General features: G+C 63.9%; 105 protein-coding genes, 2 pseudogenes and 1 riboswitch (1 of these 108 only partly in view). Of the genes and pseudogenes, 54 read left to right on the top strand and 53 right to left on the bottom strand.

Annotated elements, in window-relative coordinates; translation table 11 throughout:
- The 11 genes from IB267_RS24580 to IB267_RS24630 form a co-directional block, all read right to left on the bottom strand.
- Positions 1-151 (bottom strand): isocitrate/isopropylmalate family dehydrogenase (locus IB267_RS24580; protein WP_246810851.1); only part of this gene is annotated, 151 nt, incomplete at its 3' end.
- Between the two features lie 64 nt (positions 152-215).
- Entirely contained in the window at positions 216-443 is a 228-nt protein-coding gene (locus tag IB267_RS24585; RefSeq protein ID WP_205236024.1) for a hypothetical protein, read from the bottom strand.
- A complete protein-coding gene (locus IB267_RS24590; protein ID WP_192450056.1) occupies positions 443-1831 on the bottom strand; it encodes an amidase in 1389 nt (462 codons plus the stop codon). The genes IB267_RS24585 and IB267_RS24590 overlap by 1 nt, the downstream gene beginning before the upstream one ends.
- 10 nt (positions 1832-1841) lie before the next feature.
- Positions 1842-2816 carry an ABC transporter ATP-binding protein gene (locus IB267_RS24595; protein WP_192450057.1) on the bottom strand — a complete coding sequence of 325 codons (975 nt, stop codon included), beginning with the start codon at positions 2814-2816 and terminating at the stop codon, positions 1842-1844.
- Positions 2813-3829: an ABC transporter ATP-binding protein gene (locus tag IB267_RS24600; RefSeq protein ID WP_192450058.1), complete on the bottom strand. Its 1017-nt coding sequence runs from the start codon at positions 3827-3829 to the stop codon at positions 2813-2815. The genes IB267_RS24595 and IB267_RS24600 overlap by 4 nt, the downstream gene beginning before the upstream one ends.
- Complete coding sequence (locus tag IB267_RS24605; RefSeq protein ID WP_192450059.1) at positions 3826-4686, bottom strand: ABC transporter permease; 861 nt, start codon at positions 4684-4686, stop codon at positions 3826-3828. The genes IB267_RS24600 and IB267_RS24605 overlap by 4 nt, the downstream gene beginning before the upstream one ends.
- Positions 4686-5636, bottom strand: coding sequence for an ABC transporter permease (locus IB267_RS24610; RefSeq protein WP_192450060.1), 951 nt, complete (start codon positions 5634-5636; stop codon positions 4686-4688). Before IB267_RS24610 ends, IB267_RS24605 begins: the two co-directional genes overlap by 1 nt.
- Before the next feature lie 152 nt (positions 5637-5788).
- Positions 5789-7264, bottom strand: coding sequence for an ABC transporter substrate-binding protein (locus IB267_RS24615; protein WP_371742646.1), 1476 nt, complete (start codon positions 7262-7264; stop codon positions 5789-5791).
- A 56-nt stretch (positions 7265-7320) separates the two neighbouring features.
- The gene (locus tag IB267_RS24620; RefSeq protein ID WP_192450062.1) at positions 7321-8067 is read right to left on the bottom strand and encodes a glucose 1-dehydrogenase; all 747 of its coding nucleotides are present in this window, start codon (positions 8065-8067) and stop codon (positions 7321-7323) included.
- An 84-nt stretch (positions 8068-8151) separates the two neighbouring features.
- Positions 8152-9597: an aldehyde dehydrogenase family protein gene (locus IB267_RS24625; protein WP_192450063.1), complete on the bottom strand. Its 1446-nt coding sequence runs from the start codon at positions 9595-9597 to the stop codon at positions 8152-8154.
- The gene (locus IB267_RS24630) at positions 9594-10277 is read right to left on the bottom strand and encodes a GntR family transcriptional regulator (protein ID WP_192450064.1); all 684 of its coding nucleotides are present in this window, start codon (positions 10275-10277) and stop codon (positions 9594-9596) included. Before IB267_RS24630 ends, IB267_RS24625 begins: the two co-directional genes overlap by 4 nt.
- A 200-nt stretch (positions 10278-10477) precedes the next feature.
- Between IB267_RS24630 and IB267_RS24635 the strand changes: the two are divergent.
- Positions 10478-11160: pseudogene (locus IB267_RS24635) on the top strand (DUF599 domain-containing protein); the annotation flags it as partial.
- Between the two features lie 147 nt (positions 11161-11307).
- Entirely contained in the window at positions 11308-11688 is a 381-nt protein-coding gene (locus IB267_RS24640; RefSeq protein ID WP_192450065.1) for a DUF427 domain-containing protein, read from the top strand.
- Positions 11689-11730: 42 nt separating this feature from the next.
- Here IB267_RS24640 and IB267_RS24645 read toward each other — a convergent pair whose 3' ends face one another.
- On the bottom strand, positions 11731-12642 hold the full coding sequence (locus IB267_RS24645) for a LysR family transcriptional regulator (RefSeq protein WP_192450066.1): 912 nt from the start codon (positions 12640-12642) through the stop codon (positions 11731-11733).
- A 91-nt stretch (positions 12643-12733) separates the two neighbouring features.
- Here IB267_RS24645 and IB267_RS24650 point away from each other — a divergent pair, with 91 nt between their 5' ends.
- Positions 12734-13693 carry an MBL fold metallo-hydrolase gene (locus tag IB267_RS24650; RefSeq protein ID WP_192450067.1) on the top strand — a complete coding sequence of 320 codons (960 nt, stop codon included), beginning with the start codon at positions 12734-12736 and terminating at the stop codon, positions 13691-13693.
- 21 nt (positions 13694-13714) lie between these two features.
- Here IB267_RS24650 and IB267_RS24655 read toward each other — a convergent pair whose 3' ends face one another.
- Complete coding sequence (locus IB267_RS24655; protein ID WP_192450068.1) at positions 13715-14284, bottom strand: helix-turn-helix domain-containing protein; 570 nt, start codon at positions 14282-14284, stop codon at positions 13715-13717.
- Between the two features lie 204 nt (positions 14285-14488).
- Here IB267_RS24655 and IB267_RS24660 point away from each other — a divergent pair, with 204 nt between their 5' ends.
- The gene (locus IB267_RS24660; protein ID WP_192450069.1) at positions 14489-15622 is read left to right on the top strand and encodes an aminotransferase; all 1134 of its coding nucleotides are present in this window, start codon (positions 14489-14491) and stop codon (positions 15620-15622) included.
- An 18-nt stretch (positions 15623-15640) separates the two neighbouring features.
- Here the strand turns inward: IB267_RS24660 and IB267_RS24665 are convergent, their stop codons facing one another.
- Complete coding sequence (locus IB267_RS24665) at positions 15641-16366, bottom strand: glutathione S-transferase (RefSeq protein ID WP_192450070.1); 726 nt, start codon at positions 16364-16366, stop codon at positions 15641-15643.
- A 158-nt stretch (positions 16367-16524) separates the two neighbouring features.
- Between IB267_RS24665 and IB267_RS24670 the strand changes: the two genes are divergently transcribed.
- The 6 genes from IB267_RS24670 to IB267_RS24695 all read left to right on the top strand — a co-directional run bounded on the left by IB267_RS24670 (position 16525) and on the right by IB267_RS24695 (position 22342).
- Entirely contained in the window at positions 16525-17526 is a 1002-nt protein-coding gene (locus IB267_RS24670; protein WP_192450071.1) for a LacI family DNA-binding transcriptional regulator, read from the top strand.
- 147 nt (positions 17527-17673) lie between these two features.
- A complete protein-coding gene (locus tag IB267_RS24675; RefSeq protein ID WP_192450072.1) occupies positions 17674-18708 on the top strand; it encodes a sterol desaturase family protein in 1035 nt (344 codons plus the stop codon).
- Between the two features lie 8 nt (positions 18709-18716).
- A complete protein-coding gene (locus IB267_RS24680) occupies positions 18717-19028 on the top strand; it encodes a MocE family 2Fe-2S type ferredoxin (RefSeq protein WP_192450521.1) in 312 nt (103 codons plus the stop codon).
- Positions 19029-19107: 79 nt separating this feature from the next.
- Positions 19108-20052, top strand: a complete 945-nt coding sequence (locus IB267_RS24685; protein ID WP_192450073.1) for a substrate-binding domain-containing protein — start codon at positions 19108-19110, stop codon at positions 20050-20052.
- A gap of 203 nt (positions 20053-20255) precedes the next feature.
- Positions 20256-21461 carry an NAD(P)/FAD-dependent oxidoreductase gene (locus tag IB267_RS24690; protein WP_192450074.1) on the top strand — a complete coding sequence of 402 codons (1206 nt, stop codon included), beginning with the start codon at positions 20256-20258 and terminating at the stop codon, positions 21459-21461.
- The gene (locus tag IB267_RS24695; RefSeq protein WP_192450075.1) at positions 21461-22342 is read left to right on the top strand and encodes a sugar phosphate isomerase/epimerase; all 882 of its coding nucleotides are present in this window, start codon (positions 21461-21463) and stop codon (positions 22340-22342) included. Before IB267_RS24690 ends, IB267_RS24695 begins: the two co-directional genes overlap by 1 nt.
- Here the strand turns inward: IB267_RS24695 and IB267_RS24700 are convergent.
- Positions 22335-23276: a LysR family transcriptional regulator gene (locus tag IB267_RS24700; protein ID WP_192450076.1), complete on the bottom strand. Its 942-nt coding sequence runs from the start codon at positions 23274-23276 to the stop codon at positions 22335-22337. The genes IB267_RS24695 and IB267_RS24700 overlap by 8 nt on opposite strands.
- Positions 23277-23429: 153 nt before the next feature.
- Here IB267_RS24700 and IB267_RS24705 point away from each other — a divergent pair, with 153 nt between their 5' ends.
- From IB267_RS24705 to pcaD, 9 genes are all read left to right on the top strand, one after another.
- Positions 23430-24611 (top strand): muconate/chloromuconate family cycloisomerase, encoded by a 1182-nt coding sequence (locus IB267_RS24705; protein ID WP_192450522.1) that lies wholly within the window; start codon positions 23430-23432, stop codon positions 24609-24611.
- Positions 24612-24621: 10 nt separating this feature from the next.
- Positions 24622-24912, top strand: a complete 291-nt coding sequence (catC, locus tag IB267_RS24710; protein ID WP_192450077.1) for a muconolactone Delta-isomerase — start codon at positions 24622-24624, stop codon at positions 24910-24912.
- 74 nt (positions 24913-24986) lie between these two features.
- Positions 24987-25925 carry a catechol 1,2-dioxygenase gene (gene catA / locus IB267_RS24715; protein ID WP_192450078.1) on the top strand — a complete coding sequence of 313 codons (939 nt, stop codon included), beginning with the start codon at positions 24987-24989 and terminating at the stop codon, positions 25923-25925.
- A 100-nt stretch (positions 25926-26025) separates the two neighbouring features.
- Positions 26026-27384 carry a Rieske 2Fe-2S domain-containing protein gene (locus IB267_RS24720; RefSeq protein WP_192450079.1) on the top strand — a complete coding sequence of 453 codons (1359 nt, stop codon included), beginning with the start codon at positions 26026-26028 and terminating at the stop codon, positions 27382-27384.
- Positions 27381-27869: a benzoate 1,2-dioxygenase small subunit gene (gene benB, locus IB267_RS24725; protein ID WP_192450080.1), complete on the top strand. Its 489-nt coding sequence runs from the start codon at positions 27381-27383 to the stop codon at positions 27867-27869. Before IB267_RS24720 ends, benB begins: the two co-directional genes overlap by 4 nt.
- A gap of 34 nt (positions 27870-27903) precedes the next feature.
- Entirely contained in the window at positions 27904-28926 is a 1023-nt protein-coding gene (gene benC, locus IB267_RS24730; RefSeq protein ID WP_192450081.1) for a benzoate 1,2-dioxygenase electron transfer component BenC, read from the top strand.
- The gene (locus IB267_RS24735) at positions 28923-29711 is read left to right on the top strand and encodes a 1,6-dihydroxycyclohexa-2,4-diene-1-carboxylate dehydrogenase (protein WP_192450082.1); all 789 of its coding nucleotides are present in this window, start codon (positions 28923-28925) and stop codon (positions 29709-29711) included. Before benC ends, IB267_RS24735 begins: the two co-directional genes overlap by 4 nt.
- Before the next feature lie 38 nt (positions 29712-29749).
- Positions 29750-31084, top strand: coding sequence for an MFS transporter (locus tag IB267_RS24740; RefSeq protein ID WP_210336003.1), 1335 nt, complete (start codon positions 29750-29752; stop codon positions 31082-31084).
- A gap of 164 nt (positions 31085-31248) precedes the next feature.
- Positions 31249-32034: a 3-oxoadipate enol-lactonase gene (gene pcaD, locus IB267_RS24745; protein WP_192450083.1), complete on the top strand. Its 786-nt coding sequence runs from the start codon at positions 31249-31251 to the stop codon at positions 32032-32034.
- Positions 32035-32175: 141 nt separating this feature from the next.
- Here pcaD and IB267_RS24750 read toward each other — a convergent pair whose 3' ends face one another.
- Positions 32176-32655 carry an SRPBCC family protein gene (locus IB267_RS24750; protein ID WP_192450084.1) on the bottom strand — a complete coding sequence of 160 codons (480 nt, stop codon included), beginning with the start codon at positions 32653-32655 and terminating at the stop codon, positions 32176-32178.
- A 9-nt stretch (positions 32656-32664) separates the two neighbouring features.
- Positions 32665-32988 (bottom strand): helix-turn-helix transcriptional regulator, encoded by a 324-nt coding sequence (locus IB267_RS24755; RefSeq protein WP_060521861.1) that lies wholly within the window; start codon positions 32986-32988, stop codon positions 32665-32667.
- Between the two features lie 107 nt (positions 32989-33095).
- Here IB267_RS24755 and IB267_RS24760 point away from each other — a divergent pair, with 107 nt between their 5' ends.
- The gene (locus IB267_RS24760) at positions 33096-33737 is read left to right on the top strand and encodes a dihydrofolate reductase family protein (RefSeq protein WP_192450085.1); all 642 of its coding nucleotides are present in this window, start codon (positions 33096-33098) and stop codon (positions 33735-33737) included.
- A gap of 125 nt (positions 33738-33862) precedes the next feature.
- On the opposite strand, the gene IB267_RS24765 is transcribed toward IB267_RS24760, so the two are convergent.
- On the bottom strand, positions 33863-34924 hold the full coding sequence (locus IB267_RS24765) for a serine aminopeptidase domain-containing protein (RefSeq protein ID WP_192450086.1): 1062 nt from the start codon (positions 34922-34924) through the stop codon (positions 33863-33865).
- Between the two features lie 166 nt (positions 34925-35090).
- Here IB267_RS24765 and IB267_RS24770 point away from each other — a divergent pair, with 166 nt between their 5' ends.
- Positions 35091-36161, top strand: coding sequence for an AraC family transcriptional regulator (locus tag IB267_RS24770; RefSeq protein ID WP_192450087.1), 1071 nt, complete (start codon positions 35091-35093; stop codon positions 36159-36161).
- 38 nt (positions 36162-36199) lie between these two features.
- Here the strand turns inward: IB267_RS24770 and IB267_RS24775 are convergent.
- From IB267_RS24775 to IB267_RS24785, 3 genes and pseudogenes are all read right to left on the bottom strand, one after another.
- Positions 36200-37378: pseudogene (locus tag IB267_RS24775) on the bottom strand (Do family serine endopeptidase); the annotation flags it as partial.
- A 194-nt stretch (positions 37379-37572) separates the two neighbouring features.
- Positions 37573-38019 carry a hypothetical protein gene (locus tag IB267_RS24780; RefSeq protein WP_043618779.1) on the bottom strand — a complete coding sequence of 149 codons (447 nt, stop codon included), beginning with the start codon at positions 38017-38019 and terminating at the stop codon, positions 37573-37575.
- 326 nt (positions 38020-38345) lie between these two features.
- Complete coding sequence (locus IB267_RS24785) at positions 38346-39476, bottom strand: citrate synthase (protein ID WP_192450089.1); 1131 nt, start codon at positions 39474-39476, stop codon at positions 38346-38348.
- 75 nt (positions 39477-39551) lie between these two features.
- On the opposite strand from IB267_RS24785, the gene IB267_RS24790 reads away from it, so the two are divergent.
- The gene (locus IB267_RS24790; RefSeq protein ID WP_192450524.1) at positions 39552-40643 is read left to right on the top strand and encodes a citrate synthase/methylcitrate synthase; all 1092 of its coding nucleotides are present in this window, start codon (positions 39552-39554) and stop codon (positions 40641-40643) included.
- 5 nt (positions 40644-40648) lie between these two features.
- Here the strand turns inward: IB267_RS24790 and IB267_RS24795 are convergent, their stop codons facing one another.
- Positions 40649-40984 carry a MurR/RpiR family transcriptional regulator gene (locus IB267_RS24795; RefSeq protein WP_246810833.1) on the bottom strand — a complete coding sequence of 112 codons (336 nt, stop codon included), beginning with the start codon at positions 40982-40984 and terminating at the stop codon, positions 40649-40651.
- A gap of 186 nt (positions 40985-41170) precedes the next feature.
- Between IB267_RS24795 and IB267_RS24800 the strand changes: the two genes are divergently transcribed.
- From IB267_RS24800 to IB267_RS24845, 10 genes are all read left to right on the top strand, one after another.
- Positions 41171-42430 (top strand): ABC transporter substrate-binding protein, encoded by a 1260-nt coding sequence (locus IB267_RS24800; protein WP_371742647.1) that lies wholly within the window; start codon positions 41171-41173, stop codon positions 42428-42430.
- A gap of 66 nt (positions 42431-42496) precedes the next feature.
- On the top strand, positions 42497-43372 hold the full coding sequence (locus tag IB267_RS24805) for a sugar phosphate isomerase/epimerase (RefSeq protein ID WP_192450091.1): 876 nt from the start codon (positions 42497-42499) through the stop codon (positions 43370-43372).
- Positions 43369-44166, top strand: coding sequence for a 6-phosphogluconolactonase (locus tag IB267_RS24810; protein WP_192450092.1), 798 nt, complete (start codon positions 43369-43371; stop codon positions 44164-44166). Before IB267_RS24805 ends, IB267_RS24810 begins: the two co-directional genes overlap by 4 nt.
- The gene (locus tag IB267_RS24815) at positions 44166-45092 is read left to right on the top strand and encodes an ROK family protein (protein ID WP_192450093.1); all 927 of its coding nucleotides are present in this window, start codon (positions 44166-44168) and stop codon (positions 45090-45092) included. The genes IB267_RS24810 and IB267_RS24815 overlap by 1 nt, the downstream gene beginning before the upstream one ends.
- On the top strand, positions 45089-46162 hold the full coding sequence (locus IB267_RS24820; RefSeq protein ID WP_192450094.1) for an ABC transporter ATP-binding protein: 1074 nt from the start codon (positions 45089-45091) through the stop codon (positions 46160-46162). The genes IB267_RS24815 and IB267_RS24820 overlap by 4 nt, the downstream gene beginning before the upstream one ends.
- A gap of 7 nt (positions 46163-46169) precedes the next feature.
- Positions 46170-47075 carry a carbohydrate ABC transporter permease gene (locus tag IB267_RS24825; RefSeq protein ID WP_090296665.1) on the top strand — a complete coding sequence of 302 codons (906 nt, stop codon included), beginning with the start codon at positions 46170-46172 and terminating at the stop codon, positions 47073-47075.
- 1 nt (position 47076) lies between these two features.
- Positions 47077-47916 (top strand): carbohydrate ABC transporter permease, encoded by an 840-nt coding sequence (locus IB267_RS24830; protein WP_192450095.1) that lies wholly within the window; start codon positions 47077-47079, stop codon positions 47914-47916.
- A gap of 34 nt (positions 47917-47950) precedes the next feature.
- Complete coding sequence (locus tag IB267_RS24835; RefSeq protein WP_192450096.1) at positions 47951-49036, top strand: Gfo/Idh/MocA family protein; 1086 nt, start codon at positions 47951-47953, stop codon at positions 49034-49036.
- Positions 49037-49070: 34 nt separating this feature from the next.
- The gene (locus IB267_RS24840; RefSeq protein ID WP_192450097.1) at positions 49071-49637 is read left to right on the top strand and encodes a TetR/AcrR family transcriptional regulator; all 567 of its coding nucleotides are present in this window, start codon (positions 49071-49073) and stop codon (positions 49635-49637) included.
- 70 nt (positions 49638-49707) lie between these two features.
- Positions 49708-50559: a cupin domain-containing protein gene (locus IB267_RS24845; protein WP_192450098.1), complete on the top strand. Its 852-nt coding sequence runs from the start codon at positions 49708-49710 to the stop codon at positions 50557-50559.
- A 100-nt stretch (positions 50560-50659) separates the two neighbouring features.
- Here IB267_RS24845 and minE read toward each other — a convergent pair whose 3' ends face one another.
- The 3 genes from minE to minC form a co-directional block, all read right to left on the bottom strand.
- Entirely contained in the window at positions 50660-50920 is a 261-nt protein-coding gene (gene minE, locus IB267_RS24850; RefSeq protein WP_034798387.1) for a cell division topological specificity factor MinE, read from the bottom strand.
- Positions 50917-51732 carry a septum site-determining protein MinD gene (gene minD / locus IB267_RS24855; RefSeq protein ID WP_192450099.1) on the bottom strand — a complete coding sequence of 272 codons (816 nt, stop codon included), beginning with the start codon at positions 51730-51732 and terminating at the stop codon, positions 50917-50919. The genes minE and minD overlap by 4 nt, the downstream gene beginning before the upstream one ends.
- A gap of 115 nt (positions 51733-51847) precedes the next feature.
- Entirely contained in the window at positions 51848-52606 is a 759-nt protein-coding gene (gene minC / locus IB267_RS24860; RefSeq protein WP_192450100.1) for a septum site-determining protein MinC, read from the bottom strand.
- Positions 52607-52934: 328 nt separating this feature from the next.
- Here minC and IB267_RS24865 point away from each other — a divergent pair, with 328 nt between their 5' ends.
- The 4 genes from IB267_RS24865 (at position 52935) to IB267_RS24880 (ending at position 57141) form a co-directional block, all read left to right on the top strand.
- Positions 52935-53120 (top strand): hypothetical protein, encoded by a 186-nt coding sequence (locus IB267_RS24865; RefSeq protein ID WP_034798488.1) that lies wholly within the window; start codon positions 52935-52937, stop codon positions 53118-53120.
- A gap of 607 nt (positions 53121-53727) precedes the next feature.
- On the top strand, positions 53728-54132 hold the full coding sequence (locus IB267_RS24870) for a DUF1236 domain-containing protein (protein ID WP_192450101.1): 405 nt from the start codon (positions 53728-53730) through the stop codon (positions 54130-54132).
- Positions 54133-54313: 181 nt separating this feature from the next.
- Complete coding sequence (locus IB267_RS24875; RefSeq protein ID WP_246810834.1) at positions 54314-54727, top strand: cupin domain-containing protein; 414 nt, start codon at positions 54314-54316, stop codon at positions 54725-54727.
- 365 nt (positions 54728-55092) lie between these two features.
- Positions 55093-57141 (top strand): calcium-binding protein, encoded by a 2049-nt coding sequence (locus IB267_RS24880; RefSeq protein WP_192450102.1) that lies wholly within the window; start codon positions 55093-55095, stop codon positions 57139-57141.
- 10 nt (positions 57142-57151) lie between these two features.
- Here the strand turns inward: IB267_RS24880 and IB267_RS24885 are convergent, their stop codons facing one another.
- Genes IB267_RS24885 through IB267_RS24895 form a run of 3 tightly spaced genes read right to left on the bottom strand, consistent with a single transcriptional unit; the run spans position 57152 to position 60130 of the window.
- Entirely contained in the window at positions 57152-57874 is a 723-nt protein-coding gene (locus IB267_RS24885; RefSeq protein ID WP_192450103.1) for an ABC transporter ATP-binding protein, read from the bottom strand.
- The gene (locus IB267_RS24890; RefSeq protein WP_192450104.1) at positions 57871-59112 is read right to left on the bottom strand and encodes an ABC transporter permease; all 1242 of its coding nucleotides are present in this window, start codon (positions 59110-59112) and stop codon (positions 57871-57873) included. The genes IB267_RS24885 and IB267_RS24890 overlap by 4 nt, the downstream gene beginning before the upstream one ends.
- A 7-nt stretch (positions 59113-59119) precedes the next feature.
- Positions 59120-60130 (bottom strand): efflux RND transporter periplasmic adaptor subunit, encoded by a 1011-nt coding sequence (locus IB267_RS24895; protein ID WP_192450105.1) that lies wholly within the window; start codon positions 60128-60130, stop codon positions 59120-59122.
- A 144-nt stretch (positions 60131-60274) separates the two neighbouring features.
- On the opposite strand from IB267_RS24895, the gene IB267_RS24900 reads away from it, so the two are divergent.
- Positions 60275-60961 (top strand): TetR/AcrR family transcriptional regulator, encoded by a 687-nt coding sequence (locus tag IB267_RS24900; protein WP_192450106.1) that lies wholly within the window; start codon positions 60275-60277, stop codon positions 60959-60961.
- A 52-nt stretch (positions 60962-61013) separates the two neighbouring features.
- On the opposite strand, the gene IB267_RS24905 is transcribed toward IB267_RS24900, so the two are convergent.
- Positions 61014-62750, bottom strand: coding sequence for a penicillin-binding protein 2 (locus tag IB267_RS24905; protein WP_192450107.1), 1737 nt, complete (start codon positions 62748-62750; stop codon positions 61014-61016).
- A gap of 1 nt (position 62751) precedes the next feature.
- Complete coding sequence (locus tag IB267_RS24910) at positions 62752-65208, bottom strand: penicillin-binding protein 1A (protein WP_371742648.1); 2457 nt, start codon at positions 65206-65208, stop codon at positions 62752-62754.
- Between the two features lie 319 nt (positions 65209-65527).
- On the opposite strand from IB267_RS24910, the gene IB267_RS24915 reads away from it, so the two are divergent.
- Positions 65528-66445, top strand: coding sequence for a LysR family transcriptional regulator (locus IB267_RS24915; RefSeq protein WP_192450109.1), 918 nt, complete (start codon positions 65528-65530; stop codon positions 66443-66445).
- A gap of 131 nt (positions 66446-66576) precedes the next feature.
- Here IB267_RS24915 and IB267_RS24920 read toward each other — a convergent pair whose 3' ends face one another.
- The 11 genes from IB267_RS24920 to IB267_RS24970 all read right to left on the bottom strand — a co-directional run bounded on the left by IB267_RS24920 (position 66577) and on the right by IB267_RS24970 (position 80550).
- Positions 66577-68124: a SpoVR family protein gene (locus IB267_RS24920; RefSeq protein WP_192450110.1), complete on the bottom strand. Its 1548-nt coding sequence runs from the start codon at positions 68122-68124 to the stop codon at positions 66577-66579.
- Positions 68125-68136: 12 nt separating this feature from the next.
- Positions 68137-69456 carry a YeaH/YhbH family protein gene (locus tag IB267_RS24925; RefSeq protein WP_192450111.1) on the bottom strand — a complete coding sequence of 440 codons (1320 nt, stop codon included), beginning with the start codon at positions 69454-69456 and terminating at the stop codon, positions 68137-68139.
- Positions 69457-69499: 43 nt separating this feature from the next.
- Positions 69500-71449, bottom strand: coding sequence for a PrkA family serine protein kinase (locus IB267_RS24930; protein WP_043613002.1), 1950 nt, complete (start codon positions 71447-71449; stop codon positions 69500-69502).
- 479 nt (positions 71450-71928) lie between these two features.
- The gene (locus IB267_RS24935; protein WP_192450112.1) at positions 71929-73620 is read right to left on the bottom strand and encodes an aconitase X; all 1692 of its coding nucleotides are present in this window, start codon (positions 73618-73620) and stop codon (positions 71929-71931) included.
- Positions 73617-74618 (bottom strand): 4-hydroxyproline epimerase, encoded by a 1002-nt coding sequence (locus tag IB267_RS24940; RefSeq protein ID WP_192450113.1) that lies wholly within the window; start codon positions 74616-74618, stop codon positions 73617-73619. The genes IB267_RS24935 and IB267_RS24940 overlap by 4 nt, the downstream gene beginning before the upstream one ends.
- Before the next feature lie 13 nt (positions 74619-74631).
- The gene (locus IB267_RS24945; protein WP_192450114.1) at positions 74632-75879 is read right to left on the bottom strand and encodes an FAD-binding oxidoreductase; all 1248 of its coding nucleotides are present in this window, start codon (positions 75877-75879) and stop codon (positions 74632-74634) included.
- Between the two features lie 7 nt (positions 75880-75886).
- On the bottom strand, positions 75887-76609 hold the full coding sequence (locus IB267_RS24950) for an amino acid ABC transporter ATP-binding protein (RefSeq protein ID WP_043612991.1): 723 nt from the start codon (positions 76607-76609) through the stop codon (positions 75887-75889).
- Entirely contained in the window at positions 76602-77252 is a 651-nt protein-coding gene (locus tag IB267_RS24955) for an amino acid ABC transporter permease (RefSeq protein ID WP_034798414.1), read from the bottom strand. Before IB267_RS24955 ends, IB267_RS24950 begins: the two co-directional genes overlap by 8 nt.
- Positions 77253-77265: 13 nt before the next feature.
- Positions 77266-77931: an amino acid ABC transporter permease gene (locus IB267_RS24960; protein WP_192450115.1), complete on the bottom strand. Its 666-nt coding sequence runs from the start codon at positions 77929-77931 to the stop codon at positions 77266-77268.
- Between the two features lie 71 nt (positions 77932-78002).
- Positions 78003-78809: a transporter substrate-binding domain-containing protein gene (locus IB267_RS24965; RefSeq protein ID WP_113540836.1), complete on the bottom strand. Its 807-nt coding sequence runs from the start codon at positions 78807-78809 to the stop codon at positions 78003-78005.
- 223 nt (positions 78810-79032) lie between these two features.
- A complete protein-coding gene (locus IB267_RS24970) occupies positions 79033-80550 on the bottom strand; it encodes an aldehyde dehydrogenase (NADP(+)) (protein ID WP_192450116.1) in 1518 nt (505 codons plus the stop codon).
- Positions 80551-80706: 156 nt separating this feature from the next.
- On the opposite strand from IB267_RS24970, the gene IB267_RS24975 reads away from it, so the two are divergent.
- Entirely contained in the window at positions 80707-81744 is a 1038-nt protein-coding gene (locus tag IB267_RS24975; protein ID WP_192450117.1) for an Ldh family oxidoreductase, read from the top strand.
- A 326-nt stretch (positions 81745-82070) separates the two neighbouring features.
- On the opposite strand, the gene IB267_RS24980 is transcribed toward IB267_RS24975, so the two are convergent.
- Both IB267_RS24980 and IB267_RS24985 read right to left on the bottom strand, forming a co-directional pair.
- Positions 82071-83033: a dihydrodipicolinate synthase family protein gene (locus IB267_RS24980; RefSeq protein ID WP_043612977.1), complete on the bottom strand. Its 963-nt coding sequence runs from the start codon at positions 83031-83033 to the stop codon at positions 82071-82073.
- A 114-nt stretch (positions 83034-83147) separates the two neighbouring features.
- Positions 83148-83858, bottom strand: a complete 711-nt coding sequence (locus tag IB267_RS24985) for a GntR family transcriptional regulator (RefSeq protein ID WP_043613006.1) — start codon at positions 83856-83858, stop codon at positions 83148-83150.
- 373 nt (positions 83859-84231) lie between these two features.
- On the opposite strand from IB267_RS24985, the gene IB267_RS24990 reads away from it, so the two are divergent.
- The 3 genes from IB267_RS24990 (at position 84232) to IB267_RS25000 (ending at position 85565) form a co-directional block, all read left to right on the top strand.
- The gene (locus IB267_RS24990; protein ID WP_064817045.1) at positions 84232-84378 is read left to right on the top strand and encodes a DUF1127 domain-containing protein; all 147 of its coding nucleotides are present in this window, start codon (positions 84232-84234) and stop codon (positions 84376-84378) included.
- 191 nt (positions 84379-84569) lie between these two features.
- Positions 84570-84899 (top strand): hypothetical protein, encoded by a 330-nt coding sequence (locus IB267_RS24995; protein WP_210336004.1) that lies wholly within the window; start codon positions 84570-84572, stop codon positions 84897-84899.
- A gap of 168 nt (positions 84900-85067) precedes the next feature.
- Entirely contained in the window at positions 85068-85565 is a 498-nt protein-coding gene (locus tag IB267_RS25000; protein ID WP_192450118.1) for an EVE domain-containing protein, read from the top strand.
- A 12-nt stretch (positions 85566-85577) separates the two neighbouring features.
- On the opposite strand, the gene IB267_RS25005 is transcribed toward IB267_RS25000, so the two are convergent.
- The gene (locus IB267_RS25005) at positions 85578-86519 is read right to left on the bottom strand and encodes an AraC family transcriptional regulator (protein ID WP_043623554.1); all 942 of its coding nucleotides are present in this window, start codon (positions 86517-86519) and stop codon (positions 85578-85580) included.
- A gap of 188 nt (positions 86520-86707) precedes the next feature.
- Here IB267_RS25005 and IB267_RS25010 point away from each other — a divergent pair, with 188 nt between their 5' ends.
- The 6 genes from IB267_RS25010 to IB267_RS25035 all read left to right on the top strand — a co-directional run bounded on the left by IB267_RS25010 (position 86708) and on the right by IB267_RS25035 (position 95650).
- A complete protein-coding gene (locus IB267_RS25010) occupies positions 86708-88171 on the top strand; it encodes an alpha-glucosidase/alpha-galactosidase (protein ID WP_192450119.1) in 1464 nt (487 codons plus the stop codon).
- Between the two features lie 110 nt (positions 88172-88281).
- Entirely contained in the window at positions 88282-90366 is a 2085-nt protein-coding gene (locus tag IB267_RS25015) for an ABC transporter substrate-binding protein (protein ID WP_192450120.1), read from the top strand.
- A gap of 66 nt (positions 90367-90432) precedes the next feature.
- Entirely contained in the window at positions 90433-91443 is a 1011-nt protein-coding gene (locus IB267_RS25020; protein ID WP_192450121.1) for an ABC transporter permease, read from the top strand.
- The gene (locus IB267_RS25025) at positions 91440-92567 is read left to right on the top strand and encodes an ABC transporter permease (RefSeq protein ID WP_192450122.1); all 1128 of its coding nucleotides are present in this window, start codon (positions 91440-91442) and stop codon (positions 92565-92567) included. Before IB267_RS25020 ends, IB267_RS25025 begins: the two co-directional genes overlap by 4 nt.
- A gap of 12 nt (positions 92568-92579) precedes the next feature.
- Positions 92580-94253: an ABC transporter ATP-binding protein gene (locus tag IB267_RS25030; protein WP_192450123.1), complete on the top strand. Its 1674-nt coding sequence runs from the start codon at positions 92580-92582 to the stop codon at positions 94251-94253.
- Positions 94254-94276: 23 nt separating this feature from the next.
- Positions 94277-95650, top strand: a complete 1374-nt coding sequence (locus tag IB267_RS25035) for an alpha-glucosidase/alpha-galactosidase (protein ID WP_192450124.1) — start codon at positions 94277-94279, stop codon at positions 95648-95650.
- Positions 95651-95756: 106 nt separating this feature from the next.
- On the opposite strand, the gene IB267_RS25040 is transcribed toward IB267_RS25035, so the two are convergent.
- Both IB267_RS25040 and IB267_RS25045 read right to left on the bottom strand, forming a co-directional pair.
- Positions 95757-97127, bottom strand: coding sequence for a HAMP domain-containing sensor histidine kinase (locus IB267_RS25040; RefSeq protein WP_192450125.1), 1371 nt, complete (start codon positions 97125-97127; stop codon positions 95757-95759).
- Positions 97124-97798 carry a response regulator transcription factor gene (locus IB267_RS25045; RefSeq protein WP_192450126.1) on the bottom strand — a complete coding sequence of 225 codons (675 nt, stop codon included), beginning with the start codon at positions 97796-97798 and terminating at the stop codon, positions 97124-97126. Before IB267_RS25045 ends, IB267_RS25040 begins: the two co-directional genes overlap by 4 nt.
- Before the next feature lie 227 nt (positions 97799-98025).
- Here IB267_RS25045 and IB267_RS25050 point away from each other — a divergent pair, with 227 nt between their 5' ends.
- A complete protein-coding gene (locus IB267_RS25050) occupies positions 98026-99507 on the top strand; it encodes a patatin-like phospholipase family protein (protein ID WP_192450127.1) in 1482 nt (493 codons plus the stop codon).
- A 46-nt stretch (positions 99508-99553) separates the two neighbouring features.
- Here IB267_RS25050 and IB267_RS25055 read toward each other — a convergent pair whose 3' ends face one another.
- The 3 genes from IB267_RS25055 to IB267_RS25065 all read right to left on the bottom strand — a co-directional run bounded on the left by IB267_RS25055 (position 99554) and on the right by IB267_RS25065 (position 106456).
- Positions 99554-100615, bottom strand: coding sequence for a GH25 family lysozyme (locus tag IB267_RS25055; RefSeq protein WP_192450128.1), 1062 nt, complete (start codon positions 100613-100615; stop codon positions 99554-99556).
- A 169-nt stretch (positions 100616-100784) separates the two neighbouring features.
- Positions 100785-102344 (bottom strand): radical SAM protein, encoded by a 1560-nt coding sequence (locus IB267_RS25060; protein ID WP_192450129.1) that lies wholly within the window; start codon positions 102342-102344, stop codon positions 100785-100787.
- On the bottom strand, positions 102341-106456 hold the full coding sequence (locus tag IB267_RS25065) for an adenylate/guanylate cyclase domain-containing protein (RefSeq protein ID WP_210336005.1): 4116 nt from the start codon (positions 106454-106456) through the stop codon (positions 102341-102343). The genes IB267_RS25060 and IB267_RS25065 overlap by 4 nt, the downstream gene beginning before the upstream one ends.
- 126 nt (positions 106457-106582) lie before the next feature.
- Between IB267_RS25065 and IB267_RS25070 the strand changes: the two genes are divergently transcribed.
- Entirely contained in the window at positions 106583-108313 is a 1731-nt protein-coding gene (locus tag IB267_RS25070) for an amidohydrolase family protein (protein WP_192450131.1), read from the top strand.
- 34 nt (positions 108314-108347) lie between these two features.
- Here IB267_RS25070 and IB267_RS25075 read toward each other — a convergent pair whose 3' ends face one another.
- From IB267_RS25075 to thiO, 4 genes are read right to left on the bottom strand one after another with little or no spacing between them, the layout of a single operon-like run.
- On the bottom strand, positions 108348-108953 hold the full coding sequence (locus IB267_RS25075; protein WP_192450132.1) for a thiamine phosphate synthase: 606 nt from the start codon (positions 108951-108953) through the stop codon (positions 108348-108350).
- Positions 108950-109723 carry a thiazole synthase gene (locus tag IB267_RS25080; protein WP_192450133.1) on the bottom strand — a complete coding sequence of 258 codons (774 nt, stop codon included), beginning with the start codon at positions 109721-109723 and terminating at the stop codon, positions 108950-108952. The genes IB267_RS25075 and IB267_RS25080 overlap by 4 nt, the downstream gene beginning before the upstream one ends.
- A gap of 3 nt (positions 109724-109726) precedes the next feature.
- Entirely contained in the window at positions 109727-109924 is a 198-nt protein-coding gene (gene thiS / locus IB267_RS25085; protein WP_192450134.1) for a sulfur carrier protein ThiS, read from the bottom strand.
- A complete protein-coding gene (gene thiO, locus IB267_RS25090; protein ID WP_192450135.1) occupies positions 109921-110892 on the bottom strand; it encodes a glycine oxidase ThiO in 972 nt (323 codons plus the stop codon). Before thiO ends, thiS begins: the two co-directional genes overlap by 4 nt.
- A gap of 163 nt (positions 110893-111055) precedes the next feature.
- Positions 111056-111175, bottom strand: a riboswitch (TPP riboswitch).
- Positions 111176-111597: 422 nt separating this feature from the next.
- Between thiO and bioB the strand changes: the two genes are divergently transcribed.
- The 4 genes in view from bioB to IB267_RS25110 are tightly spaced (each overlapping or abutting the next) and all read left to right on the top strand, a layout consistent with a single transcriptional unit that may run on beyond the window.
- Positions 111598-112614, top strand: a complete 1017-nt coding sequence (gene bioB, locus IB267_RS25095; RefSeq protein WP_192450136.1) for a biotin synthase BioB — start codon at positions 111598-111600, stop codon at positions 112612-112614.
- Positions 112611-113756 carry an 8-amino-7-oxononanoate synthase gene (locus IB267_RS25100; RefSeq protein ID WP_192450137.1) on the top strand — a complete coding sequence of 382 codons (1146 nt, stop codon included), beginning with the start codon at positions 112611-112613 and terminating at the stop codon, positions 113754-113756. The genes bioB and IB267_RS25100 overlap by 4 nt, the downstream gene beginning before the upstream one ends.
- A complete protein-coding gene (gene bioD, locus IB267_RS25105; protein ID WP_192450138.1) occupies positions 113753-114391 on the top strand; it encodes a dethiobiotin synthase in 639 nt (212 codons plus the stop codon). Before IB267_RS25100 ends, bioD begins: the two co-directional genes overlap by 4 nt.
- A protein-coding gene (locus IB267_RS25110; protein ID WP_192450139.1) for an adenosylmethionine--8-amino-7-oxononanoate transaminase crosses the window boundary here: on the top strand, positions 114388-114441 show its 5' end (the start). It continues 1215 nt past the right edge of the window; only the first 54 of its 1269 coding nucleotides appear in the window; the start codon lies at positions 114388-114390; its stop codon lies off the right edge, out of view. Before bioD ends, IB267_RS25110 begins: the two co-directional genes overlap by 4 nt.

A 114441-nucleotide genomic window follows, 5' to 3' on the forward strand; every position in this document is an offset into this window, starting at 1 on the left:
GGGCGTCATAGGCCGAACCGCCGACCAGGCCCTCGTCGGTCACGAAGCCGGCAGAAAGCTCGGCATTCATGTAGGCGATGATTTTGCGGACTTCCGCCATGGCTTCCGGGCCGATGCCGTCGCCGGGGAGGATGAAAAGTTTGCGGGCCATTGTCGGCACTCCTGTGGTTTTCAGTCTGTGTAAAGCGGCACGGCCGCGTTGATGATGATGCGGGCTAGGCTGCTGCCTTCGCGCCTTCGATCTGTCCGATGCGCTCACGCAGCGTATTGGCGACTGCTTGCGAGGCCGAAGACACGGCGATTTCGAGGCTGGCCTTGCCGCCATCCACCTCGATCGCGAGTTTCGAAACGCTGACGCCGAGCCGGCGAACGATGTCGAGCAGGCGGGAGACGATGTTTTCGAGATCGCCGCTCTCGATGGTGTAACGCATCGTGTCGCTCATCATGCGACCTTCGGCCAGGGGCGTTGCCCAGGGCGCATGATCTCGAAGGCACGTGCGAGGCGAAGCACGCCGATATCGTCGAACTGCTGGCCGATAATCTGCAGGCCGATCGGCAGGCCGCCTGCGGTATAGCCGCAGTTGAGCGAGATTGCCGGCTGGCCGCCCATGTTGACGGCGACGGTGAAGGCGATGTGCTCGAACGGCTTCTGCGGGTCGTTGACCGGCGAGGCCCATTCGGCCGGATAAGAGGCCGTCGGCGCGGTCGGCGAGAGGATGAAGTCATAGCCGGAAAGTGCTGCATGCAGCGCGTTGCGCATCGCCTCGATCTGGGCGAAGCCGGTATAGACCTCACGGCCGTTAAAGTCCTCGGCGGTTTTGATCCAGTCGAAGATGTAGGGCAGGATCTGCGCCTGCTTTTCCGGCGAAAGACGCGACACGTCTTCCCAGCCGCGCGCCCGCCAAAAGCGGTCGAGACCGTCGATCATCTCGCGCGTCAGGAACGGGCCGATCGGTTCGATGATCGCGCCGGCGTCGGCAAAGAGCTGGGCCGCCTTCTTGACCGCCTGCTCCGTTTCCTCCGTGACCGACTGGCCAAAGCCGGCGTCGAGCCAGAGGCCGATCTTCAGCCCTTTCAGATCACGATCAAGATCGAGCCAGGGAATGTCAGCATAGGGCAGGGACATCGTGTCCCGGGCGTCCGGCTGCGACAGCACCGACATGTAGAGCGCTGTGTCCGCGACCGTCCGGGTCATCGGGCCGGCGACGCGGCCGATGAACGGCGGGTTGATCGGCACGCGGCCGGCCGAAGGCTTCAGCCCGACGATGCCGCACCAGCCGGCCGGCAGGCGGACGGAGCCGCCGATATCCGTGCCGATGTGCAAAGGCCCATAACCGGCCGCGGCGGCCGCGCCGGCGCCGGCGCTCGATCCGCCCGGATTGGCCGAGAGGTCCCACGGGTTGCGGGCCAGCTTGTGGAAACTGGAAAGGCCGGAAGAGAGCATGCCGTAATCGGGCATGGTGGTCTTGGCGAGCAGAACGCCGCCTGCCTCACGGGTGCGGGCCGCCGGCGGTGCGTCGGCGGCAGCCGGCGTCAGCGACACGGCGGCGCAGCCGAGCGGCACGGCCGTGCCCTTGGTCGCGATGTTTTCCTTGATCGTCACCGGCACGCCGTCGATCGCCCCCAGAGGCTCACCCTTTGCCCAGCGTTCCTCCGATGCCTTGGCGGCCTTGCGGGCTTCGGTCGGATCATAGGCCCAGAGCGCGTTCAGTTTCGGTTCGGAAGCATCGATGCGGGCAATGACGGCTTCGGTGACCTCGACGGGGGAGAGCTTTTTCGAGCGGTAGGCGTCGACAAGGTCGACGGCGGTGAAATCGGCGAGTTCGGACATGGGGCACTTCCTAGGCAAAATGGCAGCGGGCGGACCAGGCCGGCGTCACCGGCTTGGCCTCAGGCGTTCGGGTCAGACAGATCTCCTGTCTCGCGGGACAGACGGCGGCATAGGCGCAGCCGGCTGCGGTCGTTGCGGTATGGACCGGCGTTTGCGGCGGCCCATCGGAGCGCACGCGCTTGCGCCGCCCGGAAAACGGCTTGGGTACGGCGGCGACCAGCGCTTGAGTGTAAGGATGTCGCGGGTTGTCGAAGACCTCTGATGTCGGTCCTTCCTCGACGATGCGGCCGAGATGCATGACCGCTACCCGATCGGTAATGGCGCGCACAACACCGAGATCGTGGCTGATGAAGAGGTAGGAAAGACCGAGCTTCTCTTGCAGGTCCATCATCAGGTTCAACACCTGCGCCTGGATCGAGACATCGAGAGCCGACACCGGCTCGTCGGCGACGATCAGCGCCGGCCGAGTGATCAGCGCGCGGGCAATGGCGATGCGCTGGCGCTGACCGCCGGAGAATTCGTGCGGATACTTGTCGGCCGACGCCAGCGGCAGGCCGACCGCCTCCAGCACCTCGGCGATGCGTCGGTTGCGCTCTGTGCTGCCGGTCTCGCGCTCCAGCGAAACGATCGGCTCGGAGATGATTGTCCTCACCGTATGGCGCGGATCGAGTGAACCATAGGGATCCTGGAAGATCGCCTGAAAGCCCTTGCGGGCCTCGCGCAGCCCGGCACGGTCGAGCGCATAGATATCCTTGCCGGCGATCGAGACCTGGCCGGACTGCGGTCGTTCCAGCCCCATCACGGCGCGTGCCAGCGTCGACTTGCCGGAGCCGCTTTCCCCGACGATGCCGAGGCTCTGGCCGGCGGCCAGTTCGACGCTGACGCCATGGAGCACGCGCAGGCGGCTCTGCTTCGAGAAGATCGACGGGCGTGGCAGGTCGTATTCGCGCACCAGATCGGTGGTCTTGAGGATCACCTCGCTCATGACGCCACCATCCTTTCGCGCGGATGAAAGCAGGCGGCGCGATGCTCGACATTTTCATCGGTGTTGATCAGGTCCAGCGCGGGGATCGCCTGACGACAGTCCGATTGGGCATAGGAACAGCGGTCCGCAAAGGAGCAATGGGACGGCCGTGCGAAGGGATCGGGCACGATGCCCGGAATGGCGTTCAGCCTTGGCCGCCCTTCACTTGGATGTCGCGGGGCGAGTGCCGCGCCATGCGGCGAGGCGGCAAAGAGGCCTCGGGCATAGGGATGCGCCATGCGGGCAAAGACGTCGTCCGTGCGCCCGGTTTCGATGATGCGGCCGGCATACATGACGGCGATGCGGTCGGTCATCTCCGAGACGACGCCGAGATCGTGGGTGATCAGCATCAGCGCCGTGCCGGTGTCTTCGATCAGCTCGTCGAGCAGGTCGAGGATCTGCGCTTGTACGGTGACGTCGAGCGCCGTCGTCGGCTCGTCGGCAATCAGCAGGTCCGGTTCGCAGGCGATCGCCATCGCGATCATCACGCGCTGGCGCTGGCCGCCGGAGAGCTGATGCGGGTAGAGATCCAGATCGAAGCGCGGCGCCGGCAGGCCGACGCGGTCGAGAAGCGCGCGCGCCTTCTTCTCGGCGTCGGCTTTCGTTTCACCGAGGTGTAGCCGCCGACCCTCGGCGATCTGCGCACCGATCGACTTGACCGGATTGAGCGCGGTCATCGGCTCCTGGAAGATCATCGCCATGCGCCGGCCGCGATAGCCGCAGTAATCGGCTTCGCCCAAGCCCGCGAGATTGCGGCCGTCGAAGGAAAGTTCGCCGCGCACCCGCATGCGCTGCGGCAGCAGGCCCATGACGGCAAGGGCTGTCATCGACTTGCCGCTGCCGGACTCACCGACGATGCCAAGCCGTTCGCCGCGGTTGAGTTCGAGATCGATGTCGCAGACGATATCGACGGTGCTTTTGCCGGCCGTAAGTTCGACCGACATGCCGGCCATGTGAAGCAAGGGTCTGGTCATCGTTGCCGCCTCACGCGCGGGTCGAGAATGTCGCGCAGGCCATCGCCGAGCAGGTTGAGGCCGAGCACGGCAAAGGTGATTGCCAGGCCCGGGAAGATCGCAAGCCAGGGCGCCTGGTAGATGAAGGTCTGGGCGTCATTCAGCATCTTGCCCCAGCTCGGCATCGGCGGCTGGGTGCCGAGGCCGACATAGGAAAGGCCGGCTTCGGCAACGATTGCCAAGGCGAACTGGATTGTCACCTGGACGAGCAGCACGTGGTTGATGTTGGGCAGGATGTGCAGAAACGTGATTGCCACGTCGCCGCGTCCGGCGCAGCGCGCGGCCTGCACATATTCGCGTTTCCAGAGGCCCATCGAGGCGCCGCGGGTGACGCGGGCAAAGACCGGGATGTTGAAGATGCCGATTGCGATCATCGCATTGGTGGCGCCGGGGCCGAAGATCGCGGTGATGATGACGGCAGTCAGAAGCGCCGGGAAGGCAAAAGCAAGGTCGCTCATGCGCATGACGAGACCATCGACAAAGCCGCCGCGAGCAGCCGCCCAAGCGCCAAGCGGCACGCCGATGCCGGCACCGACGAGAACCGCGACGATCGAGACGCTGATCGAGTTGCGGGCGCCGACCATGATCATCGACAGGATGTCGCGGCCGAAATTGTCGGTGCCGAACCAATGGGCAAGGCTCGGACCCTGCAGCTTGTCGCGGAAGTTCATCGCCGTCGGCGAATAGGGTGTCCAGACATAGGAGACGAGCGCCATCGCCACGAGGATGATGGTAACGGTGGCGCCGATCGTCAGGTTTCGGCTGCCGATGAGCTTGGAGAAGAGGCTGGGTTGCGCGGCGGCTGCTTGAGCGGACATCAGTGGCCTCCCCTCGACAGGCGCGGATCCAGATAGCCGTAGACCAGATCGACGAGGAAATTGATGGTGATGACCGAGGCCGCCAGCAGCGTCACCAGCGTCTGCACCGTCACGAGATCGCGCTGGGCAATCGCCTGGAAGACGAGGCGGCCGATGCCTGGCAGGTTGAAGACGTTCTCAATGATGATCGTACCGGCAAGCAGGAAGGAGAACTGCAGGCCGATGATGGTGACGACGGGAATGAGCGCGTTCGGCACCGCGTGCTTCCACAGAGCGCCGGCGCGGCTCAACCCCTTGGCGCGGGCGGTGCGAATGAAATCTTCGCCAAGCGTTTCGATGACGGCGGAGCGGGTGACGCGGCCGAGAATGGCGGCAAGCGGCAGGCCGAGCGCGAGCGCCGGCAGGATCAGCGAATGCAGGCCGTTCCAGATGCCGCCTTCCCAGCCGGCAAAGCCGGAGGCCGGGAACCAGGCGAGCTTCAGGGCGAAGAGCAGGATGAAGAGAAGCGCCAGCCAGAAATTGGGAATGGCGACGCCCACCTGGGCGATGCCCATGACGACGGTGTCGCCGGCCTTGCCCCGGTTGGCGGCGGCATAGACGCCGATGGCGATGGCGACGACGACGGAGATCGCCATGGAGAGCAGCGCCAGCGGCAGCGTCACCAGGATGCGCGGGCCAAGCAGCTCCCGGATCGGCACCGAATAGGTGAGGCTCATGCCGAAATCGCCGACGACGAAGCCGCCGATCCAGTGGAGGTAGCGGATCCAGATCGGCTGGTCGAGGCCGAGCTGCCGGTGCAGCGCCGCGATCGCGTCTGCGTCGGCATTCATGCCGAGCATCAGCACGGCCGGGTCGCCGGGCAGCACCTGCATCAGCAGAAAGACGATGACTGAGGCGACCAGTGTCGTCAGCAAGAGCGACACGAGGCGACCGCCAATGAAGGAAATCACATCAACCTCCCGGAAAGAGCGAGCGTTGACCGGCGCCGGGTGCGGCGGCCAACGACAGATCTGCGCCCGCCCCAATCGAGAGGGCGGATGCTGGAGCGGGATGAGGAAAAGTGCATGCGGTTTCCGCCCGCATCCCGCTCAATGAACGTCGATCAGTTTTCCCAATAGGTCTGGGTCTGGTCGTCGGCCGGCACCGGCATGTTTTTCCAGAGACCCTTCACCTTCTTGTTCCAGACGCCGATCTTCGGCAGTGCATAGAGGAAGACGTTCGGTTCGTCCGCAGCCAGCTTGCGCTGGAGCTGGCCGATCAGGTCCATCTGCTCGGCTTCGGTCGAAGCCAGCGTGTAGGACTTGTAGAGCGCCTTGTACTCAGGGTTCTGGTAGTTGAAGTAGTACTTGTCGCGGGCATAGATATCGAGGTCGCGAGCTTCCGCATGGGCGATGATCGTCGCGTCGAAGTTCGAGTTCTTGAACACCTGATCCAGCCACTGCGCGAACTCGATCGGCACGAGGTTCACCTTGATGCCAACTTCGCTGAGCATGGCCGCGATGATCTCGCCGCCACGGCGGGCATAGGCCGGCGGCGGCAGCATGATGGTGATTTCGAGGTTCTGAACGCCTGCTTCCTGCAGCAACTGCTGCGCCTTGCCGGGGTCATAGGGGTAGGTTTCGTTGAGATCGACATAGCCGGGCTCGACCGGGGAATAATGCGAGCCGATCGTCGTGCCGAAGCCCGAGTAGGTGCCTTCGACCAGCGCCTTGCGGTCGATCGCATGGGCGAGCGCCTGGCGGACGCGCACGTCGTCGAAGGGCTTCTTCGCATTGTTGAGCGCGAGCACCACCTTGCCCGAGGTGCTGCCGACCTCGACCTGCAGGTTCGGATCGCTCTGGAACTGGCTCACCAGTTCCGCCGCCTGGAACATCGGGAAGGCGTCGACATTGCCGGCGAGAACGGCGGCGGCCGCAGCCGACGGGTCGCTGATGAACTTGAAGGTCACTTCGCTGAGCTTGGCCGGTTCGCCCCAATAGTCGGCGTTCTTTTCGAGCACGACCTTGTCGCCCTTCGCCCACTCCTTGAACTTGAACGGGCCGGTGCCGACGGGCTTGGTCTTGTTGTCTGCGGCCGACGACGGCGCGATCATCACCGCGTCGCCCCAGGCCATGTTGAACAGGAAGTTGGAGGCCGGGCGCTTCAGCGTCACCACCGCGGTCGCCGGATCCGGGCATTCGGTCTTTTCGATCGGCTCGAACAGGCCTTTCTGCGCATTGGTGGAATCGGCCGAAACGGCGCGCTCATAGGAGAACTTCACCACGGAGCAGTCGAAGGCGGTGCCATCGTGGAACTTGACGCCCTGGCGAAGCTTGAAGCTGTAGGTCTTCCGGTCGTCGGAGACCGTCCAGCTTTCGGCGAGCAGCGGCTTCACCGTGCCGTCTTCGACCACGCGGACGAGACCCTCAAAGAGGTTGCCGTAGGTGATGTAGCGGATCGGTGCTGCGGCACCGGCGGTCGGGTCGAGGCCCGGCGGCTCGAGCACCTGGCCGACAGTGATCGTATCCTTGGCCATTGCCGGCGTCAGCGACGCGGCGATGAAGCACGAGGCAAGCGCCAGTTTCGTCAAGTTCATGATGGTTCCCCCGCTTTGCGGTTTCGTTGTTCATGGTCCCAGAAATCGGATCGAAGTAATCAGATCGAGCGTCCGCCGTCGACGTCGAGCGCCACGCCGGTGATCATCGACGCCTGCGGCGAGGCGACGAAGAAGGCGGCCTCGGCAAGGTCCTCCGGTTTCAGCAGGCGTCCGAGCGGAATGGAATCGCGGAATTTCTTGCGGATCTCCTCGCTATCCTCGCCCATGAAGGTGGTCAGCAGCGGCGTTTCGCCGGCAACCGGATTGAGCGCGACGACGCGGATGTTGAACGGCGCGAGTTCGATTGCCAGCGCCTTGGTGGCGGAGACGACCCAGCCCTTGGTCGCGTTGTACCAGGCAAGGTTCGGCCGCGGCCGGTTGGCGCCCGTCGAAGCGATGTTGACGATGACGCCGGACTTGTTGTCCTTCATGTGCGGCAGCAGCGCCCGCGTCATCAGATAGACGCCGCGCACATTGACGCCGAGGATGCGGTCGAACTCGTCCGGTTCGACCAGTTCGGCGTTTTGTGGCTTGTGGCCAATGCCGGCATTGTTGATCAGGATATCGACGCGGCCGAATTGTTTGAGGCCTGCGGCAACGGCCGCGTTAACTTCGGCTTCCTTGGCGATATCGGCAACCACGGGAAACGCGTTCTTGCCGAGTTCGCTCGCGACGCGCTCGGCGCCAGCGGCATCGCGGTCGACGACGATGACCTTGGCGCCGCCTTCGATGAACCGCTTCGCGATGCCCTCGCCGAAGCCGGAGCCTGCGCCGGTGATGAGAGCGACTTTACCTTCTAGTGACACGTGTAGTTCCTCCCGAGGAGACCTGGATCATGGGTTAGAGCGGGATGCGGGCGGAAAACCGCACACACTTTTCCTCATCCCGCTCTAGCCGTGGTAGACAGAGATGGTTTTCATGCTGGCAAAGCCGTAGAGGGCCTCGAAACCCTTCTCGCGGCCATGGCCGGATTTCTTGACGCCGCCGAACGGCAGCTCGACGCCGCCGCCGGCGCCGTAATTGTTGATAAAGACCTGGCCGGCGTGGACGGCGCGCGCCATCCGCAGCTGCCGGCCGCCGTCATTGGTCCAGACGCCGCAGACGAGGCCATAGTCGGTGCCGTTGGCAAGCCGGATCGCCTCCTCTTCGCCGTCGAACGGCATGATTACCTGGACCGGGCCGAAGATTTCTTCCTGCACCGTGCGGTGTTCATGCGGCACGTCGCGCAAAAGGGTGGGGGCGACATAGGCGCCTTCCGAGGGCGCGTCGGCGACGATCTCGCCCTTCGCCGCGACTTTCAGGCCATCCTTGGCGGCGTCGAGAAGGAAGCCCTCGACGATCGCCTTCTGCCGCTGCGAGACAACTGGGCCGACCGAGAGATCGTTGCCGGCTGGGCCGACCTTCAGGGCGCGGTATCGCTCACTCATGCGCGCCACCACGTCTTCGTAGACGGCGCGTTCGACCAGGATGCGCGACGAGGCCGAGCAGGTCTGGCCGGCATTCTGGATGCCGGCATTGACGAGGAAGGGGACCGCGCGGTCGAGATCCGCATCGGCAAAGACGATCTGCGCTGACTTGCCGCCGAGCTCCAGCGTCACCGGCACGGCATTCTTTGCCGCTGCTGCCTGCACCATTTCGCCGGTGCGCACCGACCCGGTGAACGAGATGTGGTTGACGTCGGGATGCTCGGAAAGGGCCGCACCCGCCTCCGAGCCGAAGCCGGTGACGATGTTGAGTGCGCCCGAGGGCAGGCCCTCTTCCTCGGCGATGCGGGCGAATTCGAGGATCGTCAGGCAGGCCTCTTCCGCCGGCTTGACGACGGCGGCGTTGCCCATGGCGAGCGCTGCGCCGAGGCTGCGGCCGAGGATCTGCATGGGATAGTTCCAGGGGATGATATGGCCCGTGACGCCATGTGGCTCGTAGACGGTCAGCACGGTGAAGCCGTTCTGATAGGGGATGGTGTCGCCATGCACCTTGTCGGCGGCACCGCCATAAAATTCGAGATAGCGGGCGAGCGCCACGACGTCGGCGCGCGCCTGGGTGAGCGGCTTGCCGACATCGCGTGCCTCAAGCTCCGTCAGGAGGTCGATGTTGCGCAGCACGCCCGCCGAAATCCGGGTCAGAACCCGGCCGCGCTCGGTCGGCGTCAAACGCCCCCAGTCACCGGAAAGCGCTGCGCGTGCCGAACGCACGGCGAGGTCGATATCGTCCCGGTTGCCCCGGGCGATGCGTGCGAATTCCTGGCCGTTGGAGGGGTCCCTGACGGCGATGAACTCGCCGCCCGTTGCATCCTGCCATGTGTTCGCGATGAAATTGCCGTAGGTCTTCACAGTCATGCCTCTTTGTCAGTCCCGCGCTCTTCAAGCAGCGCCTTCAGTCTCATGGACGTCGCGTTGATGTGGGCGCGGGCCAGCTTCTCCGATTCATCAAGGTTGCGTGCGGCGATCGCCTCGACGATCAGCCCATGTTCGGCGACGGCCGTGCTCGCCCGTTCGCTGGAAAGCGAAAACGCCGGCGCAAAGACCTGCGAGGTCATGCGCAGCAGCGGCCCGAGCGGCGCCAGCGACGCATTGCGCGAGGCGGCAACGATCGCCTCGTGAAAGACGACGTTGGATTGGGTGTAGGCACCCGGGTCCCAGTTTTCGACGATCTTGAGCTGGCGTTCGACCTGCTTTGCCAGGTCCTTGATCTCGGCAGTCGTTGCCCGCTCGGCGGCGTTGCGCGCCGCCACGCCATCCATCGCCTCGCGCACCGCATAGGCGTCCAGCAGTTTCGGCAGGTCGGCGGTCGCGACCCGCACGCCGCTGCCCGGCTTGTTGACCACCAGCCCGTCGCGCTCGAGCACCCGCAGGGCCTCGCGCAGCGGCGTGCGGCTGATGCCGAATTCGGCGGCGATCTTCTCCTGCCGGAGCGTCGCTCCGGGCGCGTAGACGCCGGCATAGATGCGTTCGCGAAGGGCCTGCGCCACTTCGTCGAGCAGCCGTGACTGGCTTCGCCATTCAAAGGATTGGTTCATCGATCCCTCCCAAGATCGAGGCAAATTGTATCCAGGATACAGGCCGTGTCAATCCGCTGATGGCACGTAAGTCCCAAGGATTATCGGGAAGCACTGGCCACGCGGTCGGCTCCGGCAATCCCGACTTGCGCTGCCGCGTTGACGCGCCGCTCGCTGCGGCTTCTATTAGACACAGCTATGGTAGGAGGCTGGCCGTGCAGATGCTTGATTGGATTGCGATTATCCTGTTCCTCGTGACCTGGGTGGGACTGGAGCCGATGATGGCGCTTGGCTGGCCGCGCCGGACCGACAGCCTGATGCTGGACATGGTGCGTGTCCGGCAGGCCTGGATGCGCGAGGTGCTGACGCGGGACAGCAACTTCATCGGTGACGCCGCCATCCTCGGTCACACGATCAACTCTGCATCATTCTTTGGTTCGGCCAATCTCATCGTCATCGTCGCCATGAGCAGCGCGCTCTTCATCCAGCCGACGATCGGTCTTCAATCGGGCATCATCGCGATGTTCGCGCCGATCGAGCCGCTGTGGCTGTTTCAATGCAAGGTGCTGCTCGTCATGGCGACCTTGCTGCGCGGGTTGTCCGAATTCATCTGGGCGGTCCGGCAGATCAACTATTGCCTCGCGGCGATCGGCGGAGCCCTTCGCGTGAAGAGGCCCGCGACATCGCCGCATGGGCCCACGCCCTGTCGCTGATGATCAATCCGGCCCTTCGCTCCTTCAGCCAGGGTGTCCGCTCCTACTATTTCACCGTGGCCGCGGCGCTCTGGTTCCTGGGGCCGATCGCCTTTGTTATCGCCATCGTCGGCTCGGTCGCGCTTCTCGTCTGGAGACACAGCTGGTCGGATACGGCCAAGGGCGTGATGGAAGTGCGCAGGCTGCTCGACGAGAGCCATCCGGCGGCGGCCGCGGCAGAACCCTCAACAGCCGTCCATTCTTCGGCGGCAAACAGCTGAGGGTTTTTGGCGTGACCGGTTGGAATCGGCCGGCGAGGGTACCACTTAGTATCAGTAACGCTCTGGAGGCGGTCGCCCATGTCAGACAAACCGATCAAGATCCCCGGTCCCGATCACCCGATCACCACCGAAAGAAATCCGGCCCGCGTCGTCGTCACACTCGGCGGGCGCGTCATCGCCGACACCCGCAATGCGCTGACCCTGCGCGAGGCATCCTGTCCCGCAGTGCAGTACATCCCGCGTGAGGATACCGACATGTCCCTGCTTGAGCGCACGGATCATTCGTCCCATTGCCCCTATAAGGGTGACGCCTCCTATTTCAGCATCCCTTTGGGCGGCGAGCTGTCGCGCAATGCCGTCTGGACCTATGAAGACCCGCACCCGGCGGTGGCCGCCATCAAGGGGAGGTTGGCTTTCTATCCGGACCGGGTGGATTCGATCGAAGAGAGCCAGTCCTAGAGCTTCCGCGCTCACCCGACGCATGCGCTCCTGGCCGCAGGGTCATGCGTCGCGAAGCCGAAACGTTTCGCGCACGGCCTTCAAGAATTCCGCCACTTTCGGCAGATCGCCGAGTTGCTGGTGGAAGAGATAGTAAATGTGGGTGGACGGCCCGGACCACGCGGGAAGAACCGCAACGAGCCGTCCGGTAGAGAGGCCGTCGGCGGCAAGGGCTTCGCTGAGCATGCCGATGCCGAGGCCCTCGGCGATCAACCGCTCGCTGATCGCAGGATCGTCGACGACGATCGACGGCGGGCGCTCCAGGGTAAACTGCCTGGTGCCGTCGGAGAGTACCCAATGGGCAAGATCCCGCCGCATGCGCGTCCGATACGCGATCAGCGCCACATGCATCAGGTCTTCCGGGGACGAGAGCGCCAATCCGGCGCAATAGGCAGGGGCGGCATAGAGGCGCGGCGCGATCGTTCCGATCTTTCGATAGATCATCTCGCTGTCGACCGGCTGTCCCATCCTCAAGGCCACGTCGACGCCTTCGCCGATCAGGTCGACATTCTGGTGAGCGGTCTGCACGTCGACCTGGACCTCGGGGCAAAGCTCCGCATAGCGCTTCAGGATCGGCGGGAGGAAGGTGCGGGCAAAGGCGACTGATGTGGCGACCCGCAGGCGCCCGCGCGCCGTACCGTCGGCGGGCTGGAAGCCGGCGATGCCGCGGTCGATGAGTTTGACGGCGCCGCCGACCGACTCCAGCAGATGTTTGCCGGCCTCGGTCAGCGAGACCCGGCGGGTGGAGCGCAGCAGCAGGGCAACGCCAAGGGCGGCTTCAAGCTCGCCCAGGCGCCGGCTGACCGTGCTCGGTGGCAGGTGCAGGCGAAGCGCTGCCGAGGAAAAGCTCTCGGAGCGGGCGACCTCGAGGAAAATCCTGAGGCTGTTGAGATCGGCGGATTGGGGGGATTTCATGCGTTTCCGGAACAATCACTTCCACGATCGCAGGATAATCGACCGGCGGTTGAATTGATAGCGTCTCGGCATCCAATCGAAGGAGCCGATCATGACCACCCGCAGACAAGCTTTGGGCCTTCTTGCCGCCACCGCCCTGTTACCGCTCGCGCCGCGTTTCGCCTTTTCCGCCGCGCCATTCTCGACCGTCGCCAATGCCGGTTATTATCGCTTCCGCTTCGCAAAGTTCGAAGTCACCGCCTTGTCGGACGGCACCGTGGCGTTGCCGATGACGAAGATCTATCAGAACGAATCGGAAGGCGAGCTGCAGCGCAGGCTGGAGGCGAATTTCCTCAGCAAGGAGCCGCATCTGTCGATCAACGCCTACCTCGTCAACGACGGCGAACGGTTGGTGCTGATCGATGCCGGATCGGGCGCCCTGCTCGGTGCTGCCGCCGGCAAGCTCCTGAGGCATCTCAACGCGTCCGGCTACCGCGCCGAACAGGTCGACGCCGTGATCCTGACCCATGTGCACGCCGACCATTCCGGCGGCCTCACTGCCGACGGGAAGCCGCAATTTCCGAACGCGGAGATCCATCTCGCCGACCGCGAATACCGCTACTGGATCGAGCGCGAGGGCGTAACGGCGCTGACCGAGGCGCAGAAGACCGACTTTCAGCGCGCGCACGATGCCCTTGCTCCCTACATTGCCGCCGGAAAGGTGAAGCGGTTCGCCGATAATGGCGACGTCTTGCCGAACCTCGGATCGACTTTGCGTGCCGGCCACACGCCCGGGCATTCCGCGATCGCGCTGAAGGGGGATGACGGCCAGCGCCTCGTCTTCTGGGGCGACGTCATTCACGGGGATTACATCCAGTTCGACACGCCCGACGTCTTCGTCAGCTTCGACGTCGATGGCACCGCGGCGGCGGCTACGCGTGCCGTGGCGCTGGCGGATGCGGCCGATGGGCGATACCTCGTTGCCGGTGCGCATCTGCCGTTCCCCGGCGTCGGCCATGTGGCGCGCGACGAAACGCTCTATCGCTTCGTCCCCTGGAACTACGTCGAGTAGCGGGGGCTGCGTCAGCCCGGTCTACGAGATGACGTTGCGCACGAAGGTCACGACGTCGTCGCCGTCATTGATGTAGGCATAGGCCTGGGCCGAGCTGTAGGCGATATAGGCGCCGGTTGCGTAGCGCTTTCGCTCGCCCGAGAGCTCGAGCGTCAGGGCGCCTTCCGTCACGAACAGCATCTCATGCCATCCCTGCGGGTCGGGCTCGGCGTCATAGCGTTCGCCGGGCGCCAGCGACCAGAGCCACATCTGCGCCTCGCTCGCAGCCGGGGTGGACGCAAGCAGCCGCGCCTCACTTTCCTTTTGCCGACCGCGCCAGGTCACCGCGTCGATGCTGTCGCCGGATTGTCGTTGCGGATCCCGGACGAGATCGATGAAGCCGACCTTCATGGCGGCTGCCAGCTTGTCGAGGCTGGAGAGGCTGATGTTGGCGTCTCCGCTCTCGACCGCGACGATCATCCGCCGACTGATGCCGGACGCCTCGGCCAGTGCGGCCTGGCTGAGGCCGGCCGCCTGGCGGATCCGTTTCAGGTTTTCGGCGACGTGAGACAAAACGTCGGACCGATCTTGACTGTGCAATATATTGCTCATAACGTCTTTCTACAGCGACCGAACACCAATTGCCACAGCTTTTCCAGGGGGCTCCGATAGCAACGGAGTGTCTGTGCGGAGGCGTGTCAGTTCGTCGGTTCATGTTACAGCAGACGGCAATTCTCAACGAGAGCGTTGTGGCCGTCTCGACCATGGCACCGGCATGGTCGGGGCCATGCTTTCAACATTCGAAAGGAACTCCGCATGAAAATCCGCGACTTCGGCGTCGAGATCTGGATGAACCGCTACGAGAACCATTGCGAATGGAACCTCGCCGAAACCTGCGTCGAGTCCCTGACCGTCGCGGAACTCCTCGACATGGCGGGCAAGACGGATACGATCCTTGCCGAATTGCTGCCGCTGAAACTAACCTATGGCGCGATCGAGGGATCCGAGCGGCTGCGCGGGCTGATCGCGGGCCTCTATGCGAAACAGGCGATCGACAATGTCGTCACCACTCATGGCGCGATCGGCGCAAATGCGCTGGTGCACGAAACGCTGGTCGAACCGGGCGACCGGGTGATTTCGGTGCTGCCGACTTATCAGCAGCACTATTCGATCCCCGAGAGCTACGGCGCCGATACGCGGATCCTGCACCTGACGGAAGAGACCGGCTTCCTGCCCGACCTCGAGGAATTGCAGCGCCTGGCGATCCCCGGGACCAAGCTGATCGCCATCAACAATCCCAACAACCCGACAGGCGCGCTGATGGACCGCGCCTATCTCGAAAGGATCGTCGAGATCGCGCGCGCTTGCGGCGCGTGGATCCTCTGCGACGAGGTCTATCGCGGCACGGATCAAGAGGGCAACGGCCTGACAGCGTCAATCGCCGACCTCTATGAAAAGGGCATCAGCACCGGCAGCATGTCGAAGACCTTTTCGCTCGCCGGACTCAGGCTCGGCTGGATCGTCGCGCCGCCCGAATTGATCCAGGCCGTTTCGGTCCACCGCGACTACAACACCATCAGCGTCGGCATGCTCGATGACCATTTCGCGGCCATCGCCCTTGAAAACAAGGACAAGATCCTTCCCCGCAGCCAGGCGATCACCCGCACCAACCTCGCCATTCTGTCGGACTGGGTGGATGCTGAGCCGCTGATCTCTTGGATCAGGCCGCAGTCGGGCACGACGGCGCTTCTGAAATACGACCTGCCGATGACATCAGAGGCGTTCTGCCTGCAACTGCTTCAGCGAACCGGCGTGATGTTCACGCCGGGCAGCGCCATGGACATGGAGGGCTACATCAGGATCGGCTATGCCAACAACGAAGCCGTCCTGCGCGAAGGCCTGAGACGCGTCTCCGCATTCCTGCGCGAACAGCGGGCTGCCGCCGCGTGACGTTGGCGGCGCCTCGCCTCAGGGCGCGATGTCCAGTTCCGGATAGCGGCGGAAGATTCCGTTCTCGTTGAAGGCCAGCCGCCGCGGTGAGGCGAGATAGGCGGCGATGTTGGGCCGGCTTTTCACCGAAGCATGCAGCTTCAAAAGCCCGGGATATTGCGGCTCATAGTGGCGCATCGCCTTCGGGAAGGCATAACGCAGCCCTTCGATCACCTGGAACAGCGACAGGTCGACATAGCTGGCGCCGCCACCGACCGCGTGGCCGCCGCCATCGGGGTTCTGCTCAAGCACCCGCTCGAAGTAACCGAGAAACTTCGGGATACGGTTGGTGACGAATTCGGCTGCGCGGGCCTTCGCTTCCTGCTTCTGGTCTTCGTAATATTTCGAGGTCGCAATCGGATGGTGCGTGTCATGCACCTCGGCAATGAAATCGGCGATCGTCAATTGCAAGCCGTTGGCGAACCAGCGTTGTGCCTCGGCCTTGGGCGCAAGGCCGAGCTTGGGGCCGAGGTAGAAGAGGATGTTCGCCACATGCGAAATGATCTGGTCGCCATGCCTGAGAAACGGCGGCGCGAAAGGGATGTGCGCTTCAACAGTGCTTTCCATCAGCCTCATCATTTCGCCGGTGCCGCGGCCCGGCTCGCGCGTGACGTCGACATAATCGGCGCCGGCATCTTCGAATGCCAGCCGCACGAACTCGCCGCGCCCCTGAATGCCGTCCCAGTAAAACAGTTCATAGCTCATGGAAGCCTCGGTGTGATTCTGAATACCGGCTTGATATAGGCGGCGAACGAGCGATGGCGAGGGCGGGCTGAACGAGGACAGACACTCTGTCGAGCAAGCCTCGCCCTATGCTAAGGCGTTACAGGCGGGCGTCGTTGGTCGATATGAGGGAAGTCTCCGTGAGCAAGCCGAACTATCGCGACATTGCCGAGCTTGCAGGCGTCGGAACCGCGACGGTCGAGCGGGTCTTGAACGGTCGCGGCGGTGTTCGCCCCGACCTCGTCGAAAAAGTCGTCGTCGCGGCGCGCGCTCTGAACTATCCGCGAACCCTTCCCGAGGCCCATCGCGGGCTGCTTCGCATCGACGTGCTGATGGTGCGGCCGGAGACGACCTTCTATCGCCGCCTGTCCCAGGCCTTCCATCGGATCGCCGAGACGCTCGATCCGCTCGTCGTCGTGCATCGCAGCTTTACCGAGGAAATGAAGCCGGAGGAAATCGCCAGGCGCATCCTCTCGACCGAGGTCAGCCGCGCCGGATTGATCCTGGCCGTACCCAACCATCCGCTGATCAGCGCCGCCGTCGAAGCCGTGATCGCGCGCGGCGTGCCGGTGGTCCATGTCGTGACCAGGGCCTCGCACGAACTGGGCGCGTTCGTCGGCATCGACAATCATGCGGCCGGACGAACGGCGGCGCTCTTCATCGCGCGCATGGCGCGCCAGACAGGGCCTGTCGTCGCCCTTTGCCACCCGATCTATCAGGTCCACCGCGACCGCCTCAGCGGCTTTTCGGATTATTTTGCAGCGCATCCGGGCGAGCGCCGGTTCGAGTGGCTGGGCTTTACCCGCGACGAGGAGCATTACGGTGCCGAAGCCTTGCGATGGGCGCTCGACATGTATCCTGACATGGCCGGCCTCTATAATGCCGGCGGCGCGAATGCGGCCCTGATCGACGTGCTTCGCCGGCATAAGCGCGGTAACGAGATCTTCTTCGTCGGTCATGAACTGACCGACTACACCCGCAAGGCGCTAAGCGATGGCATCATGGACGTGGTGCTCGACCAGGCGCCGGAGGCGCAGGCCCGTCGCTCGCTTGACCTGATGCTGCGCCGGATCGGGCTTTCCGAGATGGAGCCGGACACGGCGCCCATTCGCTTTATCACCATCACAGCCGAGAGCCTTTGATCTGATCTGATCAAACAAGCTTTCGCCGTTCCCACCGCCTCCTGCTAGCTTTTTATCAAGAAGGAACGCGGATCGGACCGAACCGGGCAGCGATCTCCTTCACCGGAGTTTGGTGGAGCGCATGCGGTCCGCCGGGAGGAGAGCGTCATGGATGATCTGAAATATGGAACGCGCAACAAGCGCGGCGACTGGGCGCCGAACGACCCGATCGAAACCGCGCCGCTGTTTGCCTTCCCGCCAAAACTGCTGGCGCTCGTAAAGTGGCTGCCACACTATTTCTTTCCGTGGAATGCGATCTTCGCGGCTTCGGCCGTTGCCTATTGGGCATGGGTCATCCCGCCGGTCGAGGCGATGCAGAGCTTGAGTTTTGGCTGGATCGCCTGGCTCTATGCGGTCAACGCGGTCTGCGTCTTCCTGTTCTACGGCGCGTTCGAGATGCACCTCTATGTGCTGAAGCGGCAGGAAAACCGATTCAAGTACAACGGCAAGTTCCCGGCCGAGCAGAAGAGCAAGGCCTTTTGGTTCGAAAGCCAGAACCTCGACAATATCCTGCGCACGTTCTTGTCCGGCGTGACTATCTGGACCGCCGTCGAGGTCGGCATGCTCTTCGCCTATGCCAATGGCTATGCGCCGTGGCTGACCTTCGCGGACAATCCCTGGACCCTCGCTCTGGTCGCACTCGTCGTGCCTGTCATCCACGAGTTCCACTTCTTCTGCATCCACCGGCTCATCCACACGCCGCTGCTCTACAAGTGGGTGCACTCGGTCCACCACAATTCCGTGAACCCGTCGCCGTGGTCGTCGCTGTCGATGCATCCGGTAGAGCATCTGCTCTACTTCGGTACCGCCTTCTATCACCTGATCCTGCCGTCGAACCCGATCCTGATGCTTTATCAGCTGCACTATGCGGGCTTCGGCGCCATTCCCGGTCATGTCGGCTTCGACAAGGTCGAGGTCGGTGAAGAGACCCTGGTCGATAGCCACGCCTATGCGCATTACCTGCACCACAAGTACTTCGAGGTGAATTACGGCGACGCCCTGATCCCGCTCGATCGCTGGTTTGGCACCTGGCACGACGGCTCCAAGGAGGGCGAGGCGCGGATGCAGGAGCGCTATCGCAAACGCAAGGAAAAACTCGCTAGCCGCAAGGCACGCAACACCATCGGGGAGGCAGCAGAATGAGCACCGTGATCACCTGGATACCCGCCTGCAAGCTTGACGACATCGAACAGGAAGGGGCGATCCGCTTCGATCATGGTGGCCGCACCTACGCCGTCTACCGCGGCCCCGACGATAGCGTCTATTGCACCGCCGGCCTCTGCACCCACGAAGCCGTCCATCTCGCCGATGGCCTCGTCATGGACTACGAGGTCGAATGTCCCAAGCATTCCGGCGCCTTCGATTACCGCACCGGCGAAGCCATCAGGCTTCCGGCCTGCGAAAACCTGAAGACCTATCCCGCCGAAATCGTCGACGGCGAGGTTCGCGTGGCGCTCGGCTAGGCCGCCCACGCAAGCATTGATCAGGCCCATCGGGCCTCCGGAATGCCATCGGGTGATCCGGCACCCTCGGGAGGAAATCATGAAATCCATGTACCTGGCGGCAGCGCTTGCCGCCTTGATGGGAAGTGCTGCCTCGGCGGAGACGATCGGCGTCTCGATGCAGAGTTTCGACAACAACTTCCAGACCCTGCTGCGCGAGGGCATCAATGCCCGGGTCGGCGAGGTCAATGGCGCCACCGTCCAGATCGAGGATGCGCAGACCGACATCTCCAAGCAGCTCAACCAGGTGAACAACTTCATCGCGGCGGGCGTCGACGCCATCATCATGACACTGACCGATACCTCGGCCGCAGCAGGGATCAGCGAAGCCGCCGAGAAGGCGGGCATTCCGCTCGTCTACCTCAACCTCGAGCCGGAGAACCTCGGCAAGCTGCCGGCAAAGCAGGCCTATGTCGGCTCGAAGGAAACGGACTCCGGTAAATTGGGCGCGGAAGCCGCCTGTTCGCTGCTGAAGGAAAAGGGCAAGGCCAGCGATGCGCAAGTCTACATCCTGATGGGCGATCTTGCCCACCAGGCCTCGCGCGACCGCACCTCGGCGTTCAAGGAAACGCTCGCTGCCGGCGACTGCAAGGGTGCCACCATCGCCGACGAGCAGTCGGCCGCCTGGACGCGCACCAATGCGATGGATCTCACCACCAACTGGATCACCGCCGGACAGCCGATCGACGTGGTCTTTGCCAACAACGACGAAATGGCGATCGGCGCCATCCAGGCGCTGAAGGCCGCTGGCGTGTCGATGGACGACGTGATCGTCGTCGGCATCGACGCGACCCAGGACGGGCTTGCCGCCATGGCTGCCGGCGACCTCGACGCAACCGTGTTCCAGAACGCCAAGGGGCAATCGGCAAGTGCCGTCGACACCGCCGTCTCACTGGTGCGTGGTCAAAGCGTCGAAAAGAACGTCTGGGTTCCCTTCGAGCTCGTCACGCCGAAGAACATGGCCGATTACGCAGCGCGCAACTGATCTTCTACGGTCCTTTGATCGTCGCCGGTCAAGGGACTGCAGGAACTCGAAGTCCTACAGCGACCGTGTCTGATCAGACGTGCGGCGCTGAGGGCCGGCGCATTTCTCCTGCCTGCGCCGGCCACCTTTTTTGAACGGACTGACAAATCTACGTGCGGTTCTGCTGAACCGCACCCGTCAACGCCTGGTCTACGGAGCAAGCCATGGATCGCATCGTCATCATCGGTGCCGGGGAATCCGGCACGCGCGCGGCCTTTGCGCTGCGTGAATCGGGCTTTGCCGGCAGCGTCACGCTCATCGGTACGGAACCGCATCTGCCCTATGAGCGCCCGCCATTGTCGAAGCCGCTCAATGGCGCGGTGCAGATGAAACCGATCTGCGGCGCCGAAGCGCTGGAGGCTGCCGGTATCGACTATATCAAGGGCGTTTCCGCGTCTCGACTGGACCGGCATGCACGCTCCGTGACCTTGAGCGATGGGCGGACACTCGCTTACGACAAGCTGCTGCTCGCCACCGGTGCCCGGCCGAGACGGCTCACGTGCCCCGGTGCCGAGCGCGCGCTCGATTTCCGCACGTACACAGATGCGGCGACGATCTTCGCCCGCGCCGATGCCGGCAGACAAGTCGCGATCATCGGCGGCGGGCTGATCGGCATGGAGCTCGCGGCCGTGCTGCGCGGCAAGGGCATCGCTGTCAGCGTCATCGAAATGGCACTGAGGCCGCTCGGTCGCGCGGTGCCGCCACGCTTCGCCGCGAGGCTCCACGCCCGGCATCTCGACGAAGGCGTCACCTTCCATCTCGGTCAGGGGATCGCTGAAATCACCGAGGATGCGGTTGTTCTTTCCGATGGCACGTCAGTGCCGGCCGATATCGTTGTCGCCGCGATCGGGGTCCAGCCGGATACAGCACTCGCCGAGGCGGCAGGGCTCGGCGTTGGCAACGGCATCCTGACGGATGGCCATCTCTTGACCAGCGATCCGAACATCTATGCATCAGGCGATTGCGCCGCCGTGGCCCAACCGGGTGGCGGGCATGTTCGGTTTGAGAGCTGGCGCAATGCCCGCGCCCAGGCGGAGGTCGCCGCCCGCAATATGGCCGGCGGCAAGGAGGTTTTTGCCGCGATCCCCTGGTTCTGGACCGATCAATATGATCTCGGTCTGCAGGTGGCGGGTCTGCCGCATCCGGACCATCAAAGCGTGACGCGCCGGCTCGACGGCGGCGAACTCGAATTCTACCTGAACGGCGGTCGCCTCGTCGCGGCCGCGGGCCTCGGTCTCGGCAATTGTGTGGCCAAGGACATCAAGCTTTCGGAAATGTTGATTGCCGCCGGCATCAGCCCTGATCCGGGAGCGCTCGCCGACGCCAGCGTGAACCTCAAGGCGCTGCTGAAAAGCGCGCGGGCTGCGTGATGCAGAAACTGCTTGTCTTTCAGTCGCTCTGGGCGATGGAGCGCCGGCATGCGGACGGTCATGAGCGCAGTCTCGAAGAGAATATCGCTGCTATCGTCGAGGCCGGGTTCGACGGCATCAGCGCACACTATACCAACCGTCGGAATGTCGAACGCCTCAACGAAGCGATCCGCGGCACCGGCCTGAAGATCGAAGGTGTCTGTTTTCCTCGAAGCGTCGAGGATCTGCGCTTGACGCTGGAATTGGCTGCGGAATTTCCGGTCAGCCACATCGACCTGCAGGCCGACATTCGTCCGCGCCGGGTCGAGGACTGCCTGCCGCTTCTCGACGGATGGATGCGGTTTGCCGAGGATACGGGCGTTCCCGTCTATATCGAAACCCATCGCAATCGGATCACCAGCGACCTTCTGTTCACGCTCGACCTGCTCGACCGTCGCTCCGACCTGCCGCTCTTGGCCGACCTCTCGCATTATCTCGTCGGCCGGGAGTTTGCCGTCCCGGTCGAAGACGAAAGCCATGCACAAATCCATCGCATCCTGCGCAACGCTAGGGCTTTCCACGGCCGCATCGGCTCCTGCCAGCAGATCCAGATCGAGATGTCCTTTCCGCAGCATCGGCTGTGGGTGGACCTCTTCCATCAGTGGTGGACCTACGGCTTTCGGCACTGGCGCTCCCGTGCCGCTAAAGATGCCGAACTGGTCATGACCTGCGAACTCGGCCCAAGGCCCTATGCGATCACCGACAGGAACGGCAACGATACGACCGACCGATGGGCCGAAGCGCTTTTGCTCCGCGATATGGTCCGCGAGATCTGGGCGGAGAGTGCCACTTCCCCGACGGGTGAAGCACGGGAATTGCGGACGCCCGAACGCGTCACTTAACGAAGGACGGCCGGAACGGCAGATTGTGCTCGAGACCAAGCCATGGCGGGTTTTCCGCATACATCTCCACGATCAGCGCCTTGATCAGCTCGATGTAGCGCGAATTGTCGCCGACCCGGTGGTTGAGGATAACGGGCGAGGTCGCCCGCTCGCCCTCGATCATGCGATAGTGCAGGTCGGAGCGGACCTGACGCGCCGAGGAGGGGACGATGCAAAGTCCGGCATCCGAGGCGACGAGGCCAAGTGCACTCTGGATTTCGCGCACCTCATGCACTTCGGCCGGGCGCACATCCTCAGCGTGAAGCAGGCTCAACACGTGGTCGGCATAGCTCGGGCGCGGTTCCTTCGGGTAGACGATCAGCTTTTGCCCGGCAACCGCGCTTAACGGCAGCGGAGACGTATCATCGGCAAACGGCGTGCCTTGCGGTATCGCTAGGGCGAGCCGCTCTTCCCGCATGAGGATGCCGGCGACGTTGGGGTCGTTGTGATGCAGCCGGCCGAAACCGACATCGATCCGGCCCTCCTTCAACGCCGCGATCTGCTGCACCGACACCATCTCCAGCAGGCGGATGTCGAGTTCCGGCGCGTTCTGCCTGAGCTTGCGCACCAGCGTCGGTAATCCGCCATAGAGCGTGGACGCGACAAAGCCGATCGACAGCACCCGGTTCTGGTTGAGGCCGACACGACGCGTCGCCTCCACCATCTGTTCCACCCGGCCGAGCACCTGTAGCGACTGTTCGTAGAACAATCGGCCTGCCTCCGTCAGCCGCACCGGCCGGCTCTTGCGGATGATCAGCGGCACGCCCAGTTCTTCCTCAAGAAGCTGGATCTGCCGGCTGAGCGGCGGCTGGGCGATGTGCAACTGCTCGGCGGCGCGGGTGAAATTGCGCTCGCGGGCCACGGCGACGAAGTAGCGAAGCTGGCGCAGATCCAATGTTACGGCCCCTATTGTCCTACCATTGCGGTATGTTGCAGTGCGGCAAGCGCATGAATGCGCGTAATCTTTGTCATACTATACCGTGAAGGTATCGTAGATAACCTATTTGGTGTTGGACGTCACCCGGTGCGTGAGCGCACAGTTCACGGCATGAACACGACCCTTGCACCCATCGCTCCGACCGCAGCCTTTTCTCCCGTCGTCGAACGGGTCGAAACTGTTCTGGTCGATCTGCCGACCATCCGGCCGCACAAGCTCTCGGTCGCGACAATGACCGGCCAGACCCTGATGCTGGTGAAGGTGCATTGCAGCGACGGCACGGTCGGCCTCGGCGAGGGCACGACCATCGGCGGTCTCGCCTATGGCGGCGAGAGCCCGGAATCGATGAAGCTTGCAATCGATACCTATTTCGCACCGCTTATGGTCGGCGAGAACGCGACCCGCGTTCGCGCCCTGATGGCCCGCATCGGCAAGGCGGTGAAGGAAAATCGCTTCGCCAAGAGTGCTGTGGAAACGGCGCTGCTCGACGCCCACGGCAAGCGCCTGGGTCTGCCGATCAGCGAACTGCTCGGCGGGGCACTGCGCAAGCGCCTGCCGGTCGCCTGGACGCTGGCGTCGGGCGACACGGCCAAGGATATTGCCGAAGCTGAGAAGATGCTCGACCTTCGCCGCCATCGGATCTTCAAGCTGAAAATCGGCGCACGGCGGCTGAAGGACGATATCGCCCACGTGGCAGCGATCAAGCACGCCCTCGGGGACCGCGGCGCGGTGCGCGTCGACGTCAACATGGCCTGGAGTGAGTTTGAGGCGGCCTATGGCATGGCAGCACTTGCGGACGCCGGTTGCGAACTGGTCGAGCAGCCCGTCGCCTCGACCGCAGCACTCGGTCGCCTGGTCCGTCGCTTCCCGGTGGCGCTGATGGCGGACGAGTCGCTTACGGGACCGGAGAGCGCGTTCGAGATTGCCAAGACCAAGGGTGCCGACGTCTTCGCGATCAAGATCGAGCAGAGCGGCGGCCTCTTCAATGCGCAGCGCGTGGCTGCCATCGCCGATGCCGCCGGCATCGAACTTTATGGCGGCACGATGCTGGAAGGCGGCGTTGGCACGGTCGCGTCAGCCCATGTGTTTTCCACCTTCGCCAACCTGCAATGGGGCACGGAACTCTTTGGCCCGCTGCTTCTGACCGAGGAAATCCTGGCGACGCCGCTCGACTACAGCGACTTTGAACTGACGGTGCCGGACGGGCCGGGGCTCGGGATCGAACTCGACGAAGACCGGCTGAAATTCTTTGCGCGCGACGGGCTGCGCAAGACGATCAGCGTTGCAAAGTGAGGATCAAGCCATGCTGTTTCACGTCAGAATGGACGTTCACATCCCTCACGATCTGCCGGCCGAGCAGGTGGCGGAGATTCTCGCCCGGGAGAAGGCCTATTCGCAACAGCTGCAACAGAGCGGCAAGTGGCGGCATATCTGGCGGATCGCCGGCCAGTACGCGAACTACAGCGTCTTCGACGTGAAGGACAATGCCGAGCTGCACGAGCTTCTCTCGGGCCTGCCGCTCTTCAAGTTCATGCAGATCGAGGTCACGCCGCTGCTCCGGCACCCATCCTCGATCCGTGACGACGATAGCTAGAATTTGTGAGCGCCGCGGCCGGGAGGTTTGGCAGGCGGCTCGAGCTTCAAGACAATCCAAGTGGAGGAATTGATATGAGCGTGAAGATTTTCGACAAGCCGGAAACGCAAGCTTTCCTGAAGACCTTGAGCGGACTCGACAAGGACGGCGGCAATCCGCGCGTCAAGCAAATCGTGCACCGGGTGATGTCGGACCTGTTCAAGGCGATCGACGATCTCGACATCACGCCTGACGAATACTGGACCGGGATCGCCTGGCTGAACGAGATCGGCGCTGCCGGCCAGGCCGGCCTCATCTCGCCCGGCCTCGGCCTCGATCACTTCCTCGACGAGCGTCTCGACGCGATCGACGAAGCGCTCGGCATCCAGAACCAGACGCCACGCACCATCGAGGGCCCGCTCTATGTCGCTGGCGCGCCGGCTTCGGAAGGCTTTGCCCGTCTCGACGATGGCCGCGACACCAATGGTCAGCCGCTGATCATGCACGGTACCGTCTATGACGCCGATGGCCAACCGCTGAAGGGCGCGACCGTCGAAGTCTGGCACTGCGATACCCGCGGCTTCTACTCGCATTTCGATCCGACCGGGCTGCAGGCGCCGTTCAACATGCGCCGCACGATCGTCACCGACGCCAAGGGCTGTTACAAGTTTCAGAGTATTGTGCCGCACGGCTACGGCGTGCCTCCGGGCAGCCCGACCGAGCAGTTGCTTTCCGCCCTCGGCCGCCATGGCCAGCGCCCGGCCCATATCCATTTCTTCATCAGCGCCGATGGCCACCGCAAGCTGACGACCCAGATCAACATCGCCGGCGACCCGCTGGTCAACGACGATTTCGCCTATGCGACCCGTGACGGCCTGGTGCCCGATGTCACCGAGCGCACCGACGAGGCGAGCATCAAGGCCAACAATCTCTCCGGCCCCTTCGCCGAGATTGTGTTCGACATCCATCTCACCTCGCTGGTGAACGGCGTCGACAACCAGGTGAACGAGCAGCGCAAGCGCGCCGCCGCCTGATCACCTCTGCGGCGGCCGACTGAGCCGCCGCCCCCTGACATCAGACATTGTTGCAATCGCTAGAGCCGAGCACGGATCAGCCGTTTGCGGGAGAAGAACCATGTCCGCAGTTATCGACAAAGCCCAAGCCCTCGACGACCTGCTCGCCACCGCGGTCGAGGACGATCATGAGGCCGGCACCTTTCGCTGCCGCCGCGACATCTTCACCAACGAAGACCTCTTCGAGCTGGAGATGAAACACATCTTCGAAAGCAACTGGGTCTATCTCGCTCATGAGAGCCAGATCCCCGAGAACAACGACTATTACACCACCACGATCGGCCGGCAGCCGGTTGTCGTCACACGCGACAAGACGGGCGAACTGCACGCCGTCATCAATGCCTGCGCCCACCGCGGCGCCATGCTCTGCCGCCGCAAGCACGGTAACAAGGGCAGTTTCACCTGTCCTTTCCACGGATGGACTTTTTCCAACACCGGCAAGCTCCTGAAGGTGAAGGATGAAAAGACGACGCAATATCCGCCGCAGTTCGCGAAAGATGGTTCGCACGATCTCAAGCGTGTCGCCCGTTTCGAAAGCTATCGCGGCTTCCTCTTCGGCAGCCTCAATCCGGATGTGACTTCACTCGCAGACTATCTCGGCGAAACCAAAGTCATCATCGACCAAATCGTCGACCAGGCGCCCGGCGGGCTGGAAGTGCTGCGCGGCAACTCCTCCTATATCTACGATGGGAACTGGAAGCTGCAGATGGAGAACGGTTGCGATGGCTACCACGTCAGCTCCGTTCACTGGAACTATTCGGCGACCATGGGCCGGCGCCACGAGGAGGGCACCAAGGCGGTCGATGCTTCGAGCTGGAGCCGGTCCGTCGCCGGTGTCTACGGTTTCGACAATGGCCACATCCTGCTCTGGACCAACACCATGAACCCGGAGGTCCGGCCGATCTACAGCCACCGCGAGGAGATCAAGGCGCGCGTCGGCGAGGTGCAGGCGGATTTCATCGTCAACCAGACCCGCAATCTCTGCCTCTATCCGAACGTCTTCCTGATGGACCAGTTCAGCACGCAGATCCGCGTCACCCGTCCGATCAGCGTCGACAAGACCGAGATCAGCATCTTCTGCTTTGCACCCAAGGGCGAAAGTGCGGCTGACCGCACGCTGCGCATCCGCCAGTACGAGGACTTCTTCAACGTCTCCGGCATGGGTACGGCCGACGATCTCGAGGAGTTCCGCGCCTGCCAGCAGGGTTATGCGGGCATTACCGCGCTCTGGAACGACCTGTCGCGCGGTGCGCCGCTCTGGATCGACGGACCCGATGAGAATGCCAAGCGCATGGGGCTTCAGCCGCTGCTCTCCGGCGAGCGCAGCGAGGACGAAGGCCTCTTCGTCCGACAGCACGAATATTGGGCGAAGGTCATGCGCGATGCGCTTGCCTTAGAGAGACAAGGAGCGGTCGCATGACGATCTCCTATGACACCGCCTGCGCTTTCCTCTACCGCGAAGCGCGCCTGCTCGACGACCGGCAATGGGACGAATGGCTGACCTGCTATGCGACCGATGTGAGCTATTGGATGCCGGCCTGGGACGACGACGATCAACTCACCGAGGACCCGCAATCGCAGATCTCGCTGATCTACTATCCGAGCCGAGACGGCCTGGAGGATCGCGTCTTCCGCATCAAGACCGAACGCTCCGGTGCGTCGACGCCGGAGCCGCGCACCAGCCATAACGTGACCAATGTCGAGCTTGTGGCCGATCGCGGCGAGGAAGCGGACTTCCGCTACAACTTCCATACGCTCAACCACCGCTACAAGGTCACCGACCATTTCTTCGGCACCATGTTCGTCACGCTGCGCAAAAGCGGCGATGGGCTCGTGATCTCGCGCAAGAAGATCGTGCTGAAGAACGACTACATCCGCCAGGTCATAGACGTCTACCACATCTGATGACCGGCGCCTGACAGGACTGGGAGGAACAACCATGATCAGCTACAGGATCGCTTTGAATTTCGAGGACGGCGTGACCCGCTTCGTCGAATGCCGGGACGACGAGAAGGTGCTCGACGCCGCCTTCCGCAACAAGATCAACCTGCCGATGGACTGTTCCGACGGTGTCTGCGGCACCTGCAAGTGCCGCGCGGAAAGCGGCGCCTATGACCTCGGTGACGATTTCATCGACGACGCGCTGACGGCGGACGAGGCGGCAAGCGGGCTGGTGCTGACCTGCCAGATGAAGCCGTCGAGCGATTGCGTCATCGCCGTGCCGACGACGTCGTCCGCCTGCAAGACCGGGCAGCAGAAAATCTCGGCAACAGTCGCGCGTGTCACCCCGCACAATGATGCGGCGATCGTGCTGGAACTGGAGGTGGACGCAGCCCCCGCCTTCCTGCCCGGTCAATATGTCAACATCGACGTGCCCGGCAGCGGCCAGAGTCGGTCCTATTCCTTTTCGTCGGCGCCGGGCGAGCAGCGTCTCGGCTTCCTGATCAAGAAGATCCCGGGCGGTGTGATGAGCACCTGGCTGGAGCGCGCCGAAGTGGGCACGAAGCTCGATCTGACCGGCCCGCTCGGCAGTTTCTATCTGCGCGAAGTCCAGCGCCCGTTGTTGCTTCTCGCCGGTGGAACGGGCTTGGCGCCGTTCCTGTCGATGCTCGAACAACTCGCCCAGACGAACCGCGAGCAGAAGGTGCATCTGATCTACGGCGTCACCCGCGATCTCGACCTGGTGCTGGTCGACCATATCGAAGCCTATGCGAAACGCCTGCCCAACTTCACCTTCGCAACAGTCGTGGCTGATGCCGGCTCCAACCATCCGCGCAAGGGCTGGGTGACCCAGCACATGCCCGAGGACGTGCTCAATGGCGGGGACGTCGACGTCTATCTCTGCGGCCCGCCGCCGATGGTCGACGCGGTGCGCAAGCACCTCGACGACACCGGGGTGAAACCCAACAGCTTCCACTACGAAAAGTTCACGCCGAATGTGGTCGCGAAGGTGGCGGCATGAGCACGCCGCGCTTCGAAGATCGCTTTGCCCGCAAGGTTCTCGTCGTCACGGGTGCGGCTCAAGGCATCGGCCGCGCCGTGGCGCTGCGCGCGACAGCCGAAGGCGGAAAGGTGGTGTTCGTCGATCGAGCCGATTTCGTTGCCGAGGTGGCGGCGGAGGCGGGCAGCGATCGGGCGGCCGCCTTCGTGGCCGATCTCGAAACCCATGAGGGCGCCGCTGCGGCCATGCGTTTTGCTGCGGAAACATTCGGCGGCATCGACATCCTGATCAACAATGTCGGTGGCGCGATCCGCATGCGGCCCTTCTCGGAGTTCGAACCGGCGCAGATCGATGCGGAAATCCGCCGCTCGCTGATGCCGACGCTCTATTGCTGCCATGCCGTGCTGCCGCATCTTTATGCCCGCGGCGGCGGCACCATCGTCAACGTGTCGTCTAACGCCACGCGTGGCATTCACCGTGTGCCCTATTCGGCAGCCAAGGGCGGCGTCAACGCCATCACCCAATCGCTGGCGATGGAGCTTGCCGAGCGCAATATCCGCGTCGTCGCCACCGCACCCGGCGGAACGGAAGCGCCGCCGCGCCGTATTCCACGCAATGCCGCGGGCGACAGCGACGCCGAAAAGGCCTGGATGGGCGAGGTCGTCGCCCAGGTAAAGCAGTCGAGCTTCATGAAGCGCTACGGCAGCATCGAGGAGCAGGCGGCGCCGATCCTTTTTCTGGCCTCGGACGAGGCCTCCTACATCACCGGCAACGTGCTGCCGGTCGCCGGCGGCGATCTCGGCTGACGGTTGTTTTTTGAAACGCGCAAACACCTGGGGAGGAGATGATGCGCTCTATCGATGTGAATGAGGCGATTGACGGGAGCCCGCTCGGGCGCTTCCAGTGGATGGTAGTGGCGTTGACCGCCCTACTTTTGATCGTTGACGGCTACGACGTCTTCGTAGCCGGCACGGTGCTGCCGACGCTGATCAAGGAATGGGGCCTGAGCAAGCCGCAGGCTGGCGCGCTGCAGGCCTGGGCGCTGTTCGGCATGATGTTCGGCGCGCTGATCTTCGGGCCGCTCGCTGACCGGATCGGCCGCAAGAAAGGCATCGCCATCAGCTTTCTGCTGTTTACGCTCTCCACCCTTCTGACCGGCTTTGCCAATTCGCCGGAGCAGTTCAAGGTCTTCCGGTTCTTCGCCGGTCTCGGCTGCGGCGGGTTGATGCCGAATGCCGTCGCCTTGATGAACGAATATGCGCCGAAGCGGCTGCGCGGCACGCTGGTGGCGCTGATGTTCTCCGGCTACTCGGTCGGCGGCATGGTCGCCGCCGGTCTCGGCATCGGCCTTATTCCGTCCTATGGCTGGAAGCCGATGTTCTTCATCGCCGCCGTGCCGCTGCTCCTCTTGCCCGTGATCCTCTGGAAGCTGCCGGAATCGCTCGGCTTCCTCATCCGTCAGGGCAAGCAGGACGAGGCCAAGCGCATCTACGCCAAGATCGACCCGAACGCGCGTCTTGGCGCCACCGACAGGCTGGTCTTCTCCGAGACGAAGGGTGCTTCCGCATCGGTGCTGGAGCTCTTCCGCCATCAGCGGACGCTGCGCACCGTCATGCTCTGGGTCGCCTTCTTCTGCTGCCTGCTGCTTGTCTATCTCCTGTCGTCCTGGCTGCCGAAGGTACTGCAGGAAGCCGGTTATGCGGAAAAGGCAAGCCTGCTCAGCCTGTTCTCGCTGAATTTCGGCGGCATGGTCGGCGCGATCGCCGGCGGCTGGCTCGGCGACCGCTTCGGCTTGCCGAAGGTGGTGGTCGGTTTCTTCGTTGCCGCCGCCTTCTCGATCGCGCTGATCGGCTTCAATCCGCAGACGGGTGTCCTGTTTCTGATGGTCTTTGTTGCCGGCGCCACTACGATCGGCACGCAGATCCTACTCTATGCGAGCGTGGCGCAGCTCTACAACCTGTCGGTTCGCTCCACCGGGCTCGGCTGGGCCTCCGGCGTTGGCCGCATCGGCGCGATCGTCGGCCCGACGCTCGGCGGCGTGCTCCTGGCGCAGGAGCTTCCGCTGCAGCAGAACTTCGCGATCTTCGCCATCCCGGCGGCGATCTCGGCCGTCGCCATGCTGGTCTTCGCGGTCAGCAATGCCCGCCGTGTCGAGGTCGCACGTCTGGCGGCCGCATAGGTCGAGGCGAGGCGGTCGGGCCATGAAAGGCCCGGTTGCCACCCTTGAGCCCGCGCTGTCGATATCTACCTATAGCAGGGCGCGTACCACCTGAGGCGCGGTGTTGCGCCAAGAACGACAAAGCCGCCCTCGCTGGCGGCTTCCCCGATCGGAGCTTCTCTTTCATGGCCTATTTCGACCTGCCCAGCCACCGGCTTCACTACCGCATCGACGGCGACCAGAGCGGCAACGCGCCCTGGCTGCTCTTCTGCAATTCGCTCGGCACGGACCTCTCCATGTGGGATGCGCAGATCGCTGATCTGTCGCCGCATTTCCGCGTGCTGCGCTATGATCGCCGCGGTCATGGCCAGTCCTCGGCGCCGCCGCCGCCCTATGCGCTGTCCGACCTCGGCCAGGATGTGCTCGCGCTCATGGATGGCCTGGGGATCGAGGGGACACATTTCTGCGGCCTGTCGATCGGGGGCCTGACCGGACAATGGCTCGGTATCCATGCCGGCAAACGTCTCGACAAGATCGTGCTCTGTGCCACGGCGGCGCGGATCGGGACGCCCGAGAGCTGGGGCACCCGCATCGATAGCGTCCGGACGGACGGTCTCGCAGGGCTCGCCGCGGCCACGGCAGAACGCTGGTTCAGCCCGCAGTTTGCAGCCAGCTACCCGCAAGCCGTCGATCGCACTCTGGGCGCGTTCACCGCCACCTCGACGGACGGCTACATCGGTGGCTGCACTGCGCTCGCGGGCGCGGATCTGAGGGAGGAGATCGTAGCGATTGCCAACCCCGTGCTCGCCATCTCCGGCAACGGCGATCCGGTATGCCCGCCGGCGGACCTCGAATATATCGCCGCCCGGGTGCAGCGAGGCCGGCACCTGTCGCTGCCTGGTCGGCATATCGTCAATATCGAGTCGGCAAAGGCCTTCAATTCGGAGCTTCTCGACTTCCTTCGGCCATAGGTGCCGCGCAGATCCGTCACTTGATCGGAACGAGCGGCGACGCCTTCGCCGACGGTGCCAGTCGCAAGCTCAGACGTGGCTCCGAACAATCCTGAAAGCGGTCAATCATGAAGGCGGCGACCAACGTTCAGGCGGGCCGCGTCAGCCATCGAGCCAGGCGGCAAGACTGTCAAGCGTCTGCAGCCCGTACTCCACCGCGCCGAAGTCGATGACCTCTTGGCGGCGCTCGCGACTTGGGTGAAGCTGGCGCAGGGTCAGCACGGTCTTGCCGTCGGCCTGTTCATCGAAAGTAATCGTCATATAGAAGCGATCGGGGTCATCGGGCTCAGCAGTGCCATAGTCCACTACGATCAATTCGTTGGGCACGATCTTCAGGAAGCGCATCAGACTGGGGAAGCGCTGCTGCCGACCATCAAACTCGCCCACCATGTCGAAGCGCCATACCCCGCCCTCACGGATGTCAGCCTCATGGTTCTCGATGCTGAAGCCAGCCGGGCCATACCATTGTGCCAGCGCTTGCGGGTCCATCCAGGCGGCGAAAACCTTTTGTCGCGGGTGCTTCAGCACCTTGACCAAAACGATTTCGCGGTCGGGCGACCAGGTCTCAAAAATCGGCTCCATTGCCGCTCCCTACGTCTTGTCCAGATAGGCTTCCAATCGGTCGAGCCGTTCGGCCCAACGTCGTCGCTCCGCTTCCATCCAGGTTGCCGCCTCTTCAAAGCGCCCCCGCTCCAGTCGACACCAGCGGCTGCGGCCACGTTTCTCGCTTGCGATAAGTCCGCAATCTTCAAGCACCTTGAGGTGCTGGGCGAAGGAGGGCAGTGCCATGTCGAAGGGCTCGGCAAGGACACTCACGGGCATCTCCCCGTCCGCAAGCCGTGAAACAACGGCGCGGCGCGTCGGGTCGCTGAGTGCATGGAAGGCAAGGTCAAGCGGGGTCGAATGATAGGGCATGCGCCACACTAAAGCGGACCGCGCACGCGCGTCAATAATAATAAGGTACTTGCCTTTGTATTCGGGTGAAATTAATAAGGCATCTACCTTACTATTAGGAGAGGCCAATGTCAGTTCGTGTCGATCTCAACATTTCCCTGGACGGTTTCGCGACAACCACAGATCAGACCCCGGACAATCCGTTTGGCGCTGATTGGCCGCGTCTGGTTGCCGCCTATGCTGCGACCCGAACGATGCGGGAGCGCGTGTTCAAGGACACGTCCGGAGCGGGCACCACGGGCGTCGATGAGCAATATGCGCAGTCATACTTCTCAAACATCGGTGCTGAGATTATGGGCGCCGCGATGTTCGGATTTCACGCGCACCCAAACGATCCCGACTGGCGCGGCTGGTGGGGGGAAGAACCTCCGTTTCGTGTCCCGGTCTTCGTGCTCACGCACAAGCCGCGGCCTCCGATCGAGATGGCCGGAGGCACCACATTTCATTTTCTGAACACGTCCCTTGCCGATGCACTCCAGCAGGCGACGAGCGCCGCTGACGGTAAGGATGTCCGTATTGGCGGCGGACCCACGGTCGTGCGCGCCTATCTCAAGGCAGGCCTTGTCGATAGCTTGCACGTGGCGATCGCACCCATCCTGCTCGGGCGGGGTATCCGTCTTTGGGACGATCTGCGCGGGTTGGAGGCCGGCTACACCGTCAAGGCAGAAACGGCCGAGAGTGGGACCGTCCACCTCACGTTTCAGCGCTAGCAGCGGACCAGAGCGATGGCAGCTTCTCGTCTCCTCGGACGATGCCATCTCTCCGGGCAAGACCGAAATCGAACAGACCGAGCGCAGGGCGACGTGTCCATCGCCCTGCGGCCAGTATGACGAAGCTATCGATTCGCCAGTGTCTTCTGGAGGGCCTCGCGGGTCAGCTTGCTGATCTCGGCATGAATATCGGCGCGCGGCCGTTCCGTCGTGCCGCAAATCGGATCGACCTCGCCGAAGGATTTAAGCAGTTCGGCGGCGCCGTCCTTGCAAATCGGCAGGAAGCTGAAGTGGTCCGCTCCGGCGACCGCGGCATAGGAGCCCTTCGGCGTCAGCGCCGCCAGCGGCTCGGAGGCGACGGCAAGCGGGATCGTCTCCTTGCTGCCGAGATTGATGAAATGCATCGGGATCGCGATCGCCTTGAGGCTGTTTTCCACATAGGCCTGGGCGAGGCCGGGGTCGACGAGTACGGCGGCTTTGATCCGAGGATCCCGGTTCGACTGCTCGAAACGCGCCTTGTCGACGGTGCGCAGATCGAGCTTGTCGACGTCGACCGGCGCATCATCGACATAGCCCCTGCCGCCGACAAACCAGGCGCAGTCCCACTTTTTATAGCTGTCGCAGTAGCGGGCATAGGCATCGAGACTGGCCCTTGCCCCTGAAATCTCCATGGCGGTCGAGCCGCCGAGAGAGAAACCGAGGACGGCGATCCGCTCAGGGTCGATTGCAGCGCTCCATTGCGGATCCCGGGTGAACGTGTCGATCAATGCCGAGAGGTCGGCCGTCCGTTCCCAAAGCTTCGGCGTGTTGGAGGGCGTCGAGTCGCCGCTGGTGGTGCCGGGATGGTTGGGGCCCGCGACGATGAAACCCGCTTTCGGCAGGTCGGCTGCAAGCCAGCTCATGGCTTCGACGCGGCCGCCCGACCCATGGGATAGAACCACCAGCGGATATCGGCCTTGGCGCAAGGGGGCGTTCTTCGATGCGGGCGATCCCTTGAAGATGCGGTTGTCGCCGATAAGCACGGGCTCACCCCCGGCTCCGGCGGGATACCAGACGGTGACGGCAAGTTGGCGTTCCCGCTTGGGTGCGGCAACGTCGATCTCGCGGACGCCGACGTCATCGGCCTGCGCCGAGGCAGCCAGGCTCAGAAGGAAGGCAGCGGCGGGAATGAACTGGAGGAGGGGCATGGGTATCTCGCTGTGTTGGAAAAGACGGCCGATCGTCACAAACGCCCCGCTTGTCCGCGTCCTCGATCGTGATTGAGGTCGTCCCGAATCGCGATCTGGGCAATGATCTACCCATCGAATGCTTGCTCGCCTTTCGTCTGCCAGCCTTTCCTTTGAAGGACATGTCTTGATCTTCCTGCCGCTCCCGTTCGTCGTCGCCTTGCTGCTTCTTGTCCTGCTTGCCTTCGTGCTGCACGGCGACGAGCCGGCGCGGCGGAACCGGCCGTTCTTTGCCCTGTTGACGCTGTGCGCACTCCAGTCGGTGATCGTCGGGCTGCGTTGGGGCTATGACCTCGCGGCGCTGAAATTCGCACTGCCGGTGCTGGCAAGCGGTGTGCCGCCGCTGGTGCTTGCGAGTTTCCACAGCCTGATCCGCAAAGACGAGCGCAGCGCTGCTGCGGCGGGGTGGGTTCACGCGGCACCGACGATCGGCATGCTCGTGCTCGTGCTGTTTGCGCCGCGCTACATCGATTTCGCCTTGATCGTCGAATATGTCGGATATGCGCTGGCGCTCCTGAACCTGGCGCGCGTCGGTACGGATGCGCTGGACGAAGCGCGTTTCGAAGGCGCCACCGCGGCGCACCGCGCCCTGCTCATTGCCGCGTTCTCGCTCTGCCTGTCGGCGCTCTTCGATCTTGCGATCCTTCTGGATTTCGAATGGACGAAGGGCGCGAATATCGGCCTTATCGTCAGCAACGCGAACTTGCTGGGCCTGCTCTTCATCGGGCTGACAGCCGTGGTCGCGGACCGTGCGCGCGCGCTTCCGGCCGCCGGCGCGGTCGCCGAAGAGGATCCGGTTGCAACGCCGCAGGATCGCGAAATCCTCGACAGGATCGAGCGCCTGCTCGTCGGCCAGAAACTGGCCCGCGACGAAAACCTCACCCTGTCGCGATTGGCGCGCCGCGCGGGCCTGCCCGCCCGGCAGATATCGACCGCCGTCAACCGGCTGGCGGGCAAGAACGTCTCGCAATACATCAACGAGATCAGGATTGCAGAGGCCTGCCGGCTGTTGCGCGAGACCGATATGTCGGTGACTGCGGCCATGCTTGAATCCGGCTTTCAGACGAAATCGAATTTCAATCGCGAATTCCGCCGCGTCACCGCCTTGAGCCCCGTCGCCTGGCGCGAGCAGAACCGGGCCGGTTCGCTTGCCGCCTGCTGCCATGGCGATGCCCGGCCGCGATGCGGCCGGGCTTGAGGGATGCAAGGTATACGGTGACGCCCTTGTGACCGTTACTGCTGATCTGCGGCATTGTCGCCGATCGTGATCGGAACGTCCTTCGTCTTGCCGGTCCGCCATACGCTCACGTTCTTCGAGGTGCCGGGCGAGAGGTCGGCGACCATGCGTGACAGGTCGCGCGGCGACCTCACCGGGTTGCCGCCGAGCGCGGTGATGACGTCGCCGGCCTTGATGCCGGCCTTGGCGGCAGGCGTTCCGCCGTTAACGCCGGCAACGAGCGCGCCCTCGGGCTGGGCAAGGCCGATGGCGTCGGCGATATCAGCCGTGACCGGCTGTATCTGCACGCCGATAAAGCCGTGCTGGATCGAACCATCCTTCATCAGTTCAGTGACGACCTTCTGCGCCTGGTCCGACGGGATGGCAAAGCCGACGCCGACGCTACCGCCGTTCGGCGAGTAGATCGCCGTGTTGATGCCGACCACCTGGCCCTTTGCGTCGACCAGCGGTCCGCCGGAATTGCCGTGGTTGATCGGGGCGTCGATCTGGATGAAGTCGTCATAGGGGCCGCTGTGCAGGTCGCGGCCGCGCGCCGAGACGATCCCCGACGTCACCGTCGTGCCGATGCCGAACGGGTTGCCGATCGCCAGAACCTGGTCGCCGACCCGCAAGGTGTCGGAATCGCCCCAGGCAACTGTTGCAAGCGGCTTCGGCGCCGCGATTTTCAGGACCGCCAGGTCGTTCTTCGGGTCGGCGCCGACAAGCTTGGCGGGTATCTGCGTGCCGTCGTCGAGCGTCACCATGATGCTCGACGCCTTGTCGATGACATGGTTGTTGGTGACGACGTAGCCGTCCGAGGTCACGATGAAACCGGAGCCGAGCGCTTCGGCACGTTGCGGTTGGCGCTGCTCGGGCGCCTGGTCCGGAATCGGGATGCCCTGATCGTGGAAGAATTGGCGGAATTGTTCGTCGAAGGGCGAGTTTCCGCCCTGTTGCGAAGGTTCGCTCGCACCGGTGTTGTCGGCCTTGATCACGGTCGTGACCGTGACGACTGCGGGCTTGTCGGCCGATACGATCGGCGCGAAGGACCCGCCAGATGCGGCCGGGACTGTAACGGCCGGGCCGGCCGCGGCGGCGGCCACGTCACGGCCTGAGAAGGCTGCCACGGACAGGGGCGCAATGATGACGGCTGCGCCGAGGAGGGCGGCAGCTCTATACCTCGTGAGAATGTTTGACATGATCCTGTTCCTTTCGCTGCCTGTTTGCCGGACGAACGTGGTCGGGCGCAGCCCGAGGCAGGTCGGGTCTGCGGCGCGGCGTCGGCCGGCTTCGGATTAAGGGGCGTCTTGGTGCCGAAGGACCGGACCGTGGGAAGGGCCCGGCGCCATCGGCTACGGCTCACCCGAAGACCGGGTGAGCCTCAACGTGTCGGTCAAGCCATGCGGGCGATGTCACGGTTGAGGTGATGAACGTCACCCTGAAGCCGGGCATAGGACTTGTCCGGCAGCATGCCGTGATGGGCGGCGGCGGTGTTGATCGCTTCGGCGCGCACGGCGCCGTCCTCGCGTTCAAGCTTGCTGTAGTTTGCTGCCGTCAGCTTGCCCTGTTCGCGATCGACGTTGATGCGGTGATTGTCGACCCGGAGTTCATGCAGGACATGATCGAGCCGCGTCGATGCCATGTGGGTCGGTGTCCGGTAGACCGGCATGGCCGGGGTGGACATGTCGTCCTGGGCGAAAATGCCCTGGTAGTAATCGCCGGTATAGGCACCCTTTTCGTTGTCGCGGCCGAAATCGTGATGATCGGCGGCAAAGGCGGCGCCGCTCAGAAGGACGAGGGCGACGGTTGCGATGGTGGTGGTCTTGAAGGGCGAGCGCATGACTGCATCTCCTGAATTGAAGGAAGCGCTGTGCGCTTCCATTCGAGGCCGTCTCCTATTGTCGCGTCACGGCCGAAGCGGTCGCCGGCAATATTCAGCCTCGAAATGAAGGTATTACTTCCGTGCGCCGCCGTCATGTTAATAACGCGTAATATTTCGGTAAACATCTCCGGAAAGCCGCTTCATTAACATTATTTAATGAAGGAAGATTTGCTCCCATCTGGCGGTTATTCTTTTCCGGAGCGTGTATTGTGGCCCTTTTGCGGCGGTCAGCCTGCGCTTTTTCTAGTCAGCCGAGCCTTGGGGTTGCGAGCGTGGAGAAGGAGCTACGATCCCGCATAATGGGCGCGCGGCCGGATCAGATCACCGCTGACGACCTGTTCCATCGCGTGTGCGAGCCAGCCGACGGTGCGCGCGAGGGCGAATATCACCATCGGCGCGTCGTCGGGAAGCGCATAGGCGGCCGCGAGTGCGGCCAGCGAGAAATCGAGATTGGCCGGTTCTCCGAGCAGTTCTTCGCCGGCTTCGGCCAGCGCGGCATAGAGCGGCGGCACGTCGAAGCTCGACATGATCGCCTTCGCGCGCGGGTCGCCGTCCGGATAGAGCCTGTGGCCGAAAGCCCGGACCACGCCATCCGAAGAAAGCATGGTACGGATCGCCTCGCGCACCCCACCCACGGCCGCCTGTTCGGCAAGCCGCGTGACACTCAGCCAGGCGCCGCCGTGCCTTGGGCCGGTAAGGGTGGCAAGACCCGAAAGCGTGGCGGCAGAAAGTGCTGCACCGGAGGACGCGGTGACCCGTGCCGCAAAGGCGGAGACGTTGAGTTCGTGTTCCGCCGTCAGCACCAGGCATCGGCGGATCGGTCCCGCCGCCTCCGGCCGCCCCCATCCCTGCGCCAGGCGGTCGTGCAGCAGCCCGTTTTCCCGCGACGGCGCGAGGCCGGCGGCAACGGTCGCAAGTACCTCGGCGGCCTCGGCCTTCAGGATGGCGTGCCTGCGTCCGAGCGCCGGCAGGTCTGCTTCGATGCGCCCGGCAAGAAGCGTAAAGGTCGTTGCAAGCCGCGATTGGCCGCTGCCGGGGTCGTGCGCTGGAACAGGAACCGCCGCCGGTGTCTGCCAGAGCAGCGCGGCAATCTCCTCCAGTGTTGCCGTGGCGGCAAGTTCGATCGCGTTGCTGCCGCGATAGGAGAGCTGTCCGCCGGCAATGCTGGAGATCGTCGTCGGCAGTACCGGTTCGCCCCAGCGGATCGTCTCGGCCGCGACGACCGATGCCTGTCTTCTGCCGGCGTGGCGCTCGGCCAGCCGGTGCACGTCGTCGGCCTGGTAGAGGCTGCGGCGCGGATCGGCAGGGTCGGGCTTGGCGCGAATGCGGCCGCGGCTGACATTGGCATAGAGCGTCTGCCGCTTGCTGCCGAGCCTTAGGAGTGCCTCTTCGGCGGTGATCCAGAGTGTGTTCATGTTGATCAATTGCATCAAGATTGACGTCAATAGGTCTAGGTCGGATCATTCTCCTCGTAAAGGAGAAACTTGATGATGAAGAACGGACTTGAAGACGTCGTCGCCGCCGAAACGCAGCTCTCCCATGTTGACGGCGAGGCGGGTCAATTGATCATCCGCGGTGTCTCGCTCGATCACCTGGCCGGCCACGCAAGCTATGAGGATGTCGTGGCGCTGTTGTTCGAGGGGTTGCTGGGGCCGATGCCGGACGGGACCGAACTCGCCAACCGCATGGGTGAAAAGCGGGCGGACGTGTTCGCCCATGTCGGCGCCATCGACGACGCGCTGCTGGAACTGCCGCCGGTCGACATCATGCGCGCGCTCATCGCCCGGCTCCCGGATGGGGAGGATCTCGATTCGGCCTTACGTCTGCTCGCCGCGCCGGCCGTCTTCCTGCCGGCGGCGCTGCGCATGAAGAGGGGCGAGGCCCCTCTCGCGCCGACGCCGGCGCTGTCGCACGCCGCCGACACCCTCGCAATGCTCGGCGCCAAGGTGCCGAGCAGGCAAGACGTGGCGGCGCTCGATGCCTATCTGGTGACGATCTCGGACCACGGCCTCAACGCCTCGACGTTCGCTTCGCGCGTGGTCGCCTCCACCAAGGCCGGTCTCACCTCGTCGGTGCTTGCCGCCATCGGCGCCCTCAAGGGGCCGCTCCATGGCGGTGCGCCCGGGCCGGTGCTCGACATGCTGGACGCGATCGGAACGCCTGAGAATGCGGAGGCCTGGCTTTCTGAGGCGCTCGACCACGGCGAACGGCTGATGGGCTTCGGCCACCGCGTCTACCGTGTTCGCGATCCCCGCGCCGATGCGCTGAAGGGTGCGCTGAAACGACTGATCGCCACGCATCCGGCGAACCGCGATCGCATTCAACTGGCAGAAGCGGTCGAACAATCGGCGCTCGCCATCCTGAAGGCGCGCAAGCCCGATCGCCCGCTCGACGTCAACGTCGAGTTCTATACGGCGCTGCTGCTCGATGCGCTCAATTTCCCGCGCGACGCCTTCACCGGCGTGTTCGCGATCGGTCGCACCGTCGGCTGGATCGCCCATGCCCGCGAGCAGGCGCTGGAAGGCCGCCTTATCCGGCCGCGTTCGCTCTATGTCGGGCCGTTGCCGCAACAGGCCGCGTGAGTGTTCTATGCTGAGGCGGAGACCATCCGCGCATTTCGCAGGTGTTGTTGAAAGAACGCCTTCAGGTCGCGGAAGTCATCGAAACCAAGGACGGTCGCAAAACGGGCGACCGTCGTCGGCGAGACCGCGCAGGCGAGCGCGATCGACCGGGCGCTGCCGAAGGCGACGAGGTCGGGCTGCGCCAGCGCGGACAGGGCAATCTGTTCGAGCTGGCGCGGAAGTCTGAGCGCTCGGGACGCAAACATCCCCTTCAATTCCCTCATGTCGCCGGGGCGCCTTTGCGCCGCGTTCGTTTCGGCGTCCGCATGTCCATGGCCTACCGGCATGCTGGTGCTCTCCATTCACTATCCTCCTCAACGCGCCTGCGCAGGCGCATCCCCACGAAAGCAGCCGGATGCGGGCTATTTCCCCACCTGCTGCTCGCCTTCATGATTTTTCACTTTACTGTACCGTCTGGACGGTATAGTAACTCAATCATCGCTGATCGCAACAACACGTTTTCTGGGGAGGAGACGAGAATGCGTTGGATGAAGTGCTTCAAGGCGGCCGCCATGGCCGGCGTCGCTTTTGCCGCCATGCCGGCGGCTGCGGCCGAAGTCTCGATTTTCTGCAGCTCGGCCGGCGCGGAGCTTGAGCTCTGCCAGTCGGCCTCCGAGGCCTGGGCCAAGGAAACCGGCAACACCGTCAAGATCAACAAGATGCCCGCCAACTGGGGCGAGGCGCTGCCGCTCTACCAGCAGCTACTCGCCGGCAAGTCCGGTGACGTCGACGTCCTGACGCTCGACAACATCTGGGTCGGAACGCTGGCGCCGCATCTGGTCGACCTGCGCGAAAAGGTTCCGGCCGACGAAATCTCCGCCCATTTCGAATCCTCGCTCGCCGACGCCACCATTGGCGGCAAGCTTCTGGCCATGCCCTGGTTCGTCGATGCCGGCCTGATGTTCTATCGCAAGGATCTGCTCGAAAAGTACGGCAAGGGCGAGCCGAAGACCTGGCAGGAGCTGACCGAAACGGCGAAGTTCATCCAGGACAAGGAACGCGCTGGTGGCAGCCCCGATATGTGGGGCTATGTCTGGCAGGGCCGCGCCTATGAGGGGCTGACCTGCGATGCGCTCGAATGGGTCGCTTCCTTCGGCGGCGGCAATTTCATCTCGCCGGATGGCACCATCACGGCGAACAATCCTGAGGCCGTCAAGGCGCTCGATCTTGCCCGTTCCTGGATCGGCAACATCAGCCCCGAGGGCGTGCTGAACTATGATGAGGAAGGCTCGCGCGGCGTCTTCGAGGCCGGCAACTCCGTCTTCCATCGCAACTGGAGCTATGTCTGGGGCACGACCCAGGCTGAGGACTCCTCGCTGCGCGGCAAGATCGGCGTCATGGCGCTGCCGGTCGGCGCCGAGGGCCAGAAATCGAGCGGTTGCTATGGTGCAGGTCTGCTCGGCGTTTCGAAATACGCTGACGATGTCGATGCGGCCGTGAGCCTTGTGCGCTACCTAACAGGTGCGAAAGAACAGAAGCGCCGCGCGCTTCAGGCCTATAGCCCGACCTTGAAGGCGCTTTACGCGGACAATGACATCCTTGCTGCCAATCCGTCGCTGGCCTTTGCCGAAAAGGCCTATGCCGAAAGCGCCTCGCGGCCGTCGCAGGTGACCGGCGCTTCCTATAACCGCGTTTCGCAGCGGATCTTCAACGGCGTGCACAATGTGCTGAGCGGGAAGGAAAGTGCTGCGGATGCACTCGCCAAGGTCAGCAGCGATCTGGAGCGGTTGAAGGCGCGGGGCTGGTAAGCCCGCCTCGACGATACGGGGTCCGGTGTGACGGACCCCGCCACCACAGCATCTGAGGAAACCAACGTGAATATTGCGATCGCACCGTGCTGCTGGGGCATCTATTGGCCCCAGGGGAATGAACTCGGCTGGACCGACTATCTCGACCGCATCCGTGCGGCCGGTTACCGGCACACCGAGCTCGGCCCCTATGGCTATTTTTCCACGGACGCCAAGGTGCTTTCGTCCGAGCTGGCAAGCCGCGACCTAGAGGTCGTCGCGGCCGCCCATGTCCATACGCTTGCAGATGCGTCCACCTGGCCGGTGCTTGAGGAAAAGACGCAGGCGATCTGCAAGCTGCTTGCCGAAATCGGTGGCACGCATTTCATCCTGATGGACGAGTCGGAGTTCTACCCGAAGGATCGCATGGGTGTCGTCGATGAGGCCGGCTGGCGCGCCATGATCGACCAGACGAACCGCGCGGCCGAGATCGCCCGCAGTCACGGGCTGGCATTCAGTTTCCACCCGCATGTCGGCACCTGTGTCGAGCGTGAGGATCAGATCGAGCCGCTGCTGGCCGACACCGATCCCGACCTCGTCGGACTTTGCCTCGATACCGGCCATCACGCCTATTGGAAGGCCGACCCGATCACGTTCTATCGGCGCCACCGCAGCCGCATCAACTCGGTGCATCTGAAGAACGTCGAAGGCGCCTTCCGCGAACGTGTGCTTTCCGAAGGCATCCATTCGGATCGTGCCTTTGAAGAGGGCATCATGACCGATCTCGACCGTGGCGTCGTCGATATCGCCGCCTTCGTGTCAGCGCTGCGCGAGACCGGTTACGACGGCCCGCTGGTGGTCGAGCAGGATCTGGCGCTGAACCATGCCGATACGCCGGAAACGATCGCCCGACGCAATTTTGACTTCGTCTCGAAGCTTCTTGCGAACGGGGCCGGCGCATGAAGGTCGAGATCCACGATACGCCTGATGCCATCGGCGAGCGTCTTGCGGACCGGATCATTGCCGGTATCCGAGAAGCGAGTGCTGCAGGTCGCAACTACATTCTCGGCTGCCCGGGCGGCCGCAGTCCGTTGCCGGTCTATGAGGCGCTCGGACGCCGTCTTGCTGGCGACCCCGTCGATTGCTCGCGGGTGATCATCGTCATGATGGACGAGTATCTCCGTCCCGCAGAAGGGGACGGTTTCGCCCCGCCGCCGTCTGAGGCGCATTACTCCTGCCGTGGCTTCGGGGAACGCGAGATCGTCGGTCGCATCAATGCGGGGCTGCCGGAAAACTTCCGCATTCCGTCCGAGAACTTCTGGATGCCGGATATTGCGGCACCTGGCGGCTACGATGAGCGCATCGCTGCCGCGGGCGGTATCGACCTTTTCCTGCTTGCCTCCGGCGCCGGCGATGGACACATCGCCTTCAACCCGCCGGGCTCTGCCCGCGACAGCCGCACCCGCATCGTCACCCTTGCCGAACAGACGCGGCGCGACAATCTCGCGACCTTCCCCGATTTCTCAGGCATCGACGAGGTGCCCTCGCATGGGGTGACGATCGGCATCGGTTCGATCGCCGAACAATCGAAGGCCGTCGCGATGATCGTCTGGGGCGAAGGCAAGCGCCACGCCTTCTATCGCCTGACGAGCGCCCGCGCTTACGACCCGAGCTGGCCGGCAACCATCGCCGTTGAATGCCGGGGTGCTGAACTCTACGCCGATGCGGACGCCGCCGGTGAGTGGGGAGCGCGGTGATGGGCCAGCATGCCATCGGCATCGATATCGGGGGAACAAAGACCAAGGCCTGCCTTGTGCGTCTTGCCGACGGTGCCGTGATCGCCGAGCGCACCGAGCCGACCCGCTGCCAGGAGGGCGGTGCTGCCGTGCTGGAGCTGGTGGCCTCGCTTGCCGAGGCCATTCGCCACGAAGGCGAAGCACTTGGTGTCGAGACGACAGGTCTCGGCGTCTGTCTGCCGGAACTGGTGACCGGCGCCGGCGAACCCGCTTCCGCCTGGAACTTCGACTGGCGCGGCCTCGACTATCACGATCGTCTCAGCGGTTTCGGGCCGCTGCATATCGATAGCGATGTGCGCGCCGCCGCCTTCGCCGAGGGCTGGATTGGCGCCGGTCGCGGTATCGATCCCTTCGTCTACGTGACCATTTCCACCGGGCTTTCGCATTCGCTGGTGATCGGCGGCGTGCCCTATGCGGGTGCCCGCGGCTTTGCGATCCATTTCTCCGGCAGCGATCTCGTTGCCTTCTCGGGCGAAGGGCAGGACCAGGCGGTTCGCCACAACCTAGAGCTTTTTGCGAGCGGCAAGGCGCTCGGAGAGCGTTACGGCCGGTTGATCGGCCGACCGGACGCAAGCGCGCTGCAACTCTTCGAAGCCGAAGCGGAAGACCCGCGGGCCGCACAGATGGTGGCCGACGGTCTTCTGTCGCTCGCCTCCTATCTCGGCCAGCTTGTCAACACGCTCGATCCGGCCGTGCTCATCCTCGGCGGCGGAATCGGCGGCGACCCGTCGGTCAATGCGCGGCTCGCCGCGCTGACGCGGCCGTTCATCTGGGCCGACGGCGCGCGCGACATGCCGATCGTTTCGAGCCTCCTCGGTGATGCGGCCTGCGCCATCGGCGTTTCCGCGCTTGCAAACAGGACTGCCAACCAGACGGTGCGCCAATGAGTGGAATTGCCCTTACCAATGTCGTCAAGCGTTTCGGTGCGCTGACCGTGATCGACAAGGTCAACCTTTCGGTCGCAGAAGGCGAGTTCGTCGTCTTCGTCGGCCCCTCCGGATGCGGGAAGTCGACGCTGCTGCGCATGATCGCCGGGCTCGAGGAAATCACCGACGGCGAGCTGCAGATCGGTGGCGCGCGCATGAACGAGACGGCGCCGGCGCGCCGCGGCATCGCCATGGTGTTCCAGTCCTACGCGCTCTATCCGCATATGAGCGTCGAGCGCAATCTCGGCTTCGCGTTGGAAACGGCGCGGCTTGCCGGCGGTGAAATCAAGGAGCGCGTGGCGAAGGTTGCCCGGTTCCTCAAGATCGAACATCTGCTCGCGCGCCGCCCGGCCCAGCTTTCCGGCGGCCAACAGCAGCGCGTCGCCATCGGCCGCGCGCTTGTTCGCTCGCAGAAGCTGTTCCTGTTCGATGAGCCGCTCTCCAATCTCGATGCCGATCTGCGCATGGAGATGCGGGTGGAGATTGCCCGCATCCACCGCGAGCTCAAAGCCACCACCGTCTACGTTACCCACGACCAGCTCGAAGCGATGACGCTGGCTGATCGCATCGTCGTGCTGAAGGACGGTCGTATCTCGCAGGTCGGCACGCCGATGGAGCTTTACGAACGCCCGGCCAACAAGTTCGTCGCCAGCTTCATCGGCGCCCCGCGCATGAATTTTCTGACCGGGACGCTTGCCAGTGACGCGGGCGGAAGCCGCCTCGATGTGCTCGACGCCCGCCATGGGCTTGGGCACTTCGGCTATGAGGGCGAGGTCAGCGTCGGCATCCGGCCGGAAGACCTGATCCTCGGCGGCGGCGACGTCCGCCTGCCCGCGACCGTGCAGCTTGTCGAGCCGCTCGGCGGCGAGGCGCTCGTTCACGCGCGCCTTAGCAACGGCCAGTCGCTGGTCGTCAAGGCGCAGGGCAAGCCCGATCTCAAGCCGAACGCCGACATCACCGTCGGTTGGCTGACGTCGAAGGCGCATATCTTCGGTGCCGACGACATGGCGCTTACGGCCAAGGGAGCGTGAGGCCATGATGGCGGGTTCACGATCAACAGGACTGCGGCAGGCGCGCGTTCGTACCGCCTGGCTGTTTCTCGCGCCAAGCCTGCTTGTCCTCACGGGCGTGGCGCTCTGGCCGCTCGGCCGCACCTTCCTTTTTTCCTTCACCGACGCCCTGCTCACCGAGCCGGACTTCTACAGCTATGTCGGCTTCGACAACTACTATGCGCTGTTTGAGGATCCGCTCTGGTGGCAGTCGGTCCGCAACACGCTTTACTTCACGGTCATTTCCGTGTCGATCGAGACCGTGCTCGGCCTAACGATCGCGCTGCTCCTGAACTCCCATATCGCCGGGCGCGGCATGATGCGCGCGATCATCCTGATCCCCTGGTCGATCCCGGTCGTCGTCAGTGCGCGCATGTGGCAATGGATGCTGCATGACCAGTTCGGCATCGTGAACCACGTGCTGAAGCTTGCCGGCGTGATTGAAAGTGGCGTCGCCTGGACTGCCAATTCGGCGCTGGTCATGCCCGTGATCATCGCGGTCGACGTCTGGATTACCACGCCCTTCATGGTGCTGCTGATCCTTGCGGGATTATCGATGCTGCCGCGCGGCATCTATGAGGCCGCCTCGATCGACGGCGTGCCGGCATGGAAGCAGTTTACCTCGCTGACGCTGCCGCTGCTTGCCCCGAGCATCGCCGTCGCCGTGCTCTTCCGCCTGCTCGACGCGCTGCGCATGTTCGACCTGAGCTACGTGCTTTCCTCCAACAGCGACGACACCAAGACGGTCTCGATCTATGCCCGCGAAGTGCTGGTCAATTTCCAGGACATGGGCGTCGGCTCGGCCGCCAGCACCGCCGTCTTTCTGATGATCGCGCTGGTGACGGCCATCTACGTCACCGTCTTCCGTCTCAATCGCCGCCTCATGGGAGTTTGACATGGTTAGGAGCAACACCGGCAAACGTCTGCACAAGGTCGCGATCTACGCACTCTTCGGCATCGTCGCGCTCTACACGCTGTTTCCGTTCTACTGGATGATCGCCTCGTCGATGAAGTCGGGCCAGGCGATCTTCGACGTCACCTTCTTGCCCGACCTGAAGTTCAACAACTACGCGGCGATCCTCTCCGACGGCGTCTTTTTGCGTTCGCTGCTCAATTCGTTGATCGTCGCCTTCTCGGTCGTGGCGCTGTCGCTGCTGCTGGCTGTCGGCGCGGCCTACGCGCTGGGACGTATCGATTTCCGTGGCCGCTCGCCGATCATGCTGCTGGTGCTCGCGGTATCGATGTTCCCGCAGATCGCGCTGCTTTCCGGGCTCTTCGAGATGATCCGCTGGCTCGGGCTTTACAATACGATCGGCTCGCTGATCTTCGCCTATATGATCTTCACGCTGCCCTTCAACATCTGGGTGCTGACGACCTTCATGCGTGACCTGCCGAAGCAGATCGAGGAGGCGGCGATCATGGACGGGTGCTCGCCGCTGCGCATCGTGCGCTGCATCTTCCTGCCGATGATGGGACCGGCGCTGATCTCGACCGGGCTTCTCGCCTTCATCGCCTCGTGGAACGAGTTCATGTTCGCGCTGACCTTCATCCTCACCGACGAGAACCGCACCGTGCCGGTGGCGATCGCGCTGATCTCCGGGTCGAGCCGCTACGAGTTCCCCTATGGGGCGATCATGGCCGCCTCGACCGTCGTCACGGTGCCGCTGATCATTCTCGCGCTGATATTCCAGAAACACATCGTCTCCGGCCTGACGGCCGGTGCGGTCAAGGGTTGAAATGGCCTCCATTCGAGGCGGAAAGGGTACTCACATGCGTGTCGTTCGTGTTGGTTTGATCGGGCTTGGCGAAGTTAGCCAGCTCATGCATCTGCCGATCCTGGCCGATCATCGCCATCTGTTCGAAATCGCCGGCGTCTATGACGTCTCGCCGAGCCTGACGGCCTACTGCTCGGCCCGTTATCCGGGCGCAAAGAAATATGAGACGGCGGAAGCGCTTGTCTCTGCACCTGATATCGATGCCATCTTCATCCTGACGCCGGACCAGACGCACAGCTTCTATCTGGAGATGGCGCTGAAGGCGAAGAAGCACGTCTTCCTGGAAAAGCCCGCCTGCCTGACGCTCGGCGAAATCGACGCGGTCGCGCCGCTGGCGGACGCCACCGACCGGCTGCTCTTCGTTGCCTATATGCGCCGCTATTCGCCAAGCTTCCTGCGCGCCAAGGCGATGATGCCGGCTGCGAGCGACGTGCGTTACGTCCGCGTCCGCGACATCATCTGCGAAGGCCCGTTCTTCATTCGCCAGACCCGCAACATCTTCTATCCAACGGACCTCGACGCCGCGTTCCTGGCGGATTCCCGGGCGCAGACAACGGCGCTTTTGAAACAGGTGGTTGGCGATGATGCGCCCGCCGATCTGATGCGCGCCTATCAGGTACTGACCGGACTTTCGTCACACAGCCTTTCGGCGATGCGCGAGCTGATCGGCCTGCCGAAGCGGGTGATTGCCGCCCATCACAAGTGCAACGGCGAGTCCATCGTCGCGCTGTTCGATTACGGCCACTTCACCGCGATCTACGAAGCCATGATCGACAACGTCGCCCGCTTCGATGCCCGCATCGAGGTGCTGTCCGATCGCCGCCAGCTGCGCGTCAGCTACGACACGCCCTATATCCGCAACTTGCCGACTTCGCTCGAAGTGATCGACAGCACCGACACCGAGACCGAAACGCGCACCTTCGGCCCTGATTACACTGATCCCTTCGCCCTGGAGCTGCGGGCCTTCCACGATCATCTTGTCAACGGCACGAAGCCGAAGACGACGTTGTCGGACTCGCGTCAGGATCTGGCGTTGATGGCCGAGATCGTCGGTCGCCTGCGCGAGAGTTCGGGGCTATAGCAGGACACGTTTCACACACTAGAGTTGTATCGATATGGCAAAACGCGAAACCGCACGTGACCGCATTCTCACCGCCGCCGAGGCGATCGTCGTCGGCAAGGGCGTGTCATCCCTCACCTTCGACGAAGTGGCGGAACAGACCGGCCTCAGCAAGGGCGGCATTCTCTACCACTTCGCCAGCAAAGACGCGCTGGTGCGGGCGATGGTCGAGCGTTTCGTCTACCGTTTCGAGACCGGTCTCTCCGGCCTCGAAACCGAGGACGAGGACCCGCATGGCCGCTACACCCGCGCCTATGTCCGCGCGACGCTCGGCGAGTCCACCAGCACCGGCGATCAGTACGACCGCCTGGGTGCCAGCATCACCGCGGCGCTCTCGAACTTTCCCGACCTTCTTGAGATCGTGCGCCAGCAGAACATCCGCTGCCAGGCATCCGTCGAAAACGACGGCCTTGATCCGGTCGAGGCGACGATCACGCGACTGGCGGTCGAGGGCATGTGGCTGGCTGAGGTCTTCAATGTCATGCATCTCGACCCCGAGATGAAGCGTGCCGTCACCGCCCGGCTTTTGGAGCGTACGCACGCCCAAGCACCGCCGAAATAGCGCGCTTCGCGCACAGAGACCCCACGCATCGGCGCTCGCTTTCAGCGCCCAGAACCAAGGAGTTTTTCCGATGGGATACAAGCCGTCTCCCCGTCCCGTTTTCGATCGTCCCAGCCACATCCCCTATGCCGGCGTCACGCGTCATCTCTGGGGTGAGGAAAATGCCGGCCTCGTCGACGACTGGATCTACGCCTCGACCGAAAGCATCCACCAGATCGTCTTCGGCATGCAACCGGGTGGCTGCTTCAAGCATACGGAAGCCTTCCGCACGATCTTCGGGGCGGATGAGGTTCTTTACGTGCTCTCCGGCACGCTCGGTCTCGCCAATCCCGAGACGGGTGAATTCTGCATCGCCAAGGAAGGCGAGGCGCTGTTCTTCCGCAAGGACACCTGGCATCACGGCTTCAACCTCGGCAACGAGCAGGTTCGTGTGCTGGAATTCTTCGCGCCGCCGCCGGCCAAGGGTACGTCAGGCCCCTATGCGCGTACCAAGCCCTATATCGAGATCGAGCAATCGCGTTATGGCCAGAGCGAATTCATCGGTCGCTGGCCGATGGAGGCCGAAGCGCAGCGCAAGGCCAGGACAATCCATCCGATGCGCGAGGCCGATCTGCTGCTGAGCCTCGATCCGGCGACACAGGGCGCCTACACCGGCCTCTATTGCGCGACCGACCAGCTGACCGTCGGCAAGACGACGCTGCTTTCGGGCAAACGCACCGGCATGGAGCGCCACAAGGGTGACGAATGCCTCTACGTGGTGTCGGGCACCCTGAACATCCATGTGCCGGATGCCGAAGGCCAGGTCTGGTTCGAGCTCAACCCGCGCGACGGCTTCTATATTCCGGCGGGTTTCGATCACCAGTATTTCAACATGACCGGCGACAAGGTGGAGTTCGTCTTCGGCGTGGCACCGGAGTACTGATCTCGAACAAAAAATACGGCAGTACCCGCTGGATACTGCCGTATTTGAAAACCGGAAGTCGTCCGAGAGGAACGTTGCTTCCGAAATCCGTCGGCGGCCCTTAGGCCGCCTTCTTTGCGTCGAATGGGATCTCGATGTCGACGGCGAGCGTCGAGACCTGCGGGCCGCGCTCCATCGTCACGCGGACCTTGTCGTCGTCGATCTGCATGTGCTTGGAGATCGCCTGGAGGATCTCGTCGCGCAGTTTGGTGACGAGGTCGCTATCGCCGGCGGATGCGCGCTCATGGGCAAGCAGCACCTGCAGCCGTTCGCGGGCGGCCGGCGCTGACTGGGTGCGGGAGAAGAAACGGAAAAGGTTCATGCCGCTTTCCTTCCGAAAATCTTGCCGAGGAAGCTGCGCTTCTCGCCGGGGATGGTGATCGGCAGGGCTTCGCCTTTGAGCCGGCGCGCCGCGTCGAAGTAGGCGAGTGCCGGCGCGCAACGGTTGTCGGCGAGTGTCACCGGTGAACCGACGTTGGAGGCGCGCAGCACGTCGGCGCTTTCCGGGATGATGCCCATCAGCGGGATCGACAGGATTTCCAAGACGTCGTCGACCTTCAGCATGTCGCCACGCTCGGCGCGGATCGGGTCGTAGCGGGTGAGCAGCAGGTGCTTTTCCATGCGCTCGCCGTTTTCGGCCTTGAGAGTCTTGGAATCGAGCAGGCCGATGATGCGGTCGGAATCGCGCACCGACGAGACTTCCGGGTTGGTCACGACGATCGCGATGTCGGCATGGCGCATGGCCAACGTCGCGCCGCGCTCGATGCCGGCGGGGCTGTCGCAGATAACCCAGTCGAAGGCGCTCTGAAGGGCGGCGATGACCTTCTCGACACCTTCCGGCGTCAGATTGTCCTTGTCGCGGGTCTGGGAGGCCGGCAGCAGATAGAGGGTTTCCAGGCGCTTGTCGCGGATCAGCGCCTGCGACAGCTTGGCCTCGCCCTGGATCACGTTGACCAGGTCATAGACGACGCGGCGTTCCGCGCCCATGACGAGGTCGAGATTGCGCAGACCGACGTCAAAGTCCACGACGACGACTTTCTCGCCGTTCTGAGCGAGTGCGGCGCCCAGTGCGGCGCTGGACGTCGTCTTGCCGACGCCGCCCTTGCCCGATGTAACTACGACTACCTTGCCCATTCGTCTCTCCAAGTATCTGTGAATTCGCCTTCGCCTACGTCCTCGTGACCCCGGCCGGATCGACCTGAATCACCAGATGCGGATGGTCAGCATCCACACCCTTCCTTGCCTCGGCCTAACCGAGCGTTCCCGCCTTCAGCTCTTCGCCGTCGAGCCAGATCTGCACGGCCTTGCCGCGCAGGTTCTGCTCCATGTCGTCGGCCGTCTTGTAGAAGCCGTCGATCGCAATCAGTTCCGCTTCGAGCTTGCGGCAGAAGATCCGCGCCGAGGCATTGCCCGTGGTGCCGGCCATCGCCCGGCCGCGCAGCGCGCCGTAAATGTGGATCGAGCCGCCGGCGACGACTTCGGCGCCCGAGGCGACCGAGCCGATGATCGTCACGTCGCCTTCGGGGAAGAACAGCGACTGGCCGGAGCGTACCGGCTGGGTGACCACGATCGACGGTGTCGCCTTGGCGGCAACCGGTTCTGCCGTGATCACCGTTTCCGCGCCTGCTTCGGCTTCGGCTTCCGGCGCCTCGGTCTTTTCGGCCTGTTCCGCCATCTTGGCTTCGTAGTCCGCCGCCGGGCGACCGTCGGTCATCGCGGGCGGAAGGTCGGCGCCGAGCAGAGACTGGCGCGCACCTTCGATGCCCATGATGCGCACATTGCGCTTGCCGAGCTGGTCGACGAGTTCGCGCAGTTGCGACCGGTCGATATCAAGGCCATCGACGTCGAGCACCACCGGGCGCCGCAGGAAGAAACCGGCGGATCGGGAGGCGAGATGGTCGAGGCGGGTGAGCCAATCCTCGAGCGGAAGCTCGGGGGTCAGCGCTAGCGCAAGGAAGGATCGCCCCTTGAGGCGGATCGGCCGGGATTCGGTTAACACATCGTTCATCTTGGTAAATTTTCCGTTGCTTCGGTGTATCGATCAAATGGTTAACAAATGGTTAATTCGGCAATGCGAAGGTTAATGAGGCGGCCTTGAGGACCGGTCGCCGAACGTTGGAAAACAAGGAAAATCGGGCGGCGGAAAAAGCTGCTCTTTTGCCCATTGTTGCCCTGGATTCGGCCGATCAGACCCGGCGCCCGGCGCCGGGAGACGCAGAAAGCGTCGATGAGGCAAGAGCGATTCGTCCGGCCCCCTAAGGGGAGTTGACATTGGAACGCTAAAATAAGAACATAACAAGAACAAAACGGAGGTTCCCATGAATCGGATGGAGACCATGACCCACACGGAAGAAGTGATCGAACGCGCCATGGCCGCCGTTGCGGCCGCCCGAAAGAAGCGGGAACGCGAGGCCGAATGGCGCAAGCGCACCTTCGGCCGCATCGACATGGCGCCGCCATTGCCGCGGCTGAAGCGTGGCGGTGTCCAGCTTTCGCTTCGGCTCGACGGTTCCGCCCGCTGACGAACGCGCCGACCGCTTCAGGCCCCGTGGCTGGATGACGTGCGAAGCGAGCCGAGGCTTCGAGAGGAATGAACATGAGGCATCGTCGAAGCATCGACCTGATGCCGCGCGAAGACGCCGCCGATTACGGGGCGACCCTGGAACTCTTGCCGGAATGGTATGTGCTCGTGGCGAAATGCGGGAACTGCCGGCACCAGGGGCGGATCGATCGCCGGCTTGTTGCAAACAGGCGCGGATGGGGCGTCTCTCTCAATTCCATAGGCCCGGCGCTGAAATGCGTACGCTGTGGCAACAGGGAAGGGAACAAACTGCTCCTTGGCCGGTTGCCTCGGGACTGATGAGTCGGCGTGGGCAGAAAGCCTGGCGGGGCAAATGTGTTGCCTTGAGCGCCCGAAGTGCATTCTTATCCGGTTGGAAATGAATCCTTCATTATATATAGTATAAAATCGGAGTTTATCGATATTTTGTGCGGTCGTCTGTCGTTTAAGTCGATCGTGGTTTGATTGTTAACGAAAGTTATCAAGCGTGATTCGCCGAAAACGGCGTGAAATCGGAACAATTTATTATTCCTTTCGTTGATGTCGTGATCGAACGAAAGGATGAGATCATGAAGAAGCTTGTAATCGCCGCGGCTGTTGTTTCTTTGGTGGCAGGATCCGCATTTGCTGAGGATGCCAACCAGAAGGCTGGCACGGCCGCAGGTATCGTTGGCGGCGCGACGGCGGGTGCCGTTGTCGGTGGGCCGATCGGTGCCGGTGTGGGTGCCGTGGTCGGTGGCGCGCTCGGTGGAGCGCTGACGCCGCCGCCGCCGGAAGTCATCACCTATGTCGAACAGCAACCCGCCCCGCCTTCGGTCGTCGTGCAGGAGCAGGTGGTGATCGGCAAACCCATCCCGCAAGCCGTCGTCCTGACGCCCGTACCCGATAATCCGCGCTACGCCTATGCGGTCGTAAACGAGCACCGCGTGATCGTCGAGCCGCAGTCGAGAACGGTGGTCCAGGTCATCAACTGACCGTAGGCGGTTTTTACACCCTAGTCTCGGAAGAAGGGGCGGCGCTCCGCGCCGCCCCTTCCTTCTGCCCAGCTGTTGGCAAGGCGAGGCATCAAGCGCTTTGAGCGCCGTACGGGCGACTGAGAATGACTGATCGGTCGTGTTGATTGGCTCCAGTTGATACACTGAAGCTTGGATTTCATTGACGGGGAAGCACGTCGTCGGAGCTATCGCGCACGAGAACTGGCCGATCGAGACGTGGCGCCCGGGCGTCGAGACCCGCATGCTCATCTCCGCGCTCAATAGCGCTTCCGGACTGTGCCTGTTCGAACAATGGATCGCGCCCGGCGCCGGCGCGCCCACCCATAGCCATCCTGTCGAAGAGGTGCTGACGGTGGTCGCGGGGCAGGCGGAAATGTGGATCGACGCGGAACGCTTCATTCTCACCGCCCATCAATCGCTGATCGTGCCGAAACGACGTCGGCACGGCTTTGCCATTGCCGGCGGCGAAACGCTCCACATTCGCGCCGTGCTCGCATCCGCGGCCTTCGAGGCGAGCTTCGACGGTACCGCGCAAGCGACGAGGCGCTGGGCAAGCGCATCGATGCGGGGATAGCGCAGGCCGCAAGCGCGTCAGGCCGCCACCTCCCAGTGGGCGCGCTGGGCCATTACTGCTCTTAAGCGCTGGCAAAATTCGTCGTGTCCGCAAACGAGTGGCTCTCACTGTCTGTGGCTTGGACTCTGCCTTTTCCGAAAGCTCGCGCCCGGCAGTCGCGGCAAGGCCACGGCGGTTGTCCGGCAACGCGACGGCGATGAAAATATACGCGCGAAATATCTAATATAAATCTCGAATTATATTGCCGGTATTTCAAGTATTTATTTCGGTATTGCTTTACGTATTTATATACATACAGTCCAAAGCGACGAATTAACATTCATCAGCAAAGTATTTTTGAAAATGGTTTGAAGGGGAGTGGTCGCATGGCGAGGATCGTAGGTTCCTATGGGAACGACGTTTTGAAGGGGACCGGGGAAAGCGACCGAATCTGGGGGCTGTTCGGCGCCGACACGATCGATGGCGGCGCTGGTGATGATTTCGTCAGCGGCGGCGGCGGGCGTGATACCCTGATCAGCTCGAGTGGCTACGATCGGCTCGACGGCGGCGCCGACGACGACCAGATCGTGCTCAACGGGACGGGTGGCGCGGTCACCGGAGGGGCTGGCTATGACGGTCTCGTGGTCGATTTCTCGCAGACCTCCGAGAAGATGGTGTTCAACGGCGCGGCCGGCCACGGTTATGTCGGCGATCCCGCGGTCGCCGGGCGCGACGTCTTCTTCCACGATATCGAGTGGTTGCGGGTGCTTGCCGGCAGCGGCGATGACAGGATCACCGGTACTGCCTCGGGCGACAACATCTCGACCGGCGCCGGCAACGATGTCGTCTACGCCGGTGGCGGAAACGATCTCATCACCAACAGCGGCGGTCACGACCGTCTCGATGGCGGCGCGGGCAACGACCGCTTCGTTCTCATCGGTACCGGCAGCACCGTTTCCGGCGGCAGCGGTACCGATACGCTGGCCATCGATCTCGTCGCCGCCAAAGCCCCCGTCGTCTTCAACCTGGAAAACGGCCACGGCATCATCGGTTACCAGACAGTGGGCGAGCGGCACATCTTCGTCACCTATGACGGCATCGAAAAGATCGAAGTGACGACGGGAAGCGGCAACGACCGGATTCTCGGGAGCACGCTTTCCGATGTCATCCAGACCGGCGGCGGCAACGACTTCGTCGATGCGGGTGCCGGCGACGATACGATCATCGATGGGCTTGGCGCCAATCGTCTGTTTGGCGGCGACGGCCGCGACCAGATCACCTCGACGCTCTATTCGGCAGAGATCGACGGCGGAGCGGGCCAGGACTGGCTATGGATCAAGGAAACACAGCGCACGGGCGACCTGACGATCGACTTCTCCGCCGGACGCGCCTCGACCGGCACGGTCGTTAACGGCATCGAGGAGGCGAGCCTCATGTTCGGCAGCGGCAACGATCGGGTCATCGCCGGCGATCTGACCTATCTCGTGGTCGAGGCCGGCGCTGGAAACGATCATCTCGAAGGCGGCGCCGGGGCGGATGCGCTTTATGGCGAAGACGGCAACGATTACATTCACGGGGGTGCCGGAAACGACTCGATCGTCACCGGCGCCGGCGACGACGTGGCATATGGCGGCGACGGAAGGGACACGCTTGCCAATACCGGCGGCAGCGACGTGCTCGATGGCGGGGCCGGAGACGACTGGCTGCAGGACACCTTTCCCGGCAGCGGCAGCCTCGGCGTCGCGTCGATCCTGCGTGGCGGCGCGGGCAACGATACGATCAATGCCCGCTACCTCGGCGAGGTCGATGGCGGCGAGGGCCGGGATCTGCTGAACCTCAACTATGGCGGCCTGCCGGAGGCGATGGACTTCGACGCGGCACGGGGTGTCACCCATACCGGCCTGACCTTCACCGGTATCGAATATTTCAACGTTTCGAGCGGGAGCTACGACGATGTGCTGCGCGGCGGTGACGACAACGACACCTTCTATTCTTCGAGCGGCAACGACATCCTCGACGGGCGCGGCGGCGACGACAGGCTGAGCGGGGCGTCGGAAAACGACCAACTTTTCGGTGGCGACGGGGCGGATTTCCTCGATGGCGGCTCCGAGAACGATCTGTTGAGCGGCGGTAACGGCAGCGATGTGCTGATGGGCGGTCGCGGCGCCGACACCTTTTCCTGGTCGTCGGAAACCTCCGGCGAGGCAGGCCTCGATCGCATTCTCGATTTCGATGGTCGGCAGGGTGACCGCATCGCCTTTTCCGACGAGGCACAGGACACGACGGGTATTCACAGCTATGCCGATTTCCTGGCCGCGGCGCGCGATACGGCCGATGGCGTGTTCGTCTCCTTCAACGGCTCTGAGACCGAAGGCATTCTGATCGAGGATGTCTCGCTCTCGGTGCTCTCGGAGAGCGATCTCGTCTTCGGCTGAGGCCTCGTCGTCAGACCTCCGCTGCCGCACCTTCGTCTTTGGGTGCGGCATCGTCGGCATCCGTGGTCAGGCGCCCATCGATGAGCTGAAGGCGCCGGTCCATGCGCGCGGCCATGTCCAGGTCATGGGTGACCGCGACCACGGTCTTGCCCTCTTCGCGCACCAGCGTTTCCAGGATCCTGAAGACCTGCTCGGAGCTCTTGCTGTCGAGGCTGCCGGTCGGTTCGTCGGCGAGGATCAGCGGCGGATCGTTGGCGAGCGCACGGGCGACCGCGACGCGTTGGCGCTGGCCGCCCGAAAGCTGGTCGGGCCGCTTGTCCAGGTGATCGGCGAGCCCGAGCGCGGCAAGCAACTCGCCTGCCTTCTCACGCATCTCGCTCCGGCCAAGGCGACCGAGCTTGCGCATCGGGATCTCGACGTTCTCGCGGGCAGTAAATTCCGGCAGCAGGAAGTGAAACTGGAAGACGAAGCCGATATTGGCGAGCCGCGTGGCGGCCCGTTCGTCCTCGTCCATCTGCGCCGTATCGCGACCGCGGATCGAGAGTGTGCCGCCCGTCGGCCGGTCGAGCAGGCCGAGCAGATAGAGAAGCGACGATTTGCCGGAACCGGAGGGGCCGGTGACGGCGACGAATTCCCGCTCGCCGATGCTCAAGGTGATGTCCTTCACCAGCGTGACCGGTACGGTCTCCCTCAGGATCCGCGTCAGATCCCTTGTTTCGATTAGCGTGCTCATGTCGCGCCCCGGATGATGTCGACGGGATTGGCGCGGGCGGCGCGCCGGGCCGGCAGATAGCCGGCGACCGCTGCCGATCCAACTGCGAAGGTGGCGGCGATCAGATAGTGCAGCATGCTCCAGGCGATCGGCAGCCGGGTCATTTCCTGGCCAGTGGCCGCGAGTTCGAAACGGACGAGCGAGAGCGCGTAGATCATTGCGAAACCGAACGCCCAGCCGAGAAGCGTGCCGGCTGTAGCGATGGCCACGCCTTCCAGTACGAAGAGGATGCGCATGTCGGTCTCGGTGAAGCCGAGCGACTTCATGATGGCGATGTCGCGAGCCTTTTCGTGCGTGATCGTCGAGATGATGTTGAAGATGCCGAAGCCGGCGACCAGCATGATCGCGGCGACCACCGTGTACATGATGACGTTGCGCACGACGAGCGCCTCGAGGATGGACTCGTTGGCTTCCTGCCAGGCGACCGCCTTGTAGCCGAGCTCCGCCTCGATGCGCCGGGCGACGGCCGGGGCGGCGTTCGGATCGTCGAGCTTGATGTTGATCACGTTGATCGCGTTCGGCCGGGCCGAGAGGATCTGCGCGTTTTTCTGCAGCACATAGGCCTCGCCCTCGTCGCGGGCGGTCGTGCCGGTGTGGAAGAGACCGACGATCTTGAAGCGGCGGCTGAGCCCTTCCGAAGAGACGGCGGTGATCGTGTCGCCGAGCCTGGCGCCGAGCCGGGCGGCCATGGTATCGCCGATCACCACATTGTTGCCGCCCGCGGCAAGGGCTGCGAAGCTGCCCGCCTTGAAATCGCCGATGATCGGCGAGACCCGCGGCTCCGCCTGCGGATCGATGCCGATGACGGCAGCGCCCACCTCCTGGCCGGAATAGCGAAGCACGCCCTGCGTCTTGAGGGTGGCGGCAAAGCGGCCGGGAACCCAGCCGTCGAGCCAGGATAGGGCTGCCGTCGGGTTGATGATGCCGCGGCGGTCGTCGCGTGGTCTCAAGCCGGAAATGGCGGCGGCATCGAAAAGGTCTTCTGCCGGCTGGCGGCGTGCCGTGCGCTGCTCGTCGGTCACCTCCACATGCGGCATGGTGTCGACGAGTTGGCGGACGAAATCGTCTTGGCCGCCCTGCATCAACGCTGCCATGGCAATGGAGAAGCCGACACCGACCGCCACACCCAGCATCGCAACGATCGTCTGCCGGCCCCGGCCGGATATGTGCGTCAGTGCGATGTCGAGGATGAGGCGCATGGCGGGCTCATTTCTCTGGGGCAGGGGTGGCCTTCACCCGCGTGCCGTCGGCAAGGCCGGTCGGGAAGGGCGAGACGACGCGCACGTCGTCTTTGAGGCCAGAGAGGATCTCGACGCCGTCGGCGCCGCGGATGCCTGTTTTCAGCTCACGGATCCGGGCGTGATTGCCGTCGATCACGGCGGCCCTCGTTCCCTCCAGCGCCACGGTCGGGATGATCAAGGCGCCCTTTGCGACCCGCACGATGATGTTGACGTCGGTCGACATGCCGATCCGAAGCGGCGTGTCGTCGGGCAGTCGAAAGCGCACGCGATAGGTCTTCGTTACCGGATCACCCTTGGGCGTGATGCTGTCGACCGTCGCTTCCAGCTTGCGATCGGGGAAGGCGTCCGATCGGAGCAGCGCCTCCTGGCCGACTTCGACGCGTGGGATATCCTCTTCGTTGACGTCGGCGGTCACGATCAGCGGTTTCGGCTCCCCGACCCAGAAGAGTACCGTGCCGAGGTCCGCAACCTCGCCGATCTCGCCGTCCTGCCTGAGCACCTGTCCGGCGCTCGGTGCGCGCAGCACATAGGTCGCGAGCCGCGCCTGGCGGCCGGCAACGAGTGCTTCCAGCTGGCCGAGTTCGCTGCGCGCCCGGTCGACCTCCTGTTCGCTGATCGTGCTGCGCTCGGCAAGTGCCAGCTTGCGGCGATATTCCTCCTGCGCCAGTGTCAGCCGCGCCTGCAGTTCGCCGAGCGCCGCTCGCGCCTCGGTGTCGTCGAGACGGGCGAGCACGTCGCCCTTGGCGACGCGCTGCCCTTCGCAATTGCACTGCTCGACGATGCGCTCGGCGACTGTCGGCGTGACTTTTGCCCAGGTGCGCGGCTCCACCACGCCATCGGCATAGATGATCTCCGCCGCATCGCCGCGTTTCGGCGAAATGACGGAGACGGGAACCGGGCGAAGAAAATACCAGGCGCCCGCCGCACCGACGGCAACGACAACGGCCGCTCCGATTGCATAACGAGTGAGCCGCACGAGATGCTCCTTGAACGCTTCCTATCCGTTCAGTATAAATAGACCGACGGTCGGTTTGTTTCAAGGCCGTCGACTCCCTCGACCTTCGGCAGCATCGTGGACCGCGCCGCAAACCCGTGCTAAGCCGCCCTTCTGGGAGCGCTCATGGTCAGAACGAAGAAATCGCCGGAAGTCCGATCGAACGAGTTGATCGATTGCGCCGAGCGTTTGTTCTTCCTCCACGGCTACGAGAACACGACGGTCAACGACGTCATCCGTGAAGCCAATGTCTCCAAGGGCGCCTTTTACCACTATTTCGTCTCGAAGGAGGCGCTGCTGGAGGCGGTCGCGACCCGCCTGGCTGCGCGGAACCTGAAGGAATTGCAGCCGCTTTTCGAGGATCCGTCGCTCGACGCGGTCGGACAGCTGAACGCGCTTTTCGCCGGCTCGCGGCGGCTGAAGCTCGACATGGCGCCGCAGCTGAAGAACAGCTTCAATGCCCTCTTCAAGCCCGAAAACGTCGCGCTTTACCACCGTATCGACGAGGCGCTGATGACCGTCAGCCTGCCGCTGGTCGCCGAGATGCTGCGGCGTGGGCATGCGGACGGAACGCTCGATGCACCCGATCCGGAAGCGTCCGCCCTGATGCTGCTCCAACTGCGGCTGAGCGTCGCCAAGGTGATGCACAAGGCTTTGCAGCGGCAGGAGGCCGGCGACCTCGACGGCGCGGCTGCGATGCTCGACGGCTGGATGCGAACCTACGGCACCGCCATCGAACGCTTTCTGAAGCTTCCGGATGGAACGATCGAAGTGACCGAACCGGGTTTCTCCCGCGCTTTCCTCGAGGCATAGCCGACGGGTCGGTAGCCGGCTCGCGCGTCATTGCCTGCCGCGGCGGCAGGGATCAAAGCGCTCCGTCGACCGCGCCACTGTTGCGCTCGCCGGTGCTCGTCGGCGACGGAAAAAGCTGCGAGCCGAAGGCGCCCTGGCTGCTGATCTCGGGGAAGCTGACATCGGCGATTCTGAAATCGGGCATCAGGGCGAGCATCGGCAAGATTCGTTCGAACACCGCGCCGCCCAGTGGTGCTGCGTTCCAGCCGGAGGTGCGGAAGCCGTAGGTCTCTTTCAGACCCTTGGGCTCGTCGAGCAAGGTGAGAAGCAGGTAGCGCGGATTGTCGACGGGAACGACGCCCATGAAGGAGGTGATGTTCAATTCCTTCGAGTAGCGCCCGCCAGCCACCTTTTCCGCCGTGCCGGTCTTGCCGCCGATGAAGTAGCCTTTGACCTCCGCCTTCTTGGCCGAGCCGGTCTTGGCGTTGAGCCGCAGCAGATAGCGCAGCGCCTCGCCGGTCTCCGGCTTGATCAGATCGCGCGCGATGATGCGCTCGTCGAGCGCCGCGCCCTTGATCAGCGTCGGCCTTATGAGACGCCCGCCGTTGACCAGCGCCGCGACCGCGATGCTCGCCTGCAGCGGCGTCACGGCGATGCCGTGACCGTAGGACGCGGTGGCCGTGTCGATCTCGCCCCAGCGCCGGGGCAATTGCGGATGGGCGCTTTCCGGCAGTTCCGTCGTCAGCCGCGACATCTGCCCGAAGCGCGTCAGGAACGCCCGCAGGTTTTCTGGGCCGACCGCGATTGCCATCTTCGCCATCGAGATGTTCGAGGAATAGATGAAGGCTTCCGGCACCGTCAGCGGTCGATGCTGGCCGCGGTAGTCGTTGATGCGGAAGCGGCCGAAGGCAAGCGGCTTGCTGGCGTCGATGACGGAGCGGAGCGTGAACTGGCCGGAATCGAGCGCCATGGCCGTCGTCAGTGCCTTGAAGGTCGAGCCCATTTCGAAGGTGGCGGCGGCGATGCGGTTGATGCGGTCGGGCTTCAGCGCATCGACAGGCAGGTTCGGGTCGAAATCCGGGTAGGAAACGAGCGCCAGGATCTCGCCATTGGTGACGTCGAGCACCAGGCCGGCGCCGGCCTTGGCGCTGAACTTGGCGATCGCCTTGCGCAGCTCGACCTCGAGCGCGTGCTGGATGCGGATGTCGAGCGTCGTGCTGACCGGCTCGAGATTGCGATGGGAGAGATCCATGCCGCTTTGGCGCAGCACATCCAGCCCCTGGCCCTCGATCCAGCGCTCGATCCCGGCGATGCCGATATTGTCGATATCGACGGTGCCGAGCACATGGGCGGCGAGCGTGCCGTTGGGATAGAAGCGCTGCTTCTCGCGTTGGAAACCGATCGCCGGGAGGCCGGCGTTCCAGACGGCCTGCTCTTCGGCGGGCGTGACCTGGCGCTTGATCCAGGCAAAGGCCGAACCGCTCTTCAGGCGTCGATAGAGGTCGCGTCCGTCGAGATCAGGAAAGATCTCGGTCAGCTTCTCGACCGCCTCGTCGACATCGACGATCAGCCGAGGCTCGGCGTAGAGCCCGGAACTCGGCACGTCGATCGCCAGCAGATTACCGTTGCGGTCAAGGATCGAGGGGCGGCCGAGCGATGGCGGCGGCGGTATGTAGCCGGTGCGCTCGTAGTCGGCGACACCCAGCTGGACAAGCCGCGCGAGCATGAGGCCGAAGACGAGCGCGAAGGCGCCGATGACAAGGAGAAGGCGGCCGCGGGGATCCGGCCGGGGCTGAACCTTGCGTGCCATCTCAATAAAGTCCGCTGCTGTTGGTGAGAAGTTTTTCGCGCTGTTCGGGCGTAAGGTCCGCATCGACGGTTGCCGATGTGCTCGCCGTTTCGAAGCCGTCGATGACCGGGCAGCCGCCGGCGCAGGGCGTGGTCCCCGGCTTGAAGGATTCGAGAATGGCGCCCGGCGTGCCCGCCGGCACCGGCTGGCCGCTCTTGCGGTCGATCGCCTCGACCGTCATGCCGGTTGGCGCGTGGAAATCGGCCGCCGGCCGCCCAGCAAGGGCCACCTTCATGAAGTCGATGAAGATGGGTGCGGCAAGGCCGCCGCCGGTTTCGCCATAGCCCATCGGCTTCGGCGTGTCGTAGCCGAGGAAGACACCCGTGACTAGATTAGGCGTGTAGCCGACGAACCAGACGTCCTTCTCGTCATTGGTGGTGCCGGTCTTGCCGGCGATCGGGACGCCGAGCGCGCCGACGTTTCGGGCGGTGCCGCGCTCGACAACGCCGCGCAGCATCGAGGTCACCTGATAGGCGGTCATCGGATCGAGTACGTAGTCGCGGTCGTCCACGGGCGCGGGCTCTTCCTGGCCGGTCCAGTCGGAGGCGGTGCAATCGTCGCATTTGCGCTGGTCGTGGCGAAAGATCGTGCGGCCGTATCGATCCTGGACGCGATCGACCATCGACGGCGTGACGGCCTTGCCGCCATTGGCGATGACGGCATAGGCCGAGACCAGCCTGAGCAGCGTCGTCTCGCCGGCCCCGAGCGACATCGGCAGGTAAGGCTTCAGCTCGTCATAGATGCCGAAGCGCTTGCCATAGTCGGCGACCAGATCCATGCCGAGATGGCGGGCAAGGCGCACGGTCATCAGGTTGCGGCTGTTTTCGAGCCCGACGCGTAGCGTCGATGGCCCGCTGAAGCGCCCGTCGTAGTTCTTTGGCTTCCACATCCGCCCGGCGCCATCGGCAAGGGCGATCGGCGCATCCATCACCAGCGTCGTCGGCGCATAGCCGTTGTCGAGGGCGGCGGCATAGACGAAGGGCTTGAACGACGAGCCCGGCTGGCGATAGGCCTGGGTTGCGCGGTTGAACTCCGACTGGGCATAGGAAAAACCACCGGCAACTGCCAGCACCCGGCCGGTGTTCGGGTCCATCGAGACGAGCGCGCCTTGCACGAGCGGCGGCTGCCGAAGCGCATAGCCGTCGCCCACCTTTTCCACATAGACGACGTCGCCGGGCGCAAGGACCCCGTCCGGTCCTGCGGCGCAGCCCCGCTTCGCCTTGGCCGAGCGGCAGGCCCAGGCCATGCCGGGCCGGTCAAGGCGGATCGTCTCGTCGGTGCCAAGTGCCCTGCTTCGTAGCGCAGCGGGAGGTCTTAGCCCGATCTCTGCTCCATCCTTGTCGGTCGCGAGCACCACGCCGAGACGCCATTCCGGCACGTCGGCAAGCGGCTGCAGCTTGGCGAGTGCCGGTGCCCAGTTTCCGGTCGAGGGCAGCCGGGTGACGGGGCCACGGTAACCCTTCGCCTGGTCATAGGCGACGAGGCCCTTGCGCAGTGCCGCCATGGCAGCCGCCTGCAATCGCGGATCGAGTGTCGTTCGTACCGAGAACCCGGCCGTATAAAGGGCGGCCTCGCCATACCGGGCGTTGAGTTGGCGGCGGACGTCCTCCGTGAAATAGTCGGAACTCGCGACCGCGGGCGATTGCTGGCGTTGCCTGACGCCGAGCGGGGTGGCGGATGCCTTGGCGGCGGCAGCAGCGTCGATGACGCCGTTCTGCCGCATCTGGTCGATCACCCAGTTGCGGCGGCCGGTGGCCCGTTCCTCCTGGCGGTCCGGGTCGTAATTGTTGGGCGCCTTCGGCAGGGCTGCGAGGAAGGCGGCCTCCGCGACCGAGAGTTCGCTGACCGGCTTGTCGAAATAGGTGAGTGCTGCCTGCGCCACGCCATAGGCACCGCGCCCGAGATAGATGTCGTTGAGATAGAGTTCGAGGATGCGGTCCTTGGAATAGGTCTGGTCGATCCGCAGCGAAAGGATCGCCTCACGCAGCTTGCGCTCCACCGTCCGGTCCGACGTCAGCAGGAAATTCTTGGCGATCTGCTGCGTGATCGTCGAGCCGCCGATCATGCGCCGACCGGAGCCGTAGTTGGCGAGATTGGCGAGCAGCGCCGTGCCGATGCTCGCAATGTCGATGCCGGGATGTGTGTAGAAGTTCTTGTCCTCGGCGGAGAGGAATGCCTGGCGTACACGGGCGGGGATGGTGGCGATGGGCAGGAACAGCCGGCGCTCCCGCGCGAGTTCGGCGACCATCGTGCCGTCGGCGGCATAGAGGCGGCTGGTCACCGCCGGCTCCCAGTTGGCGAGCGTGCGGTGATCGGGCAGGTGCCGCGTCAGGGCTGCGACGAGCGCGGCGGAGGCGAGCGCGACGACGACAGTAAGGTTGAGGCATATGCCGAGCAGATTTGCGACGAACTTCATAATGGGCAGAGCGGACCTTAAAGGCGGCAGGCAGCATCGACGGCACGGGTGTTCGTGCGGCGGGCGGCGCATGCGGAGCGGAGTGGTGAGGTACGCCTACGTCCGCGGACGTGGGCTCGGCGACGGTGCCTGCGGCCGCTAGGGCCAGATGAAACGGCGCATGGATCGGGTCTCCGAAAGCGGTGCGATTGACCGCGCCTTTCCTGAGTTGGCGGCTGCCGGACAACGGCACGCACCGCCGATAAAGTTCACCGTAAAGGGATTGTGCTTGCGCAACAAACCACGTTTATTTGCAAGACCCATTAGGTGAGTTAGGGCATTCATGGTCAGGCCATATCTTCCGCTCAATGCGCTGCGCGCTTTCGAAGCCTCGGCGCGGCATCTGAGCTTTACCCGCGCGGCGATTGAGCTATGCGTTACGCAAGCTGCGGTCAGCCATCAGGTCAAGCTTCTCGAAAGCCGCCTGAACGTGACCCTGTTCAAGCGGCTGCCGCGCGGGCTGATGATCACGGCCGAGGGCGAGGCGCTGCTGCCGGTCCTGCGCGATAGCTTCGACCGGATGGCGGACATGCTCGACCGCTTCGAGGCTGGGCATATCCGGGAAGTGCTGATGATCGGCGCCGTCGGCACGTTTGCAGTCGGCTGGCTGCTGCCGCGGCTCGCCGACTTCCAGGCGAAGTATCCCTTTGTCGACGTTCGTCTTTCCACCAACAACAACCGCGTCGACATGGCGGCCGAGGGCCTCGATTTCGCCATCCGCTTCGGCGGCGGCTCCTGGCACAATATCGAGGCGACGCGGCTCTTCGAGGCGCCTTTGTCCGTGCTTTGCATCCCCGAGATCGCCGAGCGACTGAAGACGCCGGCCGATCTGCTCGACGAGACGCTGCTCCGGTCCTACCGGGCCGACGAGTGGGTGACCTGGTTCGATGCAGCCGGCATCGCCTATCCAGCGCCGCTGCTCAAGGGCATCGTCTTCGATAGCTCGCTGGCGATGATGGAGGCCGCCGCCCAGGGGATCGGCGTGGCACTGGCGCCGCCGCTGATGTTCTCGCGGCTGCTGTCGAACGGCACGATGCGCCAGCCCTTCGACGTTCATACCTCGATGGGAAGCTACTGGCTGACGCGGCTGAAATCGCGCCCCGTCACGCCGGCGATGACCGCCTTCCACGATTGGCTCGCCGCGGCCGCCGAGCAGGAGGCGGCGACCTTGCCGGCCACGCCGGACGTTATCGCAGGCTGATCCTCCGTCACAGGGCCGTGGCGCCGCAAGGTGTGCCACCCATGCGCTGCACGGAGTTGCGTCTTGTAGGCCTAATAATTCTAATGCCTACCACCAATTCTACTGATGGTCACGACGCACGGCTTTTCCGCTCACTCGGACGACTTTGCCGTCGAGCACTCGTATACCGTCCGCCCGCTTTGCGCGTCGACGCCGGCAAGGCTCACCTCATAGCCCCAGAGATGGCGGATATGGCGCATCGTCGCGTCACGGCTGCCTTCGTCGAGCAGGATGCCGTGCTTGACGTTGTGCTGCAGCCGCAATTGCCGGTCGCCGAGCAGATCGACGTCCATCACCTGGATGTCCGGCTGGTTGGCAGCAACGTCGTAGCTGTTGGCGAGCGCCGAACGAACCGCGGAATAACCGCGCTCGTTGTGGATCGAGGCAACCTCGACGAAACGATCCGACGAGCGGTCGGAAAGCTGGAACAGCCGGAATTTGCGCATCACCGCCGGGCTCAGATACTGCAGGATGAAAGACTCGTCGCGATGGTTCGCCCAGGCGTCACGCAGCGTTTCCATCCAGTCGCCGTTGCCGGCAAAGGCGGGAAACCAGTCGCGATCTTCCTCCGTCGGCTCGGTGGCAATCCGCTGGATGTCCTGCATCATCGCAAAGCCGAGCGCGTAAGGATTGATGCCCGGATAGCGCCGATCGTCGAAATCCGGCTGGAACACAACGTTGGAATGGCTCTGCAACAGTTCCAGCATGTGGCCTTCGCCGATCCTGCCCTGGTCGTAGAGGCGGTTGATGATGGTGTAGTGCACGAAGGTGGCGCAGCCCTCGTTCATGACCTTTGTCTGGCGCTGCGGTGAAAAATACTGCGCGATGACACGCACGATCCTGAGCAGTTCCCGCTGCCAGGGCTCAAGGATCAGGCTGTGTTTTTCGAGAAAATAGAGCAGGTTCTCTTCCGGCAGGTTGAGCACCTTCTTGCGCTCGGAGGCGTCGCGCTCGGCCTCGGCCGGATCACGGCTTTCGGCGACCTGCGGCAGCGTTCGCCAGAGGTCGCTATAGGTCTGCTCCTCATATTCCAGCCGTTCGCGCGCCCTCTCGCGCACCTTCTCCGAGGAGAGGCGCGGCGGGCGGCGGTAGCGGAAGACGCCCTGGTCCATCAGTGCGTGAGCGGAATCGAGGATCGCTTCGACGGCGGCGGTGCCGTGGCGCTCCTCGCATTTGGTCACGTATTTCTTGGCGAAATCCATGTAGCTCAGGATCGCGCCGGCATCGGTCCACTGGCGGAAGAGATAGTTGTTCTTGAAAAAATGGTTATGCCCGAAGGCGGCATGCGCGGTCACGAGCGCCTGCATCGCCATGGTGTTTTCTTCCATGAGATAGGTAATGCAGGGATTGGAATTGATCACCAGCTCGTAGGCAAGACCGCGGTGGCCCTTGCGGTAGTGATGCTCCTCATAGGCAAAGCGCTTGCCGAAGGACCAGTGCTGGTACATGAGCGGCATGCCGACCGAGGAATAGGCGTCGAGCATCTGTTCGGAAGTGATGATCTCCAGCTGGTTCGGGTAGACGCTGAGGCCCATTTCCTCGATCGCGACCTGCTCGATCGCGTCATAGGCACGCGACAGCGTCGCAAAATTCCAGTCGGACCCCTGGAACAGGAGACCTGAGGTCGTGCGTCGTGCCATCCGGTCTCCCCCTCATTTCCGGGTGCGTACGGCCGGCTGCCGGGCAAAAAGCCTGCGGAAGACCGGGTAGATGTCGGCAGGTTTGGCAATCCGGGTCATCTGGAAATTCGACTTCTCGCCGTCCACCGTGCGATAGGCGCGCCAGAGCGCGGTGCCGTTGTCCGTCGAGCCGAAGATTTCCGTCTCGCGCTCGTCGATGATTTCGACATAGGCATAGTACTGGCAGAGCTTCGTCAGCTTTTCCCTGAGCAGGGCCGCACAGTGTTCGCTGTCGCCAATGATGTTGTCGCCGTCGGACGCCTGGGCGGCATAGATGTTCCAGATCTGCGAGGGGTAGCGATCCTCGACGATCCTGATCATCTCTTCGAGCGCGGTCGATACGATCGTGCCGCCGCTCTGGGTGCTGTAGAAAAAGGTCTCCTCGTCGACTTCGCGCGCCTCGTCCGTATGGCGGATGAAGACGATGTCGATGCGTTCGTACCGCCGCTTCAAAAACAGGTGCAGAAGCACGAAGAAGCGCTTGGCGAGGTCCTTCTCGCGCTCGCCCATCGAGGCCGAGACGTCCATCAGGCAGAACATCACGGCGTTGGCGTTCGGCAGCGGCTGCTGCTCGAAGCGGTTGAAGCGGATGTCGACCGGATCGACGTAAGGGATACGCCGCCGTTTCTTCTCGATCCTTTCCAGCTCGCCCCGCAGTTCCTTGAGCCTCTGTCGGCTCTTCGCCGTCGGCTCCGGTTCCGCTTCCAGTTGCGCGATCTCGTCGGTGACCGCGGTCAGTTCCTTCTCCTTCGGCCGGTGCAGCGCCAGGCGCCGGCCGAAACTGTTGCGCATCGTGCGCCCGACATTGATGTTCGTCGGCGTTCCCGCCGTGGCGAAGCCGGCGCGACGGGGCTTGAAGGTGACGGTTTCCTTGAGGCTGAGCTTGACCATGTCAGGAAGCTCCAGATCCTCGAAGAAGAGGTCCAGCACTTCCTCGCGCGACAGGATGAACTGGAAATCATCGTCGCTTTCGCCGGTTCCGGGCTTGCCCTTGCCGCCGCCACCGCCGCCCGCTTCCGGTTTCGGCAGGCGGTCGCCTGCCGAAAACTCCTTGTTGCCGGGAAGAACGTAGTTGCGTTCGCCGGAGCCGCGGGACGGCTGGAACGTCGGCTCGCTGGCACCATCGGTCGGCATCGGCACGCCATGGGCGGCATCGACGTCGATGATCCTGTCCGACTTGACCTGATCCTTGATGACCCGCTTAAGCTCTTCGCGGGCCCGCTTCAGAAAGCGTTGTCGATTGCCGAGGCTCTTATCCTTCGGATTGAGCCGCCGGTCGATGAAATTCGGCATATACCAATCCCCTGCTTCGGCCCAATCCCCTGTTTCGGCATCGTCAGCCCGCCTTGTTGACCCGCATGTACCAGTCGACCAGCCGTCGGACCTGACGCTCCGTGTAGCCGCGTTCCGTCATGCGTTGGACGAACTCGGCGTGTTGCTTTTCGGATGCGCTGTCCTTCTTCGAGCCGAAGCTGATGACCGGAAGCAGGTCTTCGACCTGGCCGAACATGCGCTTCTCGATCACATCGCGAAGCTTTTCGTAGCTCGTCCAGGAGGGGTTCTTCCCATGGTTCTTGGCGCGGGCGCGCAGGGTGAACTTGACGACCTCGTTGCGGAAGTCCTTGGGATTGGCGATGCCGGCCGGCTTTTCGATCTGCGACAACTCGCTGTCGAGGATTTCCCGGTTGAGGATCTGTCCGGTATCCGGATCCTTGAAGTCCTGATCTTCTAGCCAGGCGTCGGCATAGGCGATGTAACGGTCGAACAGGTTCTGGCCGTATTCGCTGTAGGATTCGAGATAGGCCTTCTGGATTTCGTGGCCGATGAATTCGGCGTAGCGCGAGGCCAGTTCGGACTTGATGAAGTCCAGGTAGCTTGCTTCCGTTTCCTTCGGGAACTGTTCGCGGCGGATCGCCTGTTCCAGAATGTACATGAGATGCACGGGATCGGCCGCAACCTCCTTGGTGTCATAGTTGAAGGTTTCCGACAGGACCTTGAAGGCAAAGCGAGTGCTGATGCCGGTCATGCCCTCGTCGACGCCGGCGGCGTCGCGATATTCCTGAACGGACTTCGCCTTGGGATCGGTGTCCTTCAGGTTCTCGCCATCATAGACCCGCATCTTGGTATAGAGCGGCGAGTTCTCGTGACGGGCAAGGCGGGTGGAGACGGTGAAGCGGCTGAGGCTTTCCAGCACTTCCGGTGCGCAGGGGCTCTTGGTCAGCTCGCTTTCGCGCAAAAGCTTCTCGTAGATCTGCCGCTCTTCGGTGACGCGCAGGCAGTACGGCACCTTGACCACGAGGATGCGGTCGAGGAAGGCCTCGTTGTTCTTGTTGTTCTTGAACTGCAGCCACTCGGACTCGTTGGAATGCGCAACGACGATGCCCTGATAGGGGAAGCCGCCGAAGCTTTCGGTACCGTTGTAGTTGCCTTCCTGGGTGGCGGTCAAAAGTGGATGCAGGACCTTGATCGGCGCCTTGAACATTTCGACGAATTCGAGCAGGCCTTGCGTCGTGCGGTTGAGCCCGCCGCTGTAGGAATAGGCGTCGGGATCGGCCTGGCTGTAGTTTTCGAGCTGGCGGATGTCGACCTTGCCGACCAGCGAGGAAACATCCTGGTTGTTCTCGTCGCCGGGCTCTGTCTTGGCGATCGCCACCTGGCGCAGCCTCGACGGCATCAGCTTGACGACGCTGAACTTGGAGATGTCGCCATCGACTTCGTCGAGCCGCTTCGTCGCCCAGGGAGAGATCAGGCCGGTGAGCCGGCGTCGGCCGATGCCGTATTTGTCTTCGAGCAGATCGGCCATGCGGTCGGGGTGGAAGAGGCCAAGCGGTGATTCAAAGACTGGGCTGACTTTGCCGCCGACAGCCAGCGTGTAGATCGGCTGAAGTTCCATCAGCTTTTTCAGGCGCTCGGCGAGCGACGACTTGCCGCCGCCGACCGGGCCGAGCAGGTAGAGGATCTGCTTGCGCTCCTCCAGCCCTTGTGCTGCATAGCGGAAGTAGCCGACGATGCGCTCGATCGTGTCCTCCATGCCGTAGAAGTCGGCGAAGGATGGATAGATCTTGACGGTCCGGTTTGAGAAGATGCGGCCGAGACGTTCGTCCGCGCTGGTATCGATGAGGGTTGGATTACCTATGGCTGTAACCATCCGCTCCTGCGCGGTGGCATACATGCTTTTGTCGTCACGACATGCCAGAAGGTATTCTTGAAGGCTGATTTCTTCTTGCGCTGCACTTGTATAGATCTCCGAGAAGAGATCAAAAACGTCGCATTCGCTCTTTTGCATCATGCTCTCCCGCGGCCGCTGGCTGAGACGGGGATCGCTGCTTATCGGCTCGCTCATTCGAATAAACGGCGTCCCATGCGCAATGTTCCTTCAGAGTACTCGCTTTCTCGTGATTCTCGAAGGGGTTGTTTCAATGAATGAAAAATCGTGACTGCGGCATCACGAAAACCTGATCGAAGCGGCGGTCACGCGGCGTTGGAGGCGGGCGCAAGCGCGCTTGGCGCCGCGTGTGACCGGGCGTTTTCTGTGTCGCCGCCGCGTTCGGTTGCGTCAGCCGCCGCCGGGTTCGCCAAGGCGGCGAACAAGAATGGACAGGGCCGCGTCGCCCATGGTCGCGGCCCCGACATCGCCGACGCCCGGCGCTGCAACCATGGATAAGTTGTCTTCGACACCGGCGGCGCGATGGCCGCCCCGTGCTTCGGCATGGGCGTGCTCGATAGCGCCGCCACATAGCGGCGCTTGAGCGAGGGGGAAAGGCGTCAGGCGAGCCAGGCCGGCAGCCGCGCCGGAACGCGGCCGGTGAGCGCTGCCTCGACGCAGTCGGCAAGGTTGCTGAAGCGCACGGCGCGACCGGAAAGACCGGGACCGTAATGGGCGTATTTACCGGAATTGGTCATCAGCGCCCGGGTCTTGGTCGGAAAGACCGGTTCGGAAATCGAGCACCAGCAAAGATCCGGCAGCACCTGGATGCCGCTTTCTTCAAGGCGGGCAAGCAGACCTTCGTCGCGCGCTGCAGCGATCGCGTCTCGTCCGGCGGTGACGATGACGGCGACGTTGCTATCGCGCTTGCGGCCGTCGAAGGCTGTGGCCAGCGCGCGGCATTCCTCGAGCGACGCATGCGGGCTGCCGATGGCGACAAGCTCGACCTCCGCCGGACCGTCGTTCAGGAGCGACCAGGCAGCGGCCATGTCGGCGCGCGTGATCGTCGTGTGGTCGGCATCCTTGGCGGCGGCGCCTTCCGCTTCCGGGGTCACGCCCTCCACATGCAGCATCGGGGATGCAGACGTGGTGCCGAAGGCAGCGCAAAGCGCCTTGAGGTCGTCACGCGACGGGCGTGCCGATGCAAGACCGCGCAACAGCGGAATACGGTCGGGCGCTGCCTTGCCGGCGAGGTAGCCGATCAACGGCCAGAAGGCATCGTCGATATTCTCAGGCAGTTCCACGTCGATGACGCGCGTCGCCTTGCGCGGCGCGTCGAGATAGACGCCCGAGAGCGGTGCACGACCGGTGAGCGCAATGCAGAGATCGAGAAAATCAGGGTGTTTGGCCGTGCGCGCGCCGAGCACCGTGTTGGCGAATATGACGGCGTTCGATTCCGCCCAGGCGATGGCTTCGCCGGATTTCGGCGCGCTGTCGAGCAGATAGGGCGAGCAGGTGAAGGTCGGGCGGCAGCCCATGCGCACATAGGCGTCGGCAAGCCTTGCTGCCGGATCGCCGAAGCTCTCCGGCACGCCCTGCGCCTGCCAGTTGGCACGGTCGACCGAGATCGCGTTCATGGTTGTCGCCACGCGAACCTTGGCCCCCATGTTCGCCATCTTCTCGGCGAAGGTGAGGTTTGCCGGGCTCGCATAAATGCAGCCGTCGATATGGCCCTGGACCACGTCGATGAGCTTTTCCGCACCCTGCTGCGCCGCCATCGCCGCGATGATGCGCATCGCCTGTTGCACGGCGACGCCGTCACGACCGTCGAGCATGGCGCGATCGTCGTCGGTGAGATCAAGCGCCGTCATTGCCGGCGGAGCGACCGGAATTGCCAAGCCATCGGCTTCGATTGCCGTATCGCTGATACGCGCGGTCTTTGCCTCAGCCAGCGCCTTGAAGGCGTCGCGCGAAAGCCGCAGCACCGGCAGGGATTTTCCGAACATTTCGGCCGCGATCAGCGCGCCGAGCGTCAGCACGTCCTCGGCTTCCGAGAAGACCAGGGCCGCCGGCGCACGGCCGGTCAGCGCCATGTCGAGCAGCACGCCTGAACCGGTGCAGGAGCCGCGGCTCGACGGCATCATCAGGATGCCGTCGGTCAGACAGAGGCCGTGCAGCGGATGGTGCACGTCGATCACCCGGCCCGTTGCCGGATCGACCCCGCCCCAGAAGCTCAGGGCCTCCTCAGTGGCGATGACGGGGCCATCGGCGGAGCCGGAAAGAATGCTGCGGGCGGAGATCGATTGGGTCATTTTACGACAAATCCATGGGCAAAGGGGTCGCGGTCATCGATGAAGATCGTGTTGATGCCGGTCATGCGGGCCCAACCGGCGATCGAGGGAATGATGGCTTCACGGTCGGCGACCTTGGTCGCCGCCTCGACACGGCCCTTGAACAGCGAACCGATGATCGATTCATGCACGAACTCGTCACCGACCTTGAGCTTGCCCTTGGCGGCAAGCTGGGCCATGCGCGCCGACGTGCCGGTGCCGCAGGGCGAGCGGTCGATCGCCTTTTCGCCGTAGAAGACGGCGTTGCGCGCATGCGCTTCTGCCTGCGTTGGCTTGCCGGTCCACTGGATGTGGCTGAGGCCCTGAATTTCCGGGTGCTCCGGATGCACGAACTCGTATTTGGCGTTGAGCGCCGTGCGGAGCTTCGGGCTCCAGCCGACAAGTTCTCCGGCCGTATGGTCGGCCATGTCGCGAAAGTTCTTCTGCGGTTCGACGATGGCGTAGAAGTTGCCGCCATAGGCGACGTCGACGACGATCTCGCCAAGACCCTCGACTTCAGCCGTCAGCCCCTCGGCGTAGAGGAAGCCCGGAACGTTGGTGAGGCGCACTTCTTCGACGAAGCGGCCTTCCTGGCGATAGGTGATGTCGACCTTGCCGGCCGGCGCGTCGATTGAAAGCTTGCCCGGTTCGCGCGGCGTGATCAGGCCGTTTTCGATCGCCATGGTGATGGTGCCGATCGTGCCATGGCCGCACATGGGCAGGCAGCCCGACGTTTCGATGAAGAGCACCGCCACGTCGCAGTCCGGCCGGGTCGGCGGATAGAGGATCGAGCCCGACATCATGTCGTGGCCGCGCGGCTCGAACATCAGGCCGGTGCGGATCCAGTCGAACTCCCGCAGGAAATGCGCCCGCTTCTCCAGCATGTTGGCGCCTTCGAGCCGCGGCCCGCCGCCGGAAACGAGGCGGACTGGATTGCCGCAGGTGTGGCCGTCGATGCAGGAGAAGGTGTGATTGGCCATGGTCTAAACTCTGTCAGAAACGTTGGGGCGAGAAGGAGCTGATATCGATCGCCGGCCGCCGGCCGGTGAGCAGGTCGGCAACGAGCCGGGCGGTGCCGGCCGATTGCGTGAGACCAAGATGGCCGTGGCCGAAAGCGTAGACGACGCGGCCCGAGGCGCGGGCGCGGCCGATCGCCGGCAGGCTGTCGGGCAGCGACGGGCGGAAACCCATCCATTGCACGCCGCCCCCGCTCTTGAAGCCGGGCAGGAAGGTCTGCGCCTTCTTCAGCATGGCCTCCGAGCGGCGGAAGTTCGGGGGCAACTTCAGCCCGCCGAGTTCGACGGCGCCGCCGACGCGGATGCCGGTCGAAAGCCGCGTCACGACGAAGCCGTGGCCGCCGAAGGTGACCTGGGTGCGCAGGTCAAAGGCATCCTGCGGCAGGGTGGTGTTGTAGCCGCGCTCGGTTTCAAGCGGGATGCGCTCGCCAAGCGTGCGGGCGACCTGGTGCGAGAACGCGCCGGCCGAAAGGACGACCTGCTCCGTCCGCCGGGTCTTGCCGTCGGCCATCACTTCGACGCCGCCTTCGACAGGCTTTAGCGCCGTGACCTCGGCGCGCTCGATCACGCCGCCCTTGGCGCGGAAATGGTCTGCCAGCGCCAGCGTGTAGAGCTTGGGATCGGCGATCGAATACCAGCCGGGGGTAAAGGTGCCATGGGTGAAGCGCGATGCGAGACCGGGCTGGATCTCGGCCATCTCGGCCGCGCCCATGTGCCGGAATTCGATGCCGTGTTCGGCGCGCGCGGTCCAGCCGGGAAGCGAGGCCTTCAGCTCGGCGTCGCTTTCATAGACCTGCAAATTGCCTTCCTTGCGCAGCATCGGCAGCGTGCCGGTCTCTGCCAGGAACGGTTCGAGTTCCGCCTTGGAGAGATCCATCATCGCCGTCTGCGCGGTCGTCGAATGGGCGACACGGCTTGCCGAGCAGGCGCGCCAGAAGCGGAACATCCATGGCGCAATCTGCGCGGCATAGGCCGGCGGCACACTCAACGGGCCGAGCGGGTCGAGCAGCCACTTCGGCGCCTTCTTGAGGATGCCGGGCGAAGCGAGCGGCAGGATGTCGGTGAAGGCGAAGGCCCCGGCATTGCCCGCCGAGGCACCCGCTGCCGGACCTTCCCGGTCGAGCACGGTGACGGAAAGTCCCCGTGCCTGGGCGGCAATGGCCGCAGAAAGGCCGACAACGCCGGCGCCGATGACGATGACGTCAGGCTGAACTGCATTCTTCATGATCGGCTCAGTGCGTCGCTGCCAGGAACTTCTGGAGTTCCGGATCCTTCGGCGCGCCGAAGAGCGCCTCCGGTGCGGCGATTTCCGCCATCACGCCCTTGTGGAAGAAGGCGACGCGGTCGGAGACTTCGCGGGCAAACTTCATCTCGTGGGTGACGCAGATCATCGTCATGCCTTCGGAGGCCAGCATGCGCAGCGTGTCGAGCACTTCGCCGACGAGCTGCGGGTCGAGCGCCGAGGTCACTTCGTCGAACAGCATGTATTCCGGCGACATGGCGAGCGCGCGGGCGATCGCCATGCGCTGCTGCTGGCCGCCCGACATGCGGGTCGGATAGACGCCGAGCTTCTCGCCGAGGCCGACGTGGGTGAGCTGCTTGACGGCGATTTCCTCGGCTTTCTCCTTGGAAAGGCCGAGCACCTTGCGCGGCGCCAGCGTGACGTTTTCAAGCACGGTCAGGTGCGGGAAAGCATTGAATTGCTGGAAGACGATGCCGAGCTTGCTCCGCAGCTTGTTGAGGTTCGTTGATTTCGCGTGGACCTCGGTGCCGTCGACCAGGATGCGGCCGGAATCGATCGGCTCGAGACCGTTGATGCAGGTGAGCAGCGTCGATTTTCCGGAACCGGAGCCGCCAATGATGGTCAGCACCTCACCCTTGTTGACGGTGAGGTCGATGCCTTTGAGAACCTCCAGCGAGCCGAAGGATTTGCGAACGTTCTGGATCTCAATCATTGGACCACCGTTTTTCAAGGTAACCGCCGAGCCGGGCGATTGGGAAGCTGATGAGGAAGTAGATGGCGCCGCAGATCAGAAGGATCAGCAGCGGTTCCTGCAGGCGGGTGACGAGAACCTGCGAGGCGCGCAAGAGTTCGATCAGGCCGAGCCAGAGCACGAGTGCGGAGTCCTTCATGACGCCGAGCGTCAGGCCGATCCAGGACGGAAGCGAAACGCGGGTCGCAAGCGGCGCCACGATGTAGCGCATGTCCTGCCACCAGGTCATGCCGAGCGAACGGGCCGCACGGCGCGTCGTCGGCGGTACCGACGAGATGCCGCCGCGAACGATCTCGGTGCAATAGGCGGCCGTATAGAGCGACAGCACCACGCAGGAGGTCGTGAACGGCGCCCAGCCGAGCTTGGCGATCGCCTGGAAGGCGTTGGCAAGCACCAGCTGGATCAGCAGCGGCACCGAGCGGAAGATGTCGAGCACGAAGGTGAGCGGGGCGGCCCAATAGGGGCCGACCTGGTTGCGCACGACGCCGAAGATGATGCCGAGCACGGTGCCGGCGGTAACCGAGACGGCGGTAACCGCGAGCGTCATCAGGGCGCCTTGCAGCAGGAAGCCGAGATCAGCGAGGGTGAGGGCGGTATTGAACATCTCTCACCTCTCCTTAATAGCGGAACATGCGCGCGGCGAGCAGGCGCGCGCCCAGCGTCACGGCCTTGGCAATCAGGTAGTAGATGACTGCCGCGATCGCGAAGAATTCGAAGGTGCGGAACGAACGGGCGTTCAGTTCCTGGGTGATGCCGGCAAGGTCGGTGTTCATTCCGACGGTAACGCCAAGCGAGGTCATCAGGATTGCCCAGACCATCTGGTTCGTCACCGGTAGGAAAGCGATGCGCAGCATCTGCGGCATAACGATGTAGCGGAACGCCTGAACCGGAGTCATGCCGAGCGAGCGGCCGGCCCGTGTCTGGGTATCCGGAATGGCCTTGAGCGCGCCGCGGAAGTTTTCCGCGAGATAGCCGGCGTTGTTAAAGGCAATCCCGACGAGCAGCGCCGTGTAGGGGCTCAGGTGGATGTTGAAATTGCCGAGGCCGAAGTGCGCCATGTAGATCTGGAACAGCGCCGGCGTGTTGCGGGCGATCTCGATCCAGGCGATGGCGAAGCCACCGAGGATGCGATTGCCGGACAGGCGGCAGGCCGTGAGCGCCAGCGCCAGTGCCAGGCCGATGACCATCGAGAGCAGAGCCACCTGCAAGGTGACCAGCGCTCCATCGAGCATCTGCGGCAGGGCCTTCAGCGCCTGATTCCAATGAAAGGTATAGCTGAACATGTTTCGTCTCACCTCTTCGGAAACGAATAGCGGCGCGAAGCTAGACTTCGCGCCGCCAGATAAACGGCATATTAGCGGTAAACGCCCTTAGCCGTAAGGTCCGGAAGTTCGCCGCCGACCCACTTTTCGTAAAGTTCAGCGTAGCGGCCGGTGCGGACCTGCTGGTTGATGAAGAGGTTGAGGAAGTTGATGAAGCCGTATTCTTCGCGGTTGGTGAAGAGCGCAACGTAGTCGGTGTCGAACGGAGCCTTGCCGACGACGGAGATGCCGGCGAACTTGCCGCCCTTCACGTTGGCCTGGGCGACCGTCGAGGTCGAAACCGTGGCGTCGATCTGACCCTGGCTGAGCGCGAGGAAGACGTCGGCCTGGGTCTGGTACGGACGGAACTCGCCGGCACCCCATTCCTTGACCTGCTTTTCGAGCGCGATCGCCTCGAACGTGCCGGCGGTCGCGCCGACGGTCTTGCCCTTCATGTCTTCGAAGGACTTGACGCCCGACTTGTCGTTGGCGGTCACGGCCATTTCGAAGGCGAAGTAGGGGATCGTCATGCCGACGGTCTTTGCACGCTCAAGCGTGTCCGAGGTCGAGGCAACGCCGACGTCGACACGGCCCGACATCAGAGCGGGAATACGCTCCGGGAACGGGGTCTCGACGATTTCGGCGGTGACGCCGAGGGCCTTTGCGAGATCGTTGCAGTAGTCGACGTCAAAACCGATCGGGTTGTTGTTCTCGTCGCGAGAACCCATCGGCGGGAAGTCGAGCACCACTGCGCAACGCAGCGTACCCGAGCCGATGACGTCATCCAGCTTGTCGGCATGGGCCTGGCTGGTCAGAGCAGCGGCCGCAACGAGGCCGAGCGCGAGCACCGAAGTCTTCATTTTCTCTCTCCCTGAAATGAGTGCCGTTTGACGGCTGAGGCACTATTCCGTTTTAGAGAGCACAAATCAATAGAAAAATACAATTAGTATACAAAAAGTATAAGTTCATAACGCAGAACGCACGCAGGCATCCCATTTGTTTCGCGAAATGGGATGCCTGCGAAGCGATCTGTCGTGTCTTGCGGCTGCGTGCGGCAAGCCACCCGCAGCGTCTGCCGGCGCCTTAGCCCTGGAAATCCTCGGGCAGCAGGCCTTCCGGCATGTTCTGGTAGGCGACCGGACGCAGGAAGCGGCGGATCGACATCGTGCCGACGCTGGTTGCGCCGAAGTTGGTCGATGCCGGATAGGGGCCGCCATGCACCATGGAATCCACCACCTCGACACCGGTCGGGAAGCCGTTGACGAGCACGCGGCCGGCCTTGCGCTCGAGGATCGGGCGCAGGCGGCGGGCGGTCTCGAGATCAGCCGCATCCATGTGGATGGTGGTGGTCAGCTGCCCCTCGAAACCGCGGGCAAGCTGTTCCATCTCTTCGGTCGAACCGACGCGGACGACGAGGCCGAGCGGGCCGAAGACCTCTTCGCCGAGCGCGTGGTCGGCAAGGAACTGGTCGCCCGTGGTCTCGAACAGGTTCGGCGAGACCGAGCGGCCGGAAGATTCGGTCGTCAGCAGCGGCTTTACGGTATTGCGGCTTTCAAAGCGCGCCTGGCCGTCGTGATAGGCCTTGGCGATGCCGTCCGTCAGCATCGTCTGCGGCGCGACCTTGCCGAGCGCCTCGACGGCGGCCGACGTGAAGCGGTCGGCATCGGCGCCTTCGACAACCACGGCGATACCGGGGTTGGTGCAGAACTGGCCGGCACCCATGGTCAGCGAGCCGGCCCAGCCCTGGCCAAGACCTTCGGCGCGTGCCTTCAGTGCTTCCGGCAGCAGGAACATCGGGTTGACCGAGCCGAGTTCGCCGAAGAACGGGATCGGTTCCGGACGGGCGGCGCAGAGATTGAAGAGCGCGCGGCCGCCGGCGAGCGAACCGGTAAAGCCGACGGCCTTGATCAGCGGATGCTGCACCAGCGCTTCGCCGACCTGGCGGTTGCCGCCCTGGATCAGCGAGAAGACGCCCGGGTGGACGCCGGTCTTGCGGATGGCGGCTTCGACGGCCTGCGCGACGATTTCACCGGTGCCCGGATGGGCCGAGTGGCCCTTGACGACCACGGGGCAGCCAGCGGCAAGGGCGGCAGCCGTGTCGCCGCCGGCGGTCGAGAAGGCCAGCGGGAAGTTCGAGGCGCCGAAGACAGCGACCGGGCCGATCGGGCGCTGGATGAGGCGGATTTCCGGGCGCGGCGCCGGCTGGCGCTCGGGCAGGGCCGCATCGAAACGGCGGTCGAGATATTCGCCCTTCTCGATGTGATCGGCGAAAAGGCGGAGCTGGCCGGTGGTGCGGCCGCGTTCGCCCTGGAGACGCGCTTCCGGCAGGCCGGTTTCCTGGGTACCGATCTCGGTGATGGCTTCGGCGCGTGCTTCGATCTCATCCGCGATGGCGCGCAGGAACGCAGCGCGCTCGGCGCGGGTCGAATAGCCGTAGCTCAGGAACGCTTCTTCGGCCGCTTCAGCGGCGCGGTTGACCAGCTCTACCGTGCCGGTGGCGAACTGATGGACCGGCCCGTGGGCGGGTGCGGATGCGAAGGTACCCGCGCCGTCGAGCCATTCGCCGGCGACAAGGTGTTTTCCTTTGGGGGTGAAGGCCATCTGCCGATCCTTTCGTTCGATCCCGGATTGCCTTTTCTGGCAGAGGGGATCATGGCTGAATTGCACTTGTCAGATCTTTGTATACTATATGTATGCAGAACATCAATCGCCTGACTGGCCCTTCCGGATCAGGCGCAGCATTTGAGAGGGAGAGAGATGAGCGAAACCAATACCCTGACGATCGCAGCACTTTTCGAGCGCGTCGAGGCGATCTTCCTGAAGGCGGGGCTCAACGCCATTCAGGCCGGTGCACTGGCCCGGGTGATCGTCGCCGGCGAGCGCGATGCCTGCAAGTCGCACGGCATCTACCGCATCGAAGGGGCGCTTCGCACCGTCAAGGCGGGCAAGGTGAAGCCAGATGCCGTTCCGGAGCTCGATACGCAGGAAGGCTCGGCCATCGTCAAGGTCAACGCCAAGGGCGGTTTCGCCAATCCGGCCTTCGAACTCGGCCTGCCGGCGCTGGCCGAACGTGCCCGCAGGCTCGGCATTGCCGCGCTCGTCATCAATGATTGCACCCATTTCTCGGCACTCTGGCCGGAAGTGGAAGGCCTGACCGGCGAGGGACTTGCCGGCCTCGTCATGTGCCCAAGCTATGCGACCGTTGCGCCGACCGGAGGCAACAAGCCGCTGCTCGGCACCAACCCCTTCGCTTTCGGCTGGCCGCGCGAGAACAAGCCGCCCTACGTCTTCGATTTCGCGACTTCGGTTGCCGCCCGCGGCGAGATCGAGCTGCACCGCCGTGCCGGCAAGCCTTTGCCAGAGGGCTGGGCGATCGATGCTGAGGGTAATCCGACCACCGACCCGGAAGCAGCGCTTGCCGGCGCCATGCTGCCCTTCGGCGGCCACAAGGGTTCGGCGATCGGCACCATGGTCGAGCTTCTCGCCGGCATCATGATCGGCGACCTGACGAGCCCGGAAGTGCTCGACTATCTCGGCACGACGACGCTCGCACCCTTCCACGGCGAACTGATCGTCGCCTTCTCGCCGGAAAAGTTTGCCGCCGGCCGTCCGGGCGATCCTTTCGCCCGCGCGGAAGTGCTGTTCGAAGCGATTGTCGGCCAGGGCGCTCGCCTGCCGTCGCAGCGCCGCTTCGTCGCGCGCGCCAAGTCGGAGGCCGAGGGCGTCGTGCTCAATACCGCCGAAATGGAGCAACTCGACCGCTTGCTGGCTCTCGGATTGGATGCCGTCGCGTAAGCGACGGCTGACCTTTCCGCGGTTTCTTCGCTGCGCCGCCATCGCCGTCGATAAAAGAAGGCCCTCTCAACCGGAGGGCCTTTTCTGCGAGAGGCGCCCCCCACTCGCCCTCTTCATCTTCCCGCTCGTGCCGGAATCCAGTGACCCGATATCCATCAGGTCTAAGGACTCTTTCACCTGCTGGAACCTGTGACAGGCACAGGAATGAGGGAAATCTTGGCTGGTCCTTGCGATGCAAACGCGGCTTGCGGTCTTGAACGGTTCGACACAAAAAAAAGGCCCTCCAACCGGAGGGCCTTTCTGGTTTTACGGGCCGATATTGATAATCAGGCCTTGTACTTCTGGACGGCGCCCGGGAGCTTGCTCCACTCGCCGTACCAGCTGTTGAACAGCTTGAACTGGGCTTCGACGTAGCCGCGCTGGCTGTCGGAGAGAACGTCGCTCTCGTTGAAGTGCAGCGTGTATTCCTTGTCGCCCTTCAGCACCATCATGTGCTTGAAGTAGAGAACGAGGTCCGGGCCTTCGTCGAAGGACGAGAGCACGGCGAGCGCCTGCTCCAGTTCCAGTGCGCGCAAACGGGCGTCGACGTCGCCTTCGGCGGCGGCACGCGACAGGTTGCACATGTGGATGACTTCCTTCGGCAGGACGCAGCCGATGCCGGTGATCGCACCCGTTGCGCCGCAGTTGACGAAGCCATGGAACACGGCTGTGTCGACGCCGATCATCAGCGAGACGCCATCGTCACGGCTGGTGATGTTTTCGGCCGCATAGCGCATGTCGGCAGCGCCGCCGAACTCCTTGAAGCCGACGAGGTTCGGATGTTCGGCGCGCAGCGCGAAGAACAGGTCGGCGCGGGTGGCGAAGCCGTAGTAGGGGCTGTTGTAGATGACAGCCGGCAGGCTTGGAGCAGCCGAGAGAATGGCCTTGAAGTGGTTCTTCTGGGCAGCGACGACCGAGCCACGCGACAGAACGCGCGGGATGACCATCAGGCCCTGCGCGCCGACCTTCTCGGCGTGCGCTGCATGTGCGACGGCCGAAGCGGTGTTGACGGCGCCGGTGCCGACGATGACCGGGATGCCGGCCTTGACCAGGCGTTCGACGCCTTCCATGCGCTGTTCGTCGGTCAGGAGCGGCCAGTCACCCATCGAGCCGCAGTAAACGACGGCGGACATGCCCTGAGCGATCAGCTCCTTGCCCTTGCGCACCAGCGCGTCGAAATCGGGGGTGCGGTCTTCCTTGCAGGGGGTCATCAGCGCCGGGATGACGCCGGTGAAAATCTGAGCCTTCATCTGAAACTCCTCTCGGGCTTTGTCTTCAGGGCAGCGGCGCACCTACGCCCCTGCCTTTGATCTAGACAATAGCCGTTTGTATTTTATTTGTCGACAAGAAAAATACAAAAGCCGCTACAGGGCGATGTCGAGCTTGCTATTGCGGGCAAAAAGCTTCTGCACCTGCTCGACGATCTGCTCCGCATGCGCCTTGCCGAGCCGATCGGCAGCCTCGACGTCGCGCGCCGCGATCGCCGCGATCATGGCCGCGTGCTCGTCGACGAAACGCTGGGGGAACTGCTCGTCATAGGACTGGTAATAGAGACGCAGGATACGCCGCCCTTCGTCGAGCAGTCGACGAAACAGGCTGGTGAAGTAGGGGTTGCGTCCGCTTTCCGCGATTGCCGCATGGAAGGCGGCGTTGGTGGCGATCATCGTCAGCGCGTCGCGCGTCTGCACGGCTGCCGCATAATCTTCGTGGAAGCCGCGAATGATCGCCAGGTCTTCCGGCCTATGGTTCTGCGCCGCAAGCCTTGTCGTGACGCGGTACATCAGCACCAGCGCATCGAAGAACGGATTGAGATTGAGGAAGTCGATGTTCGCCACCATCGTCGAGCGGTTCGGCAGCGTGTCGATCAGTCCTTCGCCGGCAAGGCGCACCAGCGCTTCGCGGATCGGCGTGCGCGACATCTTCAGCCGTTCGGCAAGCTGCACTTCGTCGATCGGGCTGCCTGGCGGCAGCACCAGGTCGAGGATCTCGTCGCGCAAGAGGTCATAGACCATCTTCACGCCGGAGCCGCGCTTGCGCTCGGGGATGGGGCTGTTGTCGGTGTCGATATCGGTCATGTCAGATTCCTTTGTCGACAAAAGAAATACTTGTCTCTGCCGCAGGGATCAACCGTTTCCGTGATGGGTGCATGGTGGCGGGAATATCCAAATACGTGTGTTTGCCTTCAGCGGCACTTTGTTGAAGGCCCGGCGCGGTTGCAACGCGCGTTGTTATAAAAGCGCTGTCTGGAAACAGGTTTGTGCAATCGGGCTGCCCGCACCGGCGGCAGACCCGGCGCTTTCTGTCGACCCATGCATTTCCCACATGGGAGCGCTGAGTTTTGAGCGCTGCAACTTACGGAAAGCCTGAGCTATAAGGTGTTCATCGAAGTGAAACGAGGCGCCACGGACTGGCAGCCAGGCTTCGAAAGCCCATTGAAAGGGGGATCAAATGAACATCGCACGCTCCATCAACAACTGGCGCAAGTACCGTCAGACGGTCACCGAACTGGGCCGCATGTCGAACCGCGAACTTCGCGACCTCGGCATCGAACGCGCCGACATCGACCGCGTCGCACGCACGGCCTTCGCCCGCTAAGGCGACCCACATAGACTGAAGAATTGCCAAGCGCCTGCATCTCCTGCGGGCGCTTTTGCTTTTTGGCGCCTTCATTGCGCCATTGTCGTCGCACACATCGCTGGCACTGCGATTTGATTAATCGATTACTCCATTAATCGCACCTCTCGCCGCTTCCCGCGGGCGCGTGTTCCTTCAAGAGATAAAGTGCCATGCCGTCGTTTTCCCCTGAGATTACCGATTTCTGGAGCGCATCCTTTGTGGGCGATGTACTCGCAAGCGCGGATCGGTTCACCGTCACGGTCAATTCCGACTTCGAGGAGGACAGCCCGGCCATGGTGCTGCACACCGCTGAAAACGGCGTAAGGGCCGTTCTGTCGCCGGGGCTCGCCGCCGCGCTGTCGCCGACGACGGGACAGGTGACGCCCGCAAGGTTGTGCGCGCCATCAGCCGGGCTGCGCTTGAAAGGGGCTACCAGCCGCAATATCGCTGCCAGCTCGACAACCATGCGTCGGTGGCGCTTGCCGGAGCCGCGGGCTTGACGCTTTTCGGCCAATGGGAAGCGCCCTCCGAAGAGGGCTGGGACGCGGCTCGACGAGTATGCCGGAGCGTCAAAACGATGCTGACAGAATCTGGCAGGGGTCGCGCGTAAAGTGGTCGCAGGATAAGAGATCGAGGGATTGCAGATGTCGGCGCAGGATATGTTTCAGATGGGTGCAGCAAACAGGTCGGGCGAGCGCAATTTCTGGATCGGCGCGGTTTCCGGCGATGACCTGCAGCATGCTGCGGAAGACGGATTCTCTCGCTTTGGCTACGGCTACGGCAATGTCCAGGCGATGACGCGCATGAAGGCGGGCGACGGCTTCATCGGTTATGCGCCGAACGCTGCCTTCAATGGCCGGGCGGGGCTCGCCTGTTTTGCCGCCATCGGCGTCGTCAAGGAGCGCCCGCCCTACTTCTTTGCCATGGGCGGTGTCGCGCCGCATCGCGGCGACATCGACTGGGCCGACAGCATGGAGGCCCCGGTTCGCCCCTGGCTCGACAGCCTGGAGTTTGCCGAAGGCAACCGCAACTGGGACCAGAAGCTGCGTGTTGGTCATCTCGCCATCAGCGAGCGGGATTTCCGCGTGATCGCGCGGGCCATGCATGCCGACCTCGGCATGGTTTTCCCGAGGGCGTCGGCCTATCGCCAGCAACTTGCCGGCTGACCGCCGTCGCCCTCAACCCGTTAACAGCACCGTCGCTTCTTCCCCCGTGTCGACCGGTTGCTCCACGGAGCCGGCCGGCACGCTGGCATACATGCCTGTGGTTCTGAATTCGGTCGGGCTCAGCCCGAACGAGCGGCGGAAGACCTTGGCGAAGTAGTTGGGATCCTCGAAGCCTGAGAGGATCGCCACTTCCTTGACCGGCAGGCTTGCCGTTTTCGTCAGCAGTTTGACCGCGCGCTGCAAGCGCTTCTGCAGCACATATTCGGCCGGCGCCATGCCTTCGCTGGCGGCAAAGACGCGGGAGAAATGCGCCCGGCTCAGACCCGACACGCGCGCCAGTTCCTCTACCGGAAGCGGGTTCTGCAGGTTGTTCATGATGTGGTCGACGACGCGGTGCATCGTCCTGTGCTCATGGCTGAACACCGGATGCGAGCCGAAGACGTCGTCGTAGAGCGCCATCGCCGCCTCATAGGCAATCGCCGAAGCTCTGCCCGGCGTCTCGCCGCCGCGGATCAGGCGCAGGCTGCAGTCGGCCAGATGTTCGATCGTTTCCGGTTGCAGCTTCAGGACCGGGCCGGTGACGGCAAGCAGGGCGCGGTGGATGCGCAGCGCCTCGTCGCCGTTCATCGAGATCCAGAAAAACTCCCAGCGCCCGCCATCTTCCAGCCAGTAGCGATGATTGTGCGGCACCAGCAGCAGCAGCGTCTCGCCCCCGCGTACCCGATAGCTGCGGTTTTCGTAACGCAGGTTTCCGGCCCCCGCGATTGTGTGCTGCAGCACGGTGAAGGGCGTGTTTCCGCGCTTTCTGCCGTCCCAGTCATAGGTCGCATTGTTGCGGATTTCATAGCCGGTGCTGGTCGGCATCGCATGCAGGCTCTGGCGTCCCCGCGGCAGCGAAACCGTGCGCATAATCGGGCCGTTGTCGATCAAATCTTGCAGCATAAAATTACCCATGAAAGCACAATACCGCTCTGGCGGGGTCGGCGATTATACACATAATGACCGCCAACAGCGCAACAGGCGGTGCTTTCGGCCCGTAGAAAATGAGGGGATGCATCGAAGTTGCGCGTAGAGACGGTGAGAAACCGTGAATTGATTTTACCCTTTGTCAGAAATGCATGCAGTTCATGAGGAGTGAGGGCATGGCAACGTTCAAGATCGCCATCATCGGCGCCGGCAGCATCGGCTTCACCAAGAAGCTGTTCACCGACATTCTCGCCGTGCCGGAATTGCGCAACATCGAGGTTGCGCTGACCGACCTCAGCGCCCGCAATCTGGAAATGATCAAGGCGATCCTCGACCGGATCGTCGAGGTCAACCGCCTGCCGACGAAGGTGACGGCAACCACCGACCGGTTGAGGGCGCTGGAAGGCGCCCGCTACATCATCAGCTGCGTGCGCGTCGGCGGTCTCGAAGCCTATGCCGACGACATCCGCATTCCGCTCAAATACGGGGTCGACCAGTGCGTCGGCGATACGATCTGCGCCGGCGGCATCCTCTACGGCCAGCGCAACATCCCCGTCATCCTCGATTTCTGCAAGGATATCCGGGCCGTCGCCGAGCCGGGCGCGAAGTTCCTGAATTATGCCAACCCGATGGCGATGAACACCTGGGCGGCGATCGAATACGGCAAGGTCGACACGGTCGGTCTTTGCCACGGTGTCCAGCACGGCGGCGAGCAGATCGCCGAAATCCTCGGCGCCGGCGAGGGCGAACTCGACTACGTCTGCTCCGGCATCAACCACCAGACCTGGTTCGTCGATGTCAGGCTCAAGGGGCGCAGGATCGGCAAGGACGAACTGGTCGCGGCCTTCGAAGCGCATCCGGTGTTCTCCAAGCAGGAAAAGCTCCGGATCGACGTCTTGAAGCGTTTCGGCGTCTATTCGACCGAGAGCAACGGCCATCTCTCCGAATATCTTCCCTGGTATCGCAAGCGCCCGGAGGAAATTACCCGCTGGATCGACATGTCGGACTGGATCCACGGAGAGACCGGTGGTTACCTCCGCCATTCGACCGAGACGCGTAACTGGTTCGAAACCGAGTTTCCGCAGTTCCTCGAAGCGGCCGGAAATCCGCTCGATCACAACAAGCGCTCGAACGAGCATGCAAGCCATATTCTCGAGGCCCTGGAAACAGGCCGGGTCTATCGCGGCCATTTCAACGTCAAGAACAATGGCGTGATCACCAACCTGCCCGCCGACGCGATCATCGAATCCCCCGGCTTCGTCGATCGTTTCGGCATCAACATGGTATCGGGCATCACCCTTCCTGAGGCCTGTGCTGCCACCTGCCTTTCCTCGATCAACGTCCAGCGCATGTCGGTCCATGCAGCCGTGACCGGCGATCTCGACCTTCTGAAGCTGGCGATGCTGCACGATCCGCTGGTCGGCGCGATCTGCACGCCGGACGAGGTCTGGCAGATGGTTGACGAGATGGTGGTCGCGCAAAGCCAGTGGCTGCCGCAATACGCCCACGCGATCGATGGTGCGAAGGAGCGGCTTGGCCGCGCCACCGTCAAGACTCGCGAGTGGAACGGCGCCGCGCGGCGTCAGGTGCGCTCGCTCGACGAGTTGCGCGCCGAGCGCCAGGTCCGCGCCGCCGGCTGATGATTGCAGCGCTGCTTGCGTGAGGAGACGCAAGCAGCGCTGCCTGAACTGCAGACTTTACAAGGAGGAGGCCGCGTTCCGGCGCGGCGAAAGAGGGAGAATCTGAGCCAATGACCAGCCACAGACTGACGAAAATGGCGAGCCTGCTGCTTGTCGGCATCTCGACCTTTGCCTTGGAGGCGGCCGCCTCCGAGCCCACCGTCGTGCCGCAGCAGCCGGCATTCCCGGCCGAGGGCAAGATTACCTATGTGCCGCGCGACTCGATCGCCGAATTCAAGGCGCTGCCGGAATACAAGGAACCGGCCTGGGTTACCGAGAAATACGTCAAGACCGGCAAGCTGCCGCCGGTCGCCGAGCGGCTGCCGAAGGAGCCGATGGTCTTCAAGACCGGCAACATGCCCGACGGCGTCGGCGTCTATGGCGACACGCTGCGTCACGTGATCGGCGGTCGGCCGGAAGGCTGGAACTACTCGGCCGGCCAGAGCCAGGGCTGGGGCGGCATCGATATCGGCATGTCCGAATGCCTAACCCGCACGGCGCCGCTCTTCCAGGTGGAAGCCAAGGACGTCGAACCGCTGCCGAACCTCGCCAGGAGTTGGGACTGGTCTTCTGACGGCCACAAGCTGACGATGCATCTGGTCGAGGGTGCCAAGTGGTCGGATGGCGACCTATTCGACGCCGACGACGTGATGTTCTACTGGGAAGACAACGTGCTCGACCCGAGCGTGACGCCGCTGAACGGCGCAACGCCCGAGACTTTCGGCGCCGGCACGACGCTGAAGAAGATCGACCAGTATACGGTCGAATGGACCTTCAAGGAGGCGTTCCCGCGCCAGCATCTCTATGCCATGGCCTACGGCACCTTCTGCCCCGGCCCGTCGCATATCCTCAAAGCCAAGCATCCGAAATATGCCGGCACCACCTATGACCAATACAAGAATGCCTTCCCGCCGGAGTATATGAACATCCCGGTCATGGGCGCCTGGGTGCCGGTCGCCTATCGCCCCGACGATATCATCGTATTGCGCCGCAACCCCTACTACTGGAAGGTCGACGAGGCGGGCAACCAGCTGCCCTATATCAACGAGCTGCACTACAAGCTCTCGACCTGGGCCGATCGCGACGTGCAGGCAATCGCCGGCTCCGCCGATCTTTCCAACCTGGAGCAGCCGGAAAACTTCGTCGAGTCGCTAAAGCGCGCAGCGCAGGACACGGCTCCCGCTCGCCTCGCCTTCGGCCCGCGCCTTATCGGTTACAATCTGCACATGAACTTCTCGGCCAACGGCTGGGGTGAGCCGGACGAACGCGCCCAGGCCGTGCGTGAGCTCAACCGCAACGAGGATTTCCGCAAGGCCGTGACCATGGCCGTCGATCGCAAGAAGCTCGGCGAGGCGCTGGTGAAGGGCCCCTTCACGGCGATCTATCCGGGCGGACTTTCCTCCGGCACCAGCTTCTACGACCGGGAGTCGACCGTCTACTATCCCTTCGATCTTGATGGCGCGAAGGCTCTGCTTGAGAAAGCTGGCCTGAAGGACACCGACGGCAACGGCTTCGTCAATTTCCCTGCCGACAAGGCCGGCGGCAAGGACGTGGAGATCGTGCTTCTGATCGACAACAGTTACGCGACCGACCGCAACCTCGCCGAAGGCCTGATCGGCCAGATGGAAAAGCTCGGCCTCCGGGTGGTCCTGAACTCGCTTGACGGCAAGCAGCGGGACGCAACCAACTATGCCGGCAAGTTCGACTGGATGGTTCACCGCAACGCCGCCGAATATGCCTCCGTCGTGCAAAACACGCCGCAGTTGGCGGCCGCCGGTCCGCGCACCAGCTGGCACCACCGTGCACCGGAAGGCGGACAGCTTGACCTGATGCCCTTCGAACAGGAACTCGTCGACATCATCAACAAGTTCATCGCCACCAACGACAATGCCGAGCGCGCGGAGTTGATGAAGCAGTATCAGAAGGTCGCGACGACGAATCTCGATACGGTCGGCCTTACCGAATATCCGGGCGCGCTGATCATCAACAAGCGCTTCGCCAACGTGCCGACCGGAGCGCCGATCTTCATGTTCAACTGGGCCGAGGACACGATCATGCGCGAGCGCCTCTTCGTCCCCTCGGACAAACAGGGTGATTTCGAGCTCTTTGCCGAACAGCTTCCGGGCAAGCCCGGCGACAAGGGCTTGAGCAACTAACGCAACCGCTCCTCCGGCTACAGGCCGGAGGAGCGCTCGATCACCCCAACGACAGAAGGAAACGGCATGTTCAGGTTTCTGCTTGTCCGCCTCGCCTCTGCCATTCCGGTGCTGCTTGTCTTGAGCGTGGCGACCTTCGCCATCATCCAGGCGCCGCCCGGAGACTATAGCGATTACATTCGTTCGCAGCTGATCAACCAGGGTGGCGCGTCCTACGAGGAGGCCGAAGCCCAGGCGCAGGCCTATCGCAAGGAGCATGGTCTCGATAAGCCGCTGCCGGTGCAATACGTCAACTGGATGACCGGCATCCTGACGCGCGGCGATTTCGGCCACAGCCTCTATTACAACAAGCCGGTTGCCGATGTCGTCGGCGAACGCCTGCCGCGCACGCTGGCGCTGGCGCTCGTCTGCCATATCCTCGCGTCGATCATCGGTATTTCCTTCGGTATCATCGCCGCCACGCGGCAATATTCCTGGATCGACAGCCTGCTTTCGACGGTTGCCTTCCTCGGCATGACGGTGCCGCGCTTCCTGATGGCGCTGATCATCGTCTATATCCTCGTCTTCCACTTCAATGTCAGCGAAATCAACTCGTTCCACTCGGCCCGCTATGGCGGCGCACCCTGGTCGTGGGACAAGTTCGTCGATCTGGTCAAACATGTCTGGCCGGTCGTGGCGATCGCCACCTTCGGCGGCCTCGCCTACAACATGCGGGTGATGCGCGGCAATCTGCTCGACACGCTCAACGCCCAGTATGTCGAAACCGCCCGGGCGAAGGGTTTGAGCGAAGGCGCCGTCGTCATGCGCCATGCCGTTCCGAACGCGCTGCATCCGCTGATCATGTACCAGGGTGTCGTGCTGCCCTACATGCTGACGGGTGAGATCGAGACGGCGATCATCTTCGCGCTGCCGACCGTCGGTCCGGCCATCGTCGGCTCCATGTGGGTGGGCGACGTCTATGTCACCGCCACCTTCATGCTGGTGCTGTCGGCAACCCTCATCCTCGGCAATATCATCGCCGACATGCTGCTGGCCGCACTCGATCCGCGCGTGCGTCTCGGAGGAGCCCCGGCATGACCGCTGAGATGCAAACGACCATTCCGCTCGTCGTCGAACCCAAGAACGAGCAGCACAACGAAAGCTATCCTGCGCTCGTCTGGCGCCGGCTGAAGCGGTCCTGGACCGGCATGCTCGGCCTCGTCCTTGTCGGTCTGCTGATCTTCATGGCGGTCTTCGCCGACTTCCTGTCGCCGGTCGATCCGAAGGCCACGGGTGTCGCCTTCGCGCCGCCGCAGGCGATCAGCTTTAGCGACAAGGACGGCAATTTCGTCTTCTCGCCGCGCAGCTATCCGCTCAGTGAAGGCACCGAGCTTGACCCGATCACCTTCCAGCCGATCATCGGCCCGGATTACGACAACCCGCAGATCCTCGGTTTCTTCGTCAAGGGCGCGCCCTACCGCCTTTTCGGCCTGATCCCGGCCGAACGGCATTTCTTCGGCGCGGTCGATGGTTCGCCGGTGCATCTGCTCGGCACCGACAAGTTCGGCCGCGATGTGCTGTCGCGCATTCTCGTCGGATCGCGCATCTCGCTGATGATCGCGCTGATCGTCGTCTCGATCGTCACCGTTGTCGGCACCACCGTCGGCATGGCGTCCGGCTATTTCGGCGGCCGCTTCGACGTCTGGACGCAGCGCTTCGTCGAGCTGGTGCTCGCCTTTCCGCAACTGCCGCTCTACCTGGCGCTGACCTCGCTGATCCCGGTGACGGCGCCGACCAATGTCTTCCTCGCCTTCGTCATCATCGTCATGTCAGCGCTCGGCTGGGCGCAGATGTCGCGCGAGGTGCGCGGCAAGACGCTGGCGCTTGCCCGCATCGACTATGTGCGGGCGGCGATCGCCGTCGGCGCCAGCGACCGGCGTATCATCTTCCAGCATATCCTGCCGAACGTGATGAGCCATGTGATCGTCGCCGTCACGCTGTCGATCCCGCAGGTGGTGCTGCTCGAATCCTTCCTCGGGTTCCTCGGTTTTGCGGTCAAGCCGCCGCTCATTTCCTGGGGCCTGATGTTGCAGGACACCTCCACCTATTCCGTCATCGGATCCTATCCGTGGATCCTGTCGCCCGTCGCCTTCGTGCTTGTCACCGTCTTCGCCTTCAATGCCCTTGGCGACGGCCTGCGCGACGCCATCGATCCCTATTGAGGAGGACGCATCATGTCTGAAGCAATCGACGTCCTCACCGCTGCGCCTTCCGAGCGCAGGGACCTTGCCGAACGCGATGGCCGGCCGGTCATCGACGCCCGCAATGTCGCGGTTCGTTTCAAGGTCGAGCATGGCACGGTGGACGCGGTGAAGGACGTGTCCTTCCAGCTTTACCGCGGCGAGACCATCGCCATCGTCGGCGAGTCCGGCTCGGGCAAGTCGGTCACCGCGCGCAGCGTCATGGGGTTGCTCTCCAAGCGCGCGACGATCGCCGCCCAATCGCGCATCGAATATGACGGCAAGGACGTGTTGAAATTCTCGCCACGCGAACGCCGCGCCTTGCGCGGCAACCGACTGGCGATGATCTTCCAGGAGCCGATGAGTTCGCTGAACCCGGTCTATACGGTCGGCACGCAGATCATCGAGGCGATCCGGGCGCATCGCCGGATGAGCCGTCGTGCGGCGACCGAGCGGGCGCTCGAACTGCTGCGCCACGTGAAGATCCCGGATCCGGAGCTTCGCATCAACCAGTATCCGCACCAGCTCTCCGGCGGCCAGCGCCAGCGGGTGATGATCGCCATGGCGCTCGCCAACGATCCGGATGTGCTGATCGCCGACGAGCCGACGACGGCGCTCGACGTCACCGTCCAGGCGCAGATCCTCAACCTCATCCGAGACCTGCAGCGCGAGCTCTGCATGGCGGTGATCCTGATCACCCACGACCTGACGGTGGTTCGGCAGTTCTCGGACTACGTCTACGTGATGCAGCATGGCGAGGTGAAGGAGCACAACACCACCGCGGCGCTGTTTGCCGATCCGCTTCATGCCTACACGAAACGGCTGCTCTCGTCGGAGCCTTCCGGCGCCGCCAAGCCGTTGCCGGACACGGCGCCGATCGTGCTCGAGGGGCGGGACGTGAAGGTCTCCTTCATGCTGAAGAAGGGCGGCCTGTTCCGCTCGCAGTTTTCTGAGTTGGTCGCGGTCGACAGGCTCAGCCTCAACCTGCGCAAGCACGAGACGCTCGGGCTCGTCGGCGAATCCGGCTCCGGCAAGACGACCTTCGGCCAGGCGCTGATCCGCCTTCTCAACGCCGATGGCGGCGAAGTCTTCTTCGACGGCATCCCGATCCACGACAAGGACCGTACCCAGATGCGGCCCTTGCGCTCGCGCATCCAGATCGTTTTCCAGGATCCGTTTGCCTCGCTCAACCCGCGCATGTCGATCGGCCAGATCATCGAGGAGGGCCTGGTCGTCAACGGCATCGGCGCAAACCGCAAGGAGCGGGTCGACCGGGTGGTCGATGCGCTCACCGCCGCCGGCATGCCCGGTAATATCCTGTCGCGCTTTCCGCACGAATTCTCCGGTGGCCAGCGCCAGCGCATCGCCATTGCGCGCGCCATCGCGCTCGAGCCGGAATTCATCCTGCTCGACGAGCCGACCTCGGCGCTCGATCTTTCTGTCCAGGCCCAGATCATCGAACTCTTGCGCAAGCTGCAGGACGAGCGGGGCTTGAGCTACCTCTTCATTTCCCACGACCTCAAGGTCGTGCGCGCGCTCTGCCACCGGGTGGTGGTGATGCAGCACGGAAAAATCGTCGAGGAGGGGCCGGTGAGCGAAATTCTGTCCAATCCCAAGACCGCCTACACCGAAAGGCTCGTGAGAGCCGCCTTCGATGTGGCAGCATGACCGCTAGAAAGCAGAGGCAATCCATGACCAGACAACCCAAGATCACCTTCATCGGCGCCGGCTCCACCGTCTTCATGAAGAACATCATCGGCGACGTGCTGCAGCGCCCGGCGCTGTCGGCCGCAACGATCGCGCTGATGGACGTCAACCCGGAGCGCCTCGGCGAAAGCGAGATCGTCGCCGGCAAGCTGGTGCGCACGCTCGGCGTCAAGGCCAAGATCGAGACCCATTCGAACCAGAGACAAGCGCTCGAAGGGGCCGATTTCGTCGTCGTCGCCTTCCAGATCGGCGGCTTTGAGCCCTGCACGGTCACCGATTTCGAAGTGCCGAAGAAATACGGCCTGCGCCAGACGATCGCCGACACGCTCGGCGTCGGCGGCATCATGCGCGGGCTTCGCACCGTGCCGCATCTCTGGAAGATCTGCGAGGACATGCTACAGGTCTGCCCGAACGCGATCCTCTTACAATACGTCAACCCGATGGCGATCAACACCTGGGCGATCTCGGAGAAGTTCCCGACGATCCGCCAGGTCGGCCTTTGCCATTCGGTCCAGGGCACGGCCTACGAGCTTTCGCGCGATCTCGATATCCCGGTTTCGGAGATCCGCTACCGCGCCGCCGGCATCAACCACATGGCCTTCTTCCTCAAGTTCGAGCACAAACAGGCCGATGGCAGCTTCCGCGATCTCTATCCGGATCTCGTGCGCGGCTATCGCGAGGGCCGCTTCCCGAAGCCCAGCCATTGGAACCCGCGCTGCCCCAACAAGGTGCGCTACGAGATGCTGACGCGGCTCGGCTATTTCGTCACCGAAAGTTCGGAGCACTTTGCCGAATACACACCCTACTTCATCAAGGACGGCCGGCCCGACCTGATCGAGAAGTTCGGCATTCCGCTCGACGAGTATCCGAAGCGCTGCGTCGAGCAGATCGAGCGCTGGAAGGGGCAGGCGGCCGCCTTCAAGGAGGCAGAGACGATCGAGGTGGCCGAGAGCCACGAATACGCTTCCTCGATCATGAATTCGGTCTGGACCGGCGAGCCCTCTGTCATCTACGGCAACCTCAGGAACAACGGCTGCATCACCTCGCTGCCCGAGAACTGCGCCGCGGAAGTGCCCTGCCTGGTCGACGCCTCCGGCATCCAGCCGACCTTCATCGGCGACCTGCCGCCGCAGTTGACCGCGCTGATCCGCACCAACATCAACGTCCAGGAGCTGACGGTCGAGGCGCTGATGACCGAAAACCGCGAGCATCTCTACCACGCGGCAATGATGGATCCGCATACGGCGGCCGAACTCGACCTCGACCAGATCTGGTCGCTCGTCGACGACCTGCTCGTCGCCCATCGCGACTGGATCCCGGAATGGGCACGCGTGTCGAAGAAGGTCCAAGCAGCCTGATTTTTCTCCCGATCAGGCCGCGTCGAGCCCCGGAACTTCATGCCCTCTTCCCCAATGTCCTAGCCGATTCAAGGGAAAGCAGCGTAGGTTCCGGGGCTTGTTCTTTTCAAGCTGCCTTGGCTGCCGCCAGCGGTAGGACGATGCGCATGCAGGCGCCGCCGGACGCCGAGCGCGCGACGTCGACGTAGCCGCCATGCAGGTGCACGATCTTCTGCACGAGGTTGAGGCCAAGCCCCGCGCCCTTGCCGTCCTTGCGCAGGCGCTGGAACGGCTCGAAGATCCGGTCTGTGTCGCTGCGCGGAATGCCGTTGCCGTCGTCGCAAACATCGATCGCGCCCAGCGGATCCACCTTCACCGTGATGGTGCCACGCCTTCCGCCGTGATCGATGGCGTTCTGCACGAGATTGGTGAGCGCCCGCTCCAGCGACGCCTCGTCGCCGGAAATCATCACGGGTCGTTGATCCGCCTCGAAACTCATCTCGTAGCCGGCGCCGAAGCCGAGCGGCGCGAGCGCGACGATCACCCGCTCGGCCAACGCCGCAAGATCGACCGGCCTGAACTCGTCGTTTTCGGCGTCGAGCCGTTCGAGGTCGAGAAGCTGGCCTGCCAGGATGGAAAGGCGCGTCACGTCCTCGTTGAGGCGCGTCTTGTCCGGTCCCGGCGGCAGCGAGGCGATGCGGGCGCCAAGGATCGCCACCGGCGTGCGCAGTTCGTGGGCGGCCTGCGCCAGGAAGCGCTTGTGCCTCGTATAGCCGTCGTCAAGTCGCGTCAGAGCGTCGTTGACCGCCGTCACCAGCGGCAGGAATTCGTTGGGAACGCCCGTCACCGGCATCTGGATGCCGCGCTGGTCATATTCGATGTGGGCGGCATGGGCGGCCGCGTGCGACAGGCCAGAAAGCATCCTTCTAACGACGATCGGTGTGACCACCACGGTCGCAAAGGCGAGCAGCAGCAACATCGGCACGAAGATGGTGAGGAAGGCGCCGGTGGTTGTGAGCAACAGACGGCCGAGGGTCAATTGTCCCTCCGTGCCGCTGAAGATCTGGACCATGCCGGCCGGCGACTCGAGCCATTTGACCACCGCCTCCGGGCGCGCGTTCTTGTCGGGGGAGCGCCGGAAGCGCGCGTCGTTCATGCGCTCGAGTCCGGCGACCGCAAAGGCGAATTCTTCCGGCACCATACCCTCCGCGAGGCTGTGCCCTTGCTTGTCGCGGACCATGAACCAGATCTTTCCGGCTTGCTGTCGCAGCCGCTGCAGCTCCGGCGTTTCCTGAAGTTCGAGCCCGCCATCGGCTTTGCGGGTGATCGCATCCTTCAAGACGTCGACATTGCCGTTCTCGTAGCCGTCGATGAGATAGCCGGTCACCCAGAGCAGGCCGACCGCAATGGCGATGACGATGAGGATCGCGACCGTCTCGAACAACACGAGCCAGCCGACGAGCCGCCATTTGAAGGAATGGGAAGCGCGGACGCTCATTGGTCTTCCCGTAGCAGATAGCCGACGCCGCGGATGCCGTTGATGGTCACGCCGGCGTCCGCGTCTGCCAGCTTGCGGCGCACACGCGAGATATGGGTGTCGAGCGCATTGGACTGGATTTCGTCGTCGAGGCCGAAGACGGCCTCCATCAGGGCGGCGCGCAGCACCATGCGCCCCATGCGGCGGGTCAGCGTCTCAAGCACCAGAAGCTCGCGCCGCGGCATCTTCAGCGGTGTGCCGGCCACGCTTGCCTCGCAATGGGCGAGATCGAAGGAGAGACGCCCGACGGTGACGACATCGGATTGCAACGGAACCGGGCGACGGGCCAGCGCCCGCAGCCGCGCCAGCAGTTCCTCGAAGGCGAAGGGCTTGCCGATATAGTCGTCGGCGCCGCCATCGAGCCCGGCGACCCGGTCGGCGAGGTCGTCGAGCGCCGTTAGCATCAGCACCGGCACGGTGTTGCCGCGCGCCCGTATCACGGGGATGAGCGAGAGCCCGTCGCCATCAGGCAGCTTGCGATCGAGCACGACCACGTCATAGACGGCATCATTCAGGATCAGCGCGGCTTCGGCGAGATCGCGCGCATGATCGGCGATCATCCGGTGATGGCTCAATGCGGCCTTCAGCGCCCCCGCCAGTTCCTTCTCATCTTCGACCAGCAAGACCCGCATGAATGCGCTTTACCCCGTGCAATGTGCCTACGCGCGCGACCTTAGTGCCGCTTCATTGAGGGAACCTGTCATCCCGCCGCAAGGTAATCCCGATTTTTGTCGCCGCACAATCATTCGTTGCGAGCGCCCTGCATGACATGCAGGCTCAATCTTGATCCTTAGGCTTGCGCGCCAGTGACACCTGGAAAGACAGGTCTCGCGGGCAAAGCCAACCCGGATCACGGCGCATGACACTCAACAAACAGACGTCGATTACAATCAGGCAACGCAGGCAAAAGCCGGCTGGTTACCGCGTGACCCGCTCGGTTGCGCTTGCGCGCGCCAGCCGGTTCCTGCGCCACGGTACCCTGGCGCTCGCCTTTGCTGCAGCCGGCTGCGCCGGCCCGGACGTGACGCCCACCAACAGGCGACTTGAACTGACGACGGGCGCCGTGCCGCTTGCGCAATCGACGCCGGATGTGAGCGACACCGGCATCATCCTTGCCTTCTCCGGCGGCGGCGCCCGCTCAGCGGCCTTCGGCTACGGCGTCCTGTCGGCGCTGGCCGAGGCGCCGTCTCCGGGCGGGCGAGGGCGTCGGCTAGCCGACGATGTCGCGGTTGTTGCCGGCGTCTCCGGTGGTGCTGTGCTCGCCTCTTATTTTGCCTTGAACGGCCGCGCGGGCCTTGAGGACTTCCGCAAACGGTTTCTCGGGCGCGATGTCGAGGCCTCGCTCAGGACGTCGTTTTCACCGCCCAATATTCTGCGCGGTTATCGTGGCGGCGTGAACGATCGCACCGGGTTCCCGGCCTGGCTCGATGCCAACCTGTTCGAGGGCGCGACGCTCGGCAGCCTCGAGCGCCGGCCTGGTCAGCCGCGCCTGGTGATCCACGCGACCGATCTCTACAACCGTGCACCGTTCATCTTCGACCGCGCCTCGTTCACCGCCATCTGCAGCAGCTACGACGACTATCCGCTCGCCTATGCGGTCGCGGCCTCGGCCGCTGTTCCGGTCGTTTTCGCGCCGCTGACCTTGCAGAATTTTCGAAGCGGTTGCGAGGCGCTACCCGAGGCGAAAACACCGAAGGCTGGGCCTCGGGCGCCGGGCTCGCTGGTTGCGCGCGAATACGCCGGTTCCCTCAAGCGCTACGAAACGGCAAGCGACCTCAACTATCTGAAGCTCTACGATGGCGGCCTGGTCGATGGCGTCGGTGCACAAAGCCTGTTGCACCTGATGGGTCGGCCGGCCCCGGACCCCATCCCGGTGGAGCGTGCCTTGCGTCTCAGGCATCTGGTGGTCATCGTCGTCGATGCCTCCACGCGGATTGGCGGGGACATCTCGAAAAATGTCGACAGCCCCAGGGCTCCCGATGTGATCGTCGCCGCCATCGACGCGATGATCAACATTCCCAATCTCCAGAGCTTCGACGCGCTGCGCGATCAGCTGCCGGCCTGGCGGCAGAAATTCGTGAGATGGCGGTGCGGCAGTGGCGGCGGCAAGCGTGGCTGCGGCGACCTCGATGTCGATATCGTCCGGCTGGCGCTGTCGGATGTCTCCGATCCGGCGCTGGCGCGGCGGATCCTCGGGCTGCACAATCGGCTGAGCCTCAAGGAAAAGGACGTCGATTTTCTTGCGGGTCTCGGCCGTCGCCTGTTGCGCGACCATCCCGGCTATCGGCGGTTCCTCGACCGTATCAACCATGGCGGGCCGAAGGTGGCCCGCGCGGGTTGAGAAGGCGTAAGGTCAGATCAGAGAAACGAGAGGCGTGCCCGCCGGCTCAGTTCGCCCGTGCCTCCAGCCAGTCGTGCCACTGGTCCTCGCTGCCGTGGAAGACGTTGAGGTCGATCTTGCCATCGACGCCCTGCGAAAGGCCGGAGCCGGAATACTGCCAGAACAGCCATTTGCGGTTCGGGTAGACGATCGACGGGTGCTGGGCGACGGCACGCAGCCAGAACGGATAGTTCTTGAACGCGCCCTGCAGGTTGTCGGCATAGAAGTCCGGCGCCGTGTAGATGATCGGACGCTGGCCGTAATGGGCCTCCAGCTTGTCCATGAACACCTGCATCTTTTCGCGCACGCGCTCGGGCGACAGGCGGCGCTTGCAGCTGGATTCGCCGTTATATTCGACGTCGATCACAGGCGGCAGCGCGCCCGGTTCACGCGGAACGTTGCGGATGAACCAGTCGGCCTGTTCGCCGGCCGTGCGGCACCAGTAGAAGAAGTGATAGGCGCCGCGGCGGATGCCGGCCGCCTTGGCGGCGCGCCAGTTCTTCTTGAACATCGGGTCGAGGTGGTCGCCGCCATCGGTTGCCTTGATGAAGGCGAAGTTCGCCCCTTGCGTACGCAGCCGGGCCCAGTCGATGTCGGCCTGCCAGCGTGAGACGTCGACGCCATGTACGGCCATCTTGCGCGGATTCTTGGCACGACCGAAGTTGATCGGCTTGGCGTCGCGGAAGCGGTGACCGTAGATCCGCGAGCGGCCCTGCGGCATCGCCTGCGTCACCGGATTTTCCGGCGCGACGAAGGCAACCGGGCGCGCGTCCGGAACAGGCGCGGCGAGCGTTGTCGTCATCGTGGTGTTTGCCGCGGGCGCGAAGGCTTCCGGTTCCGGAACGGGGCCGGCCCAGGCGAGCTGCGGCGGTGCCGATTGGACGTTCTGCGGCGGCGTCACCTGCCCGACCCGTGCACCGACATTCGCGGCGGGCACCGGTGCGGCCGACATAGCGACCGAACTCGTCGTTTCGCGCGAGGGCGGCGCGATGGTGTCCAGGCTGGAACTGGAGGAGCAGCCCGAAATGAGGCCGGCAAAAAGGATTGCGGTCGCAGCTGAAAGACGCATGGGCACCCGTACGCAAAACAAGGTCGACGGCGATCGCCGGCCGACAGGTGTGAAATAGCTAACGGAAGCTTACTCAAAAAGTTTGAATCCAATCTTACCAAGCGAACCCAATTTCACGCACTGGAGGTTGCATCGGGCCGGGCTCTTTGACGCAGGCGTGGTGGCGCCTTCAACCGGACGAATGTTCGATGCCAGTGCCTGTCCGTTGCCGGCGGCTGGTGCGGAATTCGAGGTTGCGGGCGATGGTTTCGTCGAGCGCGCCGGACGCGTCGGTGATCATCGTCGGCGCAAAATGCGAACGGAAACCTTCTCCAACCCTGAAGGCCGGCGTGTAGAGCGGGCCGAGCGGCTGCGTCGTCGTCACGTAGGTGAGATTTTCGTCGCTGCCCGAGCGCGTCGGCAGGCCGTGGCGATGGAGGACCGAAGGAAGCGCCAAGCGCAGGCTGTTGGCAAGCAGATGGATCATCTGCCGACCGGAAAGCGAATGGCGGTAGTTGCGATAGAACCCCAGGCAATGGCGCAGGATCCTGGCACGGTTGCCGTCCAGACGCGACAGCTTGCGGGCAAAGAGCGCCACCTCCTCAAGACCGTCGAGCGGACGGGTCATCAGCGTGAACCCATCCATGTCACGCAGCTTGGCCGAGGGAAGGAAGCGTTCGTCGGCGACGCATTCGTCGAACAGCGGCGTGCCGAGCAGCGGGATCGTCAGGCTCAGGAACGCCGGCAACGGCATCGTGGTTTCGCCGGTGATGAAGGAGAGTTCCTCCTGCATCGCCTCGATCGTCTGCGACGACGGGTCGAACATCAGGCCATACTGGAAGGCGACGCCGGCATTGAGGCAGGTCTTGATCGCCTCCAGCTGCGGCACCACCAGGTTCTGCTTCTTCTGGTAGCGCTTCAGCTGCGCTTCGCTCAGCGTCTCGACGCCGCTGAACAGACCGAGACAGCCGGCCGCCCGCACCGCGTCGAGATTTTGCGGATCGCGGTAGAAATCGCCGGTGACAAGGGCGATCCAGCCCTGAAACAGGCCCTGTCGCCACAACGAGCGGATCACGTCGAGCTTGGCATGGAAGACGTCCTTGCTGTTGCCGTAGAAGTTGTTGTCGATGAACAGCACGTATTTCTTCGGCGGCGCGTTGCGCAGCTGCGCCTCGATATAGGCGGGATCGTAGCTGTGGTAGCGCCGGCCTTCGGCGGTCAACGCACAGAAGCTGCACTTGAAATTGCAGTAACGGCTCGTCTCGACGTAGCTGACCGGACCGCGCCAATTGGCAAGGTCGAAGCGCGGCAGGATCGTCTCGGAGACGGCCCATTCGCCAAACACCTCCCGGATGACCGCCTGCATCTCCTCGACGTCGCCGTCGCAGGCGTAATCGAAGGTCTCGGCGCTCGAGACCGGGAGATTGCGCACGACCGGCCCGCCAGCGACAACGACGCAGCCGGGCGACTTGGTGCGGGCATAGGCCGTCAGGTGCTGCATCCGGTCGAAGGCTGCGGTCACGCCGGTCAGCACCAGCATGTCGAGTTCTGCGAAGGCCGCCTCGTCGACGAGCGGTCCGTCGTGGAACTCGCTATAGGCGCGAAGGTCCACGCGGTCGCGGGCAAAGGCGCCCGCCAGGAACAGGTGACCGGTTCCCTGGGGAATGAAGTCGGGGCGGCCCCTGGGGTTCCGGGTTTCGTCGAAATGGGCAAGCACGATCAGGATGCGGGGAGGACTGGTACGGTTCATGCGCGGCTTCCCTGGGATCTGGCAAACTGGACATGCGGCGCCTGGTCGGTTTGACCAAGCGGAAGAACCTCGCACCAGGTGGCCCGGCGGAGAGAAAACATCGTCTCGAACGCCTGGCGCGATTCGGCATCCCGGGGTCCGGCGGCATGCTGCAGGGCGGCGAGCGCCACGGCCGGCATCTCCAGGCGGATCGCTTCCGCGAAGGCATACTGGGTGACGCGCTCGGCGCGGCGTTGCTGGCCGCGGCGCAGGTGCAGGGTCGCCTCGCCGAGTGCCGCCGCCGGCCGGCCGATCGGGTAGACCCGCGCGAATCGCTCGAGTTTTCTAAGGACAAGCTGAGCTGCCAGCAGGTCGCCGCCATCGGGGTCGCTTGCGACATCGAAGAGACGGGCAAGCGCCGGCAGCGTCCGCGTCTTCATCGCCGGGTTGAGCGTCTCGCACCAGGACAGCGCCCGCTCGAACCAGCTTGCGGCCTCCGTCGTGTTGCCCCGTCGCCGCGCGGCCTCGCTCAGGAGCGATGCGCCTTCGATCGAATGGACGAGTTCCAGCCCGTCGCCCTTTTCGCGAAGGATCTGTTCGAGTTCGTCTAGGTCGGTCTCGATCGCATCCCACCGGCCAAGCGCTGCATGGCCCCGGAGACGGCCGAGCAGACCGCAACCGAGCACCTGCATGTCCCCGCGCCGGCGTCCTTCCTCGCAGATCCGTTGCACGAGGATCTCCCAGGGCGCGATGCCTTCGAAGGCCGAGGTCAAAAGCCACGGGCCGGAAATCGTCTCCAGCCCGACCGCCACCTCGCACCAGCGCCTCAGGTCGCCGACCTTAGCCGCATTGTTGAGGCCCGCCTCGAACGCCCGCTTGCCCGCGTGCCAATGACCGATGCCGATCTGGTACATGCCCGACAGAAGGTCGACCCGAACGCGCGTTCCCAACTGGTCGACGCGTTCGGACAATGCCGCCGCTAGCCGGCTGTAGTGTTCGGCCTGGCTGTGCAGCGGGATCACGCCGCAGATAGCGCCGAGGCTCGCGTAATTGGCGGCGGTCGTCGGCGAGACGTATTTGTTTCTCTCGGCAAGGTTCGTCGCCCTAAGCGTCGCATGGATGAGCCGCAGCTTCTCGCTGGTGAAGTAGTAGATCCGCGTCAGGTCCTCATGCGCCTTCGCCGCAAGCAGGAAGGGATCGGACGGCGATCGCGAGATTTCTCGTTTCAGGATCCAGTCCGCGTCGCGATGAGTGGTGCGCCGCCACACCTGTTCGGCGAGATCGAGCACGAGATGCAGCGCGAGGCCGGCGGAGGTGCGCGGCAGCGGCAGGCCGGAAAGCCGCAGGCCTTCCTCATAGGCATGGCGGGCCGCTTCGGCGCGGCCAAGATTGAGGCTGGCTTCGCCGAGCAGGAAACAGGCGGCCGCCCGTCTGGCCGGTAGAATGGTGATCGAGAGATCGCGCGCCGTCTTGAAGAAGCGTTCGATCAGGTCGACGACGGCGGCGTTGTCGAACTGGCGCAGCCGCAGTTCGGCAACGCGGTCCAGATAGTTGAAGGCCTGCGCGGCGTCGCCGGCGCGCTCCCAGTGGCTGAGCACGCGCGGCAGGTTTTCGGCATTGTCCGGCTGGCCGCCTTCTTCCATCGCCTTGGCTATCGCGCGATGCGCTTCATGGCGCTGTTCCGACAGCAGGCTCTCGTAGATCGCCTGGCGGATGACGGCATGGCTGAACATGAACCGGCCCGGGCGGTCGTCGGCAGGCTTGATCAGGTGCGCCGCCTGCAGCCGCTCGATGCTCGCCTCGATGTCCAGTGCCGTCTTCCTGATCGGCGGCAGCGCGCCAAGCTCGGCGAGCGAGAAGGTTGCGCCCATGGCGCTTGCGATCTTCAGCAGCACCTGCAGCTCCGCCGGAAGCTGGTCGGTCCGGGCAATCACGGTCACCTTGGCGGTGTTGAGCAGGGTCGCATCGTTCGAGCGGGGCTCGGAGAGCAGCGAGACGGCTGCGGCGGGCTCGGCCGCCTTGGGCAGCCGACGCTCGCCGATCATCCGGCAGATCTCGCAGATCAGCAGCGGGTTTCCGGCCGATTGCGCATAGACCGCCTCGCCGAAGCCGTCGGCGGGCGAGTTGCTGCCGATCGATGCGCGAACGAGCGCGATCGTGCCCTCGAAATCGAGCGGCAAAAGATCGAGCGTCTGGGCGCCGTTATGGTGCACGCCGGTCCACCGGGTCAGGTCTTCCTGCGTGCGGGTCGTCCGGGTCGACACGACGACCGGTACCGGTGCCGCCCCTGAAACCAGCCGCCCCAGCAACTGACCGGACGCCTCGTCGAGCCAGTGCACATCTTCAAGCACGACGAAGCCCTGCCCTCCGGCGAGGCTGTCGGTCATGAGCTCGCTCAGCAGTTCGCGCAGCCGGTGGGACCGCCCGTCACCGGACATGGCCCGCGTCTCCGGTGTGTCCGGCAAGGTGAGGTTGATGGCGTCGTTGAGCAGCGGCGCGAGCGAAGCGAGTTCCGGTCTTTCCGCAAAGAAGAGCCCCACCTGGTCCGTGGCCTCGGCGCCGCGCAGATCGCCGATGCCGAGCAGGTCGCGAATAACCCCGCGCCAGGCAAAATAGGGCACGTCGCTTTCGATGTCGTCGGCATTGCCGACGAGCACGCGGCTGCCGCGGTCGCGATAGCGCTCCACGAAGGCGCGCAGCAGGGCCGACTTCCCGACGCCGGAATCGCCTTTGACGATCATGATGCCGGACTGCCCCCTGGGCGCGCTGTCGAGATAGGCGGAAAGGGCCGTCATTTCGGCTGCGCGGTTGAGGAGTGCCGGCGACTTGGTGTCGATCGTCGCGACAGTCTCGGCGATCGGCGCGAAGGCGGACACGCCGCCGCGCACGCCCGGTATGGCCAGCGACCACGGTCCGGAGAAAGCGATCTGGCTGGCCGTCTCCTTTGCCGTCGCCTGGTCGACGAGGATGCGCCCGGCGGCGACGCTTGCCAGGCGCGCGGCCATGTTCACGGCGGCGCCGACCACCGTGTAGTCCGCGCGGTGGCTGGCGCCAAGCGCGCCGCAGAAGCTCTCGCCGGTGGAAATGCCGGCCGAAAGGCCGATGTCGGGATCGTCGAGTTCGCCTGAAAGACGCAGTGCCGCAACGATCGCGCGACGCGCGTTGTCTGCATGTTTGGGGCCGGGCAGGCCGAAGACCGCGAAGATCTCGAGACTGTTTGCATGGAGAGCCGTGTGGAGGATTTCGCCGCCGGTGCGGCCGACGACGGCGATCGACCGCGCAACGAGCTGGTTCAGCCGGTCGAGATCTTTCTCGAGGTCCGGGCCGACGATATGCACGAACAGGGCCGTCACGGTTCTCAGGTCCGCCAGCCACTCCGAAAGCGGCGACAGAAGCCGGCCGCGCAGCGAAAGCGGCAGATAGGTTTCCAGCCGCTTGCTGGCGGCGCCCGAAAGGGCGCGGGGCGGCCTGGTCGCGGTCGAATAGGGATCGATGCGTTCGAGGCGGGCGGTGCCCTCCCGGCCGGGCGCGCCGGTTGCCCGCTTACCGATCAGCTGCCACACGGCGTCGGAGACGAGAATTTCGCCGGCATCGCTCAAAAGACCGCAATGGTCCGCCTGCGCCAGGCAGTCGCCGCCGACGATCAGCCAGCGCTGGTCGACACGGGGAACGAGGTGCAGCAGGGTGATGGTGCCGACGCCGACGGCGATGCGCAGTTGCAGCGCGTCCTCCGGCCCGCCGGGGCCGCCGATCTCTTCACGGATGCGGCCGGCGCAATAGCAGCTGCGCCAGGCGGCCTGCTCCAGCTCGCTGTCGGAGGCAGCCTGCCAGCCGGCAAGCAGGCTGTCGCCGGCAAAGCTCAGCACCGTGCCGCCATGTTCCTCGATATGTCGGACGAGCGGTCCCATGTAGCCGTTGAGCAGCCGGCTTACCCGTTCGGCGCCGGCGGCGCGGTCGCTTTCGGACCATTTGGCAGTCAGCCGGGTAAAACCGGAGATGTCTGCGAACAGCAATGTGCCGGGAAAGTCCTCGCGCGTCGGGCCAGCCGAATCCGTCGCCGCCGGGGCAGACCATCGAACCAGGGCTCCCGACAGGTAACGTTGGAATTCATTCTTGCCGGCGCCACCTACCACGCAAAATTCTCCCCAAGATTTTAGAGTAACATGCCTCCTTTCGCACTTAAAGTCCGCCCGTGTTGACCTACGGGGTTCCAGTAACGGCAAGTAAATATCTGTTCCACGCCGCTTGCGAACGGAGTAATGTTTGCCCGATTGTTCGAGGGGGTCTCGCAACAGGAGGGGATGATGGGGGTCGACTGGGGTGGTCCGGTCGCCGCCGTGACACGCCGCAATGTCTTGCGGCTGTTCTCGGCAGGCGTGATGGCGAATGTGCTTTCCGGGTGCCGACACGACTGGCCACCGGCTGCGGCCTGCGAGCTGCCCTATCCGATCGTCGACGTTCACTGCCATTTCTTCAACGCGGCTGATGTACCGGTGGAAGGGCTCGTGCGCTATGTGGCGCTGCGGGAAAAGTTGCCGGAAGCGAGGCTCTCCGCCGATCCGCTGCAGTCGAAGCGCCTGGAAAACGCCCTGGTGGTCTTTCTCGTGACGGCCCTTGGCGATGTCGCGCCAAAGGCCAAGGTCGAGGACGCCATTCTCAAGAGGCGGATGCCGCGCCCTTCCGACGCCGAGTTCGAGCGGCAGAAGGACGAGCAGTTGCGCACCGCCGTCAAGCAACTGGTCGCGCTAGCGGGCGAGCAGCGCGCGTCGTTGACCGCACGAAGCGGCGCCGAAACGCCGGATTATCAGGGCCTGCTGGAACAGATCGGCGGCGCCCCCGGCCTGCCGCAGGGCCTGCAGCGGCGCTCCGGCAGCGTGGAGGAGACGGATGTCGATGCGCTGGCGTCGGCCGCCAAGGCCCACGACCAGATCGGCAACTACCTTTCCTTCGTGCGCCTCATGCAGGACTACCGGGAAAACCTCGCGGAAACCTATGCCCGGATCTTCGCGTCGAAATGCCGGTTCTCGATGATCACGCCGAGCATCCTCGATTTCGAGAAATCGATCGGCGGCAGGGCATCGCCGCAGCACGACCAGATCGACGTGATGGACGAGATCCAGCAGCTGGTGATCAAACGGCACGGCATCCACATGCACAGCTTCGTCGGCTTCGATCCGCATCGGGAGGCGCAGAAGCGCGGCTCGTCGCTGGAAAACGTCCGCTATGCGATCATGGAAAAGGGCTTCATCGGTGTGAAGATCTACCCGCCCATGGGCTTCAAGGCCTGGGGCAATGCGGATCCGGCGATCGATGCGGCGCTGAAGCGGCTCTACGACTGGTGCCGCGACAACAGCGTGCCGATCATGGCGCATGCGGAAAACAGCATCGGCGCCGGTTGCGGCTATGGCAATATGGCGAGCCCCGCCTACTGGAAGAAGCTGCTCGATACCAACCGTTACAATGACTTGCGCATCAACCTCGCGCATTTCGGCGCATTCGATGAAGTCATTCGCCCGGGCGCGCCGACGGGGGTCATGGTGTCCTGTGCCCAGGACAAGTTCTCCGGCCCGCCGACCTGGGAGGACATCATCGGCAGGACGATCGACCACGGGCGCCAGCCGAACCTGTTTGCCGACCTGAGTTACCTCAGCGAACTCGTCACCGACAACACGCCCGGGCTGCACGAAAAGATCCGCGCGCTGCTCGACAAATGGCTGAAGGACTACGATCCCGGTGCGCGCCATCTGATGTTCGGCACCGACTGGTCGATGATGGCGCTGGAGAAGGACTACAACGCCTATGTCCCGCGGATCGCCCAGCAACTGAAAGAGGCCAATGTCAGCGAGGAGGACCAACAGAACATCTTCTGGAAGAACGCCTCCCGTTACCTCGGCCTCGACCGGCCGGGGCCGACCCGCCAGCGGCTCGCCACCTATTGCCGCAAGCGCGGCCTGGATGCCTCCTGGCTGTCGCAGCTGGAGATCGCCTGACCGCGGAGATCGACGCCCGCGGTCTGGCACGTGCTCATCGCCACGGTGCGGTTCTGGTAATCCATTCGCGGGTCCGGCTTTCCGGGTCGGCATTGCGGGTGATGTCCGTCACGACGGCGGCGATGTCGGCGCCGTGCTCGAAGACGCCGGCAATCCGCTCGACGTTGAGACCGCCGATGGCGACCAGCGGCAGGGAGCCGACGCGCTTCCGCCAGGCGGCAAGACGCGGCAGTCCTTGCGGCGCCCACTTCATCGCCTTGAGGATGGTCGGGTAGACCGGCCCGAGTGCGATGTAGTCCGGGTCGGCTGCCAGCGCCGTCTCCAGTTCCGCCTCGTCATGGGTGCTGAGGCCGAGCTTCAGGCCGGCGGCGCGGATCGCAGCAAGGTCGGCCTCCGCCAGGTCCTCCTGACCGAGATGGACGAAGTCGCAGCCTTCGGCGATCGCCAGCTGCCAGTAGTCGTTGACGATGAGCTGGCAGTCCTGCTCGTCGCAAACAGCCTTGGCCGCGCGGATCTCGCGGCGGGTCTCCGCTTCCGGACGATCCTTGACGCGTAGCTGCACCAACTTGACGCCGAGCGGCACCAGCCGCTCGATCCAGGCCGCGCTGTCGACGATAAGGTAGAAGGGATCGAGTTTCACGCAAACACCGCCTTTCCGATGACGGGGGTGGAAGGAACGGCAAAATCGCGCGGTTGGAGCATGCCGGCCTCGAAGGCCTGCCGCCCGGCATCGATCGCGCCCGCAAACGCCGAGGCCATCAGCGCGGGCCTGGCGGCGCCGGCGACGGCCGTGTTGAGCAGGACGGCGTCGAAGCCGAGCTCCATCACCGTCGTTGCGTGCGAGGGCCGGCCGATGCCGGCATCGACGATCAGCGGCACATCGGGGAAATTGGCCCGCATGGCCCTCAGCGCCTGGATGTTCTGCGGCCCCATGGCGCTGCCGATCGGCGCGCCCCAGGGCATCAGCACCTTGCAGCCGGCTTCCAAGAGCCGCTCGGCAACCACAAGGTCATCCGTGGTGTAGGGAAAGACCTCGAACCCTTCGGCCGAGAGGATGCGCGCCGCCTCGACCAGCCCGAAGACATCCGGCTGCAACGTGTCGTGGTGGCCGATTACTTCGAGCTTCAGCCAGTTGGTGCCGAAGACCTCGCGCGCCATCTTGGCCGTTAGCACCGCCTCGGACACCGAATGGCAGCCGGCGGTGTTCGGCAGCACGTGTACGCCGAGCGCCCGGATCAATTCGAAGAAGGCGCCGCCCTGGCGGCCTCCGGCCGTTTCGCGCCGAAGCGAGACCGTGACGATCTCGGTGCCCGAGGATCGCACCGCATCTTCGAGCACGGCGGGGGAGGGATAGCGGGCGGTGCCGAGAAGCAGTCTCGAGCGCAGGTCCTGTCCATAAAGCGTCAGCATGTCTCAGCCTCCTTTCATCGGCGAGAGAATTTCGATGCGGTCTCGGTCGCAAAGCGCATGACCCGAACGGTCGGCCCGGTGCACCAGTTCGCCGTTGACAGCAGTGGCGAGCCAATCGCCTTCGAAGTCGAGCGCAGCCAGAAGCTCGGCGAGGGTGGCGACGGCGAGGTCGTGATCCTCGCCATTGACGGTCAGTCTCATGCGGCATCTCCCTTCAGGTCCTGCACAAGGGCAAGGTCGGCTGCTTCGGCCGCCAGGGCCGGCGAAAGCAGGAAGCCATGGCGGTAAAGTCCGTTGATCGTGATGGTCTGCCCGGCGCGCAGGGCACGCGGCAGGTTGTCGGCGAAGGCGGGGCGGACACCGGCGCCGGTCTCGACGAGGCGCGCTTCGCCGAAGGCCGGATGCAGCGCATAGGCGGCGTTCAGCAGTTCCATGAGCGAACGGGCGGTGATCGGTCCGCCATCATCCGTCTCGATCATCGTCGCCCCGCACATGAAGAGGCCGCCGCCGCGCGGCACGATATAGAGCGGGATGCGCGGATGAATGAGCCTGACGGGCCGCGACAGCTCTACGTCGCTTGTCTCAAGATAGAGCATTTCGCCGCGCACGCCGCGCAGGCCGGGCGTGTCACCGGTGCCTGCCGCACCCGTGCAGTCGGCGACGAGATCGTGCTGTCCGTTGTCGCTCGCCCCGGTGACGAAGGCGATGCCGCGATCGACAAGCTTCTGCCGCAGCCGGGCGAGCGCCCGGCGCGGGTCGAGATGCGCCTCGCCCGGAAAGAACAAAGCCTCCCGGAAGCGCCCGGCAAGTGCCGGTTCCAGCCGTTCGATCGCGGCAGCATCGAGCCATTCGTAGCCGGAGGTGCGCGAGGCGAAGCGCCTGAGTTCGCCGGCGTCCCGTGGCGGGGCGACGACCAGCGTACCGTTGCGGGAAACTTCGCCTGGCAGGACGTCGTCCCACCAGTCGATGGCGCCGATACCCTTCGTCAGCACCGCCTCTTCGGCGCTTTCGCGCTCGCACCAGGGCGCCAGCATGCCGCCGGCAAACCAGGATGCCGCACCGGCAAAACCGGGCTTACGCTCGACGACCGTCACCGCGACACCGCGGGCGCTGAGTTCATAGGCCAGACAGAGCCCTGCGACGCCGGCGCCTTTCACGAGGACGCGCATCGCTCAGCGCTCCTGTGCGGCGCGTACGGGCCGTCGTAGGCAACGAAGCGGGATAGTGTTGGCGGTGTGCATGCCGAGGCTCCAAAGGTGGAGACCCAGTTCACGAGCGGGGGAGGGGAAGGACGCCTTGCCGATTGATCCGTCACGTGAACGCGACGTTTGCGGCAGCGAGTCTGCACCGTCCCTACGCCAGTATGAACTGGATCAGGTTCAACGGGTCACTGCGCCGCGCGACCGCATAGCAGAATCTCAGCCCCTTGGCGGGACACCCCTGGTGAATGCTCCAAGCTGACCGCTCGGGGCCGTTTTTGTCAAGAGCCAGCATTCGTGCTGACTGTGATGTAACTGCCGAAAAAATTATCTATAATCTTGCTGCGAGAAAGCGGAGGCGTCGATGGCGTGATGGAAGGAAGGGTGTTGGCCGACCGGAGTGGAGCTTGGAGTGCCGGGAAAGTCCGGAGTCGTAACGGTTTCGTTGGTGGACGTGCGAGATTTCCGGGCTGACGCGCGAGTGATTGATTGTCGGTTCTTGCCCTCTGTCGACGGCGTCCGGACCCTCATGTGATCCGAAGATACAACCTGAAGAATATAAGATGTAAGAATTTCTCCGCTTGGGTGCTTGCGAATTCCCGCGTCCGTCAAAATTATAGATAATATTGGATTCTATCTATTTTACGATCGCGACGACCTGGAGGACAAGCTGAAATGCTGGACGAAAACCGACCGACTGGTGCTGATTTGATCCCGGGCGACGCGGCCCAATCCCGCTGGGCCCGGCCGGAAGCGGAGAAAATCTATAATCTGCCGTTCAACGATCTGCTCTACCGCGCCCACACCGTCCACCGTGCGCAGTTCGATCCCAACGCCATCCAGATGAGCCGGCTGCTCTCTATCAAGACCGGCGGCTGCGCCGAGGATTGCGGCTACTGCAGCCAGTCCGCCCACTATCCGACCGGGCTCAAGGCATCGAAGCTGATGGAGGTCGAGCGTGTGCTTGCCGAGGCGCGCAAGGCGCGCGACGGCGGCGCGACCCGCTATTGCATGGGGGCCGCGTGGCGCAGTCCGAAGGACCGCGACATGGATGCCATCGTCGCCATGGTCGGCGGGGTGCGGGCGCTCGGCATGGAAACCTGTATGACGCTCGGCATGCTGACGCCGGCCCAGTCTGCGCGGCTCGCCGAGGCCGGGCTCGATTACTACAACCACAATGTCGATACGTCCGAACGCTTCTATAGCGAGATCATCACCACCCGCAGCTTTGCCGACCGGCTGGAGACGCTCGCCAATGTCCGCGACGCCGGCATCAAGGTCTGCGCCGGCGGCATCCTCGGCATGGGCGAAACCGCTGACGACCGGATCTCGATGCTGGTAACGCTCGCCAACCTGCCGGTGCCGCCCGAAAGCGTGCCGATCAACATGCTGATCCCGATCCCGGGTTCGAAGCTGGCCGATGCGGCACCCGTCGATCCGATCGATTTCGTCCGCACCATCGCGCTTGCCCGCATCCTGATGCCGCAATCGAATGTCCGGCTTTCGGCCGGGCGCACCGACATGAGCGACGAGACGCAGGCGCTCTGTTTCTTCGCCGGCGCCAATTCTATTTTCGTCGGCGAAACCCTGCTGACCGCCGACAATCCCGGCGAGGACCATGATGCAGCACTCTTCCGGCGGCTGGGGTTGAAGCCGATGGCTCCACCGGCAAGGCCGGACGCGGCGGAATGACCGCGGGTCTGTTTGCGCGCCATGAGAAGACGCTGGAGGGCCTCGAACGCAAGGGCCGCCGGCGCGCTCTTGCCCCCGCTGGCGGAGTGGATTTCACCTCGAACGACTACCTGGCGCTCGCCGCCTCGCCGCGGCTGAAGGCAGCGATAACGGCCGCCATCGCGCGCGGCGTGCCTGTCGGCTCCGGCGGCTCAAGGCTGTTGCGCGGCAATCACGAAGAACACGAGGCGCTGGAGACGGAAGCGGCGGCCTTCTTCGGCGCCGAACGGATGCTCTTCTTCGGCAGCGGCTATGCCGCCAATGCTGCCATGTTTTCGACGCTGCCGCAGCGTGACGATCTCATCGTCCACGATGCCCTGATCCATGCGAGCGCTCACGAAGGCATCGCCGCAAGCAAGGCCGATGCGGTGGCAGCAGTGCACAACGATGTCGGCGCCTTTGCCGATGCCATCGAAAAATGGCGCCGGGCCGGCGGAGCGGGGCGCCCGTGGATTGCCGTCGAAAGCCTCTATTCGATGGATGGCGATCGCGCGCCGCTTGCCGACCTCCTCGCGCTTGCCGCGCAGCATGACGGCTTTCTCGTCATCGACGAGGCGCACGCGACCGGCGTCTTCGGACGGGAAGGTCGCGGTCTGGCGGCGGAACTGGAGGGTCGTGAGAATGTCGTCGTGCTGCACACCTGCGGCAAGGGGCTCGGTGTTTCCGGCGCGCTGGTCGGGGCGGGCGCCCTCCTTTGCGACTATCTCGTCAACCGCGCCCGCAACTTCATCTATTCGACCGCGCCTTCGCCGCTCGTTGCGGCCGCGGTGCGTGAAGCGCTCGCAGCCCTCGTCGACGAGCCGGAACGCCGCGCCGCATTCGACGGCCTGAGGTCTTTCGCCAACCGGGCGCTTGTCGAGACGCTCGGCATCGAAGGCAGCGGCTCGCAAATCCTGCCCATCCCGATCGGCGACAACGGCCGAGCGCTCCGCATCGCCGCCCGCATGCGCGCCGAGGGTTACGATATCAGGGCAATCCGCCCGCCGACGGTGCCGGAAGGCACCGCGCGTCTTCGGATCGCCATCACGCTCAACGTCGACCAGCCTGCAGTCGTGCAGATGCTGCAGCAGTTGAAGATCGCGATCGCCAAGGAGCGGCCATGAAGACCCGTATCGTGGTCACCGGTACCGATACCGGCATCGGCAAGACCATCTTTTCCGCAGCCCTCACCGACGCGCTCGACGGCTGCTACTGGAAGCCTGTGCAGTCAGGTCTCGACGAAGAAACCGACAGCGAAACCGTCGCCCGGCTTGGCCAGTTGTCGGCCGACCGCATCCTGCCTGAGGCCTACAGGCTCGCGACGCCGGCCTCGCCGCACCTGTCGGCGCGGATCGACGGCGTCACCATCGCTCCGGAACATCTGTCCCCGCCCGCGGTGGACCGACCGCTGGTGATCGAGGGCGCAGGCGGGCTTCTGGTGCCGCTGACGGAGCGCATGGTCTTTGCGTCTGTCTTTGCGCGCTGGCAGATCCCGGTGGTTCTCTGCGCGCGCACCGGGCTCGGCACGATCAACCACACCCTGTTGTCGCTCGAAGCGCTGCGTCGCCGCGCCATTCCCGTTCTTGGCGTCGCCTTCATCGGCGACGCGCAGGAGGACAGCGAAGCGGTCCTATCCGAACTTGGCGCCGTGCGGCGTCTCGGCCGGCTGCCGCGACTCGATCCGCTGACGCCCGACCGCCTGCGCCGCGCCTTCGCTGAAAATTTCAACATCGCCGATTTCCTGGAGGTGCCGGCATGAGAAACTCCGCCGTCTGGTATCCCTTCACCCAGCATGCGCTGGAATCGGCG

Origin of the sequence: Ensifer sp. ENS09, assembly GCF_014852425.1 — a bacterium.
GTDB lineage: Bacteria > Pseudomonadota > Alphaproteobacteria > Rhizobiales > Rhizobiaceae > Ensifer.

Coding starts and splice junctions, on each gene's coding strand:
- IB267_RS24585 (WP_205236024.1), bottom strand. CDS start 443: ATGAGCGACACGATGCGTTACACCATCGAGAGCGGCGATCTCGAAAAC.
- IB267_RS24915 (WP_192450109.1), top strand. CDS start 65,528: ATGGTCAGGCCATATCTTCCGCTCAATGCGCTGCGCGCTTTCGAAGCC.
- IB267_RS24720 (WP_192450079.1), top strand. CDS start 26,026: ATGTCCGCAGTTATCGACAAAGCCCAAGCCCTCGACGACCTGCTCGCC.
- thiS (WP_192450134.1), bottom strand. CDS start 109,924: ATGAGACTGACCGTCAATGGCGAGGATCACGACCTCGCCGTCGCCACC.
- IB267_RS24645 (WP_192450066.1), bottom strand. CDS start 12,642: ATGAAATCCCCCCAATCCGCCGATCTCAACAGCCTCAGGATTTTCCTC.
- IB267_RS24735 (WP_192450082.1), top strand. CDS start 28,923: ATGAGCACGCCGCGCTTCGAAGATCGCTTTGCCCGCAAGGTTCTCGTC.
- IB267_RS24965 (WP_113540836.1), bottom strand. CDS start 78,809: ATGAAGACTTCGGTGCTCGCGCTCGGCCTCGTTGCGGCCGCTGCTCTG.
- IB267_RS24865 (WP_034798488.1), top strand. CDS start 52,935: ATGACCCACACGGAAGAAGTGATCGAACGCGCCATGGCCGCCGTTGCG.
- IB267_RS24935 (WP_192450112.1), bottom strand. CDS start 73,620: ATGACCCAATCGATCTCCGCCCGCAGCATTCTTTCCGGCTCCGCCGAT.
- bioD (WP_192450138.1), top strand. CDS start 113,753: ATGAAGACCCGTATCGTGGTCACCGGTACCGATACCGGCATCGGCAAG.
- IB267_RS24870 (WP_192450101.1), top strand. CDS start 53,728: ATGAAGAAGCTTGTAATCGCCGCGGCTGTTGTTTCTTTGGTGGCAGGA.
- IB267_RS24990 (WP_064817045.1), top strand. CDS start 84,232: ATGAACATCGCACGCTCCATCAACAACTGGCGCAAGTACCGTCAGACG.
- IB267_RS24940 (WP_192450113.1), bottom strand. CDS start 74,618: ATGGCCAATCACACCTTCTCCTGCATCGACGGCCACACCTGCGGCAAT.
- IB267_RS24765 (WP_192450086.1), bottom strand. CDS start 34,924: ATGCCCCTCCTCCAGTTCATTCCCGCCGCTGCCTTCCTTCTGAGCCTG.
- IB267_RS24605 (WP_192450059.1), bottom strand. CDS start 4,686: ATGTCCGCTCAAGCAGCCGCCGCGCAACCCAGCCTCTTCTCCAAGCTC.
- thiO (WP_192450135.1), bottom strand. CDS start 110,892: ATGCGCGTCCTCGTGAAAGGCGCCGGCGTCGCAGGGCTCTGTCTGGCC.
- IB267_RS25055 (WP_192450128.1), bottom strand. CDS start 100,615: ATGCGTCTTTCAGCTGCGACCGCAATCCTTTTTGCCGGCCTCATTTCG.
- IB267_RS24975 (WP_192450117.1), top strand. CDS start 80,707: ATGAGCGAAACCAATACCCTGACGATCGCAGCACTTTTCGAGCGCGTC.
- minC (WP_192450100.1), bottom strand. CDS start 52,606: ATGAACGATGTGTTAACCGAATCCCGGCCGATCCGCCTCAAGGGGCGA.
- IB267_RS24695 (WP_192450075.1), top strand. CDS start 21,461: ATGCAGAAACTGCTTGTCTTTCAGTCGCTCTGGGCGATGGAGCGCCGG.
- catA (WP_192450078.1), top strand. CDS start 24,987: ATGAGCGTGAAGATTTTCGACAAGCCGGAAACGCAAGCTTTCCTGAAG.
- IB267_RS24980 (WP_043612977.1), bottom strand. CDS start 83,033: ATGAAGGCTCAGATTTTCACCGGCGTCATCCCGGCGCTGATGACCCCC.
- IB267_RS25070 (WP_192450131.1), top strand. CDS start 106,583: ATGTTTGCCCGATTGTTCGAGGGGGTCTCGCAACAGGAGGGGATGATG.
- IB267_RS24970 (WP_192450116.1), bottom strand. CDS start 80,550: ATGGCCTTCACCCCCAAAGGAAAACACCTTGTCGCCGGCGAATGGCTC.
- IB267_RS24890 (WP_192450104.1), bottom strand. CDS start 59,112: ATGCGCCTCATCCTCGACATCGCACTGACGCACATATCCGGCCGGGGC.
- IB267_RS24740 (WP_210336003.1), top strand. CDS start 29,750: ATGATGCGCTCTATCGATGTGAATGAGGCGATTGACGGGAGCCCGCTC.
- IB267_RS24795 (WP_246810833.1), bottom strand. CDS start 40,984: ATGGAGAGCACCAGCATGCCGGTAGGCCATGGACATGCGGACGCCGAA.
- IB267_RS25030 (WP_192450123.1), top strand. CDS start 92,580: ATGTCTGAAGCAATCGACGTCCTCACCGCTGCGCCTTCCGAGCGCAGG.
- IB267_RS25050 (WP_192450127.1), top strand. CDS start 98,026: ATGACACTCAACAAACAGACGTCGATTACAATCAGGCAACGCAGGCAA.
- IB267_RS25035 (WP_192450124.1), top strand. CDS start 94,277: ATGACCAGACAACCCAAGATCACCTTCATCGGCGCCGGCTCCACCGTC.
- IB267_RS24830 (WP_192450095.1), top strand. CDS start 47,077: ATGGTTAGGAGCAACACCGGCAAACGTCTGCACAAGGTCGCGATCTAC.
- IB267_RS25020 (WP_192450121.1), top strand. CDS start 90,433: ATGTTCAGGTTTCTGCTTGTCCGCCTCGCCTCTGCCATTCCGGTGCTG.
- IB267_RS24600 (WP_192450058.1), bottom strand. CDS start 3,829: ATGACCAGACCCTTGCTTCACATGGCCGGCATGTCGGTCGAACTTACG.
- IB267_RS24955 (WP_034798414.1), bottom strand. CDS start 77,252: ATGTTCAATACCGCCCTCACCCTCGCTGATCTCGGCTTCCTGCTGCAA.
- IB267_RS24760 (WP_192450085.1), top strand. CDS start 33,096: ATGTCAGTTCGTGTCGATCTCAACATTTCCCTGGACGGTTTCGCGACA.
- IB267_RS24950 (WP_043612991.1), bottom strand. CDS start 76,609: ATGATTGAGATCCAGAACGTTCGCAAATCCTTCGGCTCGCTGGAGGTT.
- IB267_RS24685 (WP_192450073.1), top strand. CDS start 19,108: ATGAAATCCATGTACCTGGCGGCAGCGCTTGCCGCCTTGATGGGAAGT.
- IB267_RS24640 (WP_192450065.1), top strand. CDS start 11,308: ATGTCAGACAAACCGATCAAGATCCCCGGTCCCGATCACCCGATCACC.
- IB267_RS24705 (WP_192450522.1), top strand. CDS start 23,430: ATGAACACGACCCTTGCACCCATCGCTCCGACCGCAGCCTTTTCTCCC.
- catC (WP_192450077.1), top strand. CDS start 24,622: ATGCTGTTTCACGTCAGAATGGACGTTCACATCCCTCACGATCTGCCG.
- IB267_RS24930 (WP_043613002.1), bottom strand. CDS start 71,449: ATGCAAAAGAGCGAATGCGACGTTTTTGATCTCTTCTCGGAGATCTAT.
- benC (WP_192450081.1), top strand. CDS start 27,904: ATGATCAGCTACAGGATCGCTTTGAATTTCGAGGACGGCGTGACCCGC.
- IB267_RS25040 (WP_192450125.1), bottom strand. CDS start 97,127: ATGAGCGTCCGCGCTTCCCATTCCTTCAAATGGCGGCTCGTCGGCTGG.
- IB267_RS24810 (WP_192450092.1), top strand. CDS start 43,369: ATGAAGGTCGAGATCCACGATACGCCTGATGCCATCGGCGAGCGTCTT.
- minE (WP_034798387.1), bottom strand. CDS start 50,920: ATGAACCTTTTCCGTTTCTTCTCCCGCACCCAGTCAGCGCCGGCCGCC.
- minD (WP_192450099.1), bottom strand. CDS start 51,732: ATGGGCAAGGTAGTCGTAGTTACATCGGGCAAGGGCGGCGTCGGCAAG.
- benB (WP_192450080.1), top strand. CDS start 27,381: ATGACGATCTCCTATGACACCGCCTGCGCTTTCCTCTACCGCGAAGCG.
- IB267_RS25015 (WP_192450120.1), top strand. CDS start 88,282: ATGACCAGCCACAGACTGACGAAAATGGCGAGCCTGCTGCTTGTCGGC.
- IB267_RS24945 (WP_192450114.1), bottom strand. CDS start 75,879: ATGAAGAATGCAGTTCAGCCTGACGTCATCGTCATCGGCGCCGGCGTT.
- IB267_RS24845 (WP_192450098.1), top strand. CDS start 49,708: ATGGGATACAAGCCGTCTCCCCGTCCCGTTTTCGATCGTCCCAGCCAC.
- bioB (WP_192450136.1), top strand. CDS start 111,598: ATGCTGGACGAAAACCGACCGACTGGTGCTGATTTGATCCCGGGCGAC.
- IB267_RS25060 (WP_192450129.1), bottom strand. CDS start 102,344: ATGAACCGTACCAGTCCTCCCCGCATCCTGATCGTGCTTGCCCATTTC.
- pcaD (WP_192450083.1), top strand. CDS start 31,249: ATGGCCTATTTCGACCTGCCCAGCCACCGGCTTCACTACCGCATCGAC.
- IB267_RS24590 (WP_192450056.1), bottom strand. CDS start 1,831: ATGTCCGAACTCGCCGATTTCACCGCCGTCGACCTTGTCGACGCCTAC.
- IB267_RS24885 (WP_192450103.1), bottom strand. CDS start 57,874: ATGAGCACGCTAATCGAAACAAGGGATCTGACGCGGATCCTGAGGGAG.
- IB267_RS24595 (WP_192450057.1), bottom strand. CDS start 2,816: ATGAGCGAGGTGATCCTCAAGACCACCGATCTGGTGCGCGAATACGAC.
- IB267_RS25045 (WP_192450126.1), bottom strand. CDS start 97,798: ATGCGGGTCTTGCTGGTCGAAGATGAGAAGGAACTGGCGGGGGCGCTG.
- IB267_RS24985 (WP_043613006.1), bottom strand. CDS start 83,858: ATGACCGATATCGACACCGACAACAGCCCCATCCCCGAGCGCAAGCGC.
- IB267_RS24800 (WP_371742647.1), top strand. CDS start 41,171: ATGAAGTGCTTCAAGGCGGCCGCCATGGCCGGCGTCGCTTTTGCCGCC.
- IB267_RS24675 (WP_192450072.1), top strand. CDS start 17,674: ATGGATGATCTGAAATATGGAACGCGCAACAAGCGCGGCGACTGGGCG.
- IB267_RS25005 (WP_043623554.1), bottom strand. CDS start 86,519: ATGGGTAATTTTATGCTGCAAGATTTGATCGACAACGGCCCGATTATG.
- IB267_RS24820 (WP_192450094.1), top strand. CDS start 45,089: ATGAGTGGAATTGCCCTTACCAATGTCGTCAAGCGTTTCGGTGCGCTG.
- IB267_RS24815 (WP_192450093.1), top strand. CDS start 44,166: ATGGGCCAGCATGCCATCGGCATCGATATCGGGGGAACAAAGACCAAG.
- IB267_RS24750 (WP_192450084.1), bottom strand. CDS start 32,655: ATGGAGCCGATTTTTGAGACCTGGTCGCCCGACCGCGAAATCGTTTTG.
- IB267_RS24780 (WP_043618779.1), bottom strand. CDS start 38,019: ATGCGCTCGCCCTTCAAGACCACCACCATCGCAACCGTCGCCCTCGTC.
- IB267_RS24625 (WP_192450063.1), bottom strand. CDS start 9,597: ATGACTGTGAAGACCTACGGCAATTTCATCGCGAACACATGGCAGGAT.
- IB267_RS24690 (WP_192450074.1), top strand. CDS start 20,256: ATGGATCGCATCGTCATCATCGGTGCCGGGGAATCCGGCACGCGCGCG.
- IB267_RS24995 (WP_210336004.1), top strand. CDS start 84,570: ATGCCGTCGTTTTCCCCTGAGATTACCGATTTCTGGAGCGCATCCTTT.
- IB267_RS25010 (WP_192450119.1), top strand. CDS start 86,708: ATGGCAACGTTCAAGATCGCCATCATCGGCGCCGGCAGCATCGGCTTC.
- IB267_RS24960 (WP_192450115.1), bottom strand. CDS start 77,931: ATGTTCAGCTATACCTTTCATTGGAATCAGGCGCTGAAGGCCCTGCCG.
- IB267_RS24880 (WP_192450102.1), top strand. CDS start 55,093: ATGGCGAGGATCGTAGGTTCCTATGGGAACGACGTTTTGAAGGGGACC.
- IB267_RS24840 (WP_192450097.1), top strand. CDS start 49,071: ATGGCAAAACGCGAAACCGCACGTGACCGCATTCTCACCGCCGCCGAG.
- IB267_RS24835 (WP_192450096.1), top strand. CDS start 47,951: ATGCGTGTCGTTCGTGTTGGTTTGATCGGGCTTGGCGAAGTTAGCCAG.
- IB267_RS24785 (WP_192450089.1), bottom strand. CDS start 39,476: ATGAACACACTCTGGATCACCGCCGAAGAGGCACTCCTAAGGCTCGGC.
- IB267_RS24630 (WP_192450064.1), bottom strand. CDS start 10,277: ATGAACCAATCCTTTGAATGGCGAAGCCAGTCACGGCTGCTCGACGAA.
- IB267_RS24900 (WP_192450106.1), top strand. CDS start 60,275: ATGGTCAGAACGAAGAAATCGCCGGAAGTCCGATCGAACGAGTTGATC.
- IB267_RS25080 (WP_192450133.1), bottom strand. CDS start 109,723: ATGCTGACGCTTTATGGACAGGACCTGCGCTCGAGACTGCTTCTCGGC.
- IB267_RS24925 (WP_192450111.1), bottom strand. CDS start 69,456: ATGCCGAATTTCATCGACCGGCGGCTCAATCCGAAGGATAAGAGCCTC.
- IB267_RS24920 (WP_192450110.1), bottom strand. CDS start 68,124: ATGGCACGACGCACGACCTCAGGTCTCCTGTTCCAGGGGTCCGACTGG.
- IB267_RS24755 (WP_060521861.1), bottom strand. CDS start 32,988: ATGCCCTATCATTCGACCCCGCTTGACCTTGCCTTCCATGCACTCAGC.
- IB267_RS25100 (WP_192450137.1), top strand. CDS start 112,611: ATGACCGCGGGTCTGTTTGCGCGCCATGAGAAGACGCTGGAGGGCCTC.
- IB267_RS24660 (WP_192450069.1), top strand. CDS start 14,489: ATGAAAATCCGCGACTTCGGCGTCGAGATCTGGATGAACCGCTACGAG.
- IB267_RS25025 (WP_192450122.1), top strand. CDS start 91,440: ATGACCGCTGAGATGCAAACGACCATTCCGCTCGTCGTCGAACCCAAG.
- IB267_RS24665 (WP_192450070.1), bottom strand. CDS start 16,366: ATGAGCTATGAACTGTTTTACTGGGACGGCATTCAGGGGCGCGGCGAG.
- IB267_RS24790 (WP_192450524.1), top strand. CDS start 39,552: ATGAAGAACGGACTTGAAGACGTCGTCGCCGCCGAAACGCAGCTCTCC.
- IB267_RS25000 (WP_192450118.1), top strand. CDS start 85,068: ATGGGTGCAGCAAACAGGTCGGGCGAGCGCAATTTCTGGATCGGCGCG.
- IB267_RS24650 (WP_192450067.1), top strand. CDS start 12,734: ATGACCACCCGCAGACAAGCTTTGGGCCTTCTTGCCGCCACCGCCCTG.
- IB267_RS24655 (WP_192450068.1), bottom strand. CDS start 14,284: ATGAGCAATATATTGCACAGTCAAGATCGGTCCGACGTTTTGTCTCAC.
- IB267_RS24905 (WP_192450107.1), bottom strand. CDS start 62,750: ATGGCACGCAAGGTTCAGCCCCGGCCGGATCCCCGCGGCCGCCTTCTC.
- IB267_RS24825 (WP_090296665.1), top strand. CDS start 46,170: ATGGCGGGTTCACGATCAACAGGACTGCGGCAGGCGCGCGTTCGTACC.